At 45.3% G+C, this 115,343-nt stretch carries 109 protein-coding genes, 5 pseudogenes and 2 riboswitches (1 of these 116 only partly in view); of the genes and pseudogenes, 25 read left to right on the top strand and 89 right to left on the bottom strand.

The genetic code is table 11. The annotated features are described in order from the left end of the window. Positions 1-204: 204 nt before the first annotated feature. The 3 genes from AB4Y93_RS02240 to AB4Y93_RS02230 form a co-directional block, all read right to left on the bottom strand. Positions 205-1,833 (bottom strand): ATP-binding protein, encoded by a 1,629-nt coding sequence (locus AB4Y93_RS02240; RefSeq protein ID WP_441888521.1) that lies wholly within the window; start codon positions 1,831-1,833, stop codon positions 205-207. Between the two features lie 168 nt (positions 1,834-2,001). Beyond that, a complete protein-coding gene (locus AB4Y93_RS02235; RefSeq protein ID WP_441888519.1) occupies positions 2,002-3,117 on the bottom strand; it encodes a DUF3626 domain-containing protein in 1,116 nt (371 codons plus the stop codon). An 87-nt stretch (positions 3,118-3,204) separates the two neighbouring features. Further along, on the bottom strand, positions 3,205-3,897 hold the full coding sequence (locus tag AB4Y93_RS02230) for a copper homeostasis protein CutC (RefSeq protein WP_441888517.1): 693 nt from the start codon (positions 3,895-3,897) through the stop codon (positions 3,205-3,207). Positions 3,898-4,061: 164 nt separating this feature from the next. On the opposite strand from AB4Y93_RS02230, the gene AB4Y93_RS02225 reads away from it, so the two are divergent. Genes AB4Y93_RS02225 through AB4Y93_RS02215 form a run of 3 tightly spaced genes read left to right on the top strand, consistent with a single transcriptional unit; the run spans position 4,062 to position 7,804 of the window. Then, the gene (locus AB4Y93_RS02225; RefSeq protein ID WP_441888515.1) at positions 4,062-5,492 is read left to right on the top strand and encodes a spore germination protein; all 1,431 of its coding nucleotides are present in this window, start codon (positions 4,062-4,064) and stop codon (positions 5,490-5,492) included. Between the two features lie 32 nt (positions 5,493-5,524). Further along, positions 5,525-6,676, top strand: coding sequence for a Ger(x)C family spore germination protein (locus tag AB4Y93_RS02220; RefSeq protein WP_441888513.1), 1,152 nt, complete (start codon positions 5,525-5,527; stop codon positions 6,674-6,676). A gap of 33 nt (positions 6,677-6,709) precedes the next feature. Further along, positions 6,710-7,804 carry a GerAB/ArcD/ProY family transporter gene (locus tag AB4Y93_RS02215; RefSeq protein ID WP_441888511.1) on the top strand — a complete coding sequence of 365 codons (1,095 nt, stop codon included), beginning with the start codon at positions 6,710-6,712 and terminating at the stop codon, positions 7,802-7,804. 76 nt (positions 7,805-7,880) lie between these two features. On the opposite strand, the pseudogene AB4Y93_RS02210 reads toward AB4Y93_RS02215, so the two are convergent. The 7 genes and pseudogenes from AB4Y93_RS02210 to AB4Y93_RS02180 all read right to left on the bottom strand — a co-directional run. Next, positions 7,881-8,945: pseudogene (locus AB4Y93_RS02210) on the bottom strand (fibronectin type III domain-containing protein); the annotation flags it as partial. A gap of 225 nt (positions 8,946-9,170) precedes the next feature. Then, positions 9,171-11,081, bottom strand: a pseudogene (locus AB4Y93_RS02205) (PKD domain-containing protein); the annotation flags it as partial. A gap of 176 nt (positions 11,082-11,257) precedes the next feature. After that, positions 11,258-13,900, bottom strand: a complete 2,643-nt coding sequence (locus AB4Y93_RS02200; protein WP_441889227.1) for an NPCBM/NEW2 domain-containing protein — start codon at positions 13,898-13,900, stop codon at positions 11,258-11,260. Positions 13,901-14,127: 227 nt separating this feature from the next. Continuing rightward, complete coding sequence (gene splB / locus AB4Y93_RS02195) at positions 14,128-15,198, bottom strand: spore photoproduct lyase (RefSeq protein WP_441888509.1); 1,071 nt, start codon at positions 15,196-15,198, stop codon at positions 14,128-14,130. Positions 15,199-15,409: 211 nt separating this feature from the next. Next, positions 15,410-17,326, bottom strand: coding sequence for a pentapeptide repeat-containing protein (locus AB4Y93_RS02190; protein WP_441888507.1), 1,917 nt, complete (start codon positions 17,324-17,326; stop codon positions 15,410-15,412). Beyond that, positions 17,323-19,347, bottom strand: coding sequence for a hypothetical protein (locus AB4Y93_RS02185; RefSeq protein WP_441888505.1), 2,025 nt, complete (start codon positions 19,345-19,347; stop codon positions 17,323-17,325). Before AB4Y93_RS02185 ends, AB4Y93_RS02190 begins: the two co-directional genes overlap by 4 nt. Then, a complete protein-coding gene (locus AB4Y93_RS02180) occupies positions 19,344-20,393 on the bottom strand; it encodes a hypothetical protein (protein ID WP_441888503.1) in 1,050 nt (349 codons plus the stop codon). The genes AB4Y93_RS02185 and AB4Y93_RS02180 overlap by 4 nt, the downstream gene beginning before the upstream one ends. A gap of 267 nt (positions 20,394-20,660) precedes the next feature. On the opposite strand from AB4Y93_RS02180, the gene AB4Y93_RS02175 reads away from it, so the two are divergent. Then, positions 20,661-20,927 carry a hypothetical protein gene (locus tag AB4Y93_RS02175; RefSeq protein WP_441888501.1) on the top strand — a complete coding sequence of 89 codons (267 nt, stop codon included), beginning with the start codon at positions 20,661-20,663 and terminating at the stop codon, positions 20,925-20,927. 49 nt (positions 20,928-20,976) lie between these two features. On the opposite strand, the gene AB4Y93_RS02170 is transcribed toward AB4Y93_RS02175, so the two are convergent. The 5 genes from AB4Y93_RS02170 to AB4Y93_RS02150 form a co-directional block, all read right to left on the bottom strand. Then, complete coding sequence (locus tag AB4Y93_RS02170; protein WP_441888499.1) at positions 20,977-22,188, bottom strand: winged helix-turn-helix domain-containing protein; 1,212 nt, start codon at positions 22,186-22,188, stop codon at positions 20,977-20,979. A gap of 27 nt (positions 22,189-22,215) precedes the next feature. After that, positions 22,216-22,974 carry a cyclase family protein gene (locus tag AB4Y93_RS02165; RefSeq protein WP_441889225.1) on the bottom strand — a complete coding sequence of 253 codons (759 nt, stop codon included), beginning with the start codon at positions 22,972-22,974 and terminating at the stop codon, positions 22,216-22,218. 157 nt (positions 22,975-23,131) lie between these two features. Next, positions 23,132-23,668 carry a hypothetical protein gene (locus AB4Y93_RS02160; RefSeq protein WP_441888497.1) on the bottom strand — a complete coding sequence of 179 codons (537 nt, stop codon included), beginning with the start codon at positions 23,666-23,668 and terminating at the stop codon, positions 23,132-23,134. A gap of 125 nt (positions 23,669-23,793) precedes the next feature. Continuing rightward, positions 23,794-24,723, bottom strand: a complete 930-nt coding sequence (locus AB4Y93_RS02155) for an aminoglycoside phosphotransferase family protein (RefSeq protein ID WP_441888495.1) — start codon at positions 24,721-24,723, stop codon at positions 23,794-23,796. 199 nt (positions 24,724-24,922) lie between these two features. Next, on the bottom strand, positions 24,923-25,282 hold the full coding sequence (locus AB4Y93_RS02150; RefSeq protein WP_441888493.1) for a DoxX family protein: 360 nt from the start codon (positions 25,280-25,282) through the stop codon (positions 24,923-24,925). 234 nt (positions 25,283-25,516) lie between these two features. Between AB4Y93_RS02150 and AB4Y93_RS02145 the strand changes: the two genes are divergently transcribed. After that, on the top strand, positions 25,517-26,392 hold the full coding sequence (locus AB4Y93_RS02145) for a sigma-70 family RNA polymerase sigma factor (protein WP_441888491.1): 876 nt from the start codon (positions 25,517-25,519) through the stop codon (positions 26,390-26,392). Between the two features lie 76 nt (positions 26,393-26,468). Here the strand turns inward: AB4Y93_RS02145 and AB4Y93_RS02140 are convergent, their stop codons facing one another. The 7 genes from AB4Y93_RS02140 to AB4Y93_RS02110 form a co-directional block, all read right to left on the bottom strand. Beyond that, positions 26,469-26,681 (bottom strand): alpha/beta-type small acid-soluble spore protein, encoded by a 213-nt coding sequence (locus AB4Y93_RS02140; RefSeq protein ID WP_441888489.1) that lies wholly within the window; start codon positions 26,679-26,681, stop codon positions 26,469-26,471. Between the two features lie 358 nt (positions 26,682-27,039). Next, positions 27,040-27,282: a GNAT family N-acetyltransferase gene (locus AB4Y93_RS02135; RefSeq protein ID WP_441888487.1), complete on the bottom strand. Its 243-nt coding sequence runs from the start codon at positions 27,280-27,282 to the stop codon at positions 27,040-27,042. Further along, the gene (locus AB4Y93_RS02130; protein ID WP_441888485.1) at positions 27,242-28,078 is read right to left on the bottom strand and encodes an EcsC family protein; all 837 of its coding nucleotides are present in this window, start codon (positions 28,076-28,078) and stop codon (positions 27,242-27,244) included. Before AB4Y93_RS02130 ends, AB4Y93_RS02135 begins: the two co-directional genes overlap by 41 nt. Positions 28,079-28,222: 144 nt before the next feature. Next, entirely contained in the window at positions 28,223-28,411 is a 189-nt protein-coding gene (locus tag AB4Y93_RS02125) for a hypothetical protein (protein WP_441888483.1), read from the bottom strand. Positions 28,412-28,499: 88 nt separating this feature from the next. After that, on the bottom strand, positions 28,500-29,282 hold the full coding sequence (locus AB4Y93_RS02120; protein ID WP_441888481.1) for an SDR family NAD(P)-dependent oxidoreductase: 783 nt from the start codon (positions 29,280-29,282) through the stop codon (positions 28,500-28,502). A 17-nt stretch (positions 29,283-29,299) separates the two neighbouring features. Continuing rightward, positions 29,300-29,794 carry a DinB family protein gene (locus tag AB4Y93_RS02115; RefSeq protein ID WP_441889223.1) on the bottom strand — a complete coding sequence of 165 codons (495 nt, stop codon included), beginning with the start codon at positions 29,792-29,794 and terminating at the stop codon, positions 29,300-29,302. Between the two features lie 151 nt (positions 29,795-29,945). Beyond that, positions 29,946-31,085, bottom strand: coding sequence for a 5-methyltetrahydropteroyltriglutamate--homocysteine S-methyltransferase (locus AB4Y93_RS02110; protein ID WP_441888479.1), 1,140 nt, complete (start codon positions 31,083-31,085; stop codon positions 29,946-29,948). Between the two features lie 409 nt (positions 31,086-31,494). On the opposite strand from AB4Y93_RS02110, the gene AB4Y93_RS02105 reads away from it, so the two are divergent. Beyond that, positions 31,495-31,866, top strand: a complete 372-nt coding sequence (locus AB4Y93_RS02105) for an iron chaperone (RefSeq protein ID WP_441888477.1) — start codon at positions 31,495-31,497, stop codon at positions 31,864-31,866. Positions 31,867-31,910: 44 nt separating this feature from the next. Here the strand turns inward: AB4Y93_RS02105 and AB4Y93_RS02100 are convergent, their stop codons facing one another. Together AB4Y93_RS02100 and AB4Y93_RS02095 are read right to left on the bottom strand one after the other, a co-directional pair. Beyond that, positions 31,911-32,828, bottom strand: a complete 918-nt coding sequence (locus tag AB4Y93_RS02100; RefSeq protein WP_441888475.1) for an AEC family transporter — start codon at positions 32,826-32,828, stop codon at positions 31,911-31,913. Between the two features lie 25 nt (positions 32,829-32,853). After that, on the bottom strand, positions 32,854-33,822 hold the full coding sequence (locus AB4Y93_RS02095; protein ID WP_441888473.1) for a YbhB/YbcL family Raf kinase inhibitor-like protein: 969 nt from the start codon (positions 33,820-33,822) through the stop codon (positions 32,854-32,856). A gap of 134 nt (positions 33,823-33,956) precedes the next feature. Between AB4Y93_RS02095 and AB4Y93_RS02090 the strand changes: the two genes are divergently transcribed. Next, positions 33,957-34,742: a PaaX family transcriptional regulator C-terminal domain-containing protein gene (locus tag AB4Y93_RS02090; RefSeq protein ID WP_441888471.1), complete on the top strand. Its 786-nt coding sequence runs from the start codon at positions 33,957-33,959 to the stop codon at positions 34,740-34,742. A 29-nt stretch (positions 34,743-34,771) separates the two neighbouring features. On the opposite strand, the gene AB4Y93_RS02085 is transcribed toward AB4Y93_RS02090, so the two are convergent. The 12 genes from AB4Y93_RS02085 to AB4Y93_RS02030 form a co-directional block, all read right to left on the bottom strand. Beyond that, the gene (locus AB4Y93_RS02085; protein WP_441888469.1) at positions 34,772-35,365 is read right to left on the bottom strand and encodes a YdeI/OmpD-associated family protein; all 594 of its coding nucleotides are present in this window, start codon (positions 35,363-35,365) and stop codon (positions 34,772-34,774) included. 93 nt (positions 35,366-35,458) lie between these two features. Continuing rightward, positions 35,459-35,860 (bottom strand): SRPBCC family protein, encoded by a 402-nt coding sequence (locus AB4Y93_RS02080; protein ID WP_441888467.1) that lies wholly within the window; start codon positions 35,858-35,860, stop codon positions 35,459-35,461. Then, a complete protein-coding gene (locus tag AB4Y93_RS02075) occupies positions 35,857-36,186 on the bottom strand; it encodes an ArsR/SmtB family transcription factor (RefSeq protein WP_441888464.1) in 330 nt (109 codons plus the stop codon). The genes AB4Y93_RS02080 and AB4Y93_RS02075 overlap by 4 nt, the downstream gene beginning before the upstream one ends. A 257-nt stretch (positions 36,187-36,443) precedes the next feature. After that, complete coding sequence (locus tag AB4Y93_RS02070) at positions 36,444-37,007, bottom strand: hypothetical protein (protein ID WP_441888462.1); 564 nt, start codon at positions 37,005-37,007, stop codon at positions 36,444-36,446. Continuing rightward, positions 37,007-38,764, bottom strand: coding sequence for an ATP-binding protein (locus AB4Y93_RS02065; protein WP_441888460.1), 1,758 nt, complete (start codon positions 38,762-38,764; stop codon positions 37,007-37,009). Before AB4Y93_RS02065 ends, AB4Y93_RS02070 begins: the two co-directional genes overlap by 1 nt. Continuing rightward, complete coding sequence (locus tag AB4Y93_RS02060) at positions 38,761-39,441, bottom strand: response regulator transcription factor (protein ID WP_441889221.1); 681 nt, start codon at positions 39,439-39,441, stop codon at positions 38,761-38,763. The genes AB4Y93_RS02065 and AB4Y93_RS02060 overlap by 4 nt, the downstream gene beginning before the upstream one ends. 422 nt (positions 39,442-39,863) lie before the next feature. After that, a complete protein-coding gene (locus tag AB4Y93_RS02055) occupies positions 39,864-40,352 on the bottom strand; it encodes a DinB family protein (RefSeq protein ID WP_441888458.1) in 489 nt (162 codons plus the stop codon). Positions 40,353-40,437: 85 nt separating this feature from the next. Then, positions 40,438-41,544 (bottom strand): Ger(x)C family spore germination protein, encoded by a 1,107-nt coding sequence (locus AB4Y93_RS02050; protein WP_441888456.1) that lies wholly within the window; start codon positions 41,542-41,544, stop codon positions 40,438-40,440. Beyond that, positions 41,541-42,674, bottom strand: a complete 1,134-nt coding sequence (locus AB4Y93_RS02045) for a GerAB/ArcD/ProY family transporter (RefSeq protein ID WP_441888454.1) — start codon at positions 42,672-42,674, stop codon at positions 41,541-41,543. The genes AB4Y93_RS02050 and AB4Y93_RS02045 overlap by 4 nt, the downstream gene beginning before the upstream one ends. Beyond that, the gene (locus AB4Y93_RS02040; protein WP_441888452.1) at positions 42,623-44,098 is read right to left on the bottom strand and encodes a spore germination protein; all 1,476 of its coding nucleotides are present in this window, start codon (positions 44,096-44,098) and stop codon (positions 42,623-42,625) included. The genes AB4Y93_RS02045 and AB4Y93_RS02040 overlap by 52 nt, the downstream gene beginning before the upstream one ends. A 140-nt stretch (positions 44,099-44,238) precedes the next feature. Next, positions 44,239-45,549: a DUF4179 domain-containing protein gene (locus tag AB4Y93_RS02035; protein WP_441888450.1), complete on the bottom strand. Its 1,311-nt coding sequence runs from the start codon at positions 45,547-45,549 to the stop codon at positions 44,239-44,241. After that, positions 45,515-46,078 carry a sigma-70 family RNA polymerase sigma factor gene (locus tag AB4Y93_RS02030; protein WP_441888448.1) on the bottom strand — a complete coding sequence of 188 codons (564 nt, stop codon included), beginning with the start codon at positions 46,076-46,078 and terminating at the stop codon, positions 45,515-45,517. The genes AB4Y93_RS02035 and AB4Y93_RS02030 overlap by 35 nt, the downstream gene beginning before the upstream one ends. Positions 46,079-46,235: 157 nt before the next feature. Here AB4Y93_RS02030 and sigY point away from each other — a divergent pair, with 157 nt between their 5' ends. The 9 genes from sigY to AB4Y93_RS01985 all read left to right on the top strand — a co-directional run bounded on the left by sigY (position 46,236) and on the right by AB4Y93_RS01985 (position 50,954). Further along, on the top strand, positions 46,236-46,796 hold the full coding sequence (gene sigY, locus AB4Y93_RS02025; RefSeq protein WP_441888446.1) for an RNA polymerase sigma factor SigY: 561 nt from the start codon (positions 46,236-46,238) through the stop codon (positions 46,794-46,796). Beyond that, positions 46,768-47,190 (top strand): DUF5345 family protein, encoded by a 423-nt coding sequence (locus tag AB4Y93_RS02020; RefSeq protein WP_441888444.1) that lies wholly within the window; start codon positions 46,768-46,770, stop codon positions 47,188-47,190. Before sigY ends, AB4Y93_RS02020 begins: the two co-directional genes overlap by 29 nt. Continuing rightward, on the top strand, positions 47,178-47,366 hold the full coding sequence (locus tag AB4Y93_RS02015) for a hypothetical protein (protein WP_441888442.1): 189 nt from the start codon (positions 47,178-47,180) through the stop codon (positions 47,364-47,366). The genes AB4Y93_RS02020 and AB4Y93_RS02015 overlap by 13 nt, the downstream gene beginning before the upstream one ends. Before the next feature lie 16 nt (positions 47,367-47,382). Further along, the gene (locus AB4Y93_RS02010) at positions 47,383-47,586 is read left to right on the top strand and encodes a PLDc N-terminal domain-containing protein (RefSeq protein ID WP_441888440.1); all 204 of its coding nucleotides are present in this window, start codon (positions 47,383-47,385) and stop codon (positions 47,584-47,586) included. Next, positions 47,586-48,512, top strand: a complete 927-nt coding sequence (locus AB4Y93_RS02005; RefSeq protein ID WP_441888438.1) for an ABC transporter ATP-binding protein — start codon at positions 47,586-47,588, stop codon at positions 48,510-48,512. Before AB4Y93_RS02010 ends, AB4Y93_RS02005 begins: the two co-directional genes overlap by 1 nt. Further along, on the top strand, positions 48,509-49,300 hold the full coding sequence (locus AB4Y93_RS02000; RefSeq protein ID WP_441888436.1) for an ABC transporter permease: 792 nt from the start codon (positions 48,509-48,511) through the stop codon (positions 49,298-49,300). Before AB4Y93_RS02005 ends, AB4Y93_RS02000 begins: the two co-directional genes overlap by 4 nt. Before the next feature lie 46 nt (positions 49,301-49,346). Beyond that, on the top strand, positions 49,347-49,667 hold the full coding sequence (locus tag AB4Y93_RS01995) for a heavy metal-binding domain-containing protein (RefSeq protein WP_441888434.1): 321 nt from the start codon (positions 49,347-49,349) through the stop codon (positions 49,665-49,667). A 154-nt stretch (positions 49,668-49,821) separates the two neighbouring features. After that, positions 49,822-50,178, top strand: coding sequence for an FAD-dependent monooxygenase (locus AB4Y93_RS01990; protein WP_441888432.1), 357 nt, complete (start codon positions 49,822-49,824; stop codon positions 50,176-50,178). Positions 50,179-50,213: 35 nt separating this feature from the next. Further along, a complete protein-coding gene (locus AB4Y93_RS01985) occupies positions 50,214-50,954 on the top strand; it encodes an FAD-dependent monooxygenase (protein ID WP_441888430.1) in 741 nt (246 codons plus the stop codon). 53 nt (positions 50,955-51,007) lie between these two features. Here AB4Y93_RS01985 and AB4Y93_RS01980 read toward each other — a convergent pair whose 3' ends face one another. From AB4Y93_RS01980 to AB4Y93_RS01885, 20 genes and pseudogenes are all read right to left on the bottom strand, one after another. Continuing rightward, positions 51,008-51,547, bottom strand: coding sequence for a GNAT family N-acetyltransferase (locus AB4Y93_RS01980; RefSeq protein WP_441888428.1), 540 nt, complete (start codon positions 51,545-51,547; stop codon positions 51,008-51,010). Between the two features lie 218 nt (positions 51,548-51,765). Next, complete coding sequence (locus AB4Y93_RS01975) at positions 51,766-51,954, bottom strand: hypothetical protein (protein WP_167275546.1); 189 nt, start codon at positions 51,952-51,954, stop codon at positions 51,766-51,768. After that, positions 51,944-53,101 carry a DUF4062 domain-containing protein gene (locus tag AB4Y93_RS01970; protein WP_167275541.1) on the bottom strand — a complete coding sequence of 386 codons (1,158 nt, stop codon included), beginning with the start codon at positions 53,099-53,101 and terminating at the stop codon, positions 51,944-51,946. Before AB4Y93_RS01970 ends, AB4Y93_RS01975 begins: the two co-directional genes overlap by 11 nt. Positions 53,102-53,257: 156 nt before the next feature. Further along, entirely contained in the window at positions 53,258-53,854 is a 597-nt protein-coding gene (locus AB4Y93_RS01965; protein WP_441888425.1) for a hypothetical protein, read from the bottom strand. A gap of 31 nt (positions 53,855-53,885) precedes the next feature. After that, complete coding sequence (locus AB4Y93_RS01960) at positions 53,886-54,386, bottom strand: GNAT family N-acetyltransferase (RefSeq protein WP_441888423.1); 501 nt, start codon at positions 54,384-54,386, stop codon at positions 53,886-53,888. A gap of 54 nt (positions 54,387-54,440) precedes the next feature. Beyond that, positions 54,441-55,361: a GNAT family N-acetyltransferase gene (locus tag AB4Y93_RS01955; protein ID WP_441888421.1), complete on the bottom strand. Its 921-nt coding sequence runs from the start codon at positions 55,359-55,361 to the stop codon at positions 54,441-54,443. Positions 55,362-55,591: 230 nt separating this feature from the next. Beyond that, the gene (locus AB4Y93_RS01950; protein ID WP_441888419.1) at positions 55,592-56,479 is read right to left on the bottom strand and encodes a hypothetical protein; all 888 of its coding nucleotides are present in this window, start codon (positions 56,477-56,479) and stop codon (positions 55,592-55,594) included. 309 nt (positions 56,480-56,788) lie between these two features. Further along, positions 56,789-57,118, bottom strand: a complete 330-nt coding sequence (locus tag AB4Y93_RS01945) for a hypothetical protein (protein WP_441888417.1) — start codon at positions 57,116-57,118, stop codon at positions 56,789-56,791. A 2-nt stretch (positions 57,119-57,120) separates the two neighbouring features. After that, positions 57,121-59,124 carry a PrsW family glutamic-type intramembrane protease gene (locus tag AB4Y93_RS01940; RefSeq protein WP_441888415.1) on the bottom strand — a complete coding sequence of 668 codons (2,004 nt, stop codon included), beginning with the start codon at positions 59,122-59,124 and terminating at the stop codon, positions 57,121-57,123. A 331-nt stretch (positions 59,125-59,455) separates the two neighbouring features. Beyond that, positions 59,456-62,272 carry a glycoside hydrolase family 2 TIM barrel-domain containing protein gene (locus tag AB4Y93_RS01935; protein ID WP_441888413.1) on the bottom strand — a complete coding sequence of 939 codons (2,817 nt, stop codon included), beginning with the start codon at positions 62,270-62,272 and terminating at the stop codon, positions 59,456-59,458. 182 nt (positions 62,273-62,454) lie between these two features. Further along, positions 62,455-62,967, bottom strand: coding sequence for a hypothetical protein (locus AB4Y93_RS01930; protein WP_441888411.1), 513 nt, complete (start codon positions 62,965-62,967; stop codon positions 62,455-62,457). Positions 62,968-63,011: 44 nt separating this feature from the next. Next, on the bottom strand, positions 63,012-64,061 hold the full coding sequence (locus AB4Y93_RS01925) for a leucine-rich repeat domain-containing protein (RefSeq protein ID WP_441888409.1): 1,050 nt from the start codon (positions 64,059-64,061) through the stop codon (positions 63,012-63,014). Between the two features lie 97 nt (positions 64,062-64,158). After that, complete coding sequence (locus tag AB4Y93_RS01920) at positions 64,159-64,869, bottom strand: peptide ABC transporter permease (protein WP_441888407.1); 711 nt, start codon at positions 64,867-64,869, stop codon at positions 64,159-64,161. Between the two features lie 14 nt (positions 64,870-64,883). Next, positions 64,884-65,588, bottom strand: coding sequence for an IMP cyclohydrolase (locus AB4Y93_RS01915; protein ID WP_441888405.1), 705 nt, complete (start codon positions 65,586-65,588; stop codon positions 64,884-64,886). 50 nt (positions 65,589-65,638) lie between these two features. Next, positions 65,639-65,715, bottom strand: a riboswitch (ZMP/ZTP riboswitch). 42 nt (positions 65,716-65,757) lie between these two features. Further along, entirely contained in the window at positions 65,758-67,248 is a 1,491-nt protein-coding gene (locus AB4Y93_RS01910) for an amidase family protein (protein WP_441888403.1), read from the bottom strand. Positions 67,249-67,858: 610 nt separating this feature from the next. Further along, a pseudogene (locus AB4Y93_RS01905) lies at positions 67,859-68,446 on the bottom strand (fibronectin type III domain-containing protein); the annotation flags it as partial. A gap of 504 nt (positions 68,447-68,950) precedes the next feature. Then, positions 68,951-71,113 (bottom strand): annotated as a pseudogene (locus tag AB4Y93_RS01900) (fibronectin type III domain-containing protein); the annotation flags it as partial. A 425-nt stretch (positions 71,114-71,538) separates the two neighbouring features. Continuing rightward, entirely contained in the window at positions 71,539-72,120 is a 582-nt protein-coding gene (locus tag AB4Y93_RS01895; protein ID WP_441888401.1) for a hypothetical protein, read from the bottom strand. Position 72,121: 1 nt separating this feature from the next. Next, the gene (locus AB4Y93_RS01890; protein ID WP_441888399.1) at positions 72,122-72,610 is read right to left on the bottom strand and encodes a hypothetical protein; all 489 of its coding nucleotides are present in this window, start codon (positions 72,608-72,610) and stop codon (positions 72,122-72,124) included. Between the two features lie 163 nt (positions 72,611-72,773). After that, on the bottom strand, positions 72,774-73,250 hold the full coding sequence (locus tag AB4Y93_RS01885) for a hypothetical protein (protein ID WP_441888397.1): 477 nt from the start codon (positions 73,248-73,250) through the stop codon (positions 72,774-72,776). 216 nt (positions 73,251-73,466) lie between these two features. Here AB4Y93_RS01885 and AB4Y93_RS01880 point away from each other — a divergent pair, with 216 nt between their 5' ends. The 4 genes from AB4Y93_RS01880 (at position 73,467) to AB4Y93_RS01865 (ending at position 76,093) form a co-directional block, all read left to right on the top strand. Beyond that, positions 73,467-73,721, top strand: coding sequence for a hypothetical protein (locus tag AB4Y93_RS01880; RefSeq protein ID WP_441888395.1), 255 nt, complete (start codon positions 73,467-73,469; stop codon positions 73,719-73,721). 217 nt (positions 73,722-73,938) lie between these two features. Continuing rightward, entirely contained in the window at positions 73,939-74,670 is a 732-nt protein-coding gene (locus tag AB4Y93_RS01875; RefSeq protein WP_441888393.1) for an MBL fold metallo-hydrolase, read from the top strand. 30 nt (positions 74,671-74,700) lie between these two features. Beyond that, positions 74,701-75,306, top strand: coding sequence for a TetR/AcrR family transcriptional regulator (locus AB4Y93_RS01870; protein WP_441888391.1), 606 nt, complete (start codon positions 74,701-74,703; stop codon positions 75,304-75,306). Positions 75,307-75,454: 148 nt separating this feature from the next. Continuing rightward, a complete protein-coding gene (locus AB4Y93_RS01865) occupies positions 75,455-76,093 on the top strand; it encodes a cysteine hydrolase family protein (RefSeq protein WP_441888389.1) in 639 nt (212 codons plus the stop codon). On the opposite strand, the gene AB4Y93_RS01860 is transcribed toward AB4Y93_RS01865, so the two are convergent. Both AB4Y93_RS01860 and AB4Y93_RS01855 read right to left on the bottom strand, forming a co-directional pair. Then, positions 76,090-77,007 carry a tyrosine-type recombinase/integrase gene (locus AB4Y93_RS01860; RefSeq protein WP_441888387.1) on the bottom strand — a complete coding sequence of 306 codons (918 nt, stop codon included), beginning with the start codon at positions 77,005-77,007 and terminating at the stop codon, positions 76,090-76,092. The genes AB4Y93_RS01865 and AB4Y93_RS01860 overlap by 4 nt on opposite strands. A 167-nt stretch (positions 77,008-77,174) precedes the next feature. Continuing rightward, on the bottom strand, positions 77,175-77,780 hold the full coding sequence (locus tag AB4Y93_RS01855) for a hypothetical protein (protein ID WP_441888385.1): 606 nt from the start codon (positions 77,778-77,780) through the stop codon (positions 77,175-77,177). A gap of 487 nt (positions 77,781-78,267) precedes the next feature. On the opposite strand from AB4Y93_RS01855, the gene AB4Y93_RS01850 reads away from it, so the two are divergent. Further along, positions 78,268-78,708 (top strand): GNAT family N-acetyltransferase, encoded by a 441-nt coding sequence (locus AB4Y93_RS01850; RefSeq protein WP_441888383.1) that lies wholly within the window; start codon positions 78,268-78,270, stop codon positions 78,706-78,708. A gap of 54 nt (positions 78,709-78,762) precedes the next feature. Here the strand turns inward: AB4Y93_RS01850 and AB4Y93_RS01845 are convergent, their stop codons facing one another. Beyond that, the gene (locus AB4Y93_RS01845) at positions 78,763-79,476 is read right to left on the bottom strand and encodes an RNA polymerase sigma factor (RefSeq protein ID WP_441888381.1); all 714 of its coding nucleotides are present in this window, start codon (positions 79,474-79,476) and stop codon (positions 78,763-78,765) included. Between the two features lie 172 nt (positions 79,477-79,648). Here AB4Y93_RS01845 and clpP point away from each other — a divergent pair, with 172 nt between their 5' ends. Further along, the gene (gene clpP / locus AB4Y93_RS01840; protein ID WP_441888379.1) at positions 79,649-80,233 is read left to right on the top strand and encodes an ATP-dependent Clp endopeptidase proteolytic subunit ClpP; all 585 of its coding nucleotides are present in this window, start codon (positions 79,649-79,651) and stop codon (positions 80,231-80,233) included. Between the two features lie 61 nt (positions 80,234-80,294). Here clpP and AB4Y93_RS01835 read toward each other — a convergent pair whose 3' ends face one another. From AB4Y93_RS01835 to AB4Y93_RS01790, 10 genes and pseudogenes are all read right to left on the bottom strand, one after another. Further along, positions 80,295-80,471, bottom strand: a complete 177-nt coding sequence (locus AB4Y93_RS01835; protein ID WP_441888377.1) for a hypothetical protein — start codon at positions 80,469-80,471, stop codon at positions 80,295-80,297. A gap of 64 nt (positions 80,472-80,535) precedes the next feature. After that, the gene (locus AB4Y93_RS01830; protein WP_441888375.1) at positions 80,536-80,889 is read right to left on the bottom strand and encodes a YrdB family protein; all 354 of its coding nucleotides are present in this window, start codon (positions 80,887-80,889) and stop codon (positions 80,536-80,538) included. A 27-nt stretch (positions 80,890-80,916) separates the two neighbouring features. Next, complete coding sequence (locus tag AB4Y93_RS01825; protein ID WP_441888373.1) at positions 80,917-81,105, bottom strand: DUF4177 domain-containing protein; 189 nt, start codon at positions 81,103-81,105, stop codon at positions 80,917-80,919. 185 nt (positions 81,106-81,290) lie between these two features. Continuing rightward, the gene (locus AB4Y93_RS01820) at positions 81,291-82,829 is read right to left on the bottom strand and encodes an MDR family MFS transporter (protein ID WP_441888371.1); all 1,539 of its coding nucleotides are present in this window, start codon (positions 82,827-82,829) and stop codon (positions 81,291-81,293) included. Positions 82,830-83,336: 507 nt separating this feature from the next. Further along, positions 83,337-83,834, bottom strand: a pseudogene (locus AB4Y93_RS01815) (SDR family oxidoreductase); the annotation flags it as partial. Positions 83,835-83,954: 120 nt separating this feature from the next. Further along, a complete protein-coding gene (gene murA, locus AB4Y93_RS01810) occupies positions 83,955-85,247 on the bottom strand; it encodes a UDP-N-acetylglucosamine 1-carboxyvinyltransferase (protein WP_441888369.1) in 1,293 nt (430 codons plus the stop codon). Between the two features lie 19 nt (positions 85,248-85,266). After that, positions 85,267-85,965 (bottom strand): FHA domain-containing protein, encoded by a 699-nt coding sequence (locus AB4Y93_RS01805; RefSeq protein WP_441888367.1) that lies wholly within the window; start codon positions 85,963-85,965, stop codon positions 85,267-85,269. A gap of 206 nt (positions 85,966-86,171) precedes the next feature. Then, positions 86,172-86,864, bottom strand: a complete 693-nt coding sequence (locus AB4Y93_RS01800; protein ID WP_441888365.1) for an HAD family hydrolase — start codon at positions 86,862-86,864, stop codon at positions 86,172-86,174. A gap of 63 nt (positions 86,865-86,927) precedes the next feature. Next, entirely contained in the window at positions 86,928-87,179 is a 252-nt protein-coding gene (locus AB4Y93_RS01795; RefSeq protein ID WP_167275394.1) for a YolD-like family protein, read from the bottom strand. A gap of 82 nt (positions 87,180-87,261) precedes the next feature. Beyond that, a complete protein-coding gene (locus AB4Y93_RS01790; RefSeq protein ID WP_441888363.1) occupies positions 87,262-88,428 on the bottom strand; it encodes a histidine kinase dimerization/phospho-acceptor domain-containing protein in 1,167 nt (388 codons plus the stop codon). Between AB4Y93_RS01790 and AB4Y93_RS01785 the strand changes: the two genes are divergently transcribed. Beyond that, entirely contained in the window at positions 88,361-90,703 is a 2,343-nt protein-coding gene (locus AB4Y93_RS01785) for a glycoside hydrolase (RefSeq protein ID WP_441888361.1), read from the top strand. The genes AB4Y93_RS01790 and AB4Y93_RS01785 overlap by 68 nt on opposite strands. Before the next feature lie 45 nt (positions 90,704-90,748). On the opposite strand, the gene AB4Y93_RS01780 is transcribed toward AB4Y93_RS01785, so the two are convergent. From AB4Y93_RS01780 to AB4Y93_RS01770, 3 genes are all read right to left on the bottom strand, one after another. After that, positions 90,749-91,729: an aldo/keto reductase gene (locus tag AB4Y93_RS01780; protein ID WP_441888359.1), complete on the bottom strand. Its 981-nt coding sequence runs from the start codon at positions 91,727-91,729 to the stop codon at positions 90,749-90,751. A gap of 79 nt (positions 91,730-91,808) precedes the next feature. Next, positions 91,809-92,381: an MFS transporter gene (locus AB4Y93_RS01775; protein ID WP_441888357.1), complete on the bottom strand. Its 573-nt coding sequence runs from the start codon at positions 92,379-92,381 to the stop codon at positions 91,809-91,811. After that, positions 92,311-93,000 carry an MFS transporter gene (locus tag AB4Y93_RS01770; protein WP_441888355.1) on the bottom strand — a complete coding sequence of 230 codons (690 nt, stop codon included), beginning with the start codon at positions 92,998-93,000 and terminating at the stop codon, positions 92,311-92,313. The genes AB4Y93_RS01775 and AB4Y93_RS01770 overlap by 71 nt, the downstream gene beginning before the upstream one ends. Positions 93,001-93,174: 174 nt before the next feature. Between AB4Y93_RS01770 and AB4Y93_RS01765 the strand changes: the two genes are divergently transcribed. Further along, positions 93,175-94,092, top strand: coding sequence for an AraC family transcriptional regulator N-terminal domain-containing protein (locus AB4Y93_RS01765; protein WP_441888353.1), 918 nt, complete (start codon positions 93,175-93,177; stop codon positions 94,090-94,092). Positions 94,093-94,158: 66 nt separating this feature from the next. Here AB4Y93_RS01765 and AB4Y93_RS01760 read toward each other — a convergent pair whose 3' ends face one another. Beyond that, positions 94,159-95,511, bottom strand: a complete 1,353-nt coding sequence (locus tag AB4Y93_RS01760) for a PepSY1/2 domain-containing protein (protein WP_441888351.1) — start codon at positions 95,509-95,511, stop codon at positions 94,159-94,161. 166 nt (positions 95,512-95,677) lie between these two features. Here AB4Y93_RS01760 and spoVB point away from each other — a divergent pair, with 166 nt between their 5' ends. Beyond that, positions 95,678-97,225, top strand: coding sequence for a stage V sporulation protein B (spoVB, locus tag AB4Y93_RS01755; RefSeq protein ID WP_441888349.1), 1,548 nt, complete (start codon positions 95,678-95,680; stop codon positions 97,223-97,225). 90 nt (positions 97,226-97,315) lie between these two features. Here the strand turns inward: spoVB and AB4Y93_RS01750 are convergent, their stop codons facing one another. From AB4Y93_RS01750 to AB4Y93_RS01675, 16 genes are all read right to left on the bottom strand, one after another. Further along, a complete protein-coding gene (locus AB4Y93_RS01750) occupies positions 97,316-98,551 on the bottom strand; it encodes a VWA domain-containing protein (RefSeq protein WP_441888347.1) in 1,236 nt (411 codons plus the stop codon). A 3-nt stretch (positions 98,552-98,554) separates the two neighbouring features. Further along, on the bottom strand, positions 98,555-100,897 hold the full coding sequence (locus AB4Y93_RS01745) for a DUF5682 family protein (protein ID WP_441888345.1): 2,343 nt from the start codon (positions 100,895-100,897) through the stop codon (positions 98,555-98,557). Next, positions 100,855-101,949 (bottom strand): ATP-binding protein, encoded by a 1,095-nt coding sequence (locus AB4Y93_RS01740; protein ID WP_441888343.1) that lies wholly within the window; start codon positions 101,947-101,949, stop codon positions 100,855-100,857. The genes AB4Y93_RS01745 and AB4Y93_RS01740 overlap by 43 nt, the downstream gene beginning before the upstream one ends. After that, the gene (locus AB4Y93_RS01735) at positions 101,925-103,736 is read right to left on the bottom strand and encodes a hypothetical protein (protein WP_441888341.1); all 1,812 of its coding nucleotides are present in this window, start codon (positions 103,734-103,736) and stop codon (positions 101,925-101,927) included. Before AB4Y93_RS01735 ends, AB4Y93_RS01740 begins: the two co-directional genes overlap by 25 nt. A 13-nt stretch (positions 103,737-103,749) precedes the next feature. Then, positions 103,750-105,198: an SWIM zinc finger family protein gene (locus AB4Y93_RS01730; protein WP_441888339.1), complete on the bottom strand. Its 1,449-nt coding sequence runs from the start codon at positions 105,196-105,198 to the stop codon at positions 103,750-103,752. A 386-nt stretch (positions 105,199-105,584) separates the two neighbouring features. Next, positions 105,585-106,400: a metal-dependent hydrolase gene (locus AB4Y93_RS01725; protein WP_441888337.1), complete on the bottom strand. Its 816-nt coding sequence runs from the start codon at positions 106,398-106,400 to the stop codon at positions 105,585-105,587. 162 nt (positions 106,401-106,562) lie between these two features. Beyond that, on the bottom strand, positions 106,563-107,762 hold the full coding sequence (locus AB4Y93_RS01720) for an MFS transporter (protein ID WP_441889219.1): 1,200 nt from the start codon (positions 107,760-107,762) through the stop codon (positions 106,563-106,565). 78 nt (positions 107,763-107,840) lie between these two features. Continuing rightward, the gene (locus AB4Y93_RS01715; protein WP_441888335.1) at positions 107,841-108,851 is read right to left on the bottom strand and encodes an ROK family protein; all 1,011 of its coding nucleotides are present in this window, start codon (positions 108,849-108,851) and stop codon (positions 107,841-107,843) included. A 122-nt stretch (positions 108,852-108,973) separates the two neighbouring features. After that, positions 108,974-109,951, bottom strand: a complete 978-nt coding sequence (locus AB4Y93_RS01710; RefSeq protein WP_441889217.1) for an aromatic ring-hydroxylating dioxygenase subunit alpha — start codon at positions 109,949-109,951, stop codon at positions 108,974-108,976. A gap of 62 nt (positions 109,952-110,013) precedes the next feature. Continuing rightward, positions 110,014-111,114 (bottom strand): BMP family ABC transporter substrate-binding protein, encoded by a 1,101-nt coding sequence (locus AB4Y93_RS01705; protein WP_441888333.1) that lies wholly within the window; start codon positions 111,112-111,114, stop codon positions 110,014-110,016. Positions 111,115-111,345: 231 nt separating this feature from the next. Beyond that, positions 111,346-111,804: a DinB family protein gene (locus tag AB4Y93_RS01700; protein ID WP_441889215.1), complete on the bottom strand. Its 459-nt coding sequence runs from the start codon at positions 111,802-111,804 to the stop codon at positions 111,346-111,348. A 128-nt stretch (positions 111,805-111,932) separates the two neighbouring features. Beyond that, positions 111,933-112,508, bottom strand: coding sequence for a hypothetical protein (locus tag AB4Y93_RS01695; protein ID WP_441888331.1), 576 nt, complete (start codon positions 112,506-112,508; stop codon positions 111,933-111,935). A gap of 468 nt (positions 112,509-112,976) precedes the next feature. After that, on the bottom strand, positions 112,977-113,825 hold the full coding sequence (locus tag AB4Y93_RS01690) for a bifunctional 5,10-methylenetetrahydrofolate dehydrogenase/5,10-methenyltetrahydrofolate cyclohydrolase (RefSeq protein ID WP_441888329.1): 849 nt from the start codon (positions 113,823-113,825) through the stop codon (positions 112,977-112,979). A 59-nt stretch (positions 113,826-113,884) separates the two neighbouring features. Continuing rightward, a riboswitch (ZMP/ZTP riboswitch) is annotated at positions 113,885-113,964 on the bottom strand. Between the two features lie 61 nt (positions 113,965-114,025). Beyond that, on the bottom strand, positions 114,026-114,772 hold the full coding sequence (locus AB4Y93_RS01685; RefSeq protein WP_441888327.1) for a (S)-benzoin forming benzil reductase: 747 nt from the start codon (positions 114,770-114,772) through the stop codon (positions 114,026-114,028). 14 nt (positions 114,773-114,786) lie between these two features. Next, entirely contained in the window at positions 114,787-115,008 is a 222-nt protein-coding gene (locus AB4Y93_RS01680) for a hypothetical protein (protein ID WP_441888325.1), read from the bottom strand. Continuing rightward, on the bottom strand, positions 115,001-115,343 hold the 3' end of the coding sequence (locus tag AB4Y93_RS01675) for a hypothetical protein (RefSeq protein ID WP_441888323.1). Its footprint extends 404 nt past the window's final position; 343 of the gene's 747 nt are visible here — the last part of the coding sequence; its start codon lies beyond the right edge, outside the window; the stop codon is at positions 115,001-115,003. The genes AB4Y93_RS01680 and AB4Y93_RS01675 overlap by 8 nt, the downstream gene beginning before the upstream one ends.

The raw sequence follows: 115,343 nt of genomic DNA, 5'->3' as shown, positions 1-115,343 counted from the left end.
CAATCTCTCCTAACTATTAGTAAATTGAGAAAAACCATTTGACAAAAGTTTTAACGGCGTGCTACAATAAAATTGTAAGATGAACTAACTTTATTCTGACACACTTTGACAGAGTTGATCTGATTATAACATTACGTCTACATATAGGCAATATAAAAGAACCTGGGCAGCTGCCCAGGTTCTTTTTTTGATTGTTTCCTTGCATCATTCGTGGATGGGCAATCTGATCTCAATCCGTGTGCCTTCGTTGACCTTGCTTTGATAGGTAATGCGGCCATGATACTGTTTAATGATTTTATGACTGATCATGAGACCAAGTCCCGTCCCCTTCTCTTTCAAGCTATAGAATGGTTGTCCCAATCGGTGAAGATGCTCCTCTGGAATACCACAGCCTTGATCTTGAATCGAGATGAGACAATCCCCGTTCGTATCTATTTGCAGGCCGATATGAATTTCTCCGCCGTGTGGCATGGATTCGATCGCGTTCTTAAATACATTAAGAAACACCTGCTTTAATTGATTTTTCACACATGTAACCGGGAAATACTCCCCTTGGTATTCGCGTTTGAATTCAATATTGTTTAATAACGTCTGCGGAGTCAAAAAATCGAGTGTTTGTTCGATGACCTCTTTAACATTCGTGATGGTAAACGCTATGGCTTGCGGCTTGGCCATCGAAAGAAGCTCGCTCGTAATGATCTCGATGCGTTCCAATTCGTCTTGGAGCAAATCGCCGTACTTCATTGTGGGGTTCTCAAGGTTATACAATTGGAGAAACCCTTTGATGGTAGTCAGTGGATTCCGGATTTCATGGGCTACGCCTGCCGCTAATTCCCCAACAATGGACAGCTTCTCGGACTGTAAAAGAAATTCCTCCGCTTTTTTACGCTCGCTGATGTCTCGGCTGATGATGACGATATGCTCGATTTGGCCACCCTTCCCCTCGACCGGCTTGCATAGTGAATCAAATGGTATTAATCGCCCGTCTTGATGCCGGAATCGAATTTCCATCGATTGTGTTGTCTTCCGCTCCAGTATCTTTCTTACAGTTTGGTTAAACACCATCGCATCATCGGGGCTTATGATTCGGTCCAGTTCTTCGCGATCCTGTGCTAGACCGGGATATCCTAACACGAACGTATGAGAAGGAGAAAAATACCTTATTGAGTGATCTGGATCCATCACCACGATAAGGTCGGACGTATTTTCGGCGATAAGGCGATACTGATACTCGCTTGCGTTAAGTGACAATTCCATTTCATTACGTTCGACAATGGTACGACGCAAACGTTCATGGGATTCAATCAGCAGACCGCCTAATAGGACTCCTAATATGACGAACAATAAATACTGAAAATGAAATAATGGCTCGTGTACTAAAATACGGAATATAAACACAATAGTCATGTAAAGCACGATATAAGCGCCTGACAACGCTAGGCTTCTCTTAAAGGGCGGCAGCTTCCAGCGGGAAAAGTAAGCATGCAAGCTGGAAAAGACGACCATGATGAATACCCAGCCGCCTATGGCGGGGAACCAATTTCCGCTTGAAAGCAATCGGATAGACAAGGCGAATAAGCCTGTAATTATGCCCGGAACGGAGCCAAGATACGCAAATGTCAAAATGACGGGGGCATAGCGGATATCATAAACATAGCCTTGTTGTTTCACGGCTAATAGAACGAGAACAATCGAAACGACGCCAGCATAGAGACCGCTCCAAATCAGCGGATGCTTTAACGGCCTGAGATTGATAAACGAACGGATTACTAATGGTGTACTAACCAAGAGAGAAAAAATCGCCAGATTCACGATGTAATCAAAAAGAAACAAAAAATATCACCTACGCCTCGTAGTCTGGCTATAGCGCCGTTGACTTAACCTGTTGCGTTTAATCCTTCTGCGTATATGAATACTATGTTTAATCTCGAAATCCTTGTCGTTACGAACTAAAAGTTTTTTATTCTTCAAATCCTGCTAGTATTTTAGACGTGTAACGATCTAGTTTGTTGCGCCTTTCTGTTGCAAATCAGCTTTACCATACCGCACTAACACGTGCCACATGTATTTTAATTCCTGAAGCACCTCCTCATAGGTTCCCCTATCGTTCCAATGATCCGCATTCCGTTTCAAATCATTAACAGCAGCTCCTACGATACTAGCATCAATAAGATTTCCCCTCGCAATTCTTCGTGCCAATGACGGCATAGCTGGACCCCTGAAATCTGATGGCACTTCATCAGCTTGAATAGTAAATCCCTTATGCCAATGAAGCTCTATTGAGTAATTCATACACAGTTTCTCCAAAGCTCTCCCTACAGCAGTTCCTTGAAATGATGGGTCTGCCACAAGGATGTCCACGTCATCTTGCAAAGTAATATCACCGTGAACCTGAGCTTCAATAAAATGATTAAGATTTCGACTAGGCATCTGTTCTAGGCGAGTAGTGATCAGTGATTCTGAGGCGTTCAATAGTCGGTCGAGTACTTTTCTTGGTGAGAGATTGCTCTCTCCAAGGGTATATTCTCGGAAAAATGCGTCTTTAAGGACAGCAGCTATAAGATCATCGAATTCTTGATAGGTTCCTTGTACATCAGGATAATCCTGGGAACCCCCATAAGTATAAGTAGTACGAGAAGATACCTGTGGAGCCAGAAGGAAATAACACGACCCAAATCTCGGAGATGGACCATCAGAATGAAACATTACATCTAACGCTCCATATTTTGGCCTTTCACTGTGGGTTGCGCCCGCCAGTTGATAGGCTCCTCCAAACAAGTCCCTCTCCCAGACATCCCGAGCGCCACCAGGATAGGCAGACACGCTGCCATTAGAAATCTGCGTTTCAAACTGACTTTTATAAATTCCTTGCTCAAGTAATGCTTCCGCAACACTTCTCATGTCTGCAATTGGACGGTCTGGATGGAAATGCATCGCCACTCTGGCTTGCGAATGCAATTTCGAGACATAAGCTTCAAATAGCTCGAAGGGGATATTCGACAACTGGAGAATTTCTTGGATTGATTCTTGTGCAGCTGCTTTCCTGGAACTAGCATATTGACTGATATACTGATAGGCCATGATCTGTGAGTTCGTAAGGCTACGTTCTGTTGACATGTCATCACCATCCTAAAGAATCAATTACATAAGAAATCCTACTTGCTTGCTGCCTCGATAATAGCATATTAATTTGCTTCCTGTGTTTCATTTAAAAGCGTGTACGTTGTCTGCAAGCATCCGAAGCACCAACGGATCAATCGGAGATAAGTTGGATTTACCATAACGAATCGCCGACCCGAAATGCACTTCCTTTACTCCAGTCTCCTGAATAAAACCCGTGATGTCTTCCGTTGTAAGACCGTTGCCAGCCAAAATCGTCAGTTTGCTTTCGCTTGCTGCGGCAATAAGCCGTGCCATCTCCTGAGCCGATTCGATCGCCGGCAGCTGCCCGGCAGAAGTCAGTACACGAGTGATTTGTGGATACTTCATCAGCGTATGTACCCCTTCAAGTTGGTCTTCCAGCTCATCGAAAGCACGGTGGAATGTTACTTGCAGCCCTTTGGTAAGCGGCAGCAGCCGCTCAAGCGCACGCTCGTCAATATTCCCTTCCGGTGTTAAAGCACCAAGCACAATGCCTGCCGCGCCAGCTTTTACAATCGCCTTAATTTCCAAAGCCATTGTATCGACATCATGCTCTGCATACACGAATGAACGGCTGTGTGGACGCACCATTACAAAAACTGGAATACGGACTGCACGAACGACTTGCTCGACCAGGCCGATTCCAGGCGTTAAGCCGCCTTCCGTAATCGCCGTGATAAGCTCAAGACGGTCCGCCCCATTCGCCTCTGCCGTTAAAGCATCGTCCATACAGGTTGCAATGACTTCTAATCGCATGAATAAACCTCCTAATTGCAAGTACATATGCGCTGTGATAGCTCTACTATACCCGGCAAAGTATGCTTCTTCAACGTTTGGGTATAGTATCTAGAAACACAAAACATTTCCAGTGGTAGGTGCCATAATTGCCAACGCCATCAAATGAAGGCATCCCTTCACAAGTGAAAACTGTTCGGACGGTCAGTTCTAACCTCAAAGAGAACGAACAAACACTCATTTCCATATTTGAACACTGCTCGGATGTGGTCTTCCGCCGATTAACTCTGCACAATGATGCCAAACTTCTGCTCGTGTACATCGACGGCATGATCGATAAAGATTTTGTTCAGTCCAGTATCCTTAAACCGTTAATATATGAAGGAGTTCCTCAAGGACTTGGAGCTTTAGACAGTCTTACCCAAATGTGTGATCAAGAACTTGTTGCGGCTCTCCAGACCAAAAGAGTTACCTCCTTCGAAGAAGCCGCAGATCGTATTTTAAAAGGCAGTGTAGCGTTCCTGGCTGATGGTGAGACTGCCATCCTTCTAACTGATGTTGCGCAATTCGAAACCAGATCTATTGAAGAGCCTTCAACAGAGGCTTCCTTGCGCGGCACCCGTGAAAGCTTCACCGAGCAGCTGCGAACGAATACGACAATGCTCAGACGGATTATCGTGACGCCGGATCTTAAAATGGAAACTTTTCAAGTTGGAAAATTAACGAAAACCGACGTTGTTCTCGCTTATATCCAAGGTCTTGCATCAGACACTTTGCTCGATGAAGTACGATCAAGAATCGAGACGATTGATATCCAAGGTGTCTTGGAATCCGGTTATATCGAAGAATATATTGAAGACACCAACTATTCACCTTTTCCGCAAATGATGAGTACCGAGCGTGCAGATGTCGTATCCGCAGGACTTATGGAAGGAAGAATCGCCGTCTTCGTTAACGGCTCACCTATCGTTCTGGTCGTACCGATGACGTTCTGGGATGGACTTCAAGCCCCGGACGATTACTACGAACGCTTTTTGTATGTAACCATGAACCGTTGGATCCGTTATTTGTTCGCCCTTTTTTCGATCCTATTCCCTTCCATTTATATCGCGCTGACCACGTATCATCCCGAAATGATGCCGCCTAAACTTATGATGAGCATCACGGGCTTAAGGGAGCAATCCCCTTTTCCGACGGTCATTGAGGTGTTTTTGATGGAGTTTATGTTTGAAGGATTGAGGGAAGCCGGGATTCGTCTTCCGCAGCAAATTGGTCCGCTCGTCAGCATCGTGGGAGCATTGGTAATCGGTCAAGCTGCTGTCCAGGCAGGGATTATTTCGGCCCCTATCGTGATCGTCGTATCGGCGGCGGGTATTTCCTCGTTTGTTATACCGCGTTACCGTTTCGGTTACCCCTTAAGAATGCTGAGATTTCCTCTGCTGATTCTATCTGGAGTATTTGGTCTGTTTGGTGTGGCTCTTGGCTTGATTTTGATCATGATCCACCTCATCCATTTGACTCCGCTAGGAACACCATATCTTCAGCCGATCGCGCCGACGAAGAAGAGCAAGTTGAAGGATGTTTTTTGGAGACGGCCTCGTAAAGGTATGAGCTAGCAGAAACACCTGATTGTTAGGGGGATCCATTGATGAAGAAAACACTAATTATCATTTGCTTATTCGTCTTCTCTGCCGTAACCAGCAGCTGTTGGAATCTCAAGGAGCCTAACCAACTAGCAATTGTTATCGGCGGAGGGCTCGACTTGAGCCAGGATGGCCAGCTCGAAGTAAGCTCCCAGATTGCAGTTCCAGCTGCTTTAGGCGGTGAGAATAATGGTGCCAGTAAAAAAAGAAGCTTTGTGGTTGTCAACGCCACAGGGAAAAATTTTATGGATGCGGGCCAGAATCTGCAAATGCAGCTCTCTCGCACCTTATTTTATGCCCATCGCCAAACGATTCTGGTCGGACAGAGAATAGCAGAACAAGGTGTAGCGGGACAGGGATTTCTTAAATATCTAGATATGATCGTACGCAACCCGAAATCAGAGATGAGATCCGTGATTTGGATCGTGAAAGATGGTACGGCAAAGGATATCCTTGCTACTGAGCCTACCTTCGATGCTTTGATTAGTACGACTCTGTACAGCGTTCAAATGGCGCTCGGGATGAAGCCTTATTACTATAGGGAATTTTTGTGTGAATCGTTACCGAAAGGAGGAGCTCTATTGCTTCCAGCTATTAGTGCTAACTCTTCTAAAAAGAAATTCATCTACTCAGGGGCAGCGATACTGGATAAAGAGCATGCACTTCATTTAATCGGTTTCTTGAAACCTGAGGAATCCTATTATGCGAACTGGATTAAGGGCAGACAAAGCACACTTACCGTGACAACCTCTAAAAGTCAAAAGGATGGCAGCATCAGCTTAAGGGTCAAGTCGCTCAAAAGGCACGTTCGAGTGGATAAGGACGCAACAGGCATGCGCGTGCATATCCAATTACAAGGATCAGGAAACATTGTGGAAAACAATTCTTCTCTTGACCCTTCACAAGCTCAGGATCTCAAAACCATTCAAAAGAAGTTGAGCCAAGAAGCGGAGCAGGAGGTCGTCAAGTTAATTCAGAAAGCCCAGAAGCAATATAAGGTAGATATTCTTGGGCTCGGTGAGCTTGTACACCAGAAGTATCCTCGTGAATGGAAATCTTTACAGAAAAATTGGAATGATACTTTCAGCAGAATGCCGATTACAGCGGAGGTACACCTTCGGTACCAAGATCCGGGACAAACGAACGCTTCGATGTGAGATTCAGCAGGTACATAGGAAAGGACCGAGGATATGAAATTAACGGGGTGGCAAATATTCTGGATCGTTGGAACTGCTGAGGTGGTGATGGCAGTTTGGCTGCGCATCTCGCCTGCTGTGGAAATAGCCAAACAAGATGCTTGGATGTCCATGCTCTTGTCATGTGTCCTTGGCGGGGCTATCACCTATCTGGTAGTCAAAGTAGGGATGCAGCATCCCGGCCAAAGCCTAACCCAATTCAGTCAAGAGCTGCTAGGGTCTTGGCTTGGCAAAATAATCACCATCCCCTATTTTACAGCGTGGTTTATTCTTTCTGGGGATGTGCTTCGTTCCTTTGCAGACTTCATTCATCTTGTCCTGCTGGACCAAACGCCAGTATGGGTGCTGATGATGATGATTTTGGGAGCAGCCATTTATTTAACAGGTACCAGCGGGATTACGGGAATCGGACGCTTTTGCGAAATAGCGGGTCCTGTGACGATCATCACGCTGCTGGTCAGCTTCCTGCTTAATATATCCAACGCGAAATGGAGAAATTTGCTGCCGGTCATTGGCGATGCAAGCCTGAAAGAAATAGTGAGTGCCTCCTTCGCCCCATCTTCATTTCTTGGTGAATCATTTATGCTGCTGGTCTTATTGTCATTTGTCTCCAATTCCCGGCATATCCTAGCGAAGTCAATGGCGAGCGTCTGTTTAACGGGAATCTTGCTCACAATTGCAACGGTTACGGTGCTGATGGTGTTTGGCACGGCGGTTGCACAGGAGCTCAGATTTCCCTATTTTATGCTGGTTCGGTCGATCAACATTTTAAATTTCATTCAGAACCTGGATATTCTCGTCATCTTTATTTGGATATTTGGCGTATTCGCGAAAATCTCCTTGTATTTGTTTATGACCAGTTATGAAATGGCTCAGTGGTTTCGGATCAAGTCATGGAAACGCATGATCTGGTTCAATGCTCCGATCATCTTTATCATTGCGCTCAGCATACCGAATGAAACAACGATTATCCTACTTCAGAAATTGTGGGAAACCATCGTTATTCCCGTTTGCGCGGTGGCCATTCCATTATGCCTGTGGATCGTAACATCCGCGAAAAGAAAGCTGGTAAAAACAGATAATCAGTAGATTTAATCGCACCAGGCACAAGCACAAAAAGAAGATCGCAAGCGATCTCTATCGCTTGCGATCTTCTCTCAACTTCTTATTGAATTGGAGCAAGATAAGCCCCGTCGATGACGGAGTAGGTCGAACTGCCAGGGGTCTTCCAGCCGACCGCAAGATGGTCCCCGCCGCCCTCTTCTTTATGCAGGACTTCAACGTAGTAGCGCTGACCAGCTGTTAATGTGATCTGACCAGACTGCTGGCCAGAATTTTGCGTCCAGCTCAGCTCATTCACCCAATCGACGACTTCCCCTATTTGCGCTTTGTTCGCCGGATTGTCATTCGTGCTGAGGTACAGCACGCTGTTGTTATCCCCAGCGATCGAGAATTGGTACGTGCCCGTTACTGTTGGAACGATATAGCCACGGATGCGCGTGCCGTAATTGTCGCCCCAGTTCGTAGGCGCTTGGAAGCTAGTCAGCGAGCTGGTGCCTGTTGGAGCTGTGCTAGTTGGGATGCTGGCAATTGTGCTGCCCGTAATATTCGTCCAGTATTCGCGCGTAATGGAACCGGTAGACGTTGTACCGCCAGACGCGTTCGTCGTCACGTTCAGCGCGGAGCTAGCAGATGAAACATTGCCTGCAGCGTCCTTTGCCTTCACGGTGAAGCTGTACGCCGTACTCGGCGACAGTCCTGTTACGTTGAACGACGTCGTGCTGGTTGTAGTGCCTGCAAGCGTTGATCCGTTATATACATCATAGCCTGTTACTCCTACATTGTCCGTCGAGGCCGTCCATGACAGGCTGACGCTGGATGTTGTTTTGGATGGCGAAGAAAGTCCCGTAGGAGCCGTCGGTGCCTGCGTATCGCCCGCAGTTGCATTCGTCGTTACATTAAGCGCCGAGCTAGCCGCCGAAACATTACCTGCAGCGTCTTTCGCTTTCACCGTGAAGTTATATGCCGTGTTTGGAGACAGACCTATTACGTTGAACGAAGTCGCGCCAGTAGTCGAACCAGCAAGTGTCCCTCCATTGTAAATCTCATAGCCCGTCACTCCGAAATCGTCCGTCGAAGTACCCCATGATAGATTGACGCTGGTTGATGTTTTTGATGGAGAAGTAAGAGCTGTTGGAGCCGTAGGAGCCTGCGTATCACCGCCTCCACCACCTACCGCCATGTTCACATCACATGATTTATATTGACCCGGCGCCGGATCACCAAAAGTGTTGTTGCTGCACATTACCCCATTCGTATAAGTGCCGTAATGGTAGCTGCCTGCTGCACCGTAGCGTACGTCTTTCGTTCCGGTGAAGCTGCATTGATTATTCTCGCCTGCGCAAGGTACCCATACTGGTGTCGGAATCGAGCTAGTCGTCACGCTGATCGCGCTGCTCTGCGCCGATGTATTGCCGGAGGCGTCCTTCGCTCTCACTTTGAAGCTGTAAGCCGTATTCGAGGTTAAGCCGCTCACTGTAAACGAAGTTGTAGTCGAACCTACCGTTGAACCAGCCAATACACCATCTTTGTAAACGTCATAACCGGCAATGCCGATATTGTCCGTTGAAGCCGTCCACGTCAATGTAACGGTCGTATCTGTTTTCGATGGGGAAGTCAAATTCGTTGGTGTTGTTGGCGCCGTCGTATCTGGTGGTCCTGCGTTTACCGTAATCGTCTGTTCCTTCACGCTGGCACGACCACCGTTATCCCAAACGCCGAGAATAACTTGGTACGTTCCAGGCTTCTGGTACGTATACGTTGGATTGGCAGTTGTAACGGGCAGGCCTTCGCCTAGATCCCATAAATTCTCGACGATTGTGCCGTTATCGGTCGATGTGTTCGTAAAGGTCACGGATTGACCAAGCTGCACAGTCAGAGGAGCTGTGAAGTTCGCGACTGGCTTCGGATCGCTGAAGCCTCTACTTGTAAGCTGCGTATCCGTGCCGTTACCGCTGACGGTATTGTTACTCCACTCCAAATTCGATGCGGAGGACGGATATTGGTCAATCGACGGACCGCCGTTATTCGTAATCGTGTTGTTAATGAAGCTGAGGCGATCGGTTCCGCCGGCGGTCGTAATTTCAATCGCTTTGCGTCCGTTGTTCGTAATTGTGTTGCTGTCAAACGTAATATTTTGCGTATTGCCATGAATGCGGATTGCGTTTCCGTCATACCCCTGATAGGCAGCAGCAGGATTTCCGGACGCACCGTCTTTGAACGTGTTTTTGTAGAAATATTGGAACTGCTCCGTCTGCCCCGTTCCTTCACCCTGCAGCTGCATCCCCCACATAACCATGTTCTGAACTGTGTTATAGTTCCAGAGCTGATATCCCGTACCCGGTGATTGTTGCATGCCAACCTGCTGGCCCCCGTCGACAAGGTTGCCGGATGTGACGCCGTGATCAACCATTACTTCGAGACCCATGTTGCCCACCGTCGTGCTCGACCCTACATAGTTGTTGCGGACCGCGATATAGGCGGAGCGTACCGTACTGATCCAGTGGTCGACCGTATTGTTCTCGACCAGGGAATAATCGACGTTGGTATGTAGTTCGATGCCGAGACCTTCCATCTGCTGGCCTGTGCCGGTGACCGTATTACCACGAACGATGGCATAAGGGCTGTCGTCATTGACGAAGATACCGCCGCGGCCCGTGTCTGCGACGTAGTTATTTTCGATCAGAGCGTGATCCGAGCCCCAACCTACGCGTACGCCGCCGCCCCAGTCCGAATTAACTCCAATGTTCGTGACAACGTTGTCTTTGATTGTCAGATTGTCCGTGTTGTTCCCGAACAACGCGAACGGGCCAAAGCCTGAGGACATACCAAAATCTTTTACCTTGAGATTCAATATTTTGTTGCCGCTGCCATTCTCCGAAACAACCGCAGATTGTGGTACTGTGCTGTTGTTAGCGTCGAGTGTCATTGAAGACACTTCGGCGCCGGACAAGTTGTAGAGCGAGAAGAACGTATTAGCCGTTGAAGAAGAGTATTCGATAATCGTATTATCACGGCTTTGGCCTGTAATTTTGACGCCTGACTTTCCGCTCACAGAACTGCCCAGGTAGTAGGTGCCGTTCGGGATAAATACCGTGTCTCCGCTGGACGCCGCATTGACGGCTGCTTGGAAGGCCGCGCTGTCGTCACCTGTGTCGGTGCCGTTAGCGCCATAAGCCGTGACATCTAGAGATGCCGCGTAAACAGTGGTCGCTGGTATGAGGGGAAGCAGTAAGGCCGCCGAGCATAAAAGACTTAAGATTCTTTTATTCGTCTTAGATCTCCTTAATGACTTCGCTTGTTTCATGAGTTCACTCTCGCTTTCTACATAAGAATAATGACATGCAGACATTTACGGCTTACCCGTGCTTAACATTATGATTCATTACTCACCTCCCTTCATTCAATAAAATGGATCCAAGGAGCCGTCCGTTTGGTACGGCCTCCTTGTTTCATTCCTTCAAAAATTTGCGCTCCGCGTCTCTATTCGCCGCTGTAATATACGATGTGGGCATCTCCCCAATCCGCATGATCCCAATCGGTGCCGTTGCTGCCATCTGTAACGACCAGTTTAAGAACTTGTGCGCCGCTAATATCCAGGTCAATTGACGCTGTATCGGAATCCGCGGTCATGACGCCGCTATTGTAAGCAAGTACGCCATCCAGCCATACCTCAAAGGATACTGCGCCGTTGCCATACGTCTCGTCATCCACTCCTACCTTAGCGAGGAAACGGCTGTATGCTCCATCTAACGTATAGACGATTTCCGAAGCGGCATGCGTGCCAAGCCCTTTAGGGTATTCGACACCATTAAGTGTAATTGGCCTGCCGTCAGAGGATTTGTCTCGCATGATGCTGCCCCAGCCCGCCGTTCCGCTGTCCCAGTTATAATCGCTTAAATACACGTCGCCAAGAGGCGCGGCTTGAACGGCCACAGCCGGATCACTTACTTCGGAAGTGTTACCCGCGGCGTCCTTCGCTTTGACCACAAACGTATTCGATGTTCCTGGCATCAAGCCTGTTGCCTCGTATGTTAAACCCGTTGTCTTCCCAATCAGATTGCCGCCTCGATAGACCTCATAACCCGTAACCTCCTTATTATCAGTTGACGCCATCCAGCTCAAGCTGACGCTAGTCGCGCCGCTTACTGCAGCAGTCAGACCAGCTGGTTTGCTTGGAGGCTCTGCATCGGGTGCCTCGGTCGTAACCGCTAGCGCTGCACTTGGAGAAGATATGTTGCCCGCAGCATCTTTGGCACAGAGCGTAATGCTGTACGTTGTCAGAGGAGAAAGCCCGTTTACGAGATAGGTCAATTCTCCCGGAGCAGTAGATCCAGCAAGCGACCCATTCACGTACACATCGTAGCTGACAACCCCGACATTATCCGCTGCCGAATTCCAGCTCAGAGCAATCGTTTCATCAGTTTGCAACGGCGAGACAAGATTGCTTGGAACTGACGGCGCTTGCGTATCCGGTTTACCTGGACGCACGAGTACGATACATTCCTTAAGGCTGGAGCGTCCTTCGTTATCCCAGACAACCAGTGTTACCCGATACGCACCAAGCCGGTCGTATACATAGGTCGGTTGTTTGCTTGCACTCGGCAATCCAGCACCAAAATCCCACAACTGATGCGATATGGAGCCGTTGTCCTTCGATTTGTTCACGAACGTAACCGGTTCGCCGACACGTACGAGGGTTGGAGTTTCGAAATCCGCCGTCGGCTTAGGATTGGTAAAGCCCCGCGATACCGGCTGCTCGTTGCTGCCGTTCCGGAGTACGATATTCCCTTTCCATTCCAGGTGTCCAGCCGCAGATGGATATGGATCAACAGCGACGCCTTTGTTGCCCGTAACTATATTGTTGATGAAGCTCAGCCGGTCGACGCCCGCCGCTCCTGTGAATTCGATGCCTTTACGCCCATTGCCTGAGATTATATTGCTGTCGAACGTCAGGTTTTGCGAGCTGCCGTGAATCCGCACACCGTTCCCGTCATAACCCGGATACGCCGCGGCAGGGTTGCCCTCCTGCGTGTTAATAAAGCTGTTCTTGTAGAAATATTGGAATTGCTCGATTTCTCCTGTTCCTTCGCCCTGCAGCTGCATCCCCCACATGACCATATTTTTGACAACGTTATAGCCCCACAGCTGATGACCGGTACCCGGAGATTGCTGAATACCTACCTGCTGGCCGCCGTCTACAATATTGTCTGTCGTGACAGCGTTGTCCGCCATTACTTCAAGGCCGATACTGCCAACCCTGCCGTCTGTCGGCTTCACGACGTTTCGGCGAATCGCCACTGTGTCGGAACGAACTGCGCTGATCCAGAAATCAACTACATTGTCCTCAATGATGGAGTTATCCACGTTCGTATGCAGTTCAATAGATAAGCCGTGCTCCTTCAATCCCGAGCCAGTTATTTTGTTGGAACGAATGACAGCACCTGGACTGTCATCGTTGACAAGAATGCCGCCTCGGCCTGTATCCGCGATGACGTTGTTCTCGACCAGCACATCCGACGAACCCCAGCCTGCACGAACGCCTGCGCCCCAAATGGAAGCGGTTCCAATATTAGTGATCTTATTATTCGTAATGCTCACATGAGTCGAACCTACAACGTACAAGGCATGCGGGCCAAAGCCTTCCGTCGCGATAAAGTTCTGAACTTTAAGATTATTCATCTTGTTTTTGCTTCCGCCTTCGGACACGACAGCCGACATTGCAATCTGGCTTTGCTCTGCATCCAACGTCAAGTCTGATACCGAAGCGTTCGTTACATTATGCAGGTAGAACATGTATGTATCTGCTTCTGAGGTGAACTGAATGATCGTCTTATCTCGTTTCTCGCCTCTAATGGAAACGTCCGACTTTCCCATCACCGTGCCTGACAACTGATACGTACCCGTCGGAATAAGAACGGTATCGCCAGCTGAAGCTGCATCCACAGCCGCTTGAATTGCTGCTCTATCGTCCAGACCATCCTGGCCGTTTGCGCCGTAATCTGCTGCTGAGATCATGTTTCCTCCAGCTGGCACCGCTGCTGTTGCTGCTGCCGGCAACGGGAATGCTGCGGTCAACAGAACCAGCGACAAGATCAATCCGGTCACCGTCCGTTTGGATTTCATCACTGTTATCTCTCCTTTGTGCTTGGAATGGGAGCGGATTCGGTCATTCCGTCTCCGCTCTACCATCGTGCACGAAGCCACGGATCATGGAAACTGTTCAATTCTCGAATAACAGCACAACGATGGTGTGATTCGAGTTAATTACTGTATTAATCGTTTTGTATATACTGTACAAAAAACGAAAAGCCCGCAGGTTTACCCTGCGGACTAATGTCTTGTGAACTAAATCACGTAAAATATTCGATTTTCGCTTCTGGAAAATGATCATTGATCTGTTTGTATAAAAATTGTTTAAGTGCGGTTGCCTGATCATCAGGATAAACGTATTTGCCTTGACCCCAACGACCCCACTTGTACTTGCGGTTCTCTTCGTCCATTTCCAGCTTGGATTTTGGATATCGTTGCTGAATAATGTTTTTTGCCGTTTTCGTAAACCGGTGCTGAATTAATTCGAACGTTAAATCCGATCTTGCTTCGGGTGGAAGAGCTTTTCTTAATTGACTTATAAGCTCGGCATACCCATCTTCCCAACCTTCATGCCAAATAATAGGGGCAATAATAAATCCAAGCGGATAACCAGCGTGAGCAACCTTACCGGCTGCGGTAATTCGTTCGTAAAAGTTCGAGGTTCCCGGCTCGAAGTGCTTAATGACGTAGTCAGCATTGACACTGAAACGAAAACGAGTGTGTTTGTTATGCTTCGCATCAAGCAGCGGCTCTACATGGTGATATTTCGTGACAAAACGAAGCCGGCCAAGCGTCTGCTGCCCCATAAATTCGATATATTCCTTCAGCGAACCAGAGATATGCTCTAGACCTACTGGATCAGAAGTACACGCCGCTTCGAATCGGGTAATCTCTGGCGCGCGTTCCTGGATATACTTTTCAGCTTGCTCTAGAATATCTCCGGTATTAACGTAGACGCGTATATAAGGCTTTGCCCCAAGAGTAGTCTGAAGATAACAATAATGGCAATGGCCCATACATCCTGTAGCTATAGGAATGGCATATTCCGCTGAAGGCTTGGACTGGTCGAATTTCAACGTTTTTCGAATGCCAACAACAAGTGTTCTTTTGGCTATCCTATATTTCTCAAGATCACTTTCTCCCGGTAAATTGGTTATTCGATTATGAGAGGTCGTCATACGAATTGGAAGTCCTTGTTCTACTGCCCAATCATGTATTCTTTGGCCTTTCGGATAGTTTAGCGCATCCGGTTCAAAATATACGAGCTCCGGAACGAATACCTTGGTATCACGTGCTGGTGGAGTTAACACTAACCCTGATGAATTTGACAAAGCGAATCCCCCTCAAAGATCACTTCACATTCATCCTTAGGGTGGACTAAACAATCATTTTCATTCAAAAGGAAATTTTCCTGGTTTGAGGTAATGTTCATCTTCGCCCACTGACCATATTTCCCACTAAATGATCTACCTCAATAATCCAATTAAAAAGAACAGGCAAATTAAGATAAGTCCATCCTAATTTGCCTGTTCTTGTTTATATTTACTGCTCATCACTGGAAAAGACTGTTGTCATCAGCTTCAAATGGCAAGGCCCCCTGGAGCCATCCGGGCATGTTGTGCCGGAAGTTGTGTTTCCTAGCACTGTAGCGGAATACGACAGTATTACAGGTATTGGAACCCCGTAGTAATCCTTGTACACCTGATTAAATTCACCCTGCCCGGTCGATATTTGCGCTGACCGCATATCAAGTCCATCCATATTGGCGCCGGTACAGTCTGCACCACGCAAATCCGCTTCGTAGAAGCTGGCATCAGGGTTAGGAGGCTGTGTAGCGGGAATCAATTGCGCTTGCTTGAAGCTTGCTCCGACCAATACAGCATTGCTAAAATCACTGCCAGCTAGTTGCGCGTTGTCGAATTCAGCTTGAATCAATATGGCTTTATTGAATTTGGCAAGATTCATCGTTGCACTCTTTGCGCTCGCAATACCATCTGGATCCAGAGCAGCATAGGTCATAAACAGCGAGCCCGAGAAGTCTACCCCATCGCAGAAAGAACCAGTCAGATTCGTGTTGATGAGGAAAGCATCATCTACAACCGCCGCTTCATGCTTAACTGGGTCTCCTGGAGACGAGGCATTCTCTGAAATCAGGTAGGCACTGTCCAAATTAGCCATCGATAGATTAGCGCCAGTTAATTTGGCCCCTTTCAGCCGTGCATGGGTGAGCTGTGCCTTCTCCAAGTTGGCATTCTGAAGCTGAATCTCATACATTCGGCTTCCATTGAAAGAAGCGCTGTGTAGATCTTTTTTGCTAAAATCTAATCCATCCGGCAGCAGCGCATAGTTTGCATTCAAATCGGCCAAGGTTTCGGGGATATCTGTGATGTTGGCTTCGGAAAGATCCAGGTAAGACCAGTCGCTGCCGAGAAGCTTATACGGTACGACTGCTTGGATAAATGAGGTGCGATCCTTCTCGGATCTGGTGAAGTCAGGCGGATACTGGAAAGATACTTGCGAGAGATCACAATGGTCAAACCGAGTATTATGCATAATCGCGCCGTCCAGCTTTGTGTTCACAAGGGATGCACCGGTTAAGTCTGCGCCTGTCAAGTCCGCTCCGTTCAGGTTTGCACCGTCCAATATCGCGCCGCTCAGGTTCGCGTAGGTCAGGTTAGACTTGGACAAATCTACTCCCCTCAAATTGGCTTTGATCAGCTTGGCATGGGATAGCTGGGATGGTGAAGGTAATATCTTCGATAAATCCGTTCCACTGAAATCGGCATACGAGAAATTGGCACCGTTCAAGCATAGACCATCGAAATTGGCGAGCTGTAGATTGGCATTGACGAATTGAGCATCATGAAAGGATTGCACTTTGCTGAAGTTTGCCCTGCTGAAATTAGCATTAGTAAGATCTGCATTATCCAAGTTCAATCCGGATAAATCTGCACCGGACAGATCCAAATCTCGTGCAGAGTTCGTAATGATCAAGATAGGCAAGAGACTTCCCCCTACCTTGAATAGAGATCCTTCTTCCTTCAATACTAAAGTGCCATCCCCAAATCCAAAGTTGGCTGGGTACCATCCGCCATTGGAGGATTGCAAATATTTCCCGGCATTTGGTCCCGTTGTGGATTGTAAGGATATCTGTCCGTGACCACGATTGATAAGCTTAAACTTTTGTTCATCCCCGATATGGTCGGACGTAAAATTGTGATCGATATTATTCCACAGCATCATCTCGTCATTGTAGTGGCTGTTCCAATACCAGTTCGCGAAAGGGTCCTGGATGGCAACCAGGCTGCCGCCCAAGTTATAAATGTTAAATTCACTAGTCGTTCCACCGCCACCTATACCAACGATAGCAAATCCACCTGCATAGTAATATTCTTCATAAAAGGATTCTACATATCCAAGCGAGTCTGTGTTGAATGTCCACTTTGTAATAGGATTCATTGGATCCCATCCTTTCTTGGCGTGCTTGGCGTCCATTCGCTGACCGAAGGCTCCGTACGGCCTGTTGGAGAGCTGATTTGTTGGAAGTTCAAGGTATACAGATTCCGCCAGAGATCAACGGCCATCGACGCAGCCACCAATCCTCTCTGTGTAACTAAATGGCTGCCGGCAGGCGTGTAAATATCCAGATAGTACTGATCTGCCTCATAACCATTTCCATATTGGCTTAGTACATAGATGTGGCCTTGAATTTCTACGCTCATAGCGAGATACTTCACATCCTGAGCAGCATCGTGGTTCACCAAGCTGATCCAATACGGATACACGGGATCGGCAAAAGCGGCTACTGGATGACCACCGCGGCTGAAAGCCTGAATTCGCTGGTTGCCTTTCTCCAATACATACACGGTCTGATTTGGAGCTATCGCTACCAGTTCTGGCTGAAGCAGCAGTCCCTCCCTCGTGCCTGGCCCAAGCGTGATCATCGCCCATGGTGCTTGGTCGTCCAGCTGGCCACTGGAAGGGATTCGAAGAATCTGTAAAACGGGATACGCGGGATTGACGCCAACAACATAACCATTAGAATGATAGGCCATGGATGCGGGGAGCAGATTGAATCGTCCCCAGCTCTCTCCTGCCGAAAGGTCGAATTCTCGATCAGGACTGCTCTGTGGGACCGAAGGGTCATTGATTGGTTTGATCCGTCTCAGGTGATAACCGTGCTCTGAGTCACCTGTTGGATCCAGATAAAAATATTCGGCAGCTCCTGTTTCCGCTCCCAACTGAGGATAAGCAAGCAACGGAGCTTTATTGAAGCCCTTCGGCGTATTCATTACGCCTGCATTAGGATTCGGACCATATGCAATATTTTTAAAAGCATACAGCTGCAGATTGTCCCCGTTGTCACCATCGACTGGCGGAATATTCATGCCAGATGCTTGCCAAGCATAGCCCAGCAGCCCCATATTAGAATTCAACGTTAACCCTGCCAGATTCTCAAGAACATGTCCGCTCCCTCCTGTTCCAAGGTTTTCAGCAGTTTCTGTTGGAGACTCGACAGTCTCCTTCCATGAATATTGGCCATCCTGCTGAACCAGCAGCTGGTTATGCAAGTAGGTCGTCTGTTCATTGAGCGGATACAACATCTGCTTTACATTAACCGAGGTGACCAGTTGGTCTTTGCCTGGTGTAAGCAGATTATCCAATAAGTCAGATTTACCTCCGCCAACAAGCCATCCTTCCTTGGAATATACAGCAGCCAGGAAAGTTGCTTTTCCGCCGACTGGGACGTTCTTTAGCTCGAATGATAAACTTGCTGCCTTCGGATCTGGAATTACACCTCTGTATGTACGGGTTGTATTGTCACTATATTGCGCTGTGACGATGTAATAGGCTGCGGTAGCTGCGAATTCCGGCTGCTGTCCGTCATCTGCTTCGGCAATGAGAGATATCGATGCATCCATCGTTACGGTTAGTTCAAAATCGACCACTCGCGGAGAAGCAATAACTTCTCCAACGGTTTGAGCCAATTGAGCGACTGTCCCCTCCAGTGCCAAAGCCTTCAGTCCCCAACCTACGACGGGAATAGCTTCTTCGAGCTCCTCGGTGGATAATATCGCAGCTAGCTCTGCTGCAAATTCTGAACCAGTGAGAATCGTGGAGACAATCCTGTCCGCAAGCGAGGCAATCATGTTTTTCACATCGTTGCCTGTATTACTTGAGTCGTTGATGATATCTTTGACGACCGTATAGATGGAATAGACGGTTGGAGCAATAAATTTAACTTTTTTGAAGAGCGTATCGAACATCTTGCTGCTCTCAGTACCTACCGTCATGATCAAGGATACGGTTGGGATGACCAATTCCATCAGGGAAGTTGCCCCGATTCCAATCCACGCCGCGCTCGGAACCGCATCGGAATGGGAATTGCCGTTACCGAGACTTCCAATGGATAGACGGAGCTTGCCAATAGGGTCAGCGGATGGCAATTGGAACGAGAACAGCGAAGAAGATTCTGTCACAGGTATGCCAAGGAAAGTTCCCTCCGGGCTGACGTTGCCGATGAACTTGAGCGACTTGGTACCAAGAAGAAGCTCTCCGCCTCACCAAGTGCATCCATCCATTCCTGTACTTCGAGAAGATTTTCTCCCCTCAGCAGAGCAAGCAAAGCTTCGCTATTCATCTCAATGGGAGTAATACCATCCCCCTTATAGAATGTCGCGTAGACTGACATATGCCGGATGAACGAATTAGTCACCTTCAGATCAAGCTCGAACGAATTGGTCAGTTTCTCAACCGCTACTGAAATGCCGTATTGCGGTCCGCCATCCTTTAAATTGTAGTGATATCCGCTCTGACTTGCAGCTAAGGCAGTTGGATTCTCCTGATTTTCAGCGATGTGGCTGATTCCGGCCTGTACATTCCAACGGATACCACGCAAGCTAGGATCACTATAAATCTTGCTTTTGGTGCTAGCTGAAGCACCTGCGGTAAGATTCAACAAGTACGGGTGAAGCTCATAGGAGTAGAACGGCTTTCCTGCCTTATCCCTAACTGGTTGACCTTTATCGTCCGTTATAACCGTTGGTGTATTCCAGCTGTCCTTCAACTGCTCGAGCATAAAGACCATTTGGCGGAGCTCGTCGGTATCATCCATATGATTTAACACGGTGTCTGAGTGGTCAGGCGTTAGGACCGTTATACTCGGATTGAGAAATAGGATGGCTTTGGCCGTATCGGCCGCAGAAAATACTTTCCCGATTGTAGATGTCGAGATCGCTGCTGCCTTCAGCGTGGGGATACCTTGATGGTCTGGTGGACCGTAGACGCGAATGAATTGAACCTTGGAAGTGTCGTGGGGTATGGAGACACCATAATGAGTGGGATGCAGGACTTCGGACTCGTACTCAAAACCATTGGCGCTTAATGAATCGAAATTATGTCTTACAAGTGGATACGATACGCCTCCTGCTCTTAGAATGAGCGGTTCATCCTGTCCCGTGTCACCCAGAAATCGGAGATCGTAATGTACATTAAGATTTCTGACTGACGGTTGGCTAAGTAACATAAATTACCCCTTTCAAGATAAAATGTTTGGTAACATTATCCAGTTACCAACATGCATATTGTAGTCCATGCTATTGATATATGAAATGAGTCTCTAGAACTACCAAAATAACCTCCATTTTCCGTTAAGTTTCTTTCCAGGCGAGACCTTTATTTATGTTGGGCTGACAGTATCTTACTGCCCTTAGGCAGCAGAACAATCCAATCTATTAATCTTGCATATCCTTAAGAGAATCCATTTCATATTAGGACAAGGAAGTGTTCGATTATGGCTGCTAGGTTGGAACGAAATTACACGGTACATGATATGCGGGACGAGATCCTCTACTTTGACAAATATTGGAGAAGGTCTTTCTCAGGTTCAAAAGCTATTTACACAGCCATCTCCCATCATTCCGTCATAACACTGACAAACACCAAGCCAAGCGGTAGAACTTTTCCGGTCGTTATCCAAACGTACCCAAAAGGCAGCAAAGTAATCGTAATTGGTGTTGCGGTTCATCTTCCACCACACCGTACCAAAAGGCTTGTATAATGCAAAAAGGCTGCAGATCCATTAATCTGCAGCCTTTTCTATGTTAGCCTTAAGAATAATGAACATGATCCGCACCATTAGCTTTTGCAAACAATTGAATGGCCTTCTTCACGTTTTTGCGCAGCTGTGCTGAAACACGAGCTTCAGGTTCAAACTGCAGCAGTTCCACCTTAAGCAAATTTTCTTTCCGGTTGAGGCGCGGGTCCATTCTGCCGATCAGTCTGTCCCCAGCTAGAATTGGCATTGCATAATAGCCGTATTTTCTTTTGTCCGCAGGCGTGTAGATCTCCCAACGGTATTCAAAATGAAATAAATCCTCAAGCCGTTTACGGCTCCAAAGCATATTATCTAATGGTGGTAAAAAAGTAATCTGTTCAGCTTTCGCTTCTAAATAGCTGCTATCCTTGTCAGCAGTTTCATCACAGTGTGCCATTACCCGTTCCACATCTGAAGATAATACATAATAAGGGTGCTTAAGATCTTCTACCGCCACCTCCGTGATGATGCCGCATTGAATGAATTGCTTGATCGCTTCACGGCGCTCTGCAGCACTCAGCTTCAGCCAGCCAAACCGAGAGTCGGATGGCTCGAATACGCGGTAAGCACGGAAATATTTAAGCAGCATTAACCGCTCTGCTTCCTCCATATCCAGGTCTTCAGCTGTCTTGAGCAGCTCATCTGGAACGCTTCGGCTTACCAGATCAAATAGCCTTTGATTGCCTTCCCTGCCGACAATGCGAACGTGAGCCGCATCAGTCAATAGGTTTATCGCATGGGAGGTCGCTTTCGTTTTTGCTTTTGCATTTGTATTTTCCCAATAACCATGAACCCGTACTTCTGATTCAAAAGCCCTGGCTGGCAATGGCCCCTCATCCTGAAGCTTGTCCATTACCTGCTCCGGTACAGGCTGCAAAGCTTCTAACGCGGATAACGTATGCTCACGGATTCGGGTCCTGGTAGGCTGAAATATAGGATAATGCTCCATCGGAATCATGCATGCTGCATTAGCAAAGTATTCGAACACTTCATGATTACTGAGTAATTCATTCATTAGGCCGGGCTCATAGTTGGCAACTCGGGCAGACAACACCAAATGCTGATTGGCTCGTACGGCAGCCACTGGATCGATTTGTACGCATTCTAATTGTCGTATAACGTCTAGAACCTGCTCCCTACTTGTCGTTTCGTTGAGTCGTGGTTGCAGCAGCAGCTGTTTTTCTAATAGAAAACGTCTGAGAACTTGTTTTGTTGTATGAATCAAAGATCGTTTCCTCCCATTTTGTCAGTCTTATTCCTCCACGATTGCGACAGGACGTGCCCAGCCTGCACTCGCCTTTTCCACTTTAATCGGGAAGCAGGATACCTTGAACCCAAACGGTTTTGGGATCTGATCCAAATTGGCCAGCTTCTCGATCTGGCAATATTCCCGATCCTTGCCGACATAATGCGCGGCCCATAGGACGCCTTCCTGAGGCTGCTTTTTGTAGGCTTCAGCTTGCAGATTGAGAGGGATATCCCAGCCCCAGCCATCAGTTCCAACTACCTTGATGCCTTGATCTAGCAGCCAAACCGTTGCTTCAGCTGATACACCGGCATGAAGGAATGCGTAATGTTCGTTGTATAAGCGCTTGTCCGCATCACTGCGAATGAGAACAATATCAAAAGGTTTCAATGTGTAGTTTATTCGTTGTAACTCGGCTTTCAGATCGTCCGTCGTAATCTCGTATCCCGGCGGCTTAGTGCTGAAATCAAGCACTACACCATCAGAATAAAACCATTCGAGGGGCATTTCGTCAATCGTTCTTGCTTGCTTCCCTTCCGATGTTGGCCAGTAGTGCCATGGTGCGTCGATATGAGTACCGGCATGTGTATTAAGGGTCACGGTTTCTGTTGCCCATGCTTTGCTTTCTGGAAAATCCTCCTGCTTAAGTCCGAGGATCGCCGCGGCTTGCAGTGCCCCTGCTTCATGGCTCGAATACTCGATCTTTGCCGGTAGTGGTTCTTGAATACGTGGACTAATAGGTACGCTTAAGTCGATCAGCTTCATCATTTATTTCTCCCTTGTCTCCCGAATTTCAAGCCCATTATACCATATTGCCCCAATTTCAAGATCATATGATGGACAACGAAACTGCAATCATTGGTTCTATTTGAAGACAAAAAAAGCCGCGATTTACGCGACTTTAATTCATTGTTATATCAGATCAGCTTTTCTCGTCTGCATCCCATCGATGTCTGTACTTCGTGAGATTGGGATGAGCGTCCGGTGGCGGCTCGGTTATGATTAGACGAAGCTTTCCGATCCACTCCTCGAAGGAATTAAACGAGGCAAATGCGTTTGCCGTTTCTGGCGATACATATAGGAACAGTGGCTGCGGATAGACATCCATCAAATGACGGATAGCTGCTTCAATAGGTGTGTACTTCTTCCGCTTACCCTCCCAATTCTCTACGGTTATCGTGCCATCTTCTCCACTTTCCCGACGCCAATCAAACAAACGATCTTCTCGTATGTAGTAAGGCTCAATTGGACGTTTCCACATTCGTCTTGCCGTTTCCTCATGTAAGGGATATAGAACAAGCTTGGCGAACGACCGTGCTTTTGCCAATGCCGCTGTATGTGTCAGCTGTTGCTCCGTTACATCCTGGAACGTATCGTAATACACCAGCGTTCCTTTCCCTGAATGGGAGTCCTTTTCCTCAACGTAACCAAACGGCACTTTACGGACGCCTCGATCCATAATATCCCTCCAAGCCTTTATTGCCTCCTAGTATACCCAAAAGAAGCCGTTATCTCTACAAGGCCTATCGTGCAGCAATTACAATCCTAGATTTTCGATTCGGTTCTGAAAGCTGATTATATTGTTTATGGTTGTTTCAAGTTCAATAAAAAATCCCTTGTAACTTGATACGCATCGGTCCATCCCATTTTTGCGTAGAAACGTAGTCCATCAAGTCCCTTGAAATAATAAGCGCCGGTTAAGCGCTCCTTGAAGTTAGGAATTACGATATTGGCTTTCTCTTGTTCGTCTTGGTAAGCCTTAATGATATCATTCCAGGGCATATGCCGATCGAGAATGGCAAGGTCTACAAGGTAATCGCCGTACATGCAATTGCCGTCTATGATACCAGTAATTCGTTTGCCATCCGATAAAATGTTCCACTGGTGAAAATCCCCGTGTACAAAGTTCCTATGCGGTTCATTATATGGAATGTATGCCGTTAAACGATTATAGATCTCTTGATATACGTCTTTTTCCAAACAAGATGTTCGAAAGAGTTCATACCAGTTCTCCCAGAACGTACCCTTCTGATCCTCCGCATTAACAGCAACTACAAAATCCTTCCAAGATGTGTAGGCTCCGTTGCCGTCTGGCCCGATCCATCCGTACCCTTTTGTTACCCGGACATTCACATTTTCCATTTTCGTCAAGATGCCTATAAGCTCCGGTAACTGATGAATTTGTCCATCAACCGTGCATTCGGCAAGGTTGCGCCCGTCCATCCGCTCCATGATTACGTATGCTAATCGGTCGATTTTCCCCAGCGCCAAACATTTAGGAAAAGGGATGCCATGACTAGACAACAAATTCGAAACAAAAAATTCTGTCTCATACGCGCCCTCTAGGTCACTGAACTTCACGATATAACCTTTGCCTTCAAGGGTGAAGGAAAACACATTGCTCAAGTTTCCGCCTGTCAGAGGTGTAATCTCGGCTGCACCAGGTCCAAGATGCTTCTGCAACACGTTCTCGATTTCACTCACTGCCAAACTTGGTTTCATATAAGCCGTCATCGTTCCAGCTCCCGTTCTCCAAATGATTCGGTATCATCTCACTCATTATTATCAAAAGTATAGCATTATTGATCTGTAGAAAAACGGTTTTAACAAAACTATCCCTTTGTACTACTTCAGTGTTCCGAGCTCATTCCATCTTGTCATGAAACGGCAGCCGATCTATTAGACCGGCTGCCGACGTAATAATTGAGATTCATTAAATAATCAGACCATCCGAATTAATGGCAGTTAGAATGATGATTAACACTGCGAAAACGATAGCTGGAGCCGTTTTATTAATCGGATCTTTTACCCTTAGATGTGCTAGGCATGCTAGTAACATCGTGATTCCAAGCCAAATACCTGCCCATGCGATCATCCAATCATACCAATATCCAATGATGAGTGCTGCACTACCGACTAACTGGACAATACCTGTGACGACACGGAACCACTGGGGAATGTCAAGATTCTTGAATATATCAACCCAGTATTTGGCCCCTGCTATTTTTGCACCACCTGAAAAGGCATAGTATAAAATCAACAAACTTTGAAGTACAATCGAAAGAATTGTCATTTAGAGTATCCTCGCTTTACTATAATGTTTTATTGCTTCAAAATATTGATTAGCTTAATCATCCCCTCAGATTTAATGTTCTTTCCTTGTCACTAACTATGTCGTAAGGCAACATGAGAACGTGACAGATACACTGAAATTTATTTTTAAGATATTTCTTTCCTTACTCTTTGTCACGTTTGAACAGTTTGATCCGACATATAAATAAAAAGAACGAAGGAAGGTATAGGATAGATGAATGATCCAAGTGGGCTTGTTGAACAATTCGAGAAGCATCGGAATCACCTGCATGCGGTGGCTTACAGGATGCTCGGATCTACAAACGAGGCGGATGATGCGCTTCAGGAGTCATGGATTCGACTGAGCCGAACCGATAACAGCAAGGTGAATAATATGGGTGGATGGCTGACGACTATAGTATCCAGGGTTTGTCTAGATATGCTGCGCGCTCGCAAATCTCGGCGCGAACAGCTTATGCTAGTTGATATGCCTGAGCTGGTGAATAACCAACATGACGGCAGCGATCCCGAACACGAGACATTGTTGGCTGATTCTGTTGGTATTGCAATGCTTATGGTCCTTGGCAACTTAAATCCCGCCGAACGAATTGCATTTGTGCTACATGATATTTTTGCCTTGTCTTACTCGGAAATCGCACCAATTATCGGGCGTAATGAAATTGCAGCTCGACAGCTTGCGAGCCGTGCACGTCGTCGTATTCAGGGGGCTAAAACGACAGCCGATTCCGAGGAGTTTAAGCGAAAACGGGAGCTTGTAGATGCTTTTCTGACTGCTTCACGTTCGGGGGATTTTGAGAAGCTTATAATGGTCTTGGATCCCGATGTTGTACTCCGACAGGATCCAGCATTTCCTCCGGTTGCAGCATGGCCAATTGTGCATGGTGCGGAAGCTGTGGCCAAGGGCTTTGCCGGTCGTGCTCAAGGTGCACGGTTGGTGCTCATAAATGGCTCTGTTGGCGCAGTCGTCGCTCCTCGAGGTAAAATGCTCTTTGTACTCGAAATTAAAATCGAAGAAGGCAAAATTATCGAGATTGAAATGATTGCCGAGCAATCGCGTATTCGTCAGCTCGATATAGCGGAATTGAAATAATATAGGTTGTGAAAATCAAACAGGCTGCCGTTCATTATGAGCGGCAGCCTGTTAATTAATCTATGTTTATTGTTTATTAACGAAAAGTCTGAGCTCCACCCAGGCTTTGTTCGGCAATCTCAACTAAACGTCGAGTAATTGAACCGCCAATCTTCCCTGCATTATACGTTGTTAAATCTCCGTTATAACCATCTTGCGAGAACTGAATACCAAGTTCAGAAGCCACTTCGAATTTCAAACGATCTAATGCCGCGGATGCTTGTGGTACAAGTAACGAATTCTTAGCCATTGATAAGCCCTCCTGATGTGAAGTGATTTGTGTTGCTGAAATTAATTTCTCCATAATAAACTAAATTATGCAAAAATATTTGGAGTATAAAGCTAACTACACCGCGATATGAATGTCGGATCATACCAAATTCGAGACTGTCACTGCGTGACATCTTCCTTTAATCGAATCTTCATTTAACCATTCCTAAGCTCAACCCAACTTAAGAAAATGGCTGTTCTTTTCAGAACGAGTTAGAACTGAAAATCCTATGGACTGACTGATAAAATAAATGGGCTATAGGATTGTCTGTCTTTAATACAAGCATTTGAAAAGTGATTTCTTGCTTCAGCAATAACGAATTCCATTAGCATCCTCCCTATTCCATTCCAAATCGTCGTACACTTGGCGAAATATACAGTCTACGAACTCGCCCAATTTCTTGGCTATCAGAATAAGGATCTTGATTCAAGCCGCACACTCCTACGATTTCATTACTATTTATAGCGATAAAGAGTGCTTCCCCATCCTTATCAAATCTGTTTGTTCCATCCTCATATTCTGTTATCAGCCGAGTGAGATTACGATGTCCCTCTCCCCTGTTCGTCAACCTCGGCAGCATTCAATTTCTCAAGAATTCTACGCTTTCGGTACATCATTCTACCCGTTTCAGTGACATCTTGAAGGGTTGAACGATTCAGATAAGCACCGAATAGGATGCCCGCGATCGGAATCAACTGAGCTATCTTTTTCCATCCAAAGTTATCCCTGTAAGTAAGCATGACCTCTCGCCAGCCTTGGAGCTGAGACATAACCTGTGCGCTTTGCTCACTTGAATGGAATGCTGCAATATCCTCCAGAATGGCTTTCTTGCCAACGATGTCGGAGGAGGAAAACTGCAGGCACTTCACAATAAAGATACGTTCGGATTTTTCTGTCGGGTCATAACCGTAGCTAATCGCAATTTCCTGTAATGCTTTAATTGAGATGCCCAGCAGGAGTGGAATGTCGATGGCAAGTGTGAAAATACCTCCTATTCCCGTAGTAGCACCTTGCATAGTCGCTGTGTTGCTGCTTGATTTCGTAATGCTGTCGGCTATCTCATCCATTCGGATAAGCGGCAGCTGTCCGATCCGGCTTAAGTCCAACTCAGAATCCCGATCTTCATTCGGGAAAAATTTGCGGTACATCTGCTCCTTACTGATCAGATAACGACCGCCACTTTGTACGTAGCTTCCGAGCTCATCCAGCGCCAATCCTATTTTATCCTGAATAAACTTTGGAGTGAGGCGGTCAAGAATGGCAAAGGGCAGTCTGCCGAGTTTTTCCCAGAAAAAAAGATCCTTCTGATCCTGTTCCCATTGCTTGATCTGTCTCAATTCCTCTTTTAAATAGGATACGTCTTCTGTTCTTGTCATGATGGACGGACTCCTCGCTATTATTTTCCCTTTAGCCTTACATACTGTAAAAAGCAGCGAAATGTTTCATTAAATGCCTGATTAGGTACCTCTTGGTGGAAATAAGAAAACCGCCATAGGTTGGCGGTATGGTTGTATTGTTATTTAATTATTACCAATTACCTCAGCTGGTACAAGTGATACAGCCCTTATTACAGCTTCGGGGTGGAGCAGACTGATGATCTGCTTCGCTTCAGCAATATCCACTGCTCTAACATTTCTGTAAAACACCACTCCATTGGGATCGTGATATTCCACTGAAAAATCAATTTGTTCATTCTCCATATGTGCCACTTATTAATTCCCCCTCATAAAATAGTCTACCCGGTACTTCTTTTCAACCTTATTGGAACCATCTTTCCCCTTATTATATGTACTTTTATTAAAGAACTGCTGCCTTGCCGCCATCGATATTGACCGATGTACCTGTTACGTAAGAAGCTGCTTCGGACACGAGGAAGGTGATGACTTTTGCAGCTTCCTCTGTACGTCCGATTCGTCCGAGCGGAATGTCGTGACGTGGATCGGCAGCGAATTCATCCCATGTCAGATGAGGTGCCGTTACCTGCCACATTCGCTCTATCTGGTCGCTTCGGATCAAACCGATGCAAACCGCGTTCACGCGTATACCATCAGGTGCTAGATCCTTGCTCATTGCTTTGGTCAGCGCGAGTCCGGCTGCACGACTTACCGAAGTTGGCAGCGATGAGCCCGAAGGTGTCTTCCCGCCGATCGCTGTGACATTGACTATCGCGCCTCCACCGTCCTGACGTAAAAACGGCAGTGCTGCACGTGTAAAATGCACCGCGCCGAATAACTTCAAATCCAAATCCGCAGACCATGCAGCAGCATCTACTGCTTCAAACGGCTTTGCTGCCGAAGTGCCTGCGTTGTTCACCAGTATGTCGATACCGCCAAATCGTTCGGCAATCACCTTTACCGCGCTGTACACTTCTTCTTCAACGGATACGTCAGCCACGATGATCAACGGCTCTATACCAGTCTTCGCCGCGATTAGCTCTGCAGCTTCCTTTAGCGGTCCCTCACTCCTAGCAACAAGAGCTACTTGAGCTCCTTCGGATGCAAGAAGCATCGCCGTCTGGAAGCCGATACCTTTACTGCCACCCGTAATGATGGCTCGTTTTCCTTTAATCCCTAATTCCATACTGTTCAAACACTCCTTTACTGGTGGATTTTTACCGTATCAAATAATCCTCTGCCAATCAAGTTAGCCGTAACCGGCTTTAGTCCGATTTCTCGGGACCAAACAGACAATTGACCCATGTGATGGATCTCATGAGCAATTACATGCCGCATCACTTCACCGTATTTATGGGGTACTCGTTCCCCTTCGTCCGTGATATCAATCATAATTTGGTTCTCCAGGTTGTCATTCCACGCATAGACAAATGGTGCGAGCTCCTCATGGCAACGCGCGGATAAATCGATGATATGCTGTAAGCTTGCAACTTCCTCGAATGGAGGGATTTCAATCTCCTTTCCTTGAATACCTCCGATGATCCAGCCATATTCAACAGCCACAATATGATACAACGTGGGAAGAATGTATCCTAAACCGCCGGTACGTTTCTTTACCAATTCTTCCTCATTCACCTTCCCACACCAGTCAAACCAATCGTTACGAACCTGCCAGTTATACTCGAAAAGTTTCAACATCATCCATTCTTCCTTTCGAACAACGTTATAGGGAGTCCTTCCTGTATATTCCACTAGGCTAATAAACTATCCTGCAAGTAAGTTGAAAAGCTGCATCGTATATAAAAAAAAAGCCGCGGAAAATTCGCGGCTTTAGAGTATTGTAAAAGGCTTATTTCCAAATCTCTTCAGCAATTTCCTTAATAAAAGCTAGCTTACGCCATTGCTGCTCCTCTGTCAGATGATTGCCTTCCTCTGTTGAAGCAAAACCACATTGCGGGCTTAAACAGATCCGGTCGAGATCAACATATTGCTTTGCTTCCTCGATACGGTTCAGAATATCTGCCTTGCTCTCAAGCTCACCAAATTTAGAAGAGAACAGACCAAGCACGACCTGCTGATTCTCTTTTAGGAAACGAAGAGGTTTGAAATCACCTGCACGTTCGGTATCAAACTCCAGATAATAGCCGGAATAGTTATCGATACTAAGCAAAGTTTGAGCGATTGGTTCATAACCTCCACCTACTCCTGCATAAGTCGAAACATAATTACCACGGCATACATGTGTCGTTATAACAAGATCATCAGGAAGGCCGGCAACAACCTCTTCGTTCAATCTCGCGAATTCGTTCGCATATTCGACAACATTCATACCAATCTGCTCCATGAAGGCACTAAACTGTTCATCGCAAAGCGCTCCCCAAGTACAATCGTCGATTTGGATACTGCGACAGCCGGCTTCATAGAGAGCAAGTATAGAAGCCTTGTATGCTTTCGTAATATCGGAGAGAAGTTCTTCCCGGTTCGGATAAATCGTTTTCGTGCTTTCTTGATTTTCTGCTCGATCCAGCTCGAACAAGAATTGCGCAGCTGCAGGAATCGATTGGCGTGCAACAACGTCCTCTCCGGCAATTCCTTTCAAGAAAGCATAATGCGAAACAAACGGATGCCGGCTATAACCTATTCTACCTGTCAGGCGGGCTGTTTCGGGTCTGGACTCTGCACCGTTGAATTGGTAGCCTTGATCAATTATGGTGCGCTCTACGCCATCAAATCCCCAGAAGAAGTCCAGATGCCACCAGGAGCGGCGGAATTCTCCGTCGGTTACGGCAAGAAGTCCAACCTCTTTTTGCTTTTGTACAAGCTTAACGATTTCGGCGTCTTCCACTGCTTTAAGCTGCTCAGCGGCAATCTCACCGTTTTGGAATTGCAATCTAGCATCTTTCAACGCGCGTGGCCGCAGGAAGCTGCCCACGATATCATATCGAAATGGAGTAACGGATCGTTGTTTAGGGTAAGTTTGTGTAATCATAGTTAATCTCCTTCTACCGTGAATTCATTATAGAAGTAAGATAACATATCCGCGTGGTTATAAAGGAATACGAATAACCTATAGCTGGTTATATTCAAAAGCTATAACAATCCGTTAAAGGATCAGTTTATTACTGTATATCTTTCGTCTCTCGGAAACATTTAATAATGGTACATCAGATAATTGTAGGATTTGATGCGGTATTGGATCAGATAAATTTATTAGATCTGTAAATGAACATACACTCTCCAAACGTAATAATTTCTTCGGACATAGAAAACCCGCCTTTCCATTACTATGTAAAGCTGTTCTAAATTAATATAGAACATAGTCTACCTATTAACCATGTTGTTTGCCTAAAGACATCCTGCTATCATGAAATAAACATTGTCCTTCAGGAGGGAACGACTTGGAAGTATTTGAAGAGTTTTTAGGAAAGATGGATAATCCGGACCAACGAGCCCGAGCGGAGGAAGTTTTTAATTGGGTAGCTAGCACATTCCCAACTCTAGTACCAAAGATCGCTTGGAATCAGCCTATGTTCACCGATCATGATACGTTTATCATTGGCTTTAGCGTATCTAAGCAGCATTTGGCAGTTGCGCCTGAGCGGGCAGGAATGATTTTTCTCTCTGATGAAATCGAGAAGTCTGGTTATGACCACACCAAGCTGTTGGTTCGTATCCCTTGGAAGAGTCCGGTTGATTTCTCCTTACTCAAGAAAATGATTGAGTTCAATATGGTAGATAAAGCAGACTGCACTACTTTTTGGCGGAAATAGATAAAATGAAGTAGCTGCCGAATATCGGCAGCTACTTTTTTGCTTCAAAACCCGCCAGACCAATAAATAAGAACGGGAAGATAAAGAAAGCTTGCAGCTGTCGTCATTGCTACGTTGACCGACACCAGTTCCTTGTCTCCCCCATACTTCTCCATAAGCACAACAGAATTAATAGCAGAAGGCATAGATGATTGTACGAATAATACAGAAGCTTCAAGTCCGTGAAGTCCAATCAGTTGAATGGTCAGAAAAGAAAGTGCGGGTACACCTACAATTCGCATTACTATAGATATCCAAAGTTCACGGCGCATGCTGGCACGCCAATTTGTTTTTTTGAGCTGCATACCTAACATGAGTAGAACGATAGCAGCATACGCTCCACCAATTAGCGAGAGTCCTGCATTTAAGCTTGTTGGCAATGGGATTTGGAACAAATATAAGACCAGACCTATTGCTGCAGCATAGATTAGAGGGTTACGTACCATTTTAGCAGCAGCTTGTTTAGGGCTGAATGAACTGCGTGAGGCAATATATAATCCAAGCGTATTCACTAGTACGATGTGAAGGACTACATTCGTAACTCCAATGGCAAAGCCAGCATTACCGAATGCTAGGAGTAACAAAGGCAATCCGTAATTATTAGAGTTGGCAAAAATCGTTGTTAGTTCCATTGCCCGTGAAGATGGCATATCAAATCGAAATAATTTCCCAACACCCCCTGAAGCCACCCAGCAGAGAATAGTCTGTATCACAGTAAATAAGGCTATGTGGGCAAAAGCTGAGCTATTCAGATCGCTGCCCGATACAGCGCTCACGATGAGGCAAGGCGAGAGTACGAACAAGCTCAAATCCGCGAGTACTTTCGAGTCAGGTGACTTATACTTCTGATAGACATATCCGAGAAAGCAAGCTAGTAAGATCGGTACACTAACCGTTCCGAATAATGAGATATAACTGTGCATGGACTTGCTCCCCCCTTATAAAATACTAATTTTGATGAACAAATCCGTCTTGCTTGGAATAGCCAAGCGAATGTGCCAGAAGAAGCGGTTCTAATTGTTCGAAGAATACAGGTGCTGTAGCTGGCAGTTCAAGCTTGGTGGTGTCAAGTGCATAGACGGCAAGACGATAGAGATGATCACCGGAATAACGTGGAGGTTCTACTCCATAATAATGATTTAATTCTACAGAACCGTCTGAGAAATGGCCTGAGGCACCCTCGTCGATTCCTCCAACTGATACAGGTATGTTAAGTACGCTCCAATGAATGAAGTTATCTGCAATCGGGTGAACATCATACATCACCACGGCAATTGATTTCGTACCTTTGGGCACGTCTTTCCAACTGACCGGCAGGCTGATATTTTGCCCGTAGCCGTGTGCATATTTGTCTGGGATGCTATCGTACGCCGTGAATGCATCTGACCATGCTCGGAAGTCAGATTCTGTAGATACGGTTGAAGCGGTCAACATTCGGTTTGCTGAGTCCCAGCGCAACTCTAGACCTAAGGCTGCTTCGATTATTCTGGAGGATACCATTACATTCCCGTGTTCAAGAACAGCTTCATGATCTAGTTCGTATTCAACACCATTAACCGTAACTTTCGACTCTCCTAGTTTCTCTCTGGCTTTGAAACCATCTCCTTCAGCCAACCACGATTGCGTGGTATTATTCCATTTCACAATCGCTCCAGCTGCTTCAAACACCGCGCGAAGAGGAATAAGCATTCGTGTATTCTCCATTTCGCCCTTAGCTTCGAGCTTCTTGCCATTCACAGTCAGGCTGAACGGCGTATTCCATTGGCTATAGCTTGCTACATTGCTAGCGACATCTTTTTGAATAGTTGACGAAGATGAAGTAACATCCTCAGCTGCATATATATTCGGCACGGACAAGCTTAACAATAACCCGGTAATCAAAGTGTATTTTCCAGTTTTCAAGGCAGCTTTTTTCATAAGTTTCAAATCTCCTTCGATAGGATTAGAATATGTGTAAACGAAGCAGCGCTGATTTGTAACAAAAATTTGTGTTGTCGACGCTTTTTATGTTATATTTACTTATGCAGATTTGTCAATAGGAGTGAAAAAATATGTTGTCTGTAGAAAAGCAAATGCTCTTCTTATTATCCAAAGCCGATCAGCTGCAGTCACAAGAACTTATTCGGATCTATGAGAAGCGAGGGTACTCTGCCCCTTATATACGTAATGGATTATCTAAGCTGAAAAAGGAGCATTACGTCGATACCCCTTCTCGCTCTACTTACAGCATTACGGAAGCTGGACGGATGTATATCCGCTCCATTAATCGCAAACCGGGGCTTTATTCTGCTGCTTGGGATGGGACCTGGCATCTAGTTCTGATTTCATTCCCGGAGTCGGAGCGTAAACGCCGTGATCAATTACGCGCTGATTTGCTCCAAACGGGATTAGGGCTGCTGTACAGTGGAGTGTATGTTTCACCATGGCCCTACCGGGAAGAAGTCATAGAGTTGATTCATAAGCATCAAGCCGAGCAATATGTATCTGTATTTTCTGGAAAGATGGAACATGGGGAAATTACTACGAATCAGGCAGAGGAAATTTGGCCTTTGAGTGATATCACTCGGATCTATGAGGAGAAATTGCGCTGGTACGAGGAGCAATTTGAGCCCCTGCTTACTTCTTCACTAAACGATCAACCTTTGGAGCTTTTTATCCTATTCTTAATTTTAGGAGAAACTATCAATGAGCTCTATCTCATTGACCCCATGCTTCCCTCTAAGTTGCTTCCTGCTAATTGGAGAGCCCGTGAAATACTTAAGCGATTGACAGATTGCTTGAACAAAATAATCGAAGCCATACCTTCTGACTCCGACTATGCTAGGTTTGTAAAATAGTCAAAATAAAAAGCCGCAGCTTTGCGGCTCTAATCATTTAATCCTTTTCCATCGAGAATTTGCTGCATATACTTTTCAACTCTTGATTCTCGTGTTTTGGATTGCTTCGGTTGTGAGAAATGAAGCAGGTATGCTCTTTGACGACCAGGAGTTAAGGATTCGAACGCTGTTTTTAAGCCATCGACTTCATCTAATTTCATCTGGAACTCTTCAGGAATCACATATTCATCGTTCTTCTTATACTCTATCTCCAGGCCGGATTTCTCAACTTCAATAGCATTCTGAATATAAGCTTTCAAGATGTCTTCCATCTCTTCGATTTGCCTGGCACTGGTGAACCGGATCTGGCGCCCTGCCTGCACATTCTCCGTCTGTTGGATTAGAATGCCATTGGGATCTTTCATTAAAACCCCTTTGTGAAATAGAATCGCACAATATTCTTTGAAACCATGAATTAATAAGATGTTTTTATCATTTAAAGTATAACAAGGATGCATCCATTTATAATCTTCGGTCAGCTCAAACGAAAGAATAATCGATCTGAGCTTCTCGTATTCTTCTTTCCAAGTCTTAGCCTTACTAAAGAAAGCATCAGCTTTAGTAAATAAAGTTTTATTGGTCATAATGGAATACTCCCTTTCTGTATTACCACTGTTCAACCTAAACCGGCTGCAAAACATCTTACAGCCGGTTTAGGTTTGACTAAGGTGAAGTGGTTAGGCTGCAAGCAGCTTCTCAAGCTGACCGCACCATTGTGTAACGCCATATCTAGCGCCTTCCAGTCCTTGAACATTGGAGAAGCCCGTTTGTTCAAGATGAAGGTTAACCTTCCCGTCTCCTAAATCCTGCAGCGACCAGACCACGGTATGCTTTTCTGCACCTGTAGCTGCTGTATAAGACAATACTCGGTTTGTTTCGTCCACGACCAAAACTTCGCAGTTAATGATGCCATCCCACCACTCGTTTGGCTGAGCACGGAATTGAAATTGATGTCCAACAGTAGGCTCAAAATCATTTTCCAACACCCATTTGGCAAGCTTGCTTGAATCGGTTAATGCGGACCAAAGCTTCTCGATTGTTGTCTTGTACTGAAAATCCAATGTTAATTCTAAACTCATATTTCATCCTCCTCGATTAGTTGGTTTAAACGCAGCATATTCATACTCCAGAACTTGCTGTAGAAAGCTACCCAATCCTGCACCTCTCGAAGTGGAGTAGCGTTTAACCTAAACAACGTTTCTCTGCCTACTTTACGGTCAAGTACGAGTCCGGCTTCTTTCAGGATGGTCAAATGCTTAGATACCGCTGTACGCCCCATCTGAAATTGTGCTGTTAATTCATGGAGAGGTAACTCCTCTGTCTGAGCTAACAGTTGAATCAGCCGGCGTCTTGTCGGGTCTGCAATCGCGTCAAACACATCCCGCTCTTGGTTGTTGTCGCTCACAACACCCTCTCCTAATTGTGTGAATCTCCCCTTAATGGGACACCGTTTGGTGACATTTTTATTATAAGACACCGTTTGGTGTCGTGTCAACAGCAGCTCTTCACAAAATAAAATTTAGATAACTATGTAGGACAACGGTGAATAGTATGCCCTTTTTAGGCTAATTGACTAACATGGAAGCAATAGCTTCTCCTGCACGCATATTAAAAAGCCGCGAAGATTATTTCGCGGCTTTCTAGTGTGAAACAGTTGCTATCTTATTTCAAAGTGACGTTCTTCTTCCAAGTGAGCTCTTTACCTTGGTCATTGACGAATGTGAAACCAACCTCGCCCTTCTCACCTTTCATTTCATCGGGATAGAAGAAGCCCATAAACTGACCATCACCGCTGATGTAAAACCCATTTCCACCACTACCGCCATGCTCAATCGCTTCTTGCGTGGAGTTGACGATATTGTTTTTCTCGGATTTCCAATACATTTTAGATAACATGTAGCCTTCTGGAATTTTATTAACGACAAAGTCGAAGCTGTTCCCCTCGATTGGTTTTTCTGTTTGATCGATAATGATTAGGATTTCTTCTGAGCCACTTGCTGATGCATCGTCTGATGTTGTAGCCTCCGGAGTAGCAGCAGGTTGTTCGGAAGCTGGCTGATCGGTGGGCGCATCTGATTTCTGCGCATTTCCGGGATCATGGCTTGCCTGATTCGACGCAGGTGCTTCCGTATTATTTGGGGCTCCCACTTCCCCTTTATTACCGCATGCGCTGATGACAGCCAGAATAATTAATGCAGCAACCAGGTAACTTATTGTTTTTTTCATTATAGAATCTCTCCTTTATTTTCTTGTAAGGTGAATGAGAAAGCGACGCCTTTCTCTGTATTCGTCACATGATATTCACTTCCGTGGAGCTCCAAAATATGTTTAACGATAGCGAGCCCTAAGCCAGTACCACCAGATTTGCGATCCCTCGAGCGCTCTGCCCGGTAGAACTGATCCCATAACCGATTCAGATCATTCTCCGCAATAGGAGGCCCGGCGTTCTCGACTACGGTCTTGATCGTTCCATTTTCTAAGCGTAGTATATCTACTGTAATGATACTGTCTTCCTCTGCATGCCGAACGGCGTTACTCAACAAATTGAGTACCACTTGCTCAATTCGCCTGCGATCTGCCTCTACGAATAGCTCTTGTTCTCTGTTCTGCTGTATCCTCATCCGCAGACGTTTGCTCTCTAGCTGCTGCGTGAACGAGTCAGCAACTTCCCGTATCAGATCTGTAAGGGGGAAGCTGACTTTGTGCAGATAGACTGCCTTCACCTCGAATTTGGACAGCTCCAGCATATCCATGATGAGGGCGTTCATCCGGTCCGTCTCGTTGACGATTAAGGCCAGGTAACGTTCTTTCTTATCGTCTGCCACCCCGTCTTGAAGCCCTTCCGCAAATCCCTTCACAATGCCAAGTGGGGTTTTCAGCTCATGGGAAATATTCGCGACAAGCTCTTTGCGAAGCTGCTCGGACCGCTGCTTCTCCCGTACATCCTCCTGAAGCTGCTCATTTGCAAGCTGGAGTTCCTTCAGCGCTGAATCCAAGTTTTGCGATAATGCGATCATACTTCGGGATAACTCGCCGAATTCATCCTTCGAGCGAATCTCAGGCTGCTCGGTGAAATCCAGCTTTGCAAGTCGTGCCGCTGAGCGGCTGAGTGTCACCAGTGGACGTGAGACAATTCTCGAATAAACCAGCGACAGTGCGAGTATGAGCGCCAGGATTACCGGTGCCAAATAAATGACATACTTTTTCAAAATGTCGACCGCTTCTCCTACGGGTTGGAGCGAAGCCATAACGAACATATAATGTCCGTCCTCTGCCCCTCCATCAAGCGATCTGACTAAAACGGCGTATTCGACTCCGCTCCATGGATCCTTCCATTCGCTCTGGACGGTCGATCCCTCCCGCAAGCGGGACAGATGCGATTCCGCCATTGCTGTCCATTCCCGGAGTGCATCGTCTACAAGTGCATCCTGATAAAGAGGGTTGAAAGACCGCTGCTCCGGCAGCATATATTCGGTCACAGTTCCACTCAAACGTACCAAGCCATCTTCAAGTGGAGCGGTGTCGTCCGACCAAAAAGTAATCGGATGCAGGACAGTGTCCTTTTCGTCCATGAAAATGCCGTCAACGACCAGTTTGTCTCCCACCGCAATCCCTCTTGGGATCGTGTTAATTGTTGTTCCGTCGGTCGGAATAGGAGCTGTAACGAGCCTGTCATTAGACTGTATCTTCACATAGTAAGGATTAATGTTAGCGCGAACGAAGCTTTTATTTAACACGGCGGTGCTGGTATCATTCCGATTCATGAACGACCCGAGCAGCTTAGAGAGCTCGTGTTCATCTGTCTCTATTTCCTTATATTGCTCCGTGAACTTGCTCATAGCTGACTCGAGTGTATCAATTCGTGACATTCGGTAGAACCGGTCAAAGAACAGTCCTTCCGCCAGCATGACCAGAGAAAAAATGAATAAAATCAGAACGGACGTGACGACAAACAGCTTGAGTACGACACCATGTCTTCTCATGCTTCGGATTCGAACTTGTAGCCCGAACGGATGACGGTAGCAATAAGCCTGCCGGCATCTCCGAGCTTAGCTCTTAATTTTTTGATATGAGTGTCGACCGTTCGTTCGTCTCCCAAGTAATCGAATCCCCAAACCGCGTTCAATATATATTCACGTGCCAACACCTTGCCGTAATGTTTGATCAGGAATAGAAGCAGATCGTACTCCTTTGGTGACAGAGTGACCAGTTGCCCTGCCACTGTGACCGTATGTGCCTCTCGATTCACCGACAACTCGCCGTAAAGAAGCGTTTCAGCTTCCCGCCCGACGGTTCCCTCTGTCCTCTTCATTAAGGCGGTTGCGCGGGCAACGAGCACCCTCGGACTTAGCGGCTTCGTCACGTATTCATCTGCACCAAGCTCGAAGCCCATCAATTGATCCTCATCTTCAGACCTTGCTGTAATCATGATGATCGGAACGTCGGATTTTTCTCTAATACGTCTGCACACCGACCATCCGTCCATCTCCGGCATCATGATATCTAGGACAACCAAATCGACGGAAAGCTGTTCGAACAAGTCGAGAGCAACTCTGCCGTTCTCCGCCTCATGTACATCCCATTGCTCTTTTTTGAAATAATCCGTTATAAATTCCCTCATTAACATATCATCTTCAACTAATAAAATGCTTCGCTTCATATCGTATTCTCCGCCTTTGTCCGGATTTGAACCCATTAAATCCGGCTCCGGAATCGATTTAACGTTATTCTATTTCATCTTTACCCGAAATACGGCTTTTTTATCATGTGACTGCACCTCCATTTGCTCTACAAGACGAAGTATAGGAGGTTCTTGTGTCCTTCGTGTGTATTTGAGATGGCGTTTTGCATCAAAGCTGGTTTTTGCGATATAAACAAAAAAACCGCGCAGCAGCGCGGTTCTATACGAGGCATCATTTCGCAGGTGATCTCCGTTGATTTATTGACCTAAAATTACTCCTATTAGTGCTACAAGCGAGATCATAAATAATTTTTTCATTCACCCTAGTTCCTTCCATATTTCTTACAACTAATAGACGAAAAAAGGGGGAAATGGTTGCGCATTTGTTGTCCAGAAAAAAGTCACACTTGATTGAGCAGCATTAAAATCTGACCTTTATGATGATTGTCGTGTTCGATAAATTCGTGGATGATATAAAGAAGTGAATATGGAGTTCCTGTGCTAGGGGAATTGCTCTCTCCGTTCACGGTCATGTGCTTAGTAGTAATGTCCGTCTCAGCTAGCAAAATCTCAACCAACTGATGACGGGTTTGCCGAAATTCATCAAGCAGATGCTCCTTTGAAATTCCCGACCTGGCATATTCATATGCGATTTCATTAAATGAATCAAATTCCGGGAAAAATACAGCCTCTCCCCTTTTAATAGCTGGGATGACTGTTGTTATGAGATAACTGTCCCAACCTTTAAGATGTGAAATAATCTCTCCTATGGTTGCTTTCCCTTCAGCAATGGGTTGCAGCCATAAGCTTAACTGTACATTATGTAAGGTATCTGTCCAGCTTGTAAAGTCTTTGTACTGGAGAAGCGTTTCATCACTCAAGATAATCATTCGATAACCTCCTAATAAAAATCATCCTCCTCCATAATAGAACATATGTTCCCTCATGTAAATATGGGCATTTATTTGAACCTGTTCAACTAATGATCCCTGTATTGGTAACATGGATTTGAAACTCCGGACGTATCTTTACATCTTTATACTCGCTCTTCCAGGTGATGTTCTTCCACAGCTTTGGATGGTGCGCTCTCAGATTTCTGCCAATGCCAAGCGCATCACAATTAGCTTGAAGCAGTAAATCTACAACGGAAGCAGCTTCCTTGTTGACCCGTTCCGCTATATCCTTATTCATCTGTTCTCGATCTACTTCACTGCTTAATCCGTCCGGATTGCTGACGATAGCACCATACAAGTGAACCTTAATAGAACAATCGATTTCTGATGTCTTTTTATCAACAGATACGATTACAGATCTTTTTAATTTCCGGACTTCGAATGTAATTACACCTTCTTTAGTTGGAATAACCAAGAATGCATGTCTCGCCAGTTTTCCTTTTAGGAGTAATAAGAGTTTACTGTATTCAGTGGATAGTGAAACACCGGAATACCGATCACCATCGAATAAGGCGATGTTATTAACCATTAACGCCTTGTCCCCTACTTTATGAATCATAGGCAGAACTACATCTTCACCAGGATCTGTGATTCGGCTCCATAAGGAATACAGCGATAGCTCAGGAACAACGGTAAGGAGCCTTGATCCGTCCAAAATTTGCTTAATACCAAACGCAATAGGCGTATTCTCAATCTTTTTGAACGTTAGAATATCTGCTGCTGTGCCCTTACTAATTAGAATATTTGATTTTAGATACCCTTTCGGATCACGGTAGAAAATCTCTAATGGAGACAGTATTCCCAGTTTGGCCAAATCTTCCCCGATGATCACAATATGAGTTTTGCTTGCTTCAGCAGTGCCAGGGAGCATACTGTCTATTTTTAAGCCAACATTGTACACAGAGTCACCTACTGCTTGCACCACATTATCCTTCACATCAAATTGTCCGCCTCCTTTATTCTCCAATATGACTGCTCTAACTGTCCCCATTATTTGCTTATCTTTTGTGGTATCAATACTAATTCCGTTGATCATCTTTTTGTTGGTTAAATATTGAACGTCCCAACAGCCAGTAAGAATCGTTAACAAAAACCCTATGCAGACAGTAAGGATAAGTCTTCTTCTCATGTTGACCCAACCTTTTTCATGTTTGTAATTAGAAAAGATCCCAACCACAACAGTACTGGCACAGCTGCAATCATGATCAGGTATCCATACTCTAACCATTTACTATAGAGATCCACATTTTCTATTGTTGATAAATACCATCCCGCCAGGAAGACTAATCCCCCGCTTAACCATACCAGCTTTTGATAAGAGCTTTGTTTACGACTTAAGCTTTTTCCGGCCATGCATAAATAAGAAACGATGGTAACCGACATTGGTATGATCCAAATGGTCAAGAAGATTAGATCAATACGGTCAAACAGTTGATAAGATAAACCTTTTAATATATACAATACGGGTTCGTTCACCATTTCTAATACTTTAGGACTAAATCCGATCAAGCAAATGAAGACAAAATAGGCATAAAACAAGGTAATGAAGCAATTGGCTAAGGTCATTACGCGAAACATCCCTTTATGGTTACCTTCCACTTGAGCGAAGAAATAAAGAGTTACCTCAAAACCGAGCATCGCAAAGAACGTTTTTTCACTGCCTGTGAAAATTTGCTTAGCACCTGCTTGGCCTAATGGCAAAATATTAGTAATGTGTACCTCATTGGAAAAGCTCAAAATACTGATCAACAACAACACTCCGATTAATACGGAGGATAATACAAAAAATCTTGCGATGACGCGCAAATTATCAATAGCCAAATATAAACAAGTGCCGATAATGAGCAGAAGCAGCACCCACACCGGTGTTATTCTCAGCATCCAAGTATTCAATAATCGTACGTAAAGCATACTTGCATAAGCAGCTATTAGAATGAAAAAAGCAAAATAAATCAAATTTATCGCTTTGCCCATATACGGCCCAAGCATTCGCACCATAATCTCACTTAAGGTGTGATTAGGAAATTTTTTTAGCAGCTGCCAATAGACAACGAGCAAGAGCTGAATCATGACCCCAGCCCAGATAACCGAAATCCAGGAATCCCCTTTCGCTATTCGCTCTGTTTCGGAAGGCAAGGATAATAAGCCTATTCCAATCTGTGTTTTGATGATTAGGAAAAAGAATTGGGATTTGGTTATTGTCACATTCACCGCCGCTTCCACCTCCCGAATACAGATTGTTTCAATGAACTCTTCCATGGATTCTTATTGACCGCCCATATAGGAAGTCTGAGAAATATATCCTTCATATTCTCTTTTCCCTGAAAGGGTCCAAATGGCGCAAAATACGGAACTCCGAGTGTCTCAATCTTGCATAAGTGAATGAAAACCAGCATCAGCATAATGGCTATTCCGAAGAAGCCAAACAACGCCGCAGCAATCATCATTGGAAACCCTAATATCCTTAGGCTAGTTCCAAATTCATTAATTGGAGTCACGAAGGAAGCAATTGCGGTTAAACCGATGATAACAATCATGGTATTGGACACCAATTGGGCTTGTACGACAGCCGTACCTATGACTAGACCTCCAACAATACCAATCGTTTGCGAGATAGATGTAGGCAGCCTGATCGCAGCTTCCTTGAGCAGTTCAAGAATAATTTGCATGAAGAATGCTTCAAGAATCGGCGGTAATGGAACATAGGTTAAAGAAACCTTTACGGAGTACAAAATGCCAATTGGAAGCACTTCAGAATGATAAGTTACGGTTGCAATATAGATCGCAGGCAAGCAAATAGCCATAATAAAACTAATCAATCGAATGAACCGGAAAAAGGATCCCGTTATCCAGCGGCTGTTATAATCATCTGATGATTGATAAAACGAAAAAAACGTGATGGGAAGAATAAGCACACTTGGATTACCATCAACAAATATCGTTATTTTCCCTTCCATTAGATAGGAAACGGCCCGATCCGGTCTCTCGGTCTGTAACGTCTGTGGGAATGGAGATAAGGGATGCTCTTCAAGCATTTCATCGAGATTGCCTACGGTATACAAATAATCCAGATCGATAGCACAGAGCCTTTTCTCACATTCCGCGACGATTTTGGGATTCGCTATATTGTTCATGTAGACCATTGCTACTTTCGTATTCGTAACGTGGCCAAGCTTGAAATATTTCACTTTCATTTTGGGGTTTTTCATTCGATGACGGAGCAAATAAAGATTCGTGTTTAAACTTTCGATAAAACCGTCATGCGGCCCCTTAACGACTTGTTCACCTGTTGGCTCTTGAATGGACCGGCTATATGTTTGAGCGGCTGGCAGCATGATGGCGTCACAATTCATCTCCGTAACAATTATGCAATACCCTTCAAGTAAACATTGGCCGATTAGAATAAGATCAGAAGATTTTCTCACTTCGACCGCAGTCAAACTCTGTTTAATTCCTTTCTCACTCGAGTCCATCATTGGCTTTATTACAGTGGATTGAATGAGCTCTATATTAACAAGGGCATCTATATAAAATAACGCACATGCTTGATCGGAACAGACAAGTTTTTGAATGTTGAGATCTTCTGTATGTGAGAAGTACTGCTCTATCTGAACAATCTTTTGATCGAGATCACCAGCATGCAATTCTATTCGATTTGATTTCTTAGTCTTGAAGTGATTCATGCAACCATCACCTGCCGTTAGTAATCATTTCCTCTATTGTTCTCCAAACAAGCTTTTTTATCACAAGTACAATTCTCAACTGATTGTATAAAAAAGAGCAGCTGCCACCGGCAGACTGCTCCTTGATTTGTTTAACTTATTTATGACTTTTCCAAAGGAATAGTAATGGTCTTATCGTAAGTTTTAATGTATTCAAATCCTTCTAGCAGCAGAAGTTCTGGTTTATCCGTTGTGTTAAATGAATACGTCTGCTCCCACAAGATGTTACCGTTCTTCAGATCCCAAGGATTTGACACAGAAATGGAGGACACAGGAACGGTTTTACCATTGGCCTGAACGGATATACTTTCTTTCTTCAAGTAAGTAAACTCTTTTCTCGCGATTACGATATCATAACCTGTACCTGTTTTTGTGACGCTTCGTATCCACAGCTTTTCAGTACCGACCTTGATCGATTGATCTGATGGTGAAGCGAGTGAGATCGGTTTATCTACCTTCTGATAACCCGAAAAATTCTCTAGAACGAGTTCTACACTCTCCAACTTGTCTGTTGGAAGCACATCATATTCATTTTCAAATTCCAAGATACCTGTGTCCTGAGAAATGTGCGCGTTACCACCCCATAATTTCACTTCTGTTCCATTGACATAAAGCTTTGTTTTACCACTAAATCGCGGGAGCTCCCCCATTTCATAATGTCCCTTCACAATTGTTGAAGTTGGTGATGCGGTAATCGAGTCATAACGGATTGTCCCCTGATCAACGGAAACGGATTTAGAAATGTCCTCTTTAAGTAAGCTTTTCATTGCTTTATTCGCTTTAAACTTGAAGGAGATCGGATAAGTAGCCTGCTCCCCATTTTCCAGTCTTTCACTGAATGTAACCGTTAATGTTCTGGAGAAGGGACTAATAGGTTCGAATTTATCTACGCCAACATACTGGGTCCTGTCTTTACTAAAACCCCCTCCTCCTCCCAACATAGATGAATTAGTCAAAAACCCTTTTATTTTATATGCGTTGTAACGGAAATAATCGTCGTCGGTAAATACATTGCCTTCGGGTCGATCAATTGTGTAATACATGAGTAATGCATTATCGTCCGCTATAACTCCGTTAATGGTAATGACCGTGCCATCATCAAACGTTTTGCTTTTGTTGACCGCTTGTCCGTATCCTTGCTCTGCTACCTCCGAAAAGGCTAGAGAGTTCAATTCGACTTTATTAAAAAGCTTTCCGCCAAAATAAGCAAATGCAGGATATTGATAGGTCCCTACAATAAGAACAATTGCTGCTGCAGCAGAAACAATCCAGGTCTTCGCTCGATTCGTGTTTCTTTTCTTAGCTGGAACCTTCTGAAGTGCTTTTCGAAGTCGATCCTCAAGCTCTGGTGGAGTCTGTACTTTATTCAAAGTCCGCTTATTCTCCTCTAATTTCTCCTCGATCGTTGTCATAACGATCACCTCCGATCGTGACTTTTAGTTTTTGAATACCTTGCGAAATTCTTGATTTAATTGTCCCAAGTGGTGCACCAGTGATGTCTGCAATCGTCTGATATGGTAGATCATGTACATAACGAAGCTCAATCGCTTCCCGCTGCTGTGCATTGAGATGTGAGAGCAGCACCTGCATGTCCATTTCAGACTCTGTTGTACGATATGGATTATCTTCCGTTAATGCTTCAACTACTACTTCGCTCTCTTCTTCCAATGGTAGGTATCGCTCCTTTTTACGGAGCAAGGTTTTACACCGATTAACGAGAATGGTTTTACTCCACCCGTAGAAGGCCTCTCCCTTTTGCAATTGATCAATTTTTTCGTATAACATAACAATCATGTCTTCCATTGCATCCAGTGCATCATGCTTATTGCCCATATACGTGAAGGCAAGTCGATAGTAAGCATCCTGATCGTTTAAGATGAGTTGTAATAAAGATTCTTTATTTCCTTTTTTAGCTTGTTTCACCAATCGGCTTACATTCATGTTCTTCCCCCTATTCGTAGATAAGAGTTATGAAAGGATATAAAAGTTCATTTTTATTAAAAAAAATTTATCTCGAGTGAACTTTTCCTTAAACTCGAGCGTCATATGTCCGATTGCGAATAACACCATCTATTGACCGAAAGGAGCCTCGTCAGCCATGAGCACGAATGAATTCGATGACTCGGACCAGATACGACTTGCCGTTCGCGGCGATGAACGTGCGCTGGCGAGACTACTGCAATCGAATTACGCAATGTTATACCGATACTTGCTCAAAGTGACAATGAACAAAGCATTAACGGAGGACCTCGTCCAGGAAACGATGCTGAAAGCGATCGAACGGATACGCACATTTAAAGCAAAGTCGAAGTTTTCAACCTGGCTGATCGCAATAGCATCGCGGCTTTACATGGACGAAATGCGCCGCAAGGGACGGGAGCGCAAATGGCGTACCGATGAGCAAGCCCTTCAGGCGATTCGATTCGAAGCTTTAATGGCCAAAGAGGAATGGCCTCACGCATTAGACGCCTTAGCAGGCCTGCCTCCAAACATACGCGTCCCCATTTTATTGAAATACTATTATGGCTATGCCTACGAGGAGATCGCTGAATGGCTGGATATTCCGCTTGGAACGGTAAAGTCTAGGCTCCACAACGGATTAAATCGACTGCGGAAGGAGTTGAGCGAGAATGAAGAAACAGATTCCGGAGCGAAATAGCAAGAGATTCGCTCAAAGGGAGAATCAGCATGTATCTGGAACAAATCCTGCTGGAAAAAACGGGGATTTGCCGGAGCAATCAGAAGAGTTTATCGCGCTGCTTGGAGATTCCCTGCAGAGCTGGGACGCACGTATCGAGCCGCCGGTTCCACACCTGATTGAACTGGAGCAACTCGTGACCAGCCATAAAGAGTCGACGGGCCGCAGGCTTTGGCGCGATCTGTTAAAGCTGTGGCTGCTAGGTATCCTCGTTATCGGCGGCATGGTACTCCTGTTAAATTGGAACATCTACGCGTTCTGGGTCCTACAGATTTTCGCAGTGGTCGGTGCCATACTTTTCTTCACAACCTTATCTCGCAAAGACCGGGAGGCGAAAGGCAAATGGACGACATAAAGATTGTGACATTAGCGGCAGCCGCTCTTCTGCTGTTATGTCAATCCACTTGGCTCTATACAGATTCACGGAACCGCAGCCGCTATCCGTGGCTCTGGGCGATCTGGGGTCTCATTCAATTCCCGATGCCGCTCATTTTCTATTGGTTCATCGTTCGTATGAAGAAACGCAAATGAGGAGGTCATTTCCTTAATGGATATACTATCAAACACAAAGGCGATTTCCTTAATCGCCCCACTCTTCCTTATTCAATTATTGCTAATTGTAGTTGCACTTATCGTGCTATTCAAGGCGGAGCGAACTCGTGGGCCAAAATGGCTTTGGGTCATTATCATTCTGTTTGGTAATTTACTTGGCTCGATCGCCTTCTTCCTGTTCGGAAGGAGGTCGATTTAATGTCGGTATTACTCTCTGTGGACCAATTGACGAAACGGTTTGACGAAACCCTAGCGGTCGACAATATTGGGTTTGAGATTGGCGAAGGCCGTTGTGTTGCCCTACTTGGTCCTAACGGTGCAGGCAAGACAACAACAATCCGTATGCTGACTGGCCTGTTGCAGCCTACCTCCGGAACCATTCACCTCTCAGGGTTGAAGCAAGGCCAAGACCGTCGAGAATGGATCGGTTACTTGCCGCAGACACCTGCTTTCTATGGGTGGATGACTGGTCGCGAATTCCTTGTGTACGCTGGACAACTGTGTGGGCTATCCGCCAAGGAAGCGACTTCCCGCAGTAATGAGCTGCTGGAACGTGTCGGGATTGGCAATGCTGGCACGCGAAAGATATCTGGTTACTCGGGCGGCATGAAGCAGCGGCTTGGGCTTGCGCAAGCTCTCATTCACCGGCCGAAGCTGCTTGTGTTAGACGAGCCCGTGTCCGCTCTTGATCCGATCGGCCGTCGCGAAGTAATGGCGATGATCGGCGAACTAAAGAATGAAACGACGGTGTTGTTCTCAACGCATGTGCTCCACGATGCGGAGGAATTATGTGATGACATTCTTATTATGCGTAGTGGGCGGCTCTCGCTTGGAGGCTCACTAGCCGATATTCGCAAGATGAATCGTGAGCCGGTCTTGTCTTTGGAAATTGAAGGAGATGATCATTCACGGCAATGGTTAGCTGGATGGATTAACAAGCTTCCGAACGGCATCCAGGCCACGTCTGAGGCACGGGGAAGTGTCAGGCTAGTCGCTCAAGACCTTGAGACAGCACGCCGAGCTGTTCTGAAGGAGCTCGCGGAATCTGAAGTGAGCGTATCTAAACTCGAGATTGGTTATTCCACACTGGAGGATTTATTCCTGAAGGTGGTGACTGCCCCATGACCAAATGGCTCATCTTATTCCGTAAGGAGTGGCTGGAGATGATTAGGAGCTACAAAATAGTGTGGCTGCCTATCAGCTTTATCGTGCTTGGCGCTTCTCAACCGATCACAACTTACTTCATGCCAGACATACTGTCCAGTGCCGGCAATATGCCCGAAGCTGCAATGATCTCGCTCCCAACTCCGAAGCCCTTCGAGGTGATGGCAGGCACGCTTCAGCAGTTTGGCGTCATCGGGTTACTGTTGATCGCTCTATCCAATATGAGTGCCTTGTCGCTCGAGAGGTCTTCGGGCACTGCTGCAATGATACTAGTGAAGCCTGTCTCCTTCGTATCCTTCGTCACAGCGAAGTGGGCGGCGATCCTCTCCCTTTCCATGGTTTCTTTCCTATTCGGCTATAGTGCCGCTTGGTATTACACAATTGCTCTCTTCGATTCTGTCCGGTGGGTAGAGGTTCTTCTAAGCGCTTTGTTATTTGCTCTATGGCTCGGGTTCGTCGGTACGCTCGCGTTAATGTTTAGTTCATTGATTCGCAGCGCTGCCGCTGCCGCCTTCAGTGCACTTGCAACCGCCGCTTTACTTTCAATTGTTTCAAGTACCCTTCCATTCAAGCAGGTATGGAACCCCGGCCGTCTCCCTACCCTTGCGGCCGGAAGTCTGGATACAGCACAACATATAAACAACAGCCCATTCTCCGTCTGGTTGACTGCAACCGTCACAGCGGTGGCTATCGCTATGGCACTCGTCATTGCCACAGGTTCCATGAGGAGTAGACCATCAGACGTCTGATGCACAGCGTGGTTAACTAAAAATGATAATAAGGAGAAATGTAAAAATGCTAATCGTCACAACTGAAAAAATCCATGGTTACGAAATCGAAAAAGTGCTTGGTCATTCATTTGGTGTAGTCGTGCGAAGTCGAGGTCTTGGAGGGAATATAGTAGCCGGTTTTCGCAGTTTGGCAGGCGGTGAAATTAAGGAGTATACAGAAATGCTTGAGGATGCCCGTAAGACAGCCATTGATCGATTGGTTCAAAATGCGCATGCCATGGGCGCCAATGCCATTGTCATGATGCGTTTCGATTCCAGCGAAATGGGTCAATCCATGTCTGAAGTGGTCGCCTATGGAACTGCAGTCATTGTGCGTGAGGTATAGAATGTCGTGCTGAAATTTATTGTTTCTTATCTTGCTTTTGAAATCATAATCGTCATTTGTGCCGTTGCCTTTTCCCTCTGGCGTCGACAAAAGCGTCTCAAGCAGAAAGATCAGACATCAAGCGAAGGATTTGTGATGACTGCAGAAGTATTTATTGATCCCACAACAGGAATTAAGCAGCAAGTGTGGTTTAATCCTAAAACGGGTGAAAGACGGTACAAGTGAAACCATCAGGTTAGTTGGAGCAGACGGCGGGGCAAGTACTGTTCGCAAGACTGCAGGTATACCATTCATCGGAGAAACTAATGACTCTGACCGTACCCTTCTCATTGACGCTAATATAGACGGACTTTCAAGAAAACGGTGGCATATATGGCCTCGTAAGCAAGGCAAGGCTGTTGGAGCATGTCCGCTGCCCCACTCTAATCAGTTCCAGATTATGATTCGGCTGACTCCTGATGAGACGCCTGATCTAGACGAGGCTGCTTTGGCTGCCAATTCTATAACTTAACTGGATTACGTCTTAGCAATATCACTTGGATCTCAGTGTTCCGTCCCAATGTCCGCCTCACAGAGAGATATCGGGCAGGTCGAGTATTCCTGGCTGGTGATGCTGCCCATGTCCACACACCTGCTGGTGGTCAAGGACTTAATACAGGTGTGCAGGATGCCTATAATCTTGGCTGGAAAATCGCTCAAGTCATTGCAGGAGCACCTGACAGCCTTCTCGATAGCTATGAAGCCGAACGTCTTCCAATTGCTGCCCGCGTTCTCCGCAAGTCCAGCGAACTATACTCCAGCCTAGACAACAGTCGGATCTCCGGCATGAAACGTGGTGATGAAGAGAGACAGCTGAGCCTCTCCTACCATGGCGGACCACTCGCTCCTGCCAACGCATCAGCAATGAAGACATTGCGAGTAGGCGATCGCGCACAAGACGCCCCAATTATCGGACCAAGTGGAGAAAGGCGTCTATTCCATATATTCCAGGGCACTCATTTCACTCTTCTGGCCTTCGGCCCCACTGCTGCCAAAATACTGCCTGCGCTTAACTGGCCATCGGATGGAGCTAAATTGCTTCGTTACGCCATCCGATCTGGGAGCGGAATTGAACTAAATGTCCTCAATGACACAGCCGGAATTCTAAGCAATACCTACGGTATCACTGGCGACACATTGGTGTTGATCCGGCCAGATGGTTATATTGGCAGCATTATGACAAATGACTGGCATGATGCCTTCGGCAACGTAACCAATTACATACTTCGGCACGATAAATGGTGTTGAACATAAATAGGGACACAACATGGCGTTGTGCCCCTTTCAACTTAACGACAACACTACGTAGCAACCTCATACTGTATGACATGACAGCATGCTAGAAAGTCGGACCGATCTACTTGATACAGGTCATATTTATGTTGATCCTTATTTACGGATTGGTAAATTTGCTGATTAATCTCATTTGCTAATTTAGCATACGGTAATTTTTCTACCGCCTTCTTTGATCGGATATTCTGGATTCGGACTTTCAGAAATATGGTGTCGATTGGATGTTCAAGAAATAGTTCAGTAAAGAAGGCTTCCTTTGCTCGTTTGTTATACCCTTGTCCAAAATACGGAATTCCAATCCATGTGGCCAGAAAGCCAGTCTTATTCACAATATTATATAAATCAATCGTGCCGATGGGATGTCCGATATCATTAAGAATCGTCCTGGAAATACAGGTCTTCTGTTCTTCTTCCACGATCAGCTGTTTGGTTGTGAACAAATACTCTTCATAGGATTGAGAATTATAACGAACGTAAGGGAAAACGGCAGGATCAATCATTAAGTTATATAGTGATTGGCATTCTTGCAGATCACGTTTCTTTAACATTCTATCTATCACCCTAGTCCTTTTTGATTCGCTAGTATGAAGCAATTTTAGTATATAAAAGGACTTAAGGATTTAGATAAACGCTACATTTTCTCTATGTAAAATGTTGAATAGAAAAATAGAAATCTGACCGATCCCGCTCCCCTACGAGACAAAAAGCAGGCAAAATAAAAACAAGCACATGATATGCATGTGCTTGTTTCATGATCGAGCTCTATTTATCTTTTGAACGCCTCTTCCAGACGTTCTCTAATGAACTGACTGTTTCTCCGTCGATTCGCCCGCTGCTCAACAATAACTTGGGCCGCGCTCTTCTTGGAAGGTGCAAATAACAACGCATCCTTAGGCTGCGTGCCTACTGCTTCCGTAACAACTCCGTTCAACGATACATATACCTTAGTCGCCATGCTGCATCGCTCCTATCAGCATTCGCACGAAATCGAACGCCAATGCATTTTTATCAATTATAACACGTATAACACTGTCTTTGGAAGCCATGAACTTGTCTGTGTTCCAATCCGGGCCACAAGGCAAGTGAAATGTCATGACATGCTTAGGAAGTCTCAGGCAGTAATAAAACGTACAATTGGATTCCTTGAAGAAAACCTGGTCATTAGGCTCCGGATTACTATAGGTAAGGGCAATGAAGGAGTCCTTATTATCAAGTAAGTAATAATCCTCTCCAATTGCAGTACCCGTCTTCCCCCTTACGACCAAACGATCCTCTTGCAGCTCATATAAGGTAACTGCCGAGCAATCACCGAAAGAACCAACTGGTTCCTTCACGTAACCATAATCATGTTCAACGACATCGCCAGTCACCGAGCGCTGGAAGGATTTTAATAAGGCTTTAAGATTGCGAAAACCAGTAATATCTAGACTTGGAATGGCGCTGGTCAATATATCGTAGAAATGATCATATTGATCCAATTGACGCTCATTGGTTTCGATAGCGTCCTTGAACGGCATCAGCTGGAGACCTCTTCGCAGCAGATCACTGAAATACATTTTCCAATCTGGCGCGACAGCGAGGTTCAAATCTTCGAAGTAGATGCCTCGGCCAACAATATCATGAAGGAAGAACCAAACATAAGGATCAACGTTAGGCGACAGATCGGCACGACTTAGCACCGCAACGATGTCTGAGGCCTTAGGAAAGGAGGATGTTTCAGCTTTGTAGCTCTCTACATACTCCTCAATAATCCACTTTGCCTTAGCGAAATATTCTGCCTTCACCATACGATCTACAAATACGAGAACGGTTTTCCGTTTGGCACAGGCTTCAATGAGCTCCATATGTGTGACGGTACGCTGGGATCGCTCATAAAACGTGCCTGCCTTGTTGGATATAAAGAGTAACAACGCATCCGACTCACGTACGCATTCGATGCACTTCTGAACCGGATTCGTGTGGGAATCCCACGCTCCAAAGTTACGCTCAAACAGCATCGGTTCATGCCCAAGATCACGCAGGATGTCCCACATGCTCTCTCGCAGCTGTTTGAGAGAGTCTTGCGCAACCGAGCTTATAAAAATCTTGGCTTTCGTAAACAAGGTGAGTTTCACATCCTATCAGCCACATTATCAATAATTTACCTAATTATTAATAGAATAGCGAATGTATGTTTGTATGTAAACAGGAACCTGCTCAAGGAAGCTATTAGAGGACAATTCCTGATCTGAAATAACAAGTCATATCCAAGATTTTGCCTATTCATTAAGATCGGTGGCTGCTTGAAGCCCCGTGAAGCTCCACTGTTTACTCCATTTATTTAACATCGTTAAGTAATCTTCAAAAGCCATCCCACTCGTCTTGAGTGTAGCCCCAACTTCATAGCATCCATCAATCTTCCAGTATTCCGTACACTCAAGTATGGAGTATTCTCCACTATACGCAGTGAGCTCAATCAGGTCTCTTAGAACAGTTGGAGGATCTCCTACGCTGTCAGCCATGACGTATAGATCTAGACCCGCTTCACCATCATTTAATGCCGTTAAATAAAATAAAGGAACTTCAATCGTTTTATTATAAATCTCCAGTGCCGTCGTACTTGCAGAATGAAACGACCAATTCCATTCCGATGTAAAAGAATTCAAAAAGCTTATTGCGCTGGAATAGTCGAGTGGCGTTTTGAATTTCGTGAATTCACAAGTTACCTTGCCAAATTTTCCATACTCGTTTTGTATCATTTCATTAGCAACTATTGTAAAGCTCTTGTTATCGATTCTAGAGGATAAAAATTGTTTAATAATCACTTTAGAGTCTTCTTTGGTCGAGCTGTCTAAGAAAAAAGTAGCTTGAATCAAAGTTGGTTCACTCCCTATTGGGACAGAAACTCTAGATTTCTTTTTCCATAAAAAAATCATCCATGACGTAACCGTTACCGATGTCCGCTGCTAGCTCTCGTATACTTCGGAAGCCTTTCTTCTCATACACAGCGATACTGGATTCGTTATGCCGATTGACCGTCAGCCAGATGTGGCTTAGTTTTCTGTCTACACACAACTGCTCCAAGAACGCCATCGACTCACTAGCGTAACCATTTCCTCGGTACTCCAGGGCGATATAGAACTTACTTAGGAAGAGCTTCCCTTCTTCTTCTTCTCTAACAGATAAATATCCGACAGTGGAGTTATCCTGACGCATCAAATAGTACTCATATCCTTGATTATGAATCTGATCCGTGATTGCCGAAACCGTTTGGAATTTATCGACCATGTAATCAATCTGATCGCTTGAAATGATAGTTATATAATATTCGTGCCATATTTTTGACGCTAGTTGTGCCGTTTCGATGATTTGTTCCGTTGTAGTCACGGGTTGAATTTTAAGCTTCATGTTATGTACCTGCCTTTAGCTTGTGTGTTGTTAGATATAAGCATAGATATTGTATCATTTCATTTCACGATTTGTCGTGTCGGTTTCGTTCATTCCCTCGTAAGGTGGTCTGCTCAATCGGCTGTCTAGCCTATAATATCTTGTTACCCAGTGATTGAGGAACTTATCTCTGAAACCTAGACTCTCATATAATTTTTTCGCGAAATTGCCTTTGCCAACACCAAGCTTCACGATCGGTTCACCACGCCTGATGATCTCATTCACTAGATAAGCAACAAAAGCTCTGCCGTATCCACGGGATTGTAGACCTGGTCTAACCGAGACATGACGCAGCTCATTGCCGCCAATAACTCCTACCGCAACGATTTCTCCATCAACAAGCATGACGAATCTATTATGTCTGTTGTCTATAAAGCTCTTCCGCTCACTTTCACTTGGTGGGAGATAATACGATGGAAGTATTCCCGTTTGTTCACGCATGATGAAGAATGCTAATTGACTGATCTTTTGGCAAATGGAATAATCCACATCTTCATACTGCCTGACTACAATATTGCTCTCAGGAAGAAGCTCGCCAACACGCTCCATCATGTACGCGGAATGAGTGATGTAATAACCGTTCTTATATACAAATTGAAGTGAAGAGTGATCCCCGTCCATACAAATTCCAAGCGATCGTTCGACGACCTCCTGTTGTGAGAGTAGCTGTTCCGCCTGTCGCATCAGCTTTGTGCCAATCCCGGATCTTCTGAATTCCTTTCGGACATATATGGTCGTATCGGTTGCTCGCTGAAATCCGTCGAATGAGAGAAATCCCACCGTTACACCATTGTGCCGAGCCACAAGGATACCGTCAGAATGAACGCTTTCACTTACTTGAAACATGTCTTCAAACGGTTTATCTTTGCTCAACATGTCCCTAATCACAGTTCGATCTCTATTAGGTTCATAAGACTCAATTGTCACATTCTCCATAGGTATCTCCTTTTTTATGTTCTCTTCGGAAATTTAAAAATGCTCCCTAAACAGCTTAAAGTCTGCTTGAGGAGCACTATTTTTTATACAGATTAATAGAAAAATAAACCTCTAAAAGTATTCGTCAAAAATAGAGTATTTCCTTTAATTTTTCTCTTTAGATGATCCTTACGGCAATTGCTTTATCCTTGGTAATCATGAACTGGTGCCAAGCTCAAATTAAAGAAAGATTACAAGCCTGATATTTTATTACGGCTCTCCGGTTGCTGGCCTAGAACCTTACGTAGGGCTGCAGCTCCAGCTGTAACGGAAATTAGGAAGAAGAAGCCGGCTACAATCGGAAGCAAAGACCATTCCATAATGGAGTGACCGTTCATCGTCTGCCAGCCAATTGCAACTAGGCCAAGCAAATAGGCGCTGCCAGTCATGTGAATCAAGGAATGCCGCACAGACACTTTTGCATGAATGCGTTCTGCGATTAAAGCAACGAGTGGTACTGCCTGGAGTGCATGGAAGCCAAGTCCATGAAGCCAGATGATATTTCCTTCAGCGCCAATGAAACGGCCTTGGTTGGATGAGATCCAGATACCGGCAGCAAATGAGATTACAACGGCGATCATGGCATAGCGTACACTAAGAGCCATCTCCGGTCGTATGCTGTACGCTTTTTTACGGAAAAACTGCACGCCTAAGTAGACATAGAACAGTACGAGAAATAAGGCGACGAAGGTAAAAATGTTCCCCACCGCCTGATCGAACGCGGCGTCACTATCAACAAACCTTGGATTGACGCCGCGGAAATTCTGGATCGTCTCTGCCCCATAAGAGTACAGTGCAAGGCCAATATAGACGCTCCGGAACCAATTCCTGCCCCGCTTCCCCAATCCCGAGAACGGTACAATCGCTGCCGTTGACAGTAGGAAGATGCCAAGAGCCGCATCGAAGGAGAATGCTTTCGAGACATCACCTCCCGGAGCGACTTCCCCTCCATTGATCAATGTCCAACCTCCACAAACGATGGCTAGAGCAAATCCGAGTAGTCCGGTCCAAACAAGCCATTTCTCCCCTTCAAATAACCTCACCTTACGTATTGCTGCATGATTCGTAATCCTTTGCATAGTACCGCTCCCTTCCCGTTAATTGGTACTTTAACTTTACTGGAAGGGACTGTAAGTCCGTATCGGTCCAATGACTGGAATTCAGCTTGACTTGAGGCGGTTACCTTCATCCATCGGAGGTCTCTATGGCATCCGTCTTACGGAGGAGAGGATTCAGGGGCCATTACAGAAGATCATTTTAGACGCCAAAAAAAAGGCCGAAGCTCAGATTCAGAACAAGGCATGTCAACTCCTAAACAAACTAAGAGATGAACACCTTGACCGTCTTGGCTTTGACCTTCGTTATAGGTCGAGACATACACACAAGTGTTACCCGATATACACAACTGCTCCGCCACGTCGAAAGGCGGCTGGCAGCCCAATTTCCAGCAGCTTCAGCCTGCGCAGCATGTGCTCCTGGGCGTCACCGCTCATCTTAGCCGTTACCCAATCCTTCAAAAGTGCGATTTCGGCCAAAATCGTTGGCACATCCTCTTGCTCTACATCCGTGCCCCCTTGGAATAAAACAGTCCATTGGAGACCTAGTTCTTCCGCTGCCGGCTCCCAGTACTTTGTAAAGAAGTCTTCCGTCGCAACCGGCAGCATAAACGAGCGTTCGAATTCATCTTCAGGATCAATGATAATAGCGCTGATCGACATGTTTACTTCACTCCAAATCTAATTGTAAATGTGTAATCCGGGAATTCCTGCCGCAATCGATTCAGGCTGTTCTCAGCTGCGGCACGCAGCTCTGGCGAATCTCCGTCAAGCTGAAACTGGAAGTTGTGGATGCTCTTAATGTCCTCCAAGTTCGGAATTTCGGATGTTCCTCCCGGTGTTGTTCGCGTACCAACTGCCTTCTCCATCAGGTTGTTGATCCGTGTCCGTGTTTTCTGATAAAGCTGTTTATCAGTAAACTGCTGGGGTGTCTGTTGCGGTTTTCCCGTTTTGGGGTGAATTTTATCCAAGCCCTTGGCTGATTTGGCTTCATAGAAGATGCCATTCTCGACGTCAATACCATCGAATTCTCCAAGCGCCCCGTGACGGCTGTCGTACAGCTCAACGCCTTTGTACTTCGCCTTACTCCAGTGTACATAATCATCCGAGTCTTTGGGAGTGGTCTGATCTGGCTCATCGACATCTGGCTTCTCTTTTGGCCCATCCATATCCGGCTTGCGGGGAATATCAAGATCAGGCTTGTTCCGACGTCGAAGCAGCTTCTCCAGCCAGTCCTTGAGCCTCTCCCCGCCTTTCTTGGCGAAGCGGCCAAACGGAATACGACTTAATGCGATTCCGATTAAAACTGCCGCTGCGTTCTCAGGTGTAAGTAGTCTCTTGGGATCCCTGATGTTCTTCGCAATTTCATGGCTGCTGCCTGGGAAACTCGCTGCTGTCAGTGCGAATCCAAGCGCAGGCCAGAAACCAACAAATAACAAAGCGAGAGCAAATGCACCAAGCACGATAACCGCCTGTTCTCGGAAGCTGAGGCGATCCCACCAATTTTGCAGCGAGTCGAACATGCAGGAGAAACACGCTGTGTCGTCAGGCTGTACAGGCATCTGCCAAGAAGCTGCTAAGCCAGCAAGCAGACCTGCTCCAATTAACAGCACTGCCAAGCCTGCCGCCTTCCGATAATGAAGCTGCATCCGGCCCTTAAGCTCTTCTTGAACAGAAGCAGCCTCGGAATTGCCGTAAAGCAAAGAAAATCCCATTTCTCGGCGTTCTCTCGTCCAGGATAACACACTGGAGAACCTCTCCCTTTTCTGAAAGAAGGCCACAGAGATATGCCATAGCTCAGAGAGCGGGTCTATGATCCGATCGCCTGCCATCATCGGAAGCTGACTCCTTACCCGATTGAGCGCAATATAATCCAGTATTAATCCTAGGATCAGCATCAGCAGAAAAACATCCTTTGTCTGATACCCGCTCCCTGTCCAATCATTGATCTTCATGACCCAATTCGGCAACGTGTTCTGACCGTTATATGCGGCATGTTCTAGAATCGACCAAGCGAGCAGCAGCGCAGGCAAGAAATAAATCGCATTCGTCAGCCGCTTGCGGAAGCGTATAGCGAGCCCAATTCCTAAAGCTACCATCGCTGTATGTACGGGATGACTGACGGTCATGAGGGTTGGGAAAAAGCTTTCTTCGAACCGGCCGGGAAATAGTGTCCAGAAATCCCAGTGGATCGTCTCTCCTCCCAGCATGGTCGTACTGTAACCGTACGTTCGGCCAATGATCCCGGAGTTAAGCCATCTGCGGCTTAGCTCCTCCATGAGCTGAAAGCCAACGCCAGAAGCTGCTCCCGCCAGTGTAAAGTCACCGAGGCTCATTGAAGATGCCCGGCGTGAGAAGAACAAATATAAGCCAAGCGGAAGCAGCTTACATACTTCCTCTACGATTGGGGTGACCACCGCGGTTGACCAGGTGTCCGACGTCCTGCCGCCAACCAAACCGTGTACCGCCATCAGCGTCCAGGCGGTAATCGGGATTACAAGAAAGATACCAAGCAGCATGAACATCGCTGTCTTCTTCCAGGTAAAGGTTTTACTACGGCATAACAGCCAGAACTGCAGCATGACGTAGAATGACCACAGATACTGCACCAGCATCGTTCGCGAATCACGATAAAAGAACAGGCCTACAAGAAACAACAGCAGCGACAACCAGCACCATACTGAATAGATCGTTTTGAGCCAAGGATAACGCTTCGGTATTTCTCGTACGAATTGGTAAATAGCTTCCGCGTAGTCTCTAACCCCGCTTCGAATCCGCCATATCGTATCCGTGTCTATCCCTCCTTACCCGCTTCCCATTTGAAAGCCGACAAACCCTCTTTCCAAAGATAATACTCGATAATCCGTGAGTTGAAGCATAAATATGAAAAGATTTCTAAAAACTGGACTTTGTTCCCAATTCGATTGAACTAGAATTGCTACAAAAAGACGCCTGTTCCGGACTTGTCCGATACAGGCGTCTTTCCTATATAATAATCGTTTATGCGAGCAATTCCCGTACTTTGGACAACTCGAGGTTTGCCTGCGGATGGAAATCATCCGATCTTACATAATGGAACATGCTGTGCAGGAATTGTCGTCCTTCTACCGTCTCACCCGCTTGCTCAGCATCGAGAACGCAGACAAGCAAGCTGCCGTTTCCAACGCGACATTCGAACACCATACCAAGTTTATGGTTTCGTTCGAAATTATCGATGGTTTGCACCATTGGCTGAAGCTCTTTATCCGTTCCGTCGAGAATAATCGAGCGCGAGTTCTCCACAATCTGACGCCATGGCTCTGTGGAATGCATTTCGCTTGGGAAGTGCTTAAACAGCGGATGCTCATGATCGATCAGGAGCCCCATCGTACCAACAGGTACTGGCTTATTCATACTTTCCGAGATGGACCGGAACATCGGATAACACCAGAAGTCAACGCAATAAGTACCTTCGATAGTGTTCTGAAGCTGGTTCAGCTTTGGCATGATGACAACACGTTCGCCCTGCTCAAGTAATGCGGCAGCTTCATCTGTCAGTTCCTCGAACAACGATACACCGCTCTTATCAACTTCTATGTGGTTAGGGTAAATCCAAAGATCATACGATTTCCGGATATCTGTCCCAGCGATTCGCAAGTGGAGCGATGTCTTCGTCATCGAGGATACACTCGGCATGGAGAATTCAATTTGGCAGATGTCCAAAAATTCACCCGAGCCAGACACGGAAGCAATTGCTTCACCACTTGCGAGTGGTGAGTCTCCTGCTTTTAATTCCCATTGCAGCTTAAATCCGCTGAGTGACTCCGGTCTCAGGTAGCGGAGCTGGACGGACGCCTCGAATCGCTCTTCTGCCAAGTAATTGTACTTTGGAAATCTTGCGAGCAGCACCGCATCTGAACAGAACGTACGCCATTCCTCTGCCGAGATCAGACCCTTTGAATCCATAAAGGCATCCAGAACGCCTACGAGCGCTGTCCCCTGACCGCTGAAGTCCTGGAGGTCGAGCAGTTGGAAGCCAGCCAAATGCTTCGAGCGGAACGCCGCTTCGAGCTCCTCCTTATAGCTTTCGACTGCCAGATGACCAGAGCTGATATGATATTTTTCCGCCAAATGGTCAAGTCCTTTCTCCTCAAGACGCTGCTTAAACATCTCAAAGTTGCGGGCTTTAAGTGGTCCGGTATACTTCGTAATCTCATTGAAGTCAGGGTAGGTTTGGAACTGCCCGATCTCGTGAGAGACAACAGGAATGTGTGGCACTAACTCTCCTTCTGCTGCATCGGCCTTCACTGTTTTAGCTTCTGTGCCATATTGGATCTGGATGGTGCCGCCGTCTGTTTCTTTATTTACTGAGTCAACACTATTCAAGCTCTGAGGAATGATTGCATCATCGTAATCCTTCATAGTGCCCTGCGGCCCTGTCTGCACATGACCAAGTGGTGCATCACACATCGCATAGGAACCCCGAATCAACCGGTCTCGCGAGAACCGGACGCCGCAATAGAAATCTTCATGCTCCAGAATGACTGGTACAAACTGAAAATTATTTGAGCCTTGCGTATACAATGGACGATTATCGTAAGCTTTGTAGCCTTTTAGAATATCGTCAATCCGTTCCTTGCTTCCCCACAATTCGTTGCCAAGTGATATCATGACAAAGGATGGATGGTTAGCGAACGCCTGCAGCATTCGATAGCCTTCCTGAATCAAATATTGCTGTTCCGTCTCGTTATGATTCTCGTAGGTTTCATCCGTTACCGTTCCCCAAAACGGCAGTTCGGGCTCCATATAAATACCAAGCCGATCTGCGGCTTCAAAGGCGGTCTCAGGCGGGCAGCAGGTATGGAACCGGTAGTGATTAATACCAAAAGACTTCGCAGTACCCAGAACCTCAAGCCATTCTTCTACTGTGGTTGGAGCAAAGCCTGTTAACGGGAAGATTAGTCCATCATGTTTTCCACGCAGGAACGTTTTCGCACCATTTATCGTAAAGTCTCCGCCTTCTGCTTTGAATTGGCGCAGTCCCAATAGGGATTCGTGAACGTCAGTCACTGCATCCGCCTGCTTAAGCTCAAGCTTCAGCTCATACAGATTAGGCGCCCATTCGCTCCAAAGCAGCGCATCTTCTCCAAGTGGATAGATGAATTCGAACTCACCGCCTGAGACCGGATATGTTCTCATTGCCGCCTCATGCTGGCTTGTACTGTTCACACTAGCCGCCGAGACGCTGAGTACACCCTCAGACGCTCCAATAAGCTTTGCTTTAACGGTGACTGACCGGTCTGCGATATTAGGGAATGTCCGTACGTCATCCAAATAGGCAGCTCCATAAAATTGCAGCTCCATGCGGCCTGTAATACCATTCCAATTGGTCTGGGTATCCCGCGATGTCATATGTCCACCTTTTGTCGGGTAATTTGTATTATCGACCCGGATAGTGATCGTATGGACACCTTTCGTCAAATGGCCCGTTACGTTATATAGATGCGGCGCGCATAGGCTATTTTGAGTGCCAAGCTCTACCCCATCGATCCATACCGTTGTGACACGCGTCCGCTCTAGGTACAGCATCACATTTGAGCTTGCGTGCTCTTCAGGAATATCGACAGTACGAGAAAACCAAGCCCAACCTTCAAATTCATACTCATCCGTAAGCGAGCCTTCATGTGCGGCTTGGTTGCGCTTACCTTTCCTTGCATACGAGGTTGTGCCAGGCAATGCGATTGTATCGTTCAACGGCTTTTGGAAGCCCTGTTTCTCTCCATCCAGTTGGAACTCCCAAATGCCCTCTAAATTGATTGTTGCGATCAAAAATATCACGTCCTCTATAGATTTCAGCTTGATTGCGACAACTATAGCATAACCGGGTGGCTCAAAATACCGCAAAAATCAGTCACTTTTTCATGCTAGATTTACATCGCCTGAAGTTAGATGTGGAATTAAAAAAAGACCGCGCAGTAGCGCGATCTTTATGAAACCTCTTTTGAGACATTGTAACTACATTACTTTAAATGATCTTCGTACTCTTCCCCTTGAGTTTGCCATTTAATAATGATCAAGATTCCATTCTTTTTTATGGATGATAATGTTGTATAACCCTTCTCTGCTTCCATCAAACCATACTCTATAATAAAATCTTTCGATTCTCGCTTTTGAATATGATCAATAATAATCCCGTATTGATCTTCGTATTCTTCCTGGTAGTTGCCTACGGCCATTAATTTTTCTTTGTAGGATGGGTCATATACGTTTATGACTTGTGTTCCGAATTCTGTACCTTGTGCAAACGTGATTCTCTGCACTTCATCAAGGTCCTTTAAGTCACCCTTATACTGGTAAATAATATTAAAATATCTCTTCCCATCTCGCATAATTTCATCGTTCTGAATTGTGGCCTTCCATTGACCACTCTCGGAGTTAAAGATGATACTGCTGCTGTTGTTATACTCTTCTTGTGAACAAGCGACTAAGAATAGAAAAGTAACAATAGTATAGACGAATAGTATCTTTTTCAAGAACTCCCCCTCCAGAGTCAAAGAAAATTAGAGTGTAATTACCTTCATTCTGATTCTATCAGTTCTCCAAACAAATCCTGAGACACATTAATGTATTTCAGCTGCTTCATTCCCTTTAGGAAATCCGGCTTCTTCTTGATCAAGCTCATTCCAATGTCCAAGACTTGCAGGCTCTCCAGCTTCGCTAGTTCAAGCGGCAGCTCATGGATCGACGTGTATTGAATCGTAAGCTGTTCCAGTTGTTCCAGCTGACCAATCTCCGGTGGAATGTGGTTTATGCCGATCTCTTCCTTAGGCTTCGCCTGATAGCCGGGAGTCGGCCGATCCGAGCTTGCACATTGGATGGAAAGCTGTCTCAGGTTCTTCAGCTTGGCTATAGAAGCGGGAATACTCTCCAAATCAGCACTCAGAATTCTCAAATGCTCAAGCTTACTTAAGTCGAACAGCCCTTCTGGCAGACGATAAAGATCCTGTTCAAAAATCTCCAGTTCACGCAGCTCTGTAAGCTCCCGAATTCTCTCAGGCAGCTCTGATAGTCTATATCCACAGATATACAGCTTATCAGTCTGATGCTTAATGGCATCATCCAGCAATCGATTCAGATCCTTATGAGCCTCTATTTTCAAAAAGAGTCCTGTCATTCGTTCCATCAATTCGATTGCTTCTTGCTCCGTTACATCCAAACCATACATATCTTCATGCACAACCGAATAGAGGTAATCTCCCCCGCCATCTTTCAAGAAACACAAGTTCTCCGGCAGGTTAGGATAAATCCAATCCGAAAGACGGTTTGCTAATTGCTTGAGCAGGTTCCCGCTTCCTTCACAGCATCTATAGAAATAATAAGTTCCCGCAGAATAAAAGGCATGACTTTTATAACTATTTTTTATTCGTATTACTTCGTCCATATTTCCGTTTTGGATAACGATCGTTTTCATCAGATACGGCTCCAACGCCTCTAATACCTTTATGTACCTACACTCAGCGATATTAGCAGGAATCTTTTCCCCCAGTACAAAACATTCCGAATTACGTATTGCCAAATCAATGAGCTGCTCGTAGGCTTCGCCTCTAGCATCTGTATACATTCTCACCTTACTACTCTCCTTTCCCAATAATCCAATACTTTCCACAAATTCCTTTATAAAAATTAGACGTAATGGATTAAAAAAAGTTCAACTTAATCTTCCTTTATAGCTTCCATAATTTCTGTGAGTAGACTAACCAGAGCTTGTAATTCCTAACCTCTTCCCTAAAATCATAAACCTTATCCATATTTGTGAAATGACCGATCGTCGTTATAGGTATTTTCAACTCAGCCCTGCTCTTTATAGCCCTTGATAAATCAATGAATAACCCCTCATTTGTGATTTCCAACAGCGCCGATGCAACATCCTTAGGGATATCATTTATTTTTCTTCCCGTTATCTTACGAAGTTTCAAAGGAATTACATTGGCTAATAGAATCTCGTAATCTTGTAAGTCGGTCACATAAAGCTTGTTAAACCAGCCATCATCATGTGCATGATAGGCAAATCTAATTTTAGGTATCCGAGTAAGTGGTCTGGCAAGGTGACTGAAAAATAATAACTCCGCAATGTCATTGCTGCTTAATGTATCTAAATCCTCTTCTTTCGAGAAGTCCACCCAAACAAAATCTCCATAGCGATAAACGTCATCTTCAATCAGTTCATTAATTTCTTCCTTCATCACATAATCAAATCTGGAATGCTGATTCCAGTTTTCGTTATGAAAATCATGCTTCAGTAAAATAAGATTCTCCGGTCTATTCGATACCCCATTCATAAATTCATAGAATTCAATCCCAAAAGAATAAAAACAATTCGCCTCACGCTGACTTTTGCTTACATAGATTAAATCTCTAATTTCCTTTTTCTTCATCTGCCATCTCCTACTCATGAAAGCTTATTTCGAAACTGAAATTGAATATCTTGATTGGTAACATCAATAAACTTTACCAATAACGAGATTTTGTTTTCCTTATTAATACGTTCCCAGTAATAGTCTGCTATCTCATTAATAGAATCGAATAATGGCACCTCGAAAGGTTCCCCTTCGAATGGTTTTAGTACACCATCCTGCTCACCGTTGTAGGTGTGAATGCAGTGACCAATGCCTCTTTTGAAATTATTGTATGAATAACTATGTCGTAAGCAAACGGAGGGGTCATTATCATGTGTTTTTAATATCGACAAAGCGTACTGTTTAAGATCTGTGTTTATCACAGCTGAAATTCTTGGGGTAAAATGAGGCGCATCTGGCTCAAACTCTCTGAGCACTAACGATTGTTCGAAGGTCCGATTATGCTGCAGCCCCTCATAGATCGTATCCGTTTGATCACCATTCGAGACAATATGAATGTTCCTCCAATGACGAACAGGGTAATAAATAATGAGTGATGGATCTTCCATTTGTGCGGGATCAAATGCTCGGTTCTTGACGCTGCTTCCCTCTCGTTCAAAAACACGGTTACGACTGTTCGCGCTTCTGCCCATAATCCAATACACCTGTACATAATGTGTTCCAGAAGGAGTCATCCCCGCTATAAGCGTCCTGCCGGGATATGGTTTATCAAATAATTCGGTTTGTGCTGTTTTCACTTCGCTTGCTCCTCTCGGGTAAACATAAAGAGGTAAGGGGATAATCCCCTTACCTCTGCCCAGGCGTACGGCCGTAGCTTATATGCTTCCTCATGGATCTCCATGTTCGCCAGTCACATACAAGTTTTAAATTACTTCACATCATACTAAGTACTTCCAGATAAATCAATCAATTAGTTATCGGATCAGCCGGTGCATAACGGTATTTACTCGCTTGTTCGTAGGCATAGGCTAATCGGAAAAGCACAGGCTCACTATAGGCGGTTCCGACGAATGTGATACCTTGCGGTCCTTTTGTAGTGTAGCCACCTGCGGCTATGATGCCTGTTTCTGCGTACCCGCCCGGCACGGTAATGGCAGGATATCCTGCGCGTGCAGACAAATCGAGCCCTTCCTCATTACCCAGAAAAAGTAGTGCGTCCAGCTGATATTCCCTTATCGCGTGATCAATACCTTGATCCCTTGAGAACTCGTGGTTAAGTCTTAAACTCTCGAAGTACTCCGGTTCTGACAATGTACCACTTGTCCTATTCGAGAAAATCAGTGTGCCTTGACCATATTTCAACGCGATATCGCTATTTGCTTCGTTATAGGCGATAAGTTCATCTAATGTTCGTACAGATGCGCCGGGTCCAGCGTTAGCTAAATAATCATTCAACCCTTTTTTGAACTCGAACTGCATGATATCCCAGTCCCACTTTGCACTTTCGCAAGGTAATGTCACCGGGTCGATCACGATAGCACCACGTTCCTTGAACAAGGCGATCGCTCGCTCAATAATCTCGGCCCTAGCATCGTCCAGTCCTTGATAATAGAAACGCGGAATGCCAATTCTCGCGCCTTCCAAACCTTTTGCATCCAAGAAAGGGGTATAATCCTTATACGCTATTCGCCTGCTATCTTGCATGGCAGCATCTTCTGAATCAACCTCCGTCATGGCTCCGAGTAAGATTGCAGCATCCCTGACCGACCGTGTCATTGGACCAGCTGAATCTTGACTTTGCGTAATCGGGATAATACCTGTTCGACTTACAAGCCCAATTGTCGGCTTTATACCAACAATGTTGTTTTGTGAGGATGGGTTGATAATTGAACCAGAGGTCTCTGTTCCGATAGAAGCGGCGCACAAATTCGCGGCAACTGCTGCACCAGATCCAGAACTTGAGCCACCCACGAACAACTCACCAGGACCATATGGATTCAGCGTCAGGCCTCCCCTAGAGCTATACCCTGCCCACATCATATAGGACATATAATTTGCCCATTCCGTCATGTTTGCCTTCCCAAGGAACACGGCTCCCGCAGCTCTTAGTTGTGCTGCTACACCCGAATCTTTCGGAGCGTAATGTTCCGCAAGAGCGACCGAACCTGCACTGGTATGCATACGGTCACCTGTATCGATATTGTCTTTAAGCAAGATCGGGATGCCGTGTAGTGGTCCACGGGTTCCCTGTTTCTCCCGCTCAACGTCTAGCGCCCTCGCTACCTCTATTGCATCCGGGTTAACTTCTAGAACCGCTTTCAGCATCGGATTTAACTGCTCGATGCGGTCCAAATACCAGCGAACGCAAGATTCCGACGATAACGCACCTGTCTCCATAGCTGCTTGTAAAGAAACGATGTCTACTTCTATTAAATTTAGATCTATTGTATTGTCCATTAGACTTACTCTCCTCTTGTAATAACACTTTATTACCATCTTACCATTTATAGCCAGATCATAGAGAATAAAAAATAATTATAGTTATGCTAATCTGATCGTATATAAAAAAGCAGCCCCACAACGGGACCGCTTCTTCCTTCTAACCACCTATTTAGTTGCTCGTCAACGAATAATCGTCGAAGAAGAACGTGCCGCGCATGTCTTTGAAATACGTATAGACGCGAACCTTAGCCGTATTGGCCGGTGCTGTATACGTACCATGCACATTCTCGAAGCCGGAAGTTGTTGTTCCGCTGTAAGTTGAAACTGTATTGTCCGCTAATACATTGCCCGATGCATCAAGGAATTGCACTTTGAACTGCAGTGTGCTGCCCGTGTTGGACGTGATATTCACATACCCGTCAAAGGTATAGGATGTGCCTGCCGTTGCATTCACATCCTGATACCAGCCGAACCAAGGACCCGTATCGCCGTTGATCCGAATAGACGCGTAGCCCGAACGATAAGTTGATGTATTACGGGATACGTAATAATCCTGCTCGTATGTCCATGAGGCTGGACGATTGCTGCCATTGTCCGTCTCGAAGCCGGCGTTTGTCAGCAGGTTGCTGCCTCCCGAAGCAGCATCAGTAGTGACGTTCAGTGCAGTGCTTGCTGCTGAGACGTTTCCTGCCGCGTCCTTCGCTTTAACAGTGAAGCTGTACGCTGTATTTGCCGTAAGGCCTGTTACTTGGTAGGATGTTGCACCTGTTGTGGACCCAGCCAGTGTCGTACCTCTGTAGATATCATAGCCGGTTACCCCTACATTGTCTGTCGATGCTGTCCAAGACAAGTTAACGGTTGTTGATGTTTTCGATGGCGATGTTAATCCCATTGGCGTTATTGGTGCTGTAGTGTCTGCCATCGCATTCGTTGTTACGTTCAGCGCACTGCTAGCTGCAGAGGTATTGCCTGCAGCATCCTTCGCTTTAACCGTAAAGCTATAAGCTGTTGAAGCTGTCAGAGCTGTTGCTTGGTAAGTTGTTGCTCCTGTCGTGGAACCAATAAGCGTCGTACCTTGATAGATATCATAGCCAGTTACACCTACATTGTCTGTCGATGCTGTCCATGACAAGTTAACGGTTGTTGATGTTTTCGATGGCGATGTTAATCCAGTAGGCGCTGTAGGTGCTGTTGTATCGGCTGTGCCACCGCTTCCATCCGTCAGCGAGAAGTCATCGAAGTATAATGAGCCTTTGAGATCCTTCATGTAAATATATACACGAGCTTTTACCGTGTTTGCTGGCGCTGTACGCGATCCATTTACATTGGCAAAGCCCGTATTTGTACCCGTATGCGTATACAGCAGGTTATCCTGCAGGATGTTGTTCGAAGCATCCAGGAATCGAAGTCTGAACTCGATAGTTGTACCGTTATTGGCTGCTGCATTATAGTAGCCATCGAAGGTATAAGCCGTACCTGTTGTTGCTGCAGCATCCTGATAGAAGCCAAGCCATGGTCCTGTATCACCCGACATCTTCATCGAAGCCGTGCCGCTGCGCTTGACTGAAGTGTCACGTGAGCAGAAATAATCATTTTCGCAAGTCCATTGATCCGGCTTGTTGTTGCTGTTACTTGTATCAAAGCTTGGATTCTGCAGCTTGTTGACTGGAATCGGTGCTAAAGTCGTTACACTAATCGTGCTGCTTGCCGAGGAGGTGTTATTGCGCGCATCCCTTGCTTTCACAGAATAAGAATAAGTTGTGAGCGGTGTCAGGCCTATATCGGTATACGTTGTTGATGTACCGCTTACCGTACCCGCTATATTGCCATTCCGGTAAATATCATAGGCAGTTACACCCACATTGTCAGTCGATGCTGTCCAGGAGAGATTCACTGAGATGTCCAGTTTGGACGGTGAAGTCAATCCTGAAGGTGCCGATGGAGCGGTCGTATCTGGCGGATTGGTTGTCACGTTAAGTGTGCTGCTTGCCGAGGATTCGTTCCCAGCATTGTCCTTGGCTTTTACAGTGAAGCTGTATGCCGTGTTAGCTGTTAGGCCAGTCGCTGTGTACGTTGTCGCGCCTCCAGTTGAGCCGATCTTCGTCGAACCGCGATAAACATCATAATCCGTTACACGAACATTGTCTGTAGAAGGCGACCAGGACAGATTCACTGTCGTATCAGTCTTAGAAGGTGAAGTCAGGTTCGTTGGTGCCGACGGTACTGTCGTATCTGGTGCGTTGCACCCTTCACATTCGATCTTCACCGCAATATCACGGCTGAAGGATGGTACATTGTTCAATACGAGATTGCCGCCAGTCGCTTGAACGCTGCTTGTTGTACCATATGTGCCCGTATACGTATTGTAGTAAGAGACATTGTAGTAATTGTTAGGCATAGGAATGGTAAAGCTCATACCGCTTACTGTTCTTGGATTCGTTACGGTGTGATTAGCTTGTGTATCATTAATCCAAAGGTATGCGCGGGAATTGTCCTTAAATCCTCCAATCTTCGTGTTGTTCGACTGCAGACCGTAGTCCACGAACGGCATGTTGATCAAATGATCTTCCTCTGGTTGTATGAAGTTCGCGAGCTGCGTATAGATGGCTTTAAAATTCGACGGAAGTGCGAAACCGCTTTCAAATGTCCACCACAAACTGCCGCCTGCTGCTCCTGCGCGGAATATTGGACCCCAAAGCGAGTTATGCATGTATTCGTCTATGGTTGGATCCGTCGTTTGATCGGTATCTGCTTTGCCGACTTCCCCGATGAAAGCTGGTTTGCCAGGTGCTAGAGTATGCAGATTATCAATCTGTTCTTCCCAAGCATCCACTACACCTGCGCTGGAATCGTAACGATGGACGTTCGTAGCGCTTAGTGTTGTGAGTGTCTCCCACGATTGCTGCCCCGAACCGGCATGGTCCTTCCAGGCGAAGCTTGTCGTTGTCGGGTGATGGTAGAAGTCTAAGCTCTTCCAGTAGTTATCCATAGTCGCATGCCAGCTGGCACGGATTGCAGGCGTTGTATCGACGCGGTTGTCGGACTCATTCCAGTACTCCAGCATGCCAAGTGCTCGGCTGTAGCCGAAGCGGGCGAACATATACCGGAGAAGCTTTTTCTGATAGGAGATCGCTGTTGGATTGGTCCAGAAGTCGGCGTTGTTCTCCGAGTAGGTGGACGGTCCACCATTCACTTGGTTATAAGCATTAACGTTCCATTGGTAATACATATCGCCAAAGCTGTTCATCGTCAGCATGATATACACGTTATTAGCTGCTGCAGTGTCGAGCATCTGATCCATACGAGCCTGATTATCCAGCTGATACTTACCAATACCGGCATAGTTGATTGACAGACCAGCTTCATTAGCCGTGATGGGTCCCCACTCTGCCGCAAAGCTGCTCCACCAGCATGAATACCAGACACGGAGGAAATTCATTTTAGCTGGCAGCAAATTTGGAATCTCAGTCGTGACTGCTGTCGAGTCCGATGTATTATTCCAGGCGAAGTTTGTTCCGAGAAGTGTAAGCTGGGAGCCGTAGCTGTCCATAAATCGATCACCTTGTGCTGTCATGAAGCCGCGATTGTTGCCTGCCCCACCTGCTGTAAAGGTGTACGTCGAGGATGTCCCCGTCCCGCTTGCGTCAGTGACGCTCAGCACAACACTATGTAAGCCTGCCTGGCGCGGGGAATAACGGACAGCCCATTTGGGCGATGAGTCCGACTTATAGAAGCCTGGTACAGACTCCACTGCTCCCGAAGGCGTCGTGAACGTCGCGGTTACATTGACCTCATCCGGATTGAAGGGGTTTGTATAAGTGGTGCTTAAGTTAAAGGATATTTCCAATTTGTCGTACAAAGCTGGTGTCGAGGTGTTCATAGAGACATTGCTGAATGCCGTTGCAGCCGCAACCGAATGGTTTGCAAGCGGCATACTACCAAGAGCCAGTATAAAGCTCATGAAGAGGATAAATAGCGGTTTGTTTATTATTCCCGTACTGCGCATGAATGTTCACTTCTCCTTCTCGATTGGGTAGCGTGAATGCATGGGTGGCTGGATTCTGGGATGCCTGTCAAAGTTACTTCGCTATTGATTGAACGATTAACCTCCCTTCAACGGTTGATGGTTCCCATTCTCTTCGATCAGGGCGGTTATCACAACCTAATAAAGCAAAGATTATCACCCCATAAACAAGTGATACCATACTTTTTGACTCTTTTTGCACCCTAAAAACAACAAAAAGCGCATTCGAACGCCTATGGCGAACAAACACGCTCTGATAAAAACGAAGTTATCTGATTCTATTAATAGAGCTGTTCCTCATAACGAACCTTGCCTGCTTGATCCATACCTCTAAGTGATTTCATTGGATTGCCTGTGTAATCCCCTTTGAAAATAAATAAAAACATTCTATCACTCTTTATATCTTGAGCAATTGTCGTCAGATTGTCCATATCTTTTTCCTTCATTGTTAGTTCAATTCGAGTAATTTTGTCATCGATCACATACCCAAAAATTTTATAGGTCATAAAAGAACCGCTCCTAGAATTGACGCCTTCCCAGCTATAGGAGAACGCTTTGCTGCGATCAATTTTAATACCAGCAACACCTCCACCAGGGAACCATCCTCCCCTTTTCTTTTGGACCGTGTCCGCTGAGAACCAATCTTTGTATATTCCAAGGAAGATGACTTGATCCTTATCGAAAGGAACCGTTACCTTTCGTACAACAATCGAGGGGCCATAATGAAAGCCTTGTTCCGAGAGTTGATGTGCTTTTTCAGGGGTACGGCTGCCAGTCGGTAAGATGTCAGCATGGATAAACAACCATAGTAAGAAAACAACCAATATCCATTCTATCATTGCAATGATCGTTTGCTTCTTCATCTTACTCCACCCCCTTCACAAGAGGGATCTCTAAGGTGAAATGCCGATCATAATGATCGTATATTATCGTTGCTGACTCAACTGTGTGCTCCGGTACGTCGAACCAGATATATCCTCGTCCCCCCCAACTGGTACCGTGGGAGCCAGCGCTATGACTTTCTAAATCTTGACCATCAGGAGTCTCAAGCTTAAGGGTCATCGATGGAAAGGACCATGAATTCCTTGGATTAGAACGATACGTATAAGTCAGTAGGATGTGCTCCGTTGTAACGTAAACCTCATCAACAGTGAATTTACTATTATCGATTTTCATCGTCTTGCCAATCTCCAATTTCGTAAACTCACCATCTGCACTAACTGCTTTTATCGGATCATTAATTTCCCGACTACTCGACAGCCAATCCTGGATATAATACAGCAGCAGAATGAGGAGTAGGATAACGAGAAGTGTTCTTCTTACTATCATGAACAAACGATTAATTCGAATCATATTTATATTTAACCCTCACTTTTGTTTTCCTTTTTTTCCCTTACACACAATAATAAGACGTTGTTTATAAGAAAGGTTGCGGGATAGGTTAACTCTGGCTACGAACAGAAAAAAGAGCCGCTTATGGCGAGCTCCTCCTGTCTTCTATTCGTCGAGGTTGACTTTATCCCGTAATATTGCTATAAATAAGGGTCGCAATCCATAAGGCAAGAGGTAGAATTAAACTTGTAAGAGTAATTTCTTTGGTGAGTGGTTTTTTTCGAATTAATGCAATGAGAGTATCGGAGATTAAGAAAATGACGGCTGCTAAGAGGCTGATATACATTACTATTAACCCGAATATACCATGCAATAAGGTCGTGATAATCAGTCGTAGCCATTGGCGGTGAGTAACTGCACATGCAATCCATTCACTAAGTAGAGAGGTCGCTGTTCCGTAGGTGTAAATAGCTGGTGCGGCATACATCAAGTATACACAAGTTACGCTTAATGCTTCGTGAATATGGACACCGATAGATTGAATATTCTTAATATCGAATAGATCGGGTTCCAGCCATGCATAGATGATGGAGAATAAGAAGCTTGCTATTGACGCGCTGATGATTTTTCTCATAAACAGCTGACTGAATGGGATTTGCATAGAAAGTTCCTCCCTACCACAGTATTGAATTACTTGCATCATACTGCGCGGAGGAACGGTCTGTAAGTTCTAACTTATGTAGTACCCTATTTCCTTTTATTGAATGATCTCTACATAGTTGGGGCATCCTAGTAACTCTAATGCTGGCTTTCTCAAGTTGCTGCACGATTCACCTGTTGCTACCGTTTGCCTTAAAAAATTGATGGAGGTTTGTATATGATTGAAACACCTCAGTCCTCAACTGTAAGAGAGTTGAAAACGGACGCCGAAATTCGTAGTGCAATGTCTGCAAAAGAACCTATTATGGTTTATCAGGATCGAATGAGATTGAGACCACCATTGCCTATCATTGCATACAACGATGATATCGTCCGTATTGCTGATGGTACAACCTTCCTTCGCAGTGCAACAACTTTTGTCACTCTAAGCGACGAAGAAAAAGTTGCTTACAAGTTGACACCACAAAAGTAGAATGAGACACCAAATAAAAAGCAGCAGTCCAGGGTTTATTTCCTCTCCCTATGGCTGTTGCCTTTTTATGCTATACATCGATATCATTTAATTTAGTTTACATAACATTAATTATGTTACTTAAATATTGAAATTGATCTATTGACATAAATAACCATTTCCTCATATTATATTTACGAAACGGTGTAGTAACATAATTGGAGAGGGTTGATTAGAAATGATCATTCAAAAGCTTCCATGGGCTGGCATACGCGTGCAAGTTGGAGACACAAGCGTTGTTATTGATCCGTTATTCCATTTTCCCGCCAAATTTGGTCAATCACATGAACCCCTTATTCCTTTGAACGAGTTTGGCCCAGTTGATGCCGTACTCATTACCCATCATCATGGCGATCACTATGATCCTGAAGCCATTGCTCTATTCTACGGCACAGATATTCCTGTCTACATGTTCAACGAATCCTTAAAATTTGCAGGAGATTCGACGAATCTTGAGGGTGTATCACTAGGACAAAAGCTGCAGATCGGTGCCCTTACAGCAACCGCCTCCTACTCTGTGGATGGCGTTGGTGATCCGCAAATATCATGGATTGTACAAAGCGAGGATAAAACAATTATTCACTGCGGCGATACGTTGTGGCACGGATACTGGTGGAAAATGGTACGGGAATATGGCCCCTTCGATGCGGTTTGCCTGCCTGTTAATGCTGCCGTCGTAGAGTTTCCTGGACTCACCCCAAGTGGTCAACCGATTACATTATCTCCCGAACAAGCGATTGCGGCTGCAACCCTCTTGGAAGCCAAAGTGCTGGTCCCTATCCATCATCGTGCCATTCATTCTCCCCCACTTTATCGAGAAACTCCTAATATTCAACAACGTTTGCTGACAGCAGCACCAGAGCAATTATCAATTGTACTATTGAAAACTCATGATACGATTTCAATCTAATTAGGTATTATCTCATAAGGAGAATAAAAGGTGAGCGCAGATCTGCCAAAGCGAAAACCGGGAAGGCCTCGTAACAAACAAACAGATAACAATATTCTAGAATCAGCCCGCATGCTAATGATGGAGTTCGGCTTACAAAACTTCAGCATGGATGCCCTCGCTGTCCGGGCAGGTGTTAGTAAACCAACCATTTACCGCAGATGGCCTACCAAGGAAGATCTCATCTCCGATGCTTTTGGTTTCACGGCGGAGCAAACGGATATCCCTGATACAGGCGATGCATGGACTGACTTGCATGTCTTGTTAACGAATATGCTTAGTGCAATCAGCAACAGATTTGGCAATCTTTCCTCGGGAGCCAATAAAATGATGGCGGGTATGATCGATTCGCAGCAGTTAATAGCTGAGTATACAGAGAACTTTATTACACCACGACGACAGGCGTATATGAAGATTATTCAGCGAGGTAAACTGCGAGGCGATATTCGTGAAGCTACAGATGAGGAACACCTCATTGACTTAATTAGCGGTGCTTATTTTTATTGTTTACTGTTTCGACCTGAAGCCGTTGCATCGGAACAATGGCTTCATAACGTCTTGTCTATATTGAAAAATGGTGCCGTCAAGTCACCGTGATCAATGTGAAAGCTGGTGCTCCCTTCTAAAGGCTCACCAGCTTTTTATATTATAAAACTATTAAAATCCCATTATTTATTCTGAATTCTTGTAATAATTATTTCTCAATATGGAAAAATAAGTGTCAAAAACATGAGGGTGAAAAACCATGGAAAAGTTGAAACAGAATTTGGACCAGAAGAACACAGCTGTCATTGTTGTAGACGTTCAAAATGATTACTGCCATCCGGAAGGTGCAATCGCCAAAACCGGCATTGATGTTAGTGCTGTCAATAAAATGATGCCGAATTTGCAGGCCTTGTTAGAGTCAGCTCGGGAGCATGAGATTCCTGTTATTTTCCTGCAGACCAATCATGAGAAGGCTACCGATTCTGAAGTTTGGCTATCTCGCTTCAAGGATGGGGTCAACCCGATTTGTCATACCGGAAGCTGGGGAGCTGAATTTTTCGTGGTGGCCCCACTCTCTACCGATATAGTTGTTAAGAAACATAGATATAGTGGTTTTATTCATACAAGACTGGAGTCTGTTCTTCAGACCTTAAAGATTGAAACCCTAGTCATGACTGGTGTGAGCACCAATCTATGTGTAGAATCAACGGCTAGAGACGGTTTTATGATGGATTATCGTATTGTTTTCTTGAAAGATTCCTGTGCTGCATTTTCGCAGGAAGAACATGATATGACGATTAAGACCATTGATACTTATTTTGGGATGGCCACTGATACAAAAGATGTGATTTCCTTCTGGCAGCACCAGGCGAAGCGTTCACCACAACTCCAAGACTAGATGTTTATAGGAAGTCGGATGGTTGCCATCGCTTCCTTCTTCTGCTCGTTATTAACGTGGGTATAGATCATTGTTGTCTCGATAGAAGCATGACCAAGCAGTTCCTTGACCACACGGATATCTACCCCGTTTTTGAGCAAAATCGTAGCAAACGTATGACGCAGCTTATGGCAGGAAAGCTTCTTGTTCGCGGCATTCGGATATTCACTCTTGAATGCTTCAAAGGTTTGGCTGGCGATTTTCTGAATTTGCCGGATGGATAGCCTCCTGCCTTTCTGCGACACGAATAAAGCATCTTCTTGTTCCTTGTAAGGGGTAATACGATCTTGAGCTACTTCGGTTAGCACCGACGCCAGCTCTTCCGGCACAGGGATTTCATTCCATTTGCGCCCTTTACCAAACACCTCGATTGTCCCTCTTACCGAATTGAAATCGCTCCGGTTCAACCGATGCACCTCGCCGACCCGCAGACCGCAATAACTCATCAGTAGGAAAATAGCGATATTGCGGGCTCGGTAACGCCCATCTATGAAAGCGAGACTTGCCGCCAGCTCATCCTCTTCCAGATATACCGGCTTCTTATTTTTCTCGGTCTTTGACTTCTTCACTTCCATAGCTGGATTACGTGCGGCGAGCTCGAAATCAATCAGCGCTGTATAGAAAGATCGAATCGCCGATAATGTCCGATTCCTTGCCCGATCTCCTGCTCCGCGCTGTTTGGATACAAGAAACGAAATAACATGCATTTTTGCGGCTTGCTCTACCTCCGCCCCTTCCAGCGATTCTAAGTAGCCATATGCTTCTCTCATATATTCCTTCTGAGTTGTTTCTGTATAGCCGGCTTGCTTCATCCAAATGCGAAAGGCCTGAGTCATTTTTCCATAATGTTCCTCTAATTCTTGCTGCCGCTTCAACTCAATCCCCACCTTATGTATAAAAAAATCGATCTCATATGAAAGTGCGCAAAACTCTGATTTTGCGCACTTTATTATAGCATAAAAACAGATCCAACTCCTATTGGTGCTGGATCTGTTTAATAGTTAACATAATATATATTTTGTAACCTTTCATGGCATTCAGACTACCTAAGTATTAGATTCAGTAATTTAATGGTTTCTGAAATCGATAATCGTAGGTAGGATAGCATATTTTCCAAGTTATATATCTCTAACGGTTCCGTTGGCTGCTCAACCTGAAAATCATCATTTAACTGCTTCACAATAACTGGAAGATATTCTGTATACAGTCCTTCAATATTACTGTTCTCTACTAGAGGTATGTCCCCTATTGGGATTAATGGATAATAGTCTAACAGCATTTTGTTCAATCGTCTAAAATCACGATAGCCTTTTTCGATCGCACTTTGTTTTTCGCTTTCTGGAAGACATTTTATTTGTTTCAAATAAATCATGTCATACCACAGGGAATCTGCAACAAGATGGCTTAAATAACCAACGTAAAAGGAATCATCAAAATACTCCTTGTGCTTTTGGATAAATAGATTGTAATCGGTTCGCTTCCTGCCATCCTCGCTGACTTGTACAAAGTGAGTAAGTGCTTTCGGCGCATAAATGGGATGTGTTAAGTCAGGAGCAAGTCCCCCTAAATGAATTTTGATTTCTTTCGATTGATAGAAATGTTTGTTTATCTCGGTTGTGATACAGTAATGCATCATCCGTGAGCCCATCTATCTCTTCTCCTTTCGAAAAAAAGCCCCTGACATTTGATTTGTCAGAGGCTTCTTGGGTGCATTGCATTTCATTTGTGATTTCCTTATTTATCGTAACTGAAACAAAGGTTATTTAACATCCTTTTTCCACTGATCGTGCACTCACATTTTAATGACTGTTAACTATAGTTGCGTTGGTAATCCATCATAGTTAACATAACAATTATTATGTATCCGATTTATATCCACCTCATAAAATCTTTATTGACAATCTTCACATTGTTCGTTTCTGCCCAATTTGCGATATCCATATAGCCCTTAAACCTGAAACAAAAACTTAACGGGACAACTTTCTTTCCATAAGGCTTTATCCCAATAGTTTGATTGAAATATCCCATAATACTGTCTTTTGTTGCATTTACAACAATTAGAGTTTGCTATATACTCAAATAGTTCCTGATTTCATTATATATTCCTACACTAACTCCAGAAAGGCTGAGAATAAATGAACACAACTAGAATCACAAAGACTGAGGATTTAAAGGCAGCCTTTGATATTAGGATAAAAGTTTTTGTAGAAGAACAAGGCGTACCGCTTGAGGATGAACTAGATGAGTTTGATACACTAGATGGACGTTGTGAACATGTACTCGTACATTATAATGAGCAGCCAGTAGGAACTGGAAGACTTCGAATTCATGATGGTTTAGGCAAGTTGGAGCGCATTTGCATTTTAGAGCCTTACAGGAAATTTGGCCTAGGTAAAACCATCATTAAAGCGTTGGAAGATATCGCTTTAGAAACGGGAGTGTCCAAGGTTAAATTACACGGGCAAACACAAGCTGAGGGTTTTTATTTAAAACTTGGCTATCAAACTTCATCGGATGTTTTTATGGAGGACGGTATCCCACATATTCTAATGACGAAATCTATTGAGAGTATCTAAATTAAAAAAGGCAATCGGTGTACAAACCGGTTGCCTTTTTCGTTCTCTCTATAATTAAGCTGCGAGACTCATAAGCGGTGACGAACTGCTGCGACGAGTTGCCGTACCGGAAGCACGCAGTCTTCTACTTTGCAGCACTGCGATCGCCGATGCCGGTTCCATCTCCCCTTGCTGTACTAGAGCAAGCATCGCTTCTGTATCACCGACTTCGTAAGCAATAGCGAGCGAGCGTAAGACATCAAGCAGTCCTTCGTCCTTCGAAGCTTTTAATGTGCCACCATCAATGGCTTTCCTCACAGCCGGAAGTGCTGTACGAGCCCGGTGCAGGGCAGCTTTAACTGCGCCTACCGTTAAACCAAGCCTTATAGCTGTCTCTGCTGATGAATAGCCACAAACATCCCTTAGCAGAAAAACTGCTTGTTGAAGTGGTGAAAGGTAAGTCATAATCGCCTGCATAGCTAACTCCGTTCCGATACGGCTGTTGTCCGGCACGGTCTGAACCTCCATGGATTCTTGTACAGCCTTCATCATACGGGCGTTAGAGGATTGTTTCCTTATTCGATCGATCCACGCATTACGCGCGATTCTCATTAAGTAAGCCTCTGGGTTAATATGATCCAAGGGTTGCAGGGAATCCAATGCCTTCAGCCATGTTTCCTGTGCCAAGTCCTCTGCTTCCCAGCGGGATTTCGTTAATGTTAGACAATAACGGCCAAGCACTCCTTGAAGCCGTTTAATCTCCACGTTTTTCTTAATCGCTTCCACCATTTCAGGCACCTCCGATACTTACCATTATACGCATCCTTATTACCGTAAACGAATGAACCCTAGAAAAAGATACGCGGTGCTCAGAAATATTTTTACCGTATCTTTTACGCTCCTCCTCTCGTTTACGAATTGTAAGTCACATCAAATAAAGCAAAAGAAAAGAGGGATTACCATGAGCAGTTTCATTCCATATGTTGTTGAACAATCGACTCGCGGGGAGCGTTCTTACGACATTTACTCCCGGTTACTGAAGGATCGAATCATCTTCCTCGGTTCAGCCATTGATGATCAGGTCGCGAACAGCATTATCGCACAATTACTGTTCCTTGCGGCCGAAGACCCTGACAAAGAAATCAGCCTCTATATCAACTCACCTGGAGGTTCGACCACAGCTGGGTTTGCGATCTATGACACGATGCAGTACATTAAGCCAGAAGTTCATACGATTTGTGTCGGTATGGCCGCCTCGTTCGCGGCTATCCTACTAATGTCAGGAGCTAAGGGTAAACGATTCGCGCTGCCAAGCAGCGAAATTATGATTCACCAGCCGCATGGCGGCGCGCAGGGACAAGCGAGCGACATTGCGATCAGCGCCAAGCGTATTCTGGATACTCGGTCACGGCTGAACCAAATTGCTGCTGATCGAACCGGACAGCCACTCGACAAAATCGAGAAGGATATGGACCGTGACTACTTTCTCTCTGCCCAGGAAGCACTCGAGTACGGCATCATCGATCAAGTCGTACAGAATGCCTGAATTCATTGAAAATGTAAGGAAGCTGCCGGCATTTAAGCGGCAGCTTCCTTGATAATACTGTCTACAACATTCTGTTTCTCTTCTCATCCAGATAAATATCCAGCGCCGCAATTCCTCGAATCATCAGTTTAATAAATAGATAAAGAGCGTATATCCCAAGTAAAATAAACAATCCGTATACAATGATCATGATTATAGAAAAAGCCGAGAAAACCGAAACAGTTGTATTCACATCCATAAATATGAACCTCCTTATGTATTATAACTTTGTGATAAAGCCTATGTTTCTTTTGACCGGCCCTCTAATTCACTTTGTTCACTTCATGTAAATTTAATAAGAAGACCGATGCAATGACAATAAGAGATAACAGCAGAAAGATAATCGCAAGCATAAATTGTCCAACTGCCCATATTGCAGCAGATGCCACAATAAATACGAATAATTTAAACGCTGTTCTTACTTGATAGGAGAAGATTGGAACCGATGCTTTTGGTGAGAGGAACATCCCCCATAGTATGATTGTAACCAACGGTGCTGCGACAGCTACGATGATTTTGACTGCCATCCCTGCATTAATCTGATACCCCCAAAAGCTAAATACAGCAATCGCAGCTAGTTCCAATAGAAAAAATACCGTAAGTAGAATCGCTTTCAATTTGATCCTCCTCTACTTCCTAATCCACTATTCCTTCTTTACTGGTCTTTCAAAAACGATCTCAAATGAGCCCGGTTTCCCGTGCCCATCATAATTTAGTGGAACCACTTGTACGAATCGCCAGCCTTCAGCGGCATACTCTTGAATAGTTTCTTGATGCTGTGGTCTAGACCAAACACCACCTAATGAGGTTTCAACAAAAATGTATTCATACATACGTCAACCCGCCTCCTCCAATTAATATGTACCATTTTACTTTGATTTGGGAATTTAAGCCATTCCTTTTCGCTCACCATCCTTATGACGAAAAAAACATCGACTAAAGCTAACTATTTGATCCTTTTATACAAAAAAATGCAGCCGTTTGAACGGCTGCATTTTTCATAACCTTTAGCTATTAGTTAGTGTCCGCTGAAGCTTTGCTCTTCCATCTCCGTTGTTGGGTCAAGCTTGCTTCGGCCCATGAAGAACGAAACAAACAGGGCAAGAACCGCAGGAATAATGGCCCAAGCGAAAGTACCAACGATTGAATCGGACAACGAGTGAACAATCTTATCTAATACATCAGCTGGGATATGCTCCCTTGCCTCCGGAGTCAGTATTTCACGTGGATCTTTGAATTCCATACCGCCTTCTGGCGCAGTTTGACCGCTTGCGATAAAGGCATCGGTTAATTTACTGGAGAAGAGATTACTTTGTACAATACCATAGATCGTAATACCAATCGTCATACCAAGCGACCGGATAAAGTTAAGTGTCGAACTTGCGGTACCACGCTGCCTTGCAGGCAGACCATGGATAGCTGTGTTTCCAAGTACGGAGAAGGATGCTCCGATACCAAGACCGATCAGGATCATATAAATTGTCACGACTAATCTGGATGAATCAGCCGTAAGAGTTGTAGTCAGAATAGATCCAATGACAAGGATGATGAACGTAACGACCATGATGTTCCGGTAAGGGATTTTTGTCATCAGGAAACCGCCTGAAGTCGCTGTAACAACCGTGCCTAACATCATCGGCAACAGCACGAGGCCGGAATTAGTCGCTGACCCACCAAGCACACCTTGAATGAAGATCGGAATGAATACAGAAGCGACAATAAACGCCGCACCACTAAACAACGCACTTAGAATACTGGTAGAATATAACCGATTCTTAAATAAAGCATAAGAGATGATTGGCTCCTTGACCTTTGTTTCCACGAACAGGAATGTGATAAGCAAGACAGCAAAGCCCGCGAACATCCCCAGAATTTGTACAGAATCCCAAGCATAAGTCTTACCGCCAAGCTCAAGAGCAAACATGAGACAGACGATTGCTCCGATCAGGGTCACCGCACCATACCAGTCGATAGGCTGCTTGGAGTGTTCCATTGATTCCTTGTAGAAGAAACCAATCATACAAAGAGCAATGACACCAAGCGGGAGATTAATGTAGAATACCCATTCCCAAGCGAAATTGTCTGTAATATATGCTCCGAGCAAAGGTCCAAAAATGGAGGACATGCCGAAGACTGCCCCGAACATACCGCCCATCTTGCCTCTGCTCTCCAGTGGAACAGCATCAAACATAATGGTGAACGCTACTGGCATCATCGCCCCTGCCCCGATGCCTTGAACGGCACGATACATGGCAAGCTCAGTAATCGAACCTGCGGTACCGCATAACACGGAACCAGCCATAAACATGATGATACCAAATAGGAAGAACCTCTTACGGCCATACATATCGGACAACTTTCCGAAGATCGGCATGCCCGCCATTTCCGCTACCATGTAGGCAGATGTGACCCACACAAATTTGTCCATGCCGCCAAGTTCTGCGACAATATTGCCCATTGCTGTAGCGACAATGGTGTTGTCCATCGAGGCCATCAGAATGCTTAGCAACAGACCTGCGATTACTAGTCCAACGTTGCTTTTCTTATTTGCGATCAATTTGCACGCAACCTTTCTTCATTAACATAAGTGTTAGTAAGTTACCCTTTGAAGCTTGAATTCCTTCAGGAATGTCTTACGAGCTTTGCTAGATAGTAAACACACTGCAAACGTCTCGAAACAATGTTACGCACACCATTTCCCTACTCTCAGCGTTACTAATAACAAACTCGATTCTGTTGATTGAGAGTTTAGCAAATCAGGTTTCCTAGCACCTCACCCGAAAAAAACCGCCACAAAGCCCGAAGAACAAGGTAACGTTCACCTTCGAGATTCGTAACGATCTAAACTTTCAATAACTGTAAGCTTCGTATGTCATCGTAACATAACATTGTTCTGTTGTATAGTCTAGAATTCATAGCCCTATCGCTTCCATTTGGACCCAACAGATAAGAACATATGTTCTTCACCTTCAAATATTAGCAAATTATTGGTACATCGTCAATCAAGTTTCTCCTAATCGTCACTTAAGGAACTTTAACCCCGCACGACACCTTCGTACTAGGATCAAGTAACGATCGTGCCGCCATTTACAAAGAAAATTTGCCCCGATATGTAAGAAGAGTCGTCTGATGCAAGTAACACATAAGTTGGCGCTAACTCGAAAGGCTGCCCCGGCCGTTTCAATGGTACATCCGTGCCAAATGTCGTCACTTCTTCTGCCGTAAAAGCGGTTGGGATTAATGGCGTCCATGTGGGTCCAGGCGCTACCGCGTTTACTCGAATGCCTTGATCAGCAAGTTGCAGGGATAATGAACGTGTGAAAGAGACGATAGCGCCTTTCGTTGCCGTGTAATCGATCATATTGGCCATGCCGGAGAAGGCTGTATCTGAGGTCGTATTGATAATCGTACTTCCAGCGCAGAGATGTGGCAAAGCGGCTTTAGTCATATCAAAGAATGATATTATATTCGTTTGAAAGGTATTAATCAACTGTTCTCTCGTAATATCCATAATTCTTTTTTGATGATACTGAACACCATGATTGTTGACTAAGATATTCAATACGGCTAATTTAGATGCCTATGGGCAATATGTATTGCTAAATAGTTTACATAATGAAAATTACGTAAACAAAAAAAGAGCATTCAGTTAATATGCTATTAACCGAATGCCCGCCCTATTTTAGCCTTGCAGATTGATTATATCTGGCATCTCCTGACTATCCAGTTCTCGGATAGAGAGCTTAGCACCGATGGATCGGAAGTTGCCAATAACGTCCTCATATCCCCGTTCAATATGCTCGAGCCCTGTAATACATGTATTGCCTTCTGCGGCTAAACCAGCTAATAGTAAGCTGGTACCTGCGCGTACATCCGTTGCATGGACCCAACCACCCTGCAGTGGAAGTCCGCCTCGGATAAAGGCACTTTCTTTCCGCAGTTCTATCTCTGCGCCAAGCCGCCGCAACTGCGGTACATGGGCGAATCTCTTCGGATAGACTCGTTCCGTCACAATACTTTTGCCCTTCGCCTGCAGGAGCAGAGCAGTCATAGGCTGCTGTAAGTCGGTTGCAAAACCTGGATACATGCCTGTACGAATCCGTGTAGCCCTTAAAGTACCCGATCCGTAAGCGGTAATATGGTTCTCACCGGTTTCGATATGAATTCCTATCTCTTGCAGCTTGTATAGGCATGAGCCTAGATGCTCAGGAATGACATCCATAACGGTAACCTGACCACCGTTGATCCCCGCCGACATTAGAAAAGCCCCCGCAATAAGACGATCCGGAATCACCGTATGTGTTCCACCGTTCAAATAAGAGACACCTTCAATGCGAATTCGGTCCGTTCCTGCCCCATAGATTCGAGCACCAAGCCGATTCAAGAAATTTGCCGTATCGACGACTTCTGGATCAACCGCCGCATTGCACAGCAGCGTCCGCCCTTTGGCACGTACAGCTGCCAGCATGGCGTTGATCGTCGCTCCCGAAGTAATCGTATCGAAATAAATCTCTGCACCATTCAGCTCAGAAGCTTCAACGACATAATAGTCCTCGAAAATTTGAACCTGCGCTCCAAGCGCTTGAAACGCTTTGATATGCTGGTCAATAGGCCGTGAGACAAAATTGTCTCCGCCCGGCATGCCAATCGTCACACTTCCGAACTTCGACAGAAGCGCACCTGCAAAATAATAAGAAGCACGATAGCTCGATGCCTTGCCCGGGTCAATGACGGCACTATGTATCCAGCGAGGGTCAATGGTAACCGATCCGCCTTCCATCTTCATCTCCATGCCGATATCCTGGCAAATCTCTGAAATAATTCGAACATCATCAATACGAGGTATGCCCTCGAGTGTTACAATATCGTCGGCCAGGCAAGCAGCGGCGAGCAGCGCCAAAGAGCTGTTCTTCGCACCTGGTATTTGCACCGTTCCGTTTAACGGTCCTGAGTACTCTGCTTGAATATATTTCATGAGGTTATCCCCACTTTCGTTATAACGAATTTAATTCTGATTCCAGCACATAACCGCTGCCGCGCACTGCGCTAATAAGAAAGGTATCTTTGCCGAATTTTTTCCGCACCCGGTAGATGAGTGTATTAATTTCATCAAGCGTAACGTCCGGGATACCTTCTTCTCCTGCAGGACGTTCCGGCCATACTTGAGATTTAATATCTTCAAGTGGAACGAGCTTGTTTATACTCTCGTTCAGGATGCGAAGCAGCAAATACTCTTTCTCAGACATCGGTATCCGCTTGCCTTCAACCACACATTCTCGTTTTTCCCAATGAATCGTTGGCAGAAGGTCCGAAACATTGAGCTGCATCGTGATGCTGAGCGGTTCTATCTCAAGAGTCTGATCGGCGAACATATAGGAAAAGTGAATAACGCTCATCCCGTTGGCGAGTCTGATTATGTCAAAATTGTTCAAGATATATGGAGTGTGCGGCGTTACCCGTACTCCGTTAATTTCCGTTCCATGGCGGCTGCCCAGATCATACAATACCGCTTTGTCCTGTTCTTTGCGAATAACAACATGCTGCCTTGAGATAAATGGATTCGTAAAGGCTAGATCCGGAGTCAACAGATTGGATTGTCTTCCAATCTGCGTTTCATCCGCGGTTAGATTCACACAGGTGCCCGTTCGGTAGGGTTCGCCTCGAATGATATATAAGCATGCATAATTTTCCAAGTCTTGTCCCCTCCGTTTGCGATGACTCCTGCCATCGGTGTTCGGAATTCACTTCAATCTGTATCGTAACTCAAACGGTGGATGATTAACACTATTTTGTACTGACGTCACACTGACATTTCAGTGACACACGGAATCATCCTATTCCTTGTATTAACAATATCACCATTTACGGACAATGCAAAACCCGCAAGAAGGCACTCTTGTCAAAGCACCAACTTGCGGGATAAATCAATCAATTCAGCTGGTTTCATCAGCTTCGGATAATCCGTTATTCGCTCACTGATATATGGTGGTATAAACCATGTAGCATGATAGGCATTCATTCCAACTTTAGAGGCACCATTCAGCTCATTCGAACCTCCATCCCCAATGAATAACGATTCTTCAGGAGAAATTCTCAATCTGTCGCACGCAAGCTGATAAATTTGTGGATTTGGTTTAGCAAGTTTAACTTCGTAAGAGAACAAAGCATCATCGAAGTATTTGGCCAGCTCTGAGGTATGCCATGCGGTTACTTCTTCTGGCGTACAGTTACTTATAAGACAAATTTTCAGGCCAAGCTGCTTTAGCTCTTCGAGCATAAGAATGATGTTCTTATCTATATTGCTGAACGGAATTGCTTTCACTGTTATGCGCTCTTTGTGTAAGGTTTCAATGATTTCATCATCAACACGATGATCGAGTACATCTAGTATTTCTTTTACAACGGAAGGGAAATCTGTGTAGGTGCCATCCATTCTTTTTCCTTGCCGGGAGTTCCATTCCTCTCTATACCTTTTGGCATCCACCTGCAGCTGTTCTTCCAATAATGTAGAACGCGGTGCTTTCCTGCTGCCATTCTCAAATTCGGAGATAAGTGTTTCAAACAAGTCGAAGAAGATGGCTTTGATTCTCATGGAATCCCTCCTGCATTTTAGGTTAACAAAGAAAAAAGCCGCTTTTAAGAAGCGACTTTCACATCAATACCTTGGGTAATCAACCTTCATAATATCCATGAAAGGAACCTTATCAGTTCCTGCAGCAGTCTCGACATGAACTTTACCTGTACGGGAATCCATATGATTAATGATGCCTTGAACGGGCTCTTCTCGGCCCCAAATCGTCAGAACGATTGTAGATCCTTCATGGAAGGCTTCAGACAGTTGGTTCCCTATCTCCTCTAATACAAACTCATCGCGAGTAGGTCGTTTTGGGACTTTTGTTTTAGCCATTCCGTTATTCCTCCAATAATTTATTTCTTTTACAAAGTATACACTAATTCTCGTACAATTTGGGTAAAAGACGTCTGTATTTTCATCTCTTAATGAGATCAATGGAAAAATAAAATTCCACTCTGTCTTCCCTCACCTCATGTCCGTAAGACGCTTTATGCTTCTGCAGAATCGTGTCGGAAATGGATAGTCCTAGTCCTGTCCCGCTTAGCTGTTTACTTCGGGATTCTTCCATAACGAAAAAGGGTTCCCACACCCGTTCCCATTTAGCTTTATTGCTTGTATCCGCTTCGTTTGCAATCCGAAAATGAACAGCATTAGATCCCACTTTTGCAGATACAGCAACCCAATTACCTTCCGTATATTTCATCGCATTAGTCAATAAGTTACGAAGCACGGATTCAAGCTTGCGGCGATCTGCCATGACCCAAACTTCAGGAGGGAGCTCATCTTCCACAATTAACTTCAAGTTCCTCTGACCGAAAACAATATGATACTCCTCTAAGGTTGAGATTAGATGCTGGTGGAAGTCGGTTGGTTCCAGCTCATACGATTCCGTCTGCAGCTTAGACAGCTCTAACAACTGATTAATCATACTCCCCATCTCTTCCGATTGACGCTTGATCACTTCCGCAAATGTGCCATCATCCAGTCCATCCTGTATTCCAGCAGCGTAAGCCCTGATCAGAGACAGAGGTGTCTTCAGCTCATGTGATACATCGGCAATAAAGGTTCGCAAATTCGTATTTCTTACTTCCAGCGATTGCTGAGATGCTTTCAATTTATCACTCATCTTATTGATGCTGTCGGCAAGAGATTCAATCTCATCACCTGTACGTATATTTGCATGAATGAAGGATAATTCGGCGATCGATTTGGCTGTTTCATTCAGCTTGGCCAGCGGTTTCACGATCCTTGTCGTGTACAAAACTGACAGAAGAATCAATAACAGCAACATACCTGACCAAATATATAGATTAAACCGATTTACGATGCCAATGGTTTCGGTTGAATAGGATATCGATTCTCCAACAGCAAGCACATTCCCACCTGATGGCAAAAAATTAACCAGGAAGCTGGACTTTAATTTAGCTTGATCAAAAAGCTTATTTACCCGCTTGCCTTCTCTAAGTAAATTAAGATTTTCCTCCGTTAACCAAAACTTGCTTAACTTCACGTGGATGGTCACATCTACTCTGCTTGCCGCTTTATTATCCGGGTTATCCGGGTGTACGAATAGTGGAAACAATTCTACCCCGCCTAATGAGACAGGGGCCACTGTCATACCCGTCGAAGATCCCGTAATACTGGCAGGTGAACCATTTGAGTTCGAGGTAGATCCAGAAACCTTCGCACTAACCATTATCAAAGATGGTGTACGAGAACAAGCATCCCTGCCTCTGCCGAAAGCCAACGTAAGCAACCTGGTTAAGACCGATGATTCTGTATCCTGGACTTACCCGGGGCAGATGAAGGTTACGATTGCCAAGAAAAATAATTACCTCGATATTAAGCTGGAATCTATCGGAGCTGATTCGTTCCAATGGCCAGTTGTACAAGCTGACAGCTACATGCTTCCGCTGGGAGAAGGAAAGCAGATCCCGGCAGATGACAAGGATTGGAGAACATTTCTGAAGGATCAGAGCTATACGTTCAGCGAATCATTTTCCATGGATTTCTTCGCCTTGAACAATAAGTCATTCTCCATGGTTTATCTGGTCACCAACAAATATAACGACGAGGTCCATTTCGATACAGAGCCATATGTACAAATGCAGTTCACTCACGATTTTCCAACCATTAATCCGGACAAAAGCTATGGCTTCCGCCTGTACGTAACGGGCAATGATCCTCAGCAGGTCGTTCAGCCCTACAAAAATTACGTCATTGAGAGTGGCAACTTCGTCACTTTGGAAGAAAAAGCTTTGCAAAACCCTAATATTCAAAAGCTGTATGGAGCACCGCAAATTTATCTGTGGAGCCCGTCTATTCTGACAGATGAGAACGTAAATTGGCCAAATATGAGAACTGTGCTGGCCGGCAAATTTGGCATATGGCTCAAGCATCTTATGGATGAAACAACCGATGGCAGCAGCGAGCTTGCCGATACGCTTGAGCAGATTTCAAAACAGGATTATCTGGATAAGTATCAGAAGAAGGTTATTTTGAACGCGATTAATCAGGCTGTCAGAATGAAGGATTTCTACTCGGTTGACATGTTCCCTGATCCAGGAAAAGAGGCCACTGCCCTAATTCAAGAAGGTGTGTCCAGCCTCAGTGAACAAAAGCTGTACGAATTGAACAAGCTTCTTCTAAAAGATGCTTTAGGTGATGCTGCCACTGATCTGAAAAGCTGGGGTCAAGCCGGTTCAACTGGGCTGATCCAAGACATGCATGAAGCTGGTATTGATAAAGCATGGATTGGTCTCTCCAATTGGGCGGACGGCTTAATAAATCCAGAGATGGTTGATGAAGCGGTGAAAGATGGTTATCTCATCGCACCCTATGACTCATACCACTCCATTCAGGAGAACCCGGATCCATCCTGGAACACCGCGTCCTTCGCGGATTCAACCCTGTATGTTCAAGCAACTATTACCCGCAAGGACGGTTCGAAAGTTGCTGGTTTTCTAAACCGTGGGCGCAAGCTGAACCCAACACTCGCAATGGCAAGCGTCAAGCAGCGAGCCGAAAGCATTCTGCAGGAAGGAATTGCATTCAATTCTTGGTTTGTAGACTGTGATGCTACTGGGGAGATTTTCGATGATTACTCGCAAAATCATACCACCACACAAGCGGAGGATCTGAAGGCAAGGCTCCAGCGTCTTAGTTATTTTGCGAAGGATAAACAGATGGTCGTTGGATCTGAAGGCGGCAATGATTATGCAAGCAGCGTAATCGCCTATGCTCAAGGGATAGAAAGCCCGATTATTGCCTGGGGAGACGCCGATATGCGTAAAAATAAAGACAGCTCCTATTATGTTGGCGGTTATTATGCCATGATAGGTGTTCCGGAACGTTATAGCAAAGCGGTGCCAATTAAACCGTTGTACGATAAAGTGTACCTAGACCCCACTTACTCTCTTCCCCTATACAAGCTGGTCTACAATGATTCCATCATTACAACTAATCATTGGGAATGGGGAAGCTACAAAATCAAAGGTGCAGAGGCAGAGCGAATGTTGTATGAGCTGCTGTATAACGCACCCCCATTGTACCATCTAGATTCAGAAGCTTGGGACAAGCAGCAAGCAAGCATTACGGGTTTTCTGAAGATATGGTCCCCTTTCCACAGCAAGGCTGTTACACAGGAGATGACAAATTTCTCGGTCCTCTCTGATGACCGATTGGTGCAAAGCGCGCAGTATGGTGATCATTTAAAGGTGATTGTCAATTTCTCTGACAAGGATGCCGTCGATGCGGATGGTCAATCCGTGAAAGCAAAGTCAGCAATCATTATCGAGGATGGGAAAAGCACCCTGTTTGATGCAGAAGCTAATGCTAAATTACTGGCAACCAATTAATTACACACAAAAAGCTGGCTCCGATAAGGAACCAGCTTTTTATTTTTACAATGCGCCTACTACGCGATGAGGAATATACAGCTCCTCAAGGAATTTAATCTCATCCGGTGTTAACGTAATCTTAATTGAGCCAATTGTCTCCTCAAGCTGTGCATTGCTCGTTACACCAATAATCGGAGACGTCACTGGTTCCTTTTGCAACAGCCAAGCAAGAGCAACTTGTACACGAGGAATGCCACGCTTCTCTGCGATTATGGAAACTCGATCCGCTACCAACCGATCTACGTCTGCCGATGAGTCATACTTCATTTTTTGCGCTGCGTCGGTTTGTGAACGATGCGTAACAGTATCCCATTCACGGACCAATCGTCCAGATCCGAGCGGACTGTATGGAATGACACCGATTTTCTCTTCTTTGCAAAGCGGCATCATCTCTCTCTCCTCTTCCCGGTACATGAGATTGAGGTGATTCTGCATCGCAACAAACCGCGTCCAGCCGTTCTGCTCGGCAACATGCAGTGCCTTCTGGAATTGCCAAGCATACATAGCAGATGCCCCGATGTATCTTGCTTTACCTGCCTTAACGACATCATGCAGAGCTTCCATCGTCTCTTCAATCGGTGTATTGTAATCCCAACGATGAATTTGATACAGATCTACATAATCTGTTCCAAGCCGTTTAAGACTATTGTCAATTTCAGTCATAATGGATTTACGGGAAAGACCCGCGCCATTAGGTCCTTCTTGCATACGGAAGAACACTTTAGTAGCGATGACGACTTCATCCCGATTAGCGTAATCCTTGAGCGCTCGACCAACAATTTCTTCACTTGCTCCAGTGGAGTAAATATTCGCCGTATCAAAGAAATTGATTCCTAGATCCAATGCTCTTTTAATGATAGGACGGCTATTCTCTTCATCAAGTATCCACGGATGATTCCATCTATCGACATCACCAAAGCTCATACATCCAAGACATAGTCTGGAAACATCCAGCCCCGTATTTCCTAATTTCACATATTCCATATGTATCCCTGCTTTCTGATTGATATTGGTTCATCATTTTGTATTATCTCATTTGGAGTTAACTCCAGGTCAAGTCCTATTATTGGACGAGTTCTTCCTGGCGTCTTATTTTCCAAAAGATAAAGAAGGTCAGGACAGCCATCGCGAGACATACCAAGTTTACATAACGAAACCCGATAAACTGAGCAAGGAAGCCGCCTCCTAGACTCCCTACTAATCGTCCGATGGTGGAACTGTTAGCATAAAACGTGGTTGCAAGCCCCGGAGAATCTGGCAGCATGCTTGTAAAATAACTGAGCCCATTGCCCATAACAATAGCGACAAACGTCGCCTGCAGGAGTTGTGCTGCGATTAACTGCCAGGAATGGCTGGATACACTTAGAATCACATAATATAAGACTGCTATTATGCAGCCGCTGATCATCAGCACTTTGTTAGATATTTTGCGATTCAAAGCTCCCAGTACGATCATAATCGGGATCTCCAGACCGGCACAAATACTTGCCACTAGCCCCACTTCGGTATGTGAACCCTTCAATTCATTCACAATAAATAATGGCGTGTTGATACTGTTAATGGCATTAATAGCAAACAGAAAAATAAAAGCAATAACAGGTTGAACTGGCCCCTTTGTTATTAAAAAAGGAAACATTTTTTAATTTAATTTTCTTCGTATTACTATATACTCGTTTTTGCAGAAACAAGAGTACAAGTGATGCAATAATCAAGTAGATAATAGCTGTCCCCCAGAAAAGTCCCTTGTAATCCTGAGCACCTAACAGAATTGCCCCGCCTAATGGTCCAATTAGGAATCCGAGTGAAAACAACGAACGCATGGTAGAGATCGCGAACGTCTTATCATCCGATTTACTGTCTGATGCCGCTTCATGCGCACTGGCGTACAGCTGCGGAATGGTAGAAGCCCCCACACCATTAAATAAGGTAACGATGATGATGAGAACAAAATAATTATGAAACAATAAGTACGAAATGTAAGCTAATGCGGAAGAGACTGTAGCTAGAATAATAATTCTTTTTCGATCCATTCCTCTTTCCGAGCGCCTTGCAATCAGTGAATTGACTATAACGCCACTTAAGGAACTAATAGCCATAAATACACCAAATGCTCCTGTACTCATCCCCAATACTTCCGTACCGTAAAGGGATAGATAAGGTGATGTTATCGATATACCAATTCCGAGCAGCAGCATACATAAGACAAATAAACGGTAGCCTTTGATCGCAAACAAGTTTTTAATACGGAAGTACAAGTTATATGCCCTCTTTCAATTTTTTTGAGCTTCTCCTATTATGCACCAAATGAAATAGAGAGCAATATCCCTATCTTCCCATATGATTGCCTAATTCTCTCACTGCACTTTCTCATTAGGTGAATTTTGCCTTATAATGTAACGAGTAATGAAGTTGTGGAACGGAGTGAATTTATGTCTGAAACCATTGATCAAAAGCGAAATGAAATTGCCCAGCGAATCAGAAGTTTTTCCGATAAGGACGGCGTTTACGAGACAGCTGTTCCGTCCCTTTATTTTGTTCAACGTTCGACTGTAACGGAGCAGCTCCATAGAATATACAAACCTGCCTTCTGTTTCTTGGCGCAAGGGAAGAAAGAGTTATTACTGGGACAGGAACGATACGAGTATGGTCCTGCCGACTACCTGATTACCTCTATGAACTTGCCGGTGATGGGCCAGATTATCGAAGCGTCCTCCGAGGCTCCATATTTGAGTTTGAGATTAGATTTTACGCAAAATCAAATTTTAGAGGTACTGAAGGACTCGGATATTCAAATCACCTCAAAAGAAAATGCTTCCCGAGCTATGTTCGTCGGCCAAATTGAGTCAACTTTACTTGATGCAGTCCTTAGACTCGTTCGATTGCTTGAACAACCAGAGGATATTGCTTACCTCGGACCGATCTACACCAAAGAAATTTTATATAAACTGCTGCAAGGGCCAAATGGAGTTGCGTTGGCACAAATTGCCATGGAGGGTAGCAGCACCTATCGAATCAAAGACGCCATCGAGCAAATCATTCAACACTTTGATCAGTCCTTACGAATTGAAGAACTTGCAGACACAGCGAGCATGAGTGTTTCAACCTTTCACCGGCATTTCAAAGAGATAACAGCGATGAGCCCCATTCAATTTCAGAAAAGGCTGCGTCTACAGGAGGCCCGGCACCTCCTATTAACCGAATTAGCAGATGCTGCTGAAGTGGCGTTCCGAGTAGGTTATGAAAGTGCATCCCAGTTCAGCCGTGAATATTCCCGTATGTTTGGCTTTCCACCTAGGGAAGATATCAAAAGGCTGAAGGAGATATTAGATCAAAGGGTTCACGCCTAGATAACCAAGCGTAAGCGCAAAAAACCTGCATGCCATTTTGGGCACGCAGGTTTTTTTGTGATCTGATTAATTCGACCATTCACTTTCATACTCAATATCAACTTGTTTTCCGGTATTTGCGTTAATATAGACCTTTGTAACCTTCTCATAACCTTTTACAGCAATAGAGTAAACCAATTTCCCATCACGTTTCATCAATGTTGGATCACCGGTAACTTCCATTTTGTCATTAACTTGTTTTAACGCTTCCTCTGGTGACACTGCTGCTACTACTTGATCACTTCTATCTTTATTCAAATAATACATTGTCGTATCAAAATAGTTCAAGATCCCTTTTTCCATATCAATGGAAACATCCAGGTGTGCGTCCGTATTATGAACCCCTCCAATTTCAGGAACAAAGGTTACATATAGAATAGATCCTTTTGTTGAAGTATGATCGACAACAAGTGGAGCCTCTCCCCAGCCAGTGACGAGAGATTGGGCCAGCTGCTTAGCCTCGCTCGAAGTCAATTTTCCATTATCAAGCTTCTTAGGTCCATCTTCAGCTGGATAAATACGTAAGATATGTCCGCCTGCAACGCTGATTTCAACTTCGTAGAACATTTTCTTACTGTTACCTGACCAAAACTTGAGACTGTCTCCAAAGTCGGGAGCTGAACCTCCACCGCTAGAGGTAATTTGATTATCACGTTTATCTTTCCACAGTAATTCCATAAAAGAGACCACTTTAGTCTGTAATTCTTCTTTATGGATTCGTTTTTCTTTTTCAAACAGAAGAGTCTTATCATGAGGCTGGTAAGGATGTAATCGGTAAAGATACTCATTAAACAAAGGTTCCTCATCACCAAATGAGAGATAAGGTTTAATGTCATTTGTTAAAGGGGTTAGGATTTGACTCAGCTCCTCAGAAGGAACTTCTGTTACATGCGGAGCAAATAACACATCCTTGAACATTTGATGCATCACCGGAATTGTTTTCAGTGTGTAGTTCCGCATCTCTAGCAAATTCTGCCGCTGAACCTCCGTTAGAGTATCTGCTTCATCATCTGCCAAATAGCCTAAATAACTTGCTGCTTCTCTCCAAAATGACTCAGCATAATTAAACTGAAAATCACTAAATACAGCTGATGGTGGATTAAACGAGGACGATTTTGTCATATATGAAGCTGTGTCATAAGCAGATTTCAAATATTTTTTGTAATAGGAAGAAGAATTGGAGGCTAGAACGTTGGCCAGTTCACGATCCAACACTTCTGTATACATCATTTGCATATGTACCCAAGTGCGTGTATCTTGGAGTTTTTCTTTCTCGTATTCGTTTAATTGTTTATGTAACGAATGTCCATACATCATGAAACCTATCAAACCTAATGCCAATATAATTGAAATGATTTTGTACATTCTAGCCTGATTCAAGTTTAGTAGTCCTCATTTCTAATAAGTAGTCCTTCCTATTAAACGTTACCTCCGTAGAGATGTCATCTACTAAATTATACTAGTGAAGCTAACCAATCAGCTTGTTCGCATGCTTTTCCAATCGATGAATACACTTAAGTATTCGATTGTTTCTCAGGAGGATCGCATGGCACAACCCAAATCTTCATTTGTAAAAGGTACGTTAGTTCTGTCGGCTGCCGCTTTCATTAACCGAATTCTCGGTTTTATTAGCGGAATGTACATTGCCCGTGCTCTTGGTGCGGAAGGCATTGGTCTGTTAATGATGGCACATCCGCTTGTTCCGTTAGTTATTACCATAACAGAACTTGGACTGCCTGTAGCGATTTCCAAATTAGTGGCTGAAGCGAATGAACAAGGCGACCGCGCGAAAATCAGACGGATTCTACATATATCTCTCGTCATTACTTCCGTATTAAGCGTAACGCTCACCACATTCTCACTGCTTGGCTCTGAATGGATCGCCTCCATCTTACTGAGTGATCAACGGGCTTATTATGCGATGCTTGCCATTACTCCAATAGCGCCAATTGTGGCCGTCTCGGCGGTACTCAAAGGCTACTTCCGTGGCATGCAGCAGATGAAGGCAATCGCCGCATCCGATGTTCTAGAACATACGGTGCAAATCGCATGCGTTCTGGCATTAGTCCACCTGCTCCTGCCTTACGGTGTAGCTTATGCAGCTGCAGGCGCTATGGCCGCCTCTGTCGTTAGTGAAATGATCAGTCTTCTCTTCCTCGCGGCCAGTTACAAGCTTTATGGCGAGAAGAAAGAAGCGGGTGAAACGTGGAAAAGTCACATCAAGCATGGAAGAAGCACACTATCCGAGCTGCTTCATCTTGGTTTACCAACGGCTGGTCAAGGTGCGATTCACTCGATATACAGCGCTTTTCAGCCGTTACTCATTACAACCAGCCTAGCTCTTGCCGGCATCAGTACGGCCTTAGCAACGAAACAGTTTGGCCTGCTGGCGGGATACGCATTTCCGCTTCTATTTATGCCAAGCTTTATTACGAATTCCTTGTCCACGGCACTCGTACCTGCCATCAGCGAAGCTGCCGTCAGTAAGAACAGTCTACTTATCCATGAACGCATGAATCAAGCCATGATTGTTGGGCTTTTAGTAGGCGCTCCGGCTACCGTTATCTTATTTCAATGGGCTACTCCGTTGACCACGATCATTTACAATGCTCCAGATGCCGGTCTGCTGCTTCAAATCTTAGCTCCGATGTTTTTCTTTCATTATTTCGATGCACCGCTTCATGCAATCCTGCTTGGACTTGGCCGCACCAATGCTGCACTATGGAATTTTGTTATATCCACTGCCTTTAAGGCAGTCTCGATCTTTGTATTTGGCAGCCAATTCGGAATCGTAGGTGTCGCATTTGGTATCGGGATTGGTATGGTCCTCCAAATGATGCTTAATTTCTTCTCCATATCAAGCTCAATCGGATTTTATTGGCGAGTAGATCCTTACATCAAGGTTGGATTATGTATGGTCATGATGGCACTCTGCGGACGATGGACCATGCATTATTTCACCTATCAAGGCTGGACGATGGTATGGAGTACTGTCGCATCAATTGTCGCATCCATGCTATTCTATTTCTTCACCCTCATGCTGACCAATACAATTAATTGGAAAAGCTTCCGGCGGGTTATTCCGCTGCCATGAGATTATGACGATTCGTTAGAAAAAAGGGGGACTGCTCCATTAGTCATCGACTAGTGGTGGGCAGTCCCTCTTTAATTACTAACTATTCTGCTAGCCTTTCCCCTTTTCCCCCATCCGCTGTGCAAGCTGCTGCAAATCCATCCCTTTTAGCGCGCCTTCGATCAGTTCGGGCAATCTGTCTGGCGTACAGCCAAAGCAAGGAATGCCGTATTGGGCAAGCTTCTTCGCTACCGATTCGTCGTAGGAAGGGACACCGTCATCCGACAGAGCCAGCAGACATATCGTCTTGACCCCTGACTCGTGCATTTCTCTTAGTCGACGGATCATCTCTGTTCGATTTCCGCCTTCATAGAGGTCGGAGACGAGGATAAAGATGGTTTTCTTCGGCTCCGTAATGAAAGGCTCGCAATAGATAAGAGATTTGTTGATATCAGTGCCGCCGCCAAGCTGAATGCCAAACAACATATCAACCGGATCGTCTGCACATTGCTCGCTCAAATCCACAACCTCCGTATCAAACGCGACAACTCTCGTATCCAGCGATGGCATACTTGCAAAGATCGAGCCAACGAGAGAAGCGTAAATAACGGAGTTGGCCATGGATCCACTTTGATCGATATCAAGAATAACCGTCCATTCCTTACTCTTGCGGGCACGGTCGAAGAAGTATACTTTCTCCGGAATCATCAGTTGACGCTCTCGGTCGTAATGCTTCAAGTTTTTGCGGATAGTTGTACGGAAGTCTAGACCGCTTATTGAAGGAAGTGGAGAATGCTGCCTTCGGTTGAGTGCACCTGTCACGGCCCGAGTTAGGTCCTGCTCAAGCCGCTTCATAATGTCATCAACCACTTCACCAACGAGCGCTCTTGCCGTCTCTTTCGTACGTTCCGGAATCTGTCCGCGCAGCGTCATCAAGGTAGCGACCATTCCAATATCAGGCTTCACCTGAGACAACAGCTCCGGCTCAAATAACAGCTGGGTTAGCCCTTTCCGTTCCACTGCATCGGCTTGAATGACAGATACAATATCCGGCGGGAAAAAGCTTCTTACATCGCCAAGCCACTTGGCTAGCTTTGGTGAAGATGATCCAAGTCCAGCTAAGCGTGCTTTTGATCGACTTCCAGCACCATTTCCCCCAAGATCTGTACCTGTGCTGCCATCCGGCGTTCCATCATAAATAGCCGCCAGCGCTTCATCCATCAGCAGGTCCTCATCGCTTAATTGAAACCCTCCTGGAAGACCGCCTGCTCCCTGTAAATTTTGCTCTGCTGCAGCTCCCAATATAAGTCTCCAACGTCTGATCTGATCCTGATCGATCGTTGTCATAGGCTATAAATCTCCAAAGTCGAAGTCATTAAGTTCATCCAGCTGCTCCTTTTCTTCTTCGTTAAGCGGTTGCTGCAGTGCTGCTCCCGTATCCTCAGCGCCAGTGCCCCATAGATCACCGAGCAGCTCCGCAATCGCCGCTTTCTCCCGAGGCTCAAACCCGCCGAATGCCCGACGGAGAAAAACGAGCGACCGTTTGAACGGCTCCGCTTCGAGCGATTGAACATAAGCGTCAAGCTGCCGCCATAAGTAATCTCTGGATAACAGGGCATATCGGTTTCGCATGGACATTCCTTCAAACCAGCCAGAGCCGATATCTGCCGGAATGCCGGGCGACAGCCGCCGCGACACTTCCCTTGCGCAGTCTTCTTCGCCAGCTTCATTCCGCTCCAGTACAATGGAGAATGCATAGCCTGACAGCTTCGCATTGCGGTCGTCGCGCTCCGCGAGTTCCTTCAGCTTAGTCATCCATAACTGACCATCCAACTCCTGGTGATGCTCGCCTGCTGCTGCATCCATCGCATGAATGGCCGTAAGCATTCCAGCCGCGGCATCGTCGTTACAGCCAGCGGCATCCTGCAGCATAAGGGTTCCACGCAAAAACAATTGCTGCAGGATGGGTACCAGTGTTTCCGTCTCGATTCTCCGGATCGAACCGTATTGCAACAGAACGGACAGCTCGTGCACGGTTTCCGCAATCTGCTCGAAGCTGCCAGCATCAACTGCTAGAGCTTGAAGGGAGCTAGTTGCCTGCCCCATGACTTGCGGAAGACCACATTCGCAGGACTTGCGGATCAGCTTGGCCGCGTCCGCGATATTGCTGCATGCGAGCAGCTCCTCATGAATGACATAAGCGGCTGCAAGCTCCACGGTTTCCCCTTTTAAGGTCGACTCTACGGTCTCAATCTCAGCTTCCGGTGACCATTGCAGTACCCAATGCTCTGCCCAAGTCGCATCCGTCTGGCTGACACGCTGCTTATGGGCGAACCTAATGCCCAGCGCCTCCAAACGATGTAGAAATACAGAACGATTCAAATCCAGATAAGCGGCTTCTTCGGATTTCACTCGCCTGTTCTCCCGAAGATCGAGTTCCAATCCTGCTGCAACTAGCGTCTTATACTTTTCCAGCTTGAGCCTTTTAAGCTCACGGTTCAAATCATCCTGAACAGGGGTTTGGCTGACTCCTTCTGGGAGACTGCCGATCGTGGTACCGATATCCACCCTAGCAAGTGCCTCTGCAACGACCGAAAATTCTCCGAATCCAAAGAGTACCGTTGCCGCATCCCGCAGATCCTTCCATGTTGGCTGTACACCAACATGCATGGAAGCGAGCGCATCGGCTAGTCTAACGGCTTCAATGACAGATGCGGTTGAACGCCAGGTTCCCTGCTCACGCATTTGCGCAGCGACCGAGGACAAGTATAGGGCAGGCAATTCATCCATCTTCCCTTGCTTCATACAATGCCACAGCAAAGTGAAATAAGCAGGAGCCTGATTGCCGGCTCCGTAACCAGAATGCGATGACAATTTATAATAGGAATAAGGCATCAGTGTCATTTTTGAAGGTACACGTGGCAGCTTCTTCAGCTCAGCATCTGTCATAGCAGGAAGCTCTAGAGAGAGTGCTGATGTGTGATGAGCACCGCTAACGACAACAATTCGGTCAGGCTTATGTCCGGCGGCAATCGTCTCTTGTATTTTTCTACGCATGTAGGCTTCGCGTATTTCGTTATACGCATAAGCATTAGGCGTCAGTCGCTGCTCATCGCCTTCCGTTAAGGCTCTCATCTCTTCTGCATAATGCCTAATACCGCTGCGATACGTATCCGGCTGTAAGTGATGCTCGAAATGCCTCTCCCAATAAGCTTCATAGTCCGGTTCTCCAGATAACTCAGCTATCCGAGAGTATAGGTCGACAGACCGTTCTGGCTGCTCCTGGCTGCTCTCATCATTGACAGGTTTCCAGTCATATTTCACGTCAGCGAGCGCAAGCGAGACTTCAGTCGGCAAATCGATAAACTCCGCTTGGCAATCATTCCATCTGGCCCATTGCAGCGCCTGATATTCCGGCGAATACTCGGCAAATGGATACAAGAGCGTGCGAACGGGCAGCCGATCGGTATATGCAAGCATCGCAACAGGTGGTATAACGCCTCGAGCTGTCAGCTGTTCAGCCAATATTCCCGCGTCACTAGGACCTTCAATTAATACGGCCGTCGGCTTTACCTCCTGAAGGAGGGCGAGAAGATGATAAGACCCGGCAGGAGACAAATGCCTTACGCCAAAATAATGGGGTCCATCACTCAACCGTTCATCTCCGTGCAAGCGTTGTATAGGCTTCGCCATGACGCCCCCCGTTTTTTCATAATATTGTCGAGATATTCCTTCCACACCTGCTGATCCTTCGTATCATCCTTGACGATTGCTCCCTGCAGGCCAGCTGCAATATCGTCATCGGACAATTCACCGGTACCAAAGCTTCCGGCAAGTGCCATACTGCCAGTCAGCAGTGAGATGGCTTCAGCCGTTGAGATGACACCGCTTGGTGCTTTCACCTTCTCTTTGCCATCCAGCGTCAAGCCATTCCGCAGCTCTCGGAATATCGTAACAACCTTGCGAATCGACTCGTCATCCGGCTGCGCAGAACGAAGTTCATAGCTGGCAGATATTTCGTTGACGCGGCGGCGAACGATATCAATCTCGGTATCGAGGCTTGATGGAGCCGGAAGTACAAGAATGTTGAACCTGCGCTTTAATGCAGCAGACATTTCATTAACCCCACGGTCACGTGTGTTGGCCGTAGCGATAATCGAGAATCCGCGCTCAGCCGGCACTTCACGTCCCAGCTCTGGAATCGAAATTGTCTTCTCGGACAAAATGGAGATCAGCGCATCCTGCACCTCGGAAGCACAGCGAGAGATTTCCTCGAATCGCGCAATACCCCCGCCCTCCATGGCACGAAGAATCGGACTGCGAATCAGCGCTTGATCGGATGGCCCCTGCGCCAGAAGAAGCGCATAGTTCCAGGAGTAACGGACATGCTCTTCGCTTGTACCAGCAGTCCCTTGGACAACCTTGGACGAATCGCCGTGAATAGCTGCGGTCAAATTCTCAGACAGCCAAGATTTTGCCGTACCAGGTTCGCCAATCAAGAGTAATGCGCGATCAGTCAGCAAAGTGGCAATGGCCATCTCCACTAATCGTTTGTTCCCGATATATTTGGGAGTAATGACCGTCTTACCGGCCTCTCCTCCAGTGATAAATGTAAGCACTGCTTTAGGCGATAACTGCCAGCCAGTTGGTTTGACATTATCCTTATCAACTGCTTTCAGTGCTTCAAGCTCGAGTGCATACAACTGTTCTGCAGGCAATCTTAATACATTTTGTTTTTGATCCATGCCCATACTCCTTTTCCACTCTCCCCTGCCGGTTCATCAGGCAATGCTTCCATGGCCTCAATGATTTCCAGCAATTCATTTTTAACTGCTGCATAAGTGAGCACTTCTGTGAATGCGCGCAGGCGCAGTACATAGCTTTTGGGCATCGATGAGAAGAGAAGCTTCATCCGCCAATCGATGTAATAAAAGCTGCGTGAAGACTTATTTCCCAAGAGACCCATGAACAACTCAGGTGCCTCTTTATAACCGATTCGGAATAAGGTGAGCAGTACATTTTGCGTTCGATAATCATTCACCCGTGAGCCGTCCTTCAGCTTAGACAACAGATAAGTCGTTACCTCACGATCATCTTTATGAGTGAACATGCATACAAGCTCGGTCAGATCCTGTGCGGCTAACGTTTTCGCCCACCGAGGATCCCAAGCATCTATAGGTACAGCCGCCGCACTTTCATAATCTTCATCTGCTAGTTGACCGTGTGCTACTTCCTGCAAGGCAGCCTGAAGGAGCTTTGCCGAAGCTGACCGCCCCTTGATCGCATCAGCATAACGATCGTAAAGCTCGGCCTTGGACAATTGCCTATAAGCAGCGCGGAAGCTGTAGCCGATAAATTTGCCTTTATAAGCCGAGTGTAGACCAATTGCAAACCGATCGGCAGGCTCAACATTCAGCTCAAGCAGCAGCTCTGCAGCGCACTCTTGCACTGCCTCGGATTCCGCTGTAATAAATTCGTCTGTCGCTAGAAGCTTGCCAAGTAAAGGGAAAGCCTCATTCGCGAGTGCATGACCATTTCCGTTCAAGCAACGGAGATTAATATGCAGCTGCTGAAGCGCATTACTCTTGTCCTTGCCCTCACTATTCAAATAACGGTCAAACTGTATATCGGCGTGATCAATTATCCGTTTATGAAGATCAAGTGCCTTGCACTTTCGTATTGGATCAACAACCAGTTCAGCATCCTTGGACTTCACAGCCTCGAATAAACGATCCTGACTTGGCAGCGAACCAATCTGGGATAAAGCAAAATAGGCAGCCTCGCGGACTTCCTTTCTTTTCTCGCGGCTTTGCTCGAGCAGGAACGATTCTTGCCCGTCATATCCACTCAGCAGTCCGATCGCAGCCACTTTAAGCTCTGGCGATCCAGAAGAACCTGCTTCCTTAACGAGCTCGAGCGACTCTTCCCCCAAGCTGCTGTGAAGAAGCTGCAGACGTCTGGCATCCCCCTTACCTCCTTGCAGGTCAAGCTGGTTTCGCAGAACGGGTACAGCTGACGAACCAAATTCAGGAATTAACTTCAGTTGCAAAAAATCAGGAATTTCCGCATACACGTCATCAAGTGCACGGCAAATTGCAGGCAGCGCTCGCAGGTCGAGGTAGCTTCTGTCTTCATAAGCTTGCCTGAGCTGCTCCAGCCGGCCGGAGCCTTTGGTCGTTAAAGCTTCCAGCAGCGGATGCAATCTCCGGAAGGTTATGTCCGTTGACAAACCAATTCCAAGAGTTTCCAAAGGCTGCAGCTCACCAGAAACATCTGTTTTTCCCTGCGTATGTAATATGGCACTAAGAAGTGATGCAAGCTCCAGAAGCTTTGAAGCACTTTCTGTGCGAGGTGCCGTTAAGAGAGCTTCTGCCGAATCAGCCAAACGATTAAAGACCGGCGCAGCTTCTCCGGCTTTTCGCAAGGATGGGAGGAGCTTCGACAGCCGCAAATCCCCTTCTGCCAAGGCACTTCCGGCAACGAACAACCGGCGGACCTCCTGCTGCAAGTCTAGTAATACATTTACGCTCATGATGGTCCTCCCTCTAATACAACAGCCGAATAATTCGGCTATCTGTGATGATACTCATTGGCTGCGCTGTCAGTCGACCGCTGTCCACATCATGGCGGAACATAACAAGAGCAGCTTGCTCCTGCAGATCCTCTGCTTGAAGCATCGTCAAGATCGTCTCCACTTTGGCAGGTGTTTCGATCATTTCGGTATTTACAGGAAGCGGCTTACCCTGTGCGTCCTTGAATACAAAGCTGTCTCCAACTTTCTCTAGAGAGTGAAAAGCGATGAGCATAACGGGATTCCGGTCAGCGAGTGGATTTTTGATCACATTTTTCACCTGTTTGACCACATCCGGGAACGAAGCTGTCGCGAATGCTTTCGCTGCTTTATAATCCAGGCCGCTTGCATCGCGGAACGTACCTTTTTCCCAGCGAACTCTAGCATTTACTTCGCCTGGATATTGAAAAAGTTCCTCGGTTTGAACAACCGCATGGACGGTGTCTTCCTCTTTAATCACCTTCGCCGCTCGGAAAGGACGCAGATTACGGGTTGCATGGATGGTACCATCCTGCAGATTAACCCACCATCCGGCATCCACATATTCTCCTTTTGCCTGATCGGTATAGGATAAGAACGAAAGCTGCAACAACTCTGACGACTGTCTAGTTCGGCCATATTCTTTGAGCTCAGCTAGCTGCCAAGCGTGTCCAAGAAGCTCCTCAAGCGTTGTCTCGGTATCCATCGGCAAATCCGGATTAGCAATTCGCTGCTCCAAATAGCTTCTACCCTTTTTCACCAGAGAATGAAGACGGATCAACTGCTCAATCGCCTGTGAATAGACAGCTTCCCGGTTGCCTTCCTCTTCCAAAAGCAAGAGCAGCCCTTTCAACTCGGCTTGCACACCTGGAATATAATAATTGCCCAGTTCCTTCGCTTGTTCCTCGATAAGCTGAACAGACTTTTTATTTAAGCCTCCAAGTCCAGCCTGCACCGTTTGAAGGACTAGCTTTTCTAGTAGACTTAGACCTTCAAGCTGAGTATTCATTTTCTTCGTTAAGGCCGACTTATTAACCTTTCGTTTAACAGGAGCCGCCCCATTTGCTTCAGCAGTTTCGGCTTCTTTCTTTTTCTCTTCGCGTTTGTCCGCCTTCTCCCGCTTCTCAGCGATATCGGGTGGAATCTCCGCTTGCTCGAATGGCTTGCCAAGTGCATAGGCATACATCAAGCCAAGCGTGTGTTTGCAAGGGAATTGCCTGCTTGGACATGAACAGCGTGACAGAGGACTATCTGGTTGTACAAAATCAACAGAACAACGGTACGGCTCCTTGCCGCTGCCTTTGCATTCCCCAAACAGCAAAGTTCCGTCTGCCGTAATACGAAGTACAGGGAAGCTGTTCTTTTTGACAAGATCCCGGCCATTCTTCATTGCTCCTGCATTAGGAGCCAAACTATCAATGTAAGCTTCCGTTAAGGACGTCATAATCTACCTCTCTGTCTGTAAGGAGTCATATTAACTTCAACAAATTATGAGTTATCTCCTCTCGCTGTAAAAAATCACCATCTATATTTATGAAACTGTAAGGGTATTCATGATCAAATCCGAGCGTTAACACAAAAAGCCGCCGGATTTTCCGACAGCTTTGTATCACCCTATTATTGTGTTTTATCATTTACTTTTCACAAATTCTTGTCCATTCCAACTAAACAGATCCTCGACATTACTGCCTGTTGCATTATCGTAATAGGACCTCTTAAATGTGGTCGCATCTACCTTTTCCAAATGAGTGGAATACCTCGAAACACTTGCCCCAATGAATAATTCGTTCATACCCCTTACTTTCAGTTCTTTGATCTCATTGCTTGCCGTTAAGGTAAACAGCTTATAATAATTTCCGTTACTGGTCCCGTATTGCCCAATCGTAAAATCAACATTCCCATCTTCGCCCCTATAACCGTGATGGGCTCGACAGGCAGCGCAGTATCAAATGAAGTTGGAAATGTATTCTCATCATCAATCTGAATATCCGTAGCGAATAAGTTCGAATGGCCAAAAACACCCGTTTGATCCGTAGTAAGCATGAATCTCCATTCTCTCTTGAACTCATTTGGATACGTGGTCAACGACTGCACATGCTCCATTTGATACCTTTGCTCCAAGGCATTCTCCAGCTTGATTTTAAATCCGGCCAAAGCGCCAATATAAAGAATCGAGATGATAACCCCTGCCCATACCACCTTTTTCCCGTTTCGAAACCAAACTCCAATAATCAGGGCTAGTATCAGCGGAGATAAAACCATAACATCATCACGCTGAACGATACTGAACTCATATTCATGCTCAATGATCGGATACAGGAACGCTACCCCATTGCCTATGTAATCAATGAAGAGATGAGTACAAACGCAGACAGAAAAGATGAGCCATTGCTGCTTGAAAGAGATGTCTTTCTGAAAGATCCGATAGACAAAGGCGCAGAGCAGGCCTGCTAATGGTATCAGTAATACAGAATGAAAGAAAATATCTCCGAAAAACTTCGTAAAATCAGGAAATAATCCCGCAAGCCCGCCAATGAGCAGCAGCCAACATCGCTTTAGGATAGATGCCTGTTCTTTCCTACAGAGCACATATGCTGTGCTGGCGCCTGCTGCAAGATGAATGAGACTATGTAACAGTAATTCCAATGTTCTCCTCCATTATCATCAGTATATTCCTTTATATGTAAACGAAGGAGCTTGTCGAAATGTTGCGGGTTACTGCTTGCGCCATTCAGTTCATCACTCATGAGGTACATTAAATAAAAAAGCCACTATCCAGCTTGTCGGCTTGAATAGTGGCTTTTTCGGTTAGATGATTTCTTTTCGTTTGGATAAATAAATATAGAGGATAAGTCCAGATACTGCACATAACGCCGCGCATAGGCCGATAAAGCCATAACCCGCTTGAAGTCCACGAAGCAGACCGATCTCGGTATCTTCGCCAACCATATGTTTCACAACTTCAATAACTCCTCCGATGAGATAGTTACCAATCACGCTGCCGAGTCCCATTAAAGTAACAGTGAAGGTTATTGCTGTGTCGCTTTCTTTCGGATATCGCTTGGCGATGAACGCCATTACGGTCGGATAAATCATAGCAATCCCAATGCCGGATGCAGCAAAGAGGAACGCTGTTCGCTCGCCTCCAGCAATTGCAGCAAAGGTACAGATTGCAGAGAATGCGGAGAATATGATTAGCGATAATACGAATCCGATTTTATCAGTCAGAGGACCAAGCACAAGTCGCGCAATCGCAAAGCATAAGAAGAATATGGATAACATCCCCGAAGCATTAACGGTATCCCAGTCATAAGCTTTCTCCAGAAAGTTGACCAGCCACCCTCCAACTGCTAATTCGGATACAACACCAAATGTTAGAACAAGAATCATTAACCACAACACTTTATCTTTCAGCAATGTTTTGAGTGGAATTCGTTCTTCATGTGAAAAGTCATCTCCGGGAAACTTACTTAGCAAAGCGAAGACAATCGGAATAACGGATAATAAAAGTATAATGAGATACATGCCGCGCCAATCGAGGGTATGCCCACCGATCGTAACCTTCATTAGTCCAGTAGCAATAAGCGGCGCAACCGTAGAGCTAAGACCATAAAAGCCGTGCGTCATATTCATCATCGTTCCTGTATTTCTCACAAAGATCCTTGCGCTTAGAATGGCTAAGCCTATCTCCAGCATCCCGTTCCCGATATACATAAGGAAATAAGAAGCGGAAAACATCGTGTAATAATGGGAGAAGAAAATAAGAACCCCCGAACCTGCCATTGAAGCAAATGCAGTAACGGTCACCCACTTTATTCCCCATATTCTAGTCAGATACGCGGTAAAGGAACAAGCAATTAAATAGCCAAGGGCATTCAACGATAATAAGGTGCCAAGCTGTGATTCATCTAGCATAAAGTCGTACTGAATACGTGGGATGGCCGGTCCTTTAATATTTTCCGAAAATCCAAAGATAATAAATCCAATAAAGATGGTGGCCAGCTGCATCAAGTAAATCTTGTTAATCTTGCTTTTTGTGTTCTCCACTTTAAGTGTGCTCCTAACTCGTTATCTTCTCCAAACATCCTACAGTCGGTAGGTTAAGCTTTCCAAGGTTGCTGTCACCATACCTTTCATATATTCCTTGTGTATGTTGTTCTGCAGCATAAGCTGAGGCATATGCTCTTCCGGAAAATTCATCAAGCAGCCCTTATAGAGCTTCTCCAGCTGTGAGTCGCGAGGCAAATCGCCTGTAATCGCAATGGTAACCGGGTTAATGATCGCAATGATTGAGGTTAATGTCTGAACTGCCAGCTGGATAAAACCATCATCCGTATGTAGTTGTCGCAGCTGCTCTTCTCGAGTCATACCAAATGGCAAAAAGGAGACCTCTCCGGCAAAGGTCGTATTACCAGTTATGATCCGTCCATCTACGATGAAGCCTGCACCAGGAAAATGGTTCCGAGGAAAGGTAACAACTGCAAACGTTTTTTCTTCCTCAAAATCTTGAAGATGATAGAAGCCGTATACTGTCATATTCATATCGTTTTCTATCGTAATAGGGATCTCATATTTATCTTCCAAATATGGCCCTAGCGCCTGTCCGGCCAGATCCGGTACATCACATACGCCGATCACACCTTGATGGACAACGCCAGGTATTCCGATCCCAATGGCCTGGACATTCTCATTGCCATTGATCAAGGTTTCAATGAATTGGTCAATCGTTTTCACGTCAATATGGGGCAGTTCAACGGTGGATTCATGGACTGTTTCACCGATCAGATTCACGATACTGCAACTGATGGAGTGAATGCCTCCTTCTGTTTTGACAAGCAGACAGATCACACAGCCGAAATCCTCATTATACCTATATTGCTTGGCTGGCCTCCCTCCATTTGGCTTATCTGAATCCAATTCAATCACTTCGCCTATAGCGAGAAGCTCATTCAGAATCGTGCCGCATGTGGCTACGCTAAGTTTGGTTAGATTGGCAATCGAAGCCTTAGTTCCGACTCCTTGTGCTTTTAATACATTCTTAACCAGCTCAACATTCATTTTTTTGATATGAACCGTGTTATGTGTGTGAGACGACATGTTCCGACTCCTTTATTACGACACTTTTTAAAACTATTTTAATAATGGGAGTATACGGTTCCATTACCCATAAGTCAACATAAAAAAAGCCGCGTGGCCACGGCTTTTCGTTTGTTTACTATTTACTCTGTTCCAATTGTAACACCAAGCTCTTTCAGTCTACGCCTGTAGGCGATACTGACGCGATCACATTTGAGATGCAGCTCCGCTTGCAGATCCAGTGGCAGCAGCTCCGGCTTTTGCTCCTCAACAATTCGCTTATCCTGTTCAAGTAAAGTGTTCTGGAAGTCGATAAAGACTTGATCCGGTACATCAGGTGCGTAATTGCGAAGCTGCAGCATAAACGCCGTACAGGTCGTCTCCGTCTCCGGCAGCACGATTAGGAACAGATGGAATATTTCATCCGAGCCTTCACTACGTTTAACCAGCTTCACACAGCATGGGGTGTAAATCTCATAAATATACCGATTATCGACGCCAACACCACGGCCATCCGGGTCCGGCTGATACACAACGATTTCGTCTGTGATAAGCGCTCCATTAACATCATGCACGCTATAGTCGTTAATTTCGGCAAATGCACTGTCACCCAGCAGTCCTTCATGTACAAACATCAAGTGGGAGACATCCAGGAAATTCTCAACCACGCGGGGCGCTGACGCCGTTACCGGATAAGGCCCCATCCAGATCGGCAGCAGCTCTTCATCCACTTTGCCTTTCAGCGGCGGGAATTCCTCCTTTGGTTCACCGAGACATACCCACACAAACCCGTGCTGCTCTTGGCATAGATACGTATGTGTTTTTGCTTTGAGCGGGATCGCTTGGGTCGCAGGCAGGGATGGAATACAGACACACCGGCCATCGCCATCATAACGCCAGCCGTGATAGGCGCAGACGATCTCATCATTCTCCACTCGCCCAAGCGACAACGGAACACCGCGATGGATACAAAGATCTTTCATCGCCCGAATCCCTTGCTTCGTACGGAACAAGACAACCTTCTCCCCAATTACAATAACCTGTTTAGGGGTATCTGTAATATCGGCTGCGATAGCAACCGGATGCCATTCATGAAGAAGTACAGGATCATTAAGTATCATGCCAGTCACCACTCTTCTCTTATCGTTGTTGATTTCACTTAGATGAAATTGAATGAATGCTTTTACTGAGGAGTCGTACCTACAATCCCTTTTACGAACCAGTTCATGTTCAAAATCTCATCAACTGTCATCGCTTTGCCTTGTGCTACTTTTTCCGCACCGGTCTGATCGGCAATTGGTCCGGTAAAGACATCAAATTTGCCGTCCAGGATTTCTTTTTTCTTCGCTTCTACCAAATCTTTTACATCCTGTGGAACGTTCTTACCAAATGGCGCGATGTCTGTAATACCATCCTTCATGGAACCAAAATAGCTTTCCGTCTTCCAAGTGCCATCCATGATCGCCTTCACCGTCTGCACATAATAAGGACCCCAATTCCACTTCGGATTCGAAATGTAATTGTCTGGCGCATATTTGCTCATATCCGAATCATTCCCGATTCCCCAGACTCCTCGTTCCGCAGCAGCTTGAATGCTGGCTGGCGAATCTTGATAAGCTGCAAGCACATCGACACCTTTATCCAGCAAGCTTGTTGCTGCTTGACGTTCAGCAGTCGGGTCAAACCACGTATTGCTCCATACTACATCTACCTTCGCTTCCGGATTAACGCTTTGTACACCTAGAGTAAACGCGTTAATCGTATAGATAACTTCCGGAATCGGATAAGCACCGACATAGCCCAGATGATTGTTTTTCGTCATTTTGCCTGCTGCCATCCCAACGAGATAAGCACTTTCATATTCCTTGCCCAGATAAGTGCCGAGATTATCCAGAGTCTTATATCCACTCGCGTGAAGGAACTTCACATTGGGATGCTTCTGTGCCACAGCATACATGGCATCCATATAACCAAAGCTAGTGCCAAAAATAATATCATTCTTTTCAGCAAGCTCTTCAAATACGCGTTCGGCGTCCGCTCCTTCAGGAACGTTCTCTACTGTCGTTGCGGTAATGCCAAGTTCTTTTTCCATCATCTTACGTCCTTGATCATGCTCGTATGTCCAACCCCCATCACCTGGTACACCTAGGTAAACGAATGCTACACGCAGCTTTTTCGAATCTGTTGCTCCCGTTTCTGCTGAATTGGTGTTCGTCGTTTCCTTTGAGCATGCAGCAGTGAAGACAAGCAGAACTGCCGCAACAACCATTATGAGCTTCTTCATACGAGACCCTCCCCTATTTGCCGAACCCTATCTTTCGAAAGCTTAGAGAAAATATAGGTCATTGTTAGTTATACGTCAATATTGCTGACACGAAATATAGTTTAGTCACTAAAAAGTAGAGATTCATTTGTGCATGGTGCACATCAACCAAATTTCCATGTCAGATTAACTGTTAGAAAACCAAAAAAGCTGCGGCTAGTAGCTGCAGCTTCTTGAATATTTATTGATTGTCTAGTCTTCCAATAGTTCTGGGGAGATTTGATGCAGGTGATGCTTCATATGCTCCAAATAATCGTTAAAGAGCCATTCCAGAGTGTGCTGTTCTCCACTTGTAAGCCTGATTTCTTTTGACTTAATCAGATCCTCTGGCATTGCCGTAATGACTCGTAACATCGCACCATTTAAACTTTCCCATAGGGTGACGATTTCTTCTACAGAAGCATCCGTATACCGCTGCGCTTCTACCCATTTATCTTGATTGTACGGGTTTATGACGAAGGGCTCTGAAGCGGACTGAGCTTGAATTATTCTTGTCAGATTATTAATAGCCGAATCACAGAGATGACCAAGAATTTGAAGGTTAGACCACTTTCCGATGGCACGCGGAGTTAGCATCTTTACTTCAGGCCATGCTATGAGCTTATCTGGTATTGCCTTAACTAGTTTCTCAAGCTGCGCGACAGTGTACATGACCAACTCAATTCACTCCCTTGATGATTTAATTCATCATACCATCTAGCCAATAGCGGCATTATAGGGAGTAATTGATGGGGTACTTCAAAGATTCTGATAAACCGTGAACTTGCTGAAGGGAGTTCCTATTCCTTCTCAAACCGTACCGTAAATACGAGAGCCCACTCCGCCTTACTTAACGATTCAGCCGTAGGTTCTGCTGTTATCATGCTGTTTGCACTAGTAGCCTGTACTCCAAAGGCATAAATAGACTGATCGTAAGTAAACGATTGCTCCTCATTATTCTGAAGCAATCCCTGCAAAGTCAGCTTTTTATTCCAAGGGATCGTCGTCGTATAAAGTCCTGAACCTGCAGCCACTTTAATCAGTCTTATATTATCATTTCCCTCAATGGGTACCGTTTCAACCGACATAATAACTTCGACTTCACCGCTGCTCGGATTCTCCTCCGTACTGTAAAACAATTGACCTATCGAACCCTTCGTCGCTGCCTTCTTTCCACTCTCCCAAACGTCCAGATCCAACCATACGTTTGGCTTACTTCCTTCATAGGATAATTTGAAAGCCCCTGACATTGTACCAAGGAAAGGCTTGAATTTCCCCGCATCCCCTGCAAACACATCAATTGGGGTCAAAGTGATTTTGTTTTCTTTCGTTTTTTGTGTCTGCTCGGAAGTTGTTTCAGATTTGATCTCAGTCACTGTATTTTGACTTCTATTAGTACACCCAGATATAACGAGTAAAATAAAGAACAAACATATAGTCAACCGCATTATAAGCAAGCTCCTCTCAAGACATTCGCTTATTAGGAAATTCTACCATATCATTCAATTACTAAAACAATTGTGGCGCATCAAAGTCTATCTTGGCAAAACAAGTTTCGTCCAATAAGACCCTGCTGGGGTCTTATACTGTGCTCATTATGCGAAACTAATAATCATAAGACCCTGTGAGGGTCTTATTTTCTTAATATTGGTGAAATAACAAGCTGCCCTGTCCACTCGAAGGTTCTATAAGACCCCACGAGGGTCTTAAGCAGTGGTAGTTTTGTGAATTTAGTGATCATAAGACCCTGCGAGGGCCTTATCGCGGCTCCGTCCAAGTGATATTCGAAAAAAAAGAGCTATACCATCGTCAGTTTAATGACTAAAGGTATAGCCCTTTGGAGTTTATAACCGTTTGCTTCTCTCCGCAGCCTCAACAGTATGCTTCAACAACATGGCGATGGTCACTGGCCCTACTCCAGCAGGAACTGGTGTGATAGCAGATACATGAGGTGTACATGCCTCAAAGTCAACATCCCCCACGTTACCTGGATTATAACCGGCATCCAATACAACTGCACCAGGCTTGACCCAATCCCCTTGAACAAATTTAGGCTTACCTACGGCAGCTACAACAATGTCCGCAGATCGGACATGTTGTTCCAAGTCTGTCGTTCTGGAATGGCATGTTGTTACTGTAGCATCTTTGTTTAAAAGCATAGCTGAGACTGGTTTTCCTAAAATGGGGCTTCGGCCGATTACGACGGCATGCTTGCCTGCCACAGGCAGCTCGTAGTATGCCAGAATTTCCATAATTGCTGCTGGTGTACAGGAAGGGAATGCTGCAATACCAAACGCATTTTGAGCAAAGCCTTGCATTGTTACTCCGTCTACATCTTTGTCTATAGAAATAGCTTCAAACGCCGCTCGCTCGTCGATCTGATGTGGAACTGGATGCTGCAAAAGTATGCCATGAACGGATTGATCATCATTTAGCTGCTTGATTGCTTGTATCAATTGTTCCGTAGTTGTTTCTTCAGGAAGTTCGATCCGAATAGATCGGATACCGATCCTTGAGCATGCATTCCCTTTCATCCGCACGTACGTTGCTGAGGAGGGATCATCACCTACAAGGATCGTTGCCAGACACGGAACGATACCTCTCTCACTGAGCTTAGATACACGATTAACTAATTGGTTCTTAATATCTGTGGCAACCCGGTTTCCGTCAAGCAATAATGGACTTGAATTCATTAGCTGTCATCCTCTCCACTTGTTATAAAAAAACAGAAAGAGGCAAGGAGAAATCTCCTTACCTCTGCCCAGGCGAACGGCCATATGAAGTATGTGCTCCACCGTGGTACTCCACGTCTCGCCAGTTACACATACTGAACGTTTGATTTCATTTTGCCAGAAACTATTCCGTAATTCAATAGCTAGCTGTAATTCTTATGTCATGTTGAATAATCGTAGATGTCGACAACTTCTCCATGCTCTATATCTTCTTTAAACAAAAATGCAACGATCTGTTTCGCCGTTTCTTCAGGTGTAGTTAGCATTCCTGATTCCATGACTTGATTAAACAACTCTACTGTCGGGAGCATAGCTCGATCCATGCTTCTAGCTTCACTTTGCAAGCTGGTGTCAATCATACCTGGCCAGATGGATACAATCTTAACTGGAGCATTTGAGTTATTTTGTTCAAGCGCCACACATTGGGTGAAAACATCTAATCCAGCCTTAGCCGCAGAGTACAAACTCATCCCTGGATGAAGATTTTTTGCAGATGCAGAAGAGATATTAAGAACCCTCTTCTCAGCAGCTAATTCCCTTGTATATTTAATAAAAAGAGAGGTTAGAAGAATTGGAGCGATCAGATTCACCTGTATATTACGTGTTATTTCACTGATATCTGCTGCATCTATTGGGGCCACTGGCACGATCATCGAAGCGTTGTTGATGAGATAAAGCCCTTCTACTTGGGACTGATCAATTTGACTGAATATCCTCTCCATTAGGGTTTCAATCGCATCGGTTTGACCCAGATCGAACTCATAATAAGCCATATTCTCGCTATTGCTTATTAGAGTTGTATTCCTCTCTCGAGAGATACAATGTAGAAAATGACCTGATGAACGCAGTTGATAAGCGATAGCTTCCCCAATTCCTCTAGAAGTCCCTGTGATAATGAAGTGTTTCATGTTTGCTCCTTTCATTATTGAATCAACCAGGATATGAGGAATAACAAAGCACCTAGGATCAAGACGGTGTAGAAGAAATACGCAAACCAACGCAGAACCTTTGGCATACTGTTTAAATCTGCTCTTTGGGTAGGAACGCCCATTATCTTCTGATAGTGATCGGTGACATCATTAAATGAAGTTACCGTAGATTCTGTTTTTTCCTCGATAGGCCGTGTCTCATCTTTTTCATGCATGTTTTCTAACACCCTTGTAAGGAACTATGTCATTTTGTGGTTTCAAGAGTTCATTCCTCAGATCATTTCCATTTACTTGATCGGTCTTTTGCAGAATCAATGCATGCTTCTCCGAATCGTAACTGAAATGATACACATCCACAAATTCACGCCCTCCACCTTCGCCGCCAATGATCTCTAGATCACCACTCGTTACCTGAAGAGGATAATTCGGATGTTTACCGATATGAGTTAGGGGCTGCTCTTCCGGATTCATTGCTATGGTTATCGGGAAAGCTTCCCCATCTTTCACTCCGAATAAATAAGTTTCAAGTGCATGACAATCCGTATAACTC

This window comes from Paenibacillus sp. YAF4_2, from assembly GCF_052113225.1.
Lineage (GTDB): Bacteria > Bacillota > Bacilli > Paenibacillales > Paenibacillaceae > Pristimantibacillus.
Note: the sequence above shows the minus strand (reverse complement) of the source record. Positions and strands in the feature narration are given on the sequence as shown.

What these genes read in the sequence shown, in the direction of transcription:
- AB4Y93_RS02235 (WP_441888519.1), bottom strand. Translation starts at nt 3,117, where the DNA reads ATGTCAACAGAACGTAGCCTTACGAACTCACAGATCATGGCCTATCAG.
- AB4Y93_RS02230 (WP_441888517.1), bottom strand. Translation starts at nt 3,897, where the DNA reads ATGCGATTAGAAGTCATTGCAACCTGTATGGACGATGCTTTAACGGCA.
- AB4Y93_RS02220 (WP_441888513.1), top strand. Translation starts at nt 5,525, where the DNA reads ATGAAGAAAACACTAATTATCATTTGCTTATTCGTCTTCTCTGCCGTA.
- AB4Y93_RS02215 (WP_441888511.1), top strand. Translation starts at nt 6,710, where the DNA reads ATGAAATTAACGGGGTGGCAAATATTCTGGATCGTTGGAACTGCTGAG.
- AB4Y93_RS02200 (WP_441889227.1), bottom strand. Translation starts at nt 13,900, where the DNA reads ATGAAATCCAAACGGACGGTGACCGGATTGATCTTGTCGCTGGTTCTG.
- AB4Y93_RS02190 (WP_441888507.1), bottom strand. Translation starts at nt 17,326, where the DNA reads ATGAATCCTATTACAAAGTGGACATTCAACACAGACTCGCTTGGATAT.
- AB4Y93_RS02180 (WP_441888503.1), bottom strand. Translation starts at nt 20,393, where the DNA reads ATGTTACTTAGCCAACCGTCAGTCAGAAATCTTAATGTACATTACGAT.
- AB4Y93_RS02175 (WP_441888501.1), top strand. Translation starts at nt 20,661, where the DNA reads ATGGCTGCTAGGTTGGAACGAAATTACACGGTACATGATATGCGGGAC.
- AB4Y93_RS02165 (WP_441889225.1), bottom strand. Translation starts at nt 22,974, where the DNA reads ATGAAGCTGATCGACTTAAGCGTACCTATTAGTCCACGTATTCAAGAA.
- AB4Y93_RS02160 (WP_441888497.1), bottom strand. Translation starts at nt 23,668, where the DNA reads ATGGATCGAGGCGTCCGTAAAGTGCCGTTTGGTTACGTTGAGGAAAAG.
- AB4Y93_RS02155 (WP_441888495.1), bottom strand. Translation starts at nt 24,723, where the DNA reads ATGACGGCTTATATGAAACCAAGTTTGGCAGTGAGTGAAATCGAGAAC.
- AB4Y93_RS02150 (WP_441888493.1), bottom strand. Translation starts at nt 25,282, where the DNA reads ATGACAATTCTTTCGATTGTACTTCAAAGTTTGTTGATTTTATACTAT.
- AB4Y93_RS02145 (WP_441888491.1), top strand. Translation starts at nt 25,517, where the DNA reads ATGAATGATCCAAGTGGGCTTGTTGAACAATTCGAGAAGCATCGGAAT.
- AB4Y93_RS02140 (WP_441888489.1), bottom strand. Translation starts at nt 26,681, where the DNA reads ATGGCTAAGAATTCGTTACTTGTACCACAAGCATCCGCGGCATTAGAT.
- AB4Y93_RS02135 (WP_441888487.1), bottom strand. Translation starts at nt 27,282, where the DNA reads ATGCTGCCGAGGTTGACGAACAGGGGAGAGGGACATCGTAATCTCACT.
- AB4Y93_RS02130 (WP_441888485.1), bottom strand. Translation starts at nt 28,078, where the DNA reads ATGACAAGAACAGAAGACGTATCCTATTTAAAAGAGGAATTGAGACAG.
- AB4Y93_RS02120 (WP_441888481.1), bottom strand. Translation starts at nt 29,282, where the DNA reads ATGGAATTAGGGATTAAAGGAAAACGAGCCATCATTACGGGTGGCAGT.
- AB4Y93_RS02115 (WP_441889223.1), bottom strand. Translation starts at nt 29,794, where the DNA reads ATGTTGAAACTTTTCGAGTATAACTGGCAGGTTCGTAACGATTGGTTT.
- AB4Y93_RS02110 (WP_441888479.1), bottom strand. Translation starts at nt 31,085, where the DNA reads ATGATTACACAAACTTACCCTAAACAACGATCCGTTACTCCATTTCGA.
- AB4Y93_RS02100 (WP_441888475.1), bottom strand. Translation starts at nt 32,828, where the DNA reads ATGCACAGTTATATCTCATTATTCGGAACGGTTAGTGTACCGATCTTA.
- AB4Y93_RS02095 (WP_441888473.1), bottom strand. Translation starts at nt 33,822, where the DNA reads ATGAAAAAAGCTGCCTTGAAAACTGGAAAATACACTTTGATTACCGGG.
- AB4Y93_RS02090 (WP_441888471.1), top strand. Translation starts at nt 33,957, where the DNA reads ATGTTGTCTGTAGAAAAGCAAATGCTCTTCTTATTATCCAAAGCCGAT.
- AB4Y93_RS02085 (WP_441888469.1), bottom strand. Translation starts at nt 35,365, where the DNA reads ATGACCAATAAAACTTTATTTACTAAAGCTGATGCTTTCTTTAGTAAG.
- AB4Y93_RS02080 (WP_441888467.1), bottom strand. Translation starts at nt 35,860, where the DNA reads ATGAGTTTAGAATTAACATTGGATTTTCAGTACAAGACAACAATCGAG.
- AB4Y93_RS02070 (WP_441888462.1), bottom strand. Translation starts at nt 37,007, where the DNA reads ATGAAAAAAACAATAAGTTACCTGGTTGCTGCATTAATTATTCTGGCT.
- AB4Y93_RS02065 (WP_441888460.1), bottom strand. Translation starts at nt 38,764, where the DNA reads ATGAGAAGACATGGTGTCGTACTCAAGCTGTTTGTCGTCACGTCCGTT.
- AB4Y93_RS02060 (WP_441889221.1), bottom strand. Translation starts at nt 39,441, where the DNA reads ATGAAGCGAAGCATTTTATTAGTTGAAGATGATATGTTAATGAGGGAA.
- AB4Y93_RS02055 (WP_441888458.1), bottom strand. Translation starts at nt 40,352, where the DNA reads ATGATTATCTTGAGTGATGAAACGCTTCTCCAGTACAAAGACTTTACA.
- AB4Y93_RS02050 (WP_441888456.1), bottom strand. Translation starts at nt 41,544, where the DNA reads ATGAGAAGAAGACTTATCCTTACTGTCTGCATAGGGTTTTTGTTAACG.
- AB4Y93_RS02045 (WP_441888454.1), bottom strand. Translation starts at nt 42,674, where the DNA reads ATGGAAGAGTTCATTGAAACAATCTGTATTCGGGAGGTGGAAGCGGCG.
- AB4Y93_RS02040 (WP_441888452.1), bottom strand. Translation starts at nt 44,098, where the DNA reads ATGAATCACTTCAAGACTAAGAAATCAAATCGAATAGAATTGCATGCT.
- AB4Y93_RS02035 (WP_441888450.1), bottom strand. Translation starts at nt 45,549, where the DNA reads ATGACAACGATCGAGGAGAAATTAGAGGAGAATAAGCGGACTTTGAAT.
- AB4Y93_RS02030 (WP_441888448.1), bottom strand. Translation starts at nt 46,078, where the DNA reads ATGAATGTAAGCCGATTGGTGAAACAAGCTAAAAAAGGAAATAAAGAA.
- sigY (WP_441888446.1), top strand. Translation starts at nt 46,236, where the DNA reads ATGAGCACGAATGAATTCGATGACTCGGACCAGATACGACTTGCCGTT.
- AB4Y93_RS02020 (WP_441888444.1), top strand. Translation starts at nt 46,768, where the DNA reads ATGAAGAAACAGATTCCGGAGCGAAATAGCAAGAGATTCGCTCAAAGG.
- AB4Y93_RS02015 (WP_441888442.1), top strand. Translation starts at nt 47,178, where the DNA reads ATGGACGACATAAAGATTGTGACATTAGCGGCAGCCGCTCTTCTGCTG.
- AB4Y93_RS02010 (WP_441888440.1), top strand. Translation starts at nt 47,383, where the DNA reads ATGGATATACTATCAAACACAAAGGCGATTTCCTTAATCGCCCCACTC.
- AB4Y93_RS02005 (WP_441888438.1), top strand. Translation starts at nt 47,586, where the DNA reads ATGTCGGTATTACTCTCTGTGGACCAATTGACGAAACGGTTTGACGAA.
- AB4Y93_RS02000 (WP_441888436.1), top strand. Translation starts at nt 48,509, where the DNA reads ATGACCAAATGGCTCATCTTATTCCGTAAGGAGTGGCTGGAGATGATT.
- AB4Y93_RS01995 (WP_441888434.1), top strand. Translation starts at nt 49,347, where the DNA reads ATGCTAATCGTCACAACTGAAAAAATCCATGGTTACGAAATCGAAAAA.
- AB4Y93_RS01980 (WP_441888428.1), bottom strand. Translation starts at nt 51,547, where the DNA reads ATGTTAAAGAAACGTGATCTGCAAGAATGCCAATCACTATATAACTTA.
- AB4Y93_RS01975 (WP_167275546.1), bottom strand. Translation starts at nt 51,954, where the DNA reads ATGGCGACTAAGGTATATGTATCGTTGAACGGAGTTGTTACGGAAGCA.
- AB4Y93_RS01960 (WP_441888423.1), bottom strand. Translation starts at nt 54,386, where the DNA reads ATGAAGCTTAAAATTCAACCCGTGACTACAACGGAACAAATCATCGAA.
- AB4Y93_RS01955 (WP_441888421.1), bottom strand. Translation starts at nt 55,361, where the DNA reads ATGGAGAATGTGACAATTGAGTCTTATGAACCTAATAGAGATCGAACT.
- AB4Y93_RS01950 (WP_441888419.1), bottom strand. Translation starts at nt 56,479, where the DNA reads ATGCAAAGGATTACGAATCATGCAGCAATACGTAAGGTGAGGTTATTT.
- AB4Y93_RS01945 (WP_441888417.1), bottom strand. Translation starts at nt 57,118, where the DNA reads ATGTCGATCAGCGCTATTATCATTGATCCTGAAGATGAATTCGAACGC.
- AB4Y93_RS01920 (WP_441888407.1), bottom strand. Translation starts at nt 64,869, where the DNA reads ATGAAGAAAAAGGAAATTAGAGATTTAATCTATGTAAGCAAAAGTCAG.
- AB4Y93_RS01910 (WP_441888403.1), bottom strand. Translation starts at nt 67,248, where the DNA reads ATGGACAATACAATAGATCTAAATTTAATAGAAGTAGACATCGTTTCT.
- AB4Y93_RS01895 (WP_441888401.1), bottom strand. Translation starts at nt 72,120, where the DNA reads ATGAAGAAGCAAACGATCATTGCAATGATAGAATGGATATTGGTTGTT.
- AB4Y93_RS01890 (WP_441888399.1), bottom strand. Translation starts at nt 72,610, where the DNA reads ATGATTCGAATTAATCGTTTGTTCATGATAGTAAGAAGAACACTTCTC.
- AB4Y93_RS01885 (WP_441888397.1), bottom strand. Translation starts at nt 73,250, where the DNA reads ATGCAAATCCCATTCAGTCAGCTGTTTATGAGAAAAATCATCAGCGCG.
- AB4Y93_RS01880 (WP_441888395.1), top strand. Translation starts at nt 73,467, where the DNA reads ATGATTGAAACACCTCAGTCCTCAACTGTAAGAGAGTTGAAAACGGAC.
- AB4Y93_RS01875 (WP_441888393.1), top strand. Translation starts at nt 73,939, where the DNA reads ATGATCATTCAAAAGCTTCCATGGGCTGGCATACGCGTGCAAGTTGGA.
- AB4Y93_RS01865 (WP_441888389.1), top strand. Translation starts at nt 75,455, where the DNA reads ATGGAAAAGTTGAAACAGAATTTGGACCAGAAGAACACAGCTGTCATT.
- AB4Y93_RS01855 (WP_441888385.1), bottom strand. Translation starts at nt 77,780, where the DNA reads ATGGGCTCACGGATGATGCATTACTGTATCACAACCGAGATAAACAAA.
- AB4Y93_RS01850 (WP_441888383.1), top strand. Translation starts at nt 78,268, where the DNA reads ATGAACACAACTAGAATCACAAAGACTGAGGATTTAAAGGCAGCCTTT.
- AB4Y93_RS01845 (WP_441888381.1), bottom strand. Translation starts at nt 79,476, where the DNA reads ATGGTGGAAGCGATTAAGAAAAACGTGGAGATTAAACGGCTTCAAGGA.
- clpP (WP_441888379.1), top strand. Translation starts at nt 79,649, where the DNA reads ATGAGCAGTTTCATTCCATATGTTGTTGAACAATCGACTCGCGGGGAG.
- AB4Y93_RS01835 (WP_441888377.1), bottom strand. Translation starts at nt 80,471, where the DNA reads ATGGATGTGAATACAACTGTTTCGGTTTTCTCGGCTTTTTCTATAATC.
- AB4Y93_RS01825 (WP_441888373.1), bottom strand. Translation starts at nt 81,105, where the DNA reads ATGTATGAATACATTTTTGTTGAAACCTCATTAGGTGGTGTTTGGTCT.
- murA (WP_441888369.1), bottom strand. Translation starts at nt 85,247, where the DNA reads ATGAAATATATTCAAGCAGAGTACTCAGGACCGTTAAACGGAACGGTG.
- AB4Y93_RS01800 (WP_441888365.1), bottom strand. Translation starts at nt 86,864, where the DNA reads ATGAGAATCAAAGCCATCTTCTTCGACTTGTTTGAAACACTTATCTCC.
- AB4Y93_RS01795 (WP_167275394.1), bottom strand. Translation starts at nt 87,179, where the DNA reads ATGGCTAAAACAAAAGTCCCAAAACGACCTACTCGCGATGAGTTTGTA.
- AB4Y93_RS01785 (WP_441888361.1), top strand. Translation starts at nt 88,361, where the DNA reads ATGGTCACATCTACTCTGCTTGCCGCTTTATTATCCGGGTTATCCGGG.
- AB4Y93_RS01780 (WP_441888359.1), bottom strand. Translation starts at nt 91,729, where the DNA reads ATGGAATATGTGAAATTAGGAAATACGGGGCTGGATGTTTCCAGACTA.
- AB4Y93_RS01775 (WP_441888357.1), bottom strand. Translation starts at nt 92,381, where the DNA reads ATGTTTCCTTTTTTAATAACAAAGGGGCCAGTTCAACCTGTTATTGCT.
- AB4Y93_RS01765 (WP_441888353.1), top strand. Translation starts at nt 93,175, where the DNA reads ATGTCTGAAACCATTGATCAAAAGCGAAATGAAATTGCCCAGCGAATC.
- spoVB (WP_441888349.1), top strand. Translation starts at nt 95,678, where the DNA reads ATGGCACAACCCAAATCTTCATTTGTAAAAGGTACGTTAGTTCTGTCG.
- AB4Y93_RS01750 (WP_441888347.1), bottom strand. Translation starts at nt 98,551, where the DNA reads ATGACAACGATCGATCAGGATCAGATCAGACGTTGGAGACTTATATTG.
- AB4Y93_RS01745 (WP_441888345.1), bottom strand. Translation starts at nt 100,897, where the DNA reads ATGGCGAAGCCTATACAACGCTTGCACGGAGATGAACGGTTGAGTGAT.
- AB4Y93_RS01740 (WP_441888343.1), bottom strand. Translation starts at nt 101,949, where the DNA reads ATGGATCAAAAACAAAATGTATTAAGATTGCCTGCAGAACAGTTGTAT.
- AB4Y93_RS01735 (WP_441888341.1), bottom strand. Translation starts at nt 103,736, where the DNA reads ATGAGCGTAAATGTATTACTAGACTTGCAGCAGGAGGTCCGCCGGTTG.
- AB4Y93_RS01730 (WP_441888339.1), bottom strand. Translation starts at nt 105,198, where the DNA reads ATGACGTCCTTAACGGAAGCTTACATTGATAGTTTGGCTCCTAATGCA.
- AB4Y93_RS01720 (WP_441889219.1), bottom strand. Translation starts at nt 107,762, where the DNA reads ATGCAGCTGGCCACCATCTTTATTGGATTTATTATCTTTGGATTTTCG.
- AB4Y93_RS01715 (WP_441888335.1), bottom strand. Translation starts at nt 108,851, where the DNA reads ATGTCGTCTCACACACATAACACGGTTCATATCAAAAAAATGAATGTT.
- AB4Y93_RS01710 (WP_441889217.1), bottom strand. Translation starts at nt 109,951, where the DNA reads ATGATACTTAATGATCCTGTACTTCTTCATGAATGGCATCCGGTTGCT.
- AB4Y93_RS01705 (WP_441888333.1), bottom strand. Translation starts at nt 111,114, where the DNA reads ATGAAGAAGCTCATAATGGTTGTTGCGGCAGTTCTGCTTGTCTTCACT.
- AB4Y93_RS01700 (WP_441889215.1), bottom strand. Translation starts at nt 111,804, where the DNA reads ATGTACACTGTCGCGCAGCTTGAGAAACTAGTTAAGGCAATACCAGAT.
- AB4Y93_RS01690 (WP_441888329.1), bottom strand. Translation starts at nt 113,825, where the DNA reads ATGAATTCAAGTCCATTATTGCTTGACGGAAACCGGGTTGCCACAGAT.
- AB4Y93_RS01685 (WP_441888327.1), bottom strand. Translation starts at nt 114,772, where the DNA reads ATGAAACACTTCATTATCACAGGGACTTCTAGAGGAATTGGGGAAGCT.
- AB4Y93_RS01680 (WP_441888325.1), bottom strand. Translation starts at nt 115,008, where the DNA reads ATGCATGAAAAAGATGAGACACGGCCTATCGAGGAAAAAACAGAATCT.